Origin of the sequence: Rathayibacter sp. AY1F9 (assembly GCF_002932155.1) — a bacterium.
Taxonomy (GTDB): Bacteria; Actinomycetota; Actinomycetes; order Actinomycetales; family Microbacteriaceae; genus Rathayibacter.
The window spans coordinates 1-111,243 of sequence record NZ_PSVA01000007.1; the positions used below are offsets into that span (position 1 = coordinate 1).

The window sequence follows — 111,243 nt, forward strand, 5'->3', positions numbered from 1 at the left end:
GCTCGCTGAGGGCGCTCTCGTCCTCGACGAGCAGGATGCTGGTCACGCGTGTTCTCCTATCGGGGCGGTCGCCGCGAAGGGCGTCCGGGCGGGGTCGGCCGTCGGGGTGACGGTCGGCGTCGCGGAGGGAGCGGGGGTCAGCGTCGAGTAGGCCTCGAGGGCGTTCGTCAGGACGGGGACGAGGAGCTCCTTGCCCTGCTCGGAGCCGTACTGGAAGTAGACGGGGAGCAGGCCGCCGGGGATCGTGTCGATGTCGTCCATCTGGACGGCCTCGGTGCTGTCGGGGCGGACCTCGGTACGGCCGGGGACGGCGTCGACGGTGTCGCTGGTGCGGCCCGCGGAGCCCTCGTACTGCACCTCGACGCTCAGCGCCTCATCGGTGGAGTTCACGAGCGTCACGATCAGGGTGCCGGCCTCGCCGTCGTCCGAGACGATCATCGCGTTGCGGATGGCGAGATCGCCGATCGTCGCGCCGACTCCGTCGCTCGGGTCGTAGATCTTGCGCGTCGCCTGCGGGGCGACGAGGTTGCAGCCGGCGGTAGCGAGGGCGACGCCGACCGCGAGAACGACGGATGCAGCGATACGCGCCTTCACAGGAACCTCCAGATCGTCGGCCCCGCTCGCCCCGGACAGGGCGACTTCACTGTGCACGAGCCGACACCAGGCTAGCGTAGCGAGCACCGCGGCTCCGCCCGTCCGGACTCCCGTCCCGCTCGGCGCGCATGGTAATCTGTCCGCCGCTGAAAGGACGTCGCATGCAGTTCGAGGTCGGAGAGACGGTCGTCTACCCCCATCACGGAGCCGCCACGATCGCCGAGGTGAAGACCCGGACGATCAAGGGCCAGGAGAAGACGTACCTGAAGCTCCGCGTCGCGCAGGGCGACCTCGTCATCGAGGTGCCCGCCGACAACGTCGACCTGGTCGGCGTCCGCGACGTCATCGGCCGCGAGGGTGTCGAGCGCGTGTTCGAGGTCCTGCGCGCCGAGGTCGTCGAGGAGCCGACCAACTGGTCGCGCCGCTACAAGGCCAACCTCGAGAAGCTCGGGTCCGGCGACGTCGTCAAGGTCTCCGAGGTCGTCCGCGACCTCACCCGCCGCGACCGCGACCGCGGCCTCTCGGCGGGGGAGAAGAGCATGCTCGCCAAGGCCCGCCAGATCCTCGTCTCCGAGCTCGCCCTGGCCGAGAAGACCGACGAGGACGCCGCCTCCGTGCTCCTCGACGAGGTCCTCGCATCCTGAACGGTCCGGCCGGCGCGCCGACCGCGGCCGTCGTCGTCGTCGCCGCCGGCAGCGGCACGAGGCTCGGCCGCGAGCGCCCCAAGGCCTACGTCGACTGCGCGGGGAGGACGATCCTCGAGCGCAGCCTGCGCACGGTGCTGCTGCTCGCGGAGCCGGTCCAGATCGTCGTCGTGGCTCCCGCCGCCCTCCTCGAGGAGACGGCCGCTCTCGCGCATGCCGCCGGCGCCCCGGACGGCTCCGTCAGCGTCGTCGCCGGAGGCGCCAGCCGCCAGGAGTCGGTCGCTCGGGGGCTCCGGGCGCTCGGCCCGGCCGTGGAGACGGTGCTCGTGCACGACGCCGCCCGCGCCCTCACGCCCGTCGACCAGTTCGAGCGGGTGATCGCGGCGGTCCGGGAGACGCGCGGTGGAGTGATCCCGGGTCTGCCGGTCACCGACACGATCAAGCGCATCCGCGCCGACGGCGGGATCCTCGGCACGGTGGACCGCTCCGAGCTCGCCGCGGTGCAGACGCCGCAGGGCTTCCCGCGCGCGCTCCTCGACGAGGCCTACGCCTCGGCGGAGGAGGACTTCACCGACGACGCGGCGCTCCTTGCCTCGCGCGGCAGTCCCTCGATCGTCGTCGCCGGCGACCCGCTCGCCTTCAAGATCACCACCCCCTGGGACCTGGCCCGCGCCGAGCAGGTGCTCGCACCGCCGCCCGTCGTGGTCGTGCCGCGCGTCGGCATCGGCACGGACGTGCACGCGTTCGACGACGCGTCGCCGCTCTGGCTCGCCGGGCTGCACTGGCCGGGGGAGCGGGGCCTGTCCGGGCACAGCGACGGCGACCCGGTCGCCCACGCGATCTGCGACGCGCTCCTGGCGGCGGCGGGTCTCGGCGACATCGGCTCCCGCTTCGGCACGGCCGACCCGCGCTTCGCGGACGCCCACGGCGAGGTCTTCCTCCGCGCGACCCGCGAGCTGGTGGAGTCCGCCGGCTTCGCCATCGGCAACGTCTCGGTGCAGCTCATCGGCAACCGCCCGAAGTTCTCGCCGCGGCGCGAGGAGGCGCAGAGGCTGCTCTCGGAGCTGCTCGGCGCACCGGTCAGCGTCGCCGCCACCACCTCGGACGCGCTGGGCTTCACCGGCCGGGGCGAGGGGGTCGCCGCGACCGCGACGGCACTCGTCCTCCCCACCCCCGCTGTCACCCGGTAGTCCCCGGGCGGAGCCGCCGACCCGGCCGGGAGCGGTCCGCCCGGTAAACTCGCCCGCGTGACTCTGCGACTGCATGACTCGAAGGCCCAGGCCCTCGTCGATTTCGTCCCCCTCCGCGAGAACGAGGTCGGGATGTACGTCTGCGGACCCACCGTTCAGTCCTCGCCCCACATCGGGCACCTGCGCTCCGCCCTCGCCTACGACCAGCTGCGCCGCTGGCTGGCGTACCGCGGCTTCCAGGTCACCCTGGTGCGCAACGTCACCGACATCGACGACAAGATCCTCGCCATCGCCGAGGACGCGCGGCGTCGGGTGCCCGAGGGTGCGCCGGTCGAGCAGTGGTGGGCGCTCGCCTACCGCGTCGAGCTCGAGTTCACCGCCGCGTACACGGCCCTCGGCATCCTCCCGCCGACCTACGAGCCGCGCGCGACCGCGAGCATCGCCGAGATGATCACCCTCATCCAGACCCTGATCGAGCGCGGTCACGCCTACCCGGCGCCCGACGACTCCGGCGACGTCTACTTCGACACGCGGTCCTGGCCGGACTACGGCTCGCTCACCCACCAGCGCCTCGAGAGCATGGAGGCGGCGACCGACGCCGACCCGCGCGGCAAGCGCGACCCGCACGACTTCGCTCTCTGGAAGGGCGCCAAGCCGGAGGAGCCCGAGTCGGCCGCCTGGGCCTCGCCGTGGGGCGCCGGGCGCCCCGGCTGGCACATCGAGTGCTCCGCGATGTCGACGAAGTACCTCGGCACCCAGTTCGACATCCACGGCGGCGGGCTCGACCTGCGCTTCCCCCACCACGAGAACGAGCTCGCCCAGTCCAGCGCCGCCGGCCACGCCTTCGCCAGCTACTGGCTGCACAACGGCCTCGTGTCCGTCATCGGCCAGAAGATGAGCAAGTCGCTCGGCAACTCGGTGTTCGCCTCCGAGCTGCTCGAGGCGGCCCGCCCGCTCGTCGTCCGCTACTACCTCGGCTCGGCCCACTACCGCTCCACCCTCGAGTTCCACGACGGGGCCCTCGAGGAGGCCGAAGCGGCGCTGGAGCGGATCGAGGGCTTCCTCGAGCGCTCCCGCCGCCGCCTCGACGGCACGCGGTTCGCCGCGCTCGGCGAGCCGGTGGTTCCGGAGGAGTTCGCCGAGGCGATGGACGACGACCTGTCCGTCCCGCAGGCCATCGGCGTCCTGCACGAGACCGTGCGCGCCGGCAACGCCGCCCTCGACGCCGAGGACCTCGGCTCCGTCTCGGCCCTGCGCACCCAGGTGCTCGCGATGGCGGCCGTGCTCGGCATCGACCCGGAGGCGCCCGAGTGGGCGCGCTCCGACGACGAACCCTCGTACCGCGCGCTCAGCGTGCTGGTCGACCGCCTGGTCGCCGAACGCCAGACCGCGCGCGAGCAGCGCGACTGGGCGAGCGCCGACCGCATCCGAACCGATCTCGCCGCGGCGGGAATCACGATCGAAGACACCCAGACGGGTGCGCATTGGAGTCTCGATGGCGAATAAGCCCGGCCGCCCCGGAGCGGTCCGAAAGAAGAGCAAGGGCAAGGCCGTCGGTTCCGGCGGTCAGGGCCGTCAGGCCCTCGAGGGCAAGAAGCCCACGCCCAAGGCCGAGGACCGGCCCTACCACCCCGCAGGCAAGGCGAAGCTCGCGCGCGAGCGCTTCGTCGCCGCAGGCGGCAAGGGCCGCCCCGGCGGAGCCCTCTCCGCGGCCGCCCGCGGACAGGGGCGCCCCGCTCCGTCGCGCAAGCCCAAGAGCGGCGACGACTTCGAGATGGTGACGGGCCGGAACTCGGTCCTCGAGGCGCTGCGCGCCAGCATCCCGGCCACCACCCTCTACCTCGCGACCCGCATCGAGATGGACGACCGGGTCAAGGAGGCGCTCAAGATCGCCACCGCCCGCGGCCTTCCCGTGCTCGAGGTCATGCGCCCGGAGCTCGACCGCCTCGCCGGCCCGGACTCCGTGCACCAGGGCCTCGTGCTCAAGGTGCCGCCCTACGAGTACGCCCACCCGAGCGACCTGCTCGAGCGCAGCGTCTCCCGCGGAGCGGTCCCCCTCCTCGTCGCCCTCGACGGCATCACCGACCCGCGCAACCTCGGAGCGATCATCCGCTCCGTCGCCGCGTTCGGCGGACAGGGCGTCATCGTCCCGCAGCGCCGCTCCGTGGGCCTCAACTCCGCCGCCTGGAAGACCTCCGCCGGAGCCGCCGCACGCATCCCCGTCGCGATGGCGTCCAACCTCACCGCCATGATCAAGGACTTCAAGCGCGCGGGCGTCTTCGTCATCGGACTCGACGGCGACGGCGACGTGATGCTCCCCGGCCTCGAACTCGCCGACCGGCCGCTCCTCGTCGTCGTCGGCAGCGAGGGCAAGGGCCTCTCCCGCCTCGTCACCGAGCAGTGCGACGCCGTCGTCTCCATCCCGATCAGCTCCGCCACCGAATCCCTCAACGCCGGGATCGCGGCGTCGGTCGCGCTCTACGAGATCTCCAAACTCCGCTCCGCCTCCGAGTAGCGCGGGCACCGGCACGGCGATCTGCGGCGTTGTCGTCGGGCGCGATACCGCCGGTATCGCTTCCTCCTCCGCCTTGCAGCTCACCGCGCCGGCACCCGCGCTACGGGTCTGGATGTCAGAGGCGCCGCCTGCGGCGAGCGGATCGAGGGGCGCCGCCTGCGGCGAGCGGACCGAGTGCGCCGCCTGCGACGAGCGAGCCGGGGGGATGCGAAGAGGGCCCGTGCTGACAGCACGGGCCCTCTTGCGGTGGTGGGGTCAGACGTTCTTGGTCCAGTCGACGTCGGCGTCCTCGTCGGTGAGCTCGGCGTCGCCGGACTCGTCGAGGACGAGGTTCGGGAGGGTCAGCGCCTCGGTGGGAGGAGCGATGACCGTCGCCTCGTCGCGGCGGTGACGCAGGATGTCGTTCACGTAGGCGGTGACCGCCTCCGCCAGGGGGACGTCGCGCGCCTGCTGCTGCGACATGAACCAGCGGTGCTCGAGCAGCTGGTGGAACATCTCGGCCGGCTCCAGGCGGCCCTTGAGATCACGGGGGATCGAGCGGATGACCGGCTCGAACACCTGCGCCAGCCACTCGTGCGCCACCATCTCCTCGTCCAGGCCCTGCTTGTCGTAGGTCGCCGTGTACGAGTCGAGGTCGTTGAGCAGGCGCCGCGCCTGGTTCTCCTGCGCGTCCAGCCCGGTGAGACGGAGCAGCCGCCGCTGGTGGTGGCCGGCGTCGACCACCTTCGGCTGGATGCGCACCGTCGACCCGGCCTCGTCGGTCTTGATCGCGAGCTCCTCGATGTCGAAGCCCAGCTCGTTCAGCCGGTTCACGCGGTCGTTGATCCGCCAGCGCTCCGACGTCGCGAACGACTCGGCACCGGTCAGCTCCTTCCAGAGGCTGCGGTACGCCGCGACGATGCCGTCGGAGACCGTGATCGGGTCGAGGTCGTCGTCGACGCGACCGCCGGCCTCGAGGTCGAGCAGCTCGCCGGCGATGTTGACGCGGGCGATCTCCAGATCGTTCTCGCGCTGGCCGTTCGAGAGGCCGCCCGAGTAGAGCTGCCCGGTCTCCGCATCGACCAGGTAGGCGGCGAAGGCGCCGGCATCGCGCCGGAAGAGAGTGTTCGAGAGCGAGACGTCGCCCCAGAAGAAGCCGATCACGTGCAGGCGGACCAGGAGGAGCGCCAGCGCGTCGACCAGACGGGTCGCCGTGTCCGGCCGCAGCGTCTGCGAGAAGAGCGCCCGGTAGGGGAGCGAGAACTTGAGGTGACGGGTGACCAGCACGGCGGGCAGGGCCTCGCCCTCGTCGTCGGTGCGGTTCGTGATCACCGCGCCCGGAACCACGCACGGCACGTCGAGGCGCTGCAGCGTCTTAAGCATCTCGTACTCGCGCCGCGACATCTCGGCGGTCGTCTCCTTGACGGCGACGACGTGACCGGAGAGGTGGGCGAAGCGGACCGTGTGCCGCGAGATGCCCTTCGGCAGGGCGGCGATGTACTCGTCGGGCCAGTCGTCGAGCCGCAGGTTCCACGGCAGGTCGAGCAGGGCCGGGTCGACGGTGGCCGAGGTGATGTTCAGGGAGCCGGACATGGTGCGCCGTTCGTGTCGCGTGTCGGACGGTGGGGGAGCCGCAGACGACGCTGCCGCCGCCCTGGAGGGGACGGCGGCAGCGTGCGGTGCAGGAGGAGGCTCAGGAGAGGCGCTCGCCCGACTCCGCGTCGAAGATGTGCACGCGGTGGTTCGCGGTCACGTACACGCGGTCGCCCGCGGTGGGGTGCACGCGGCCGTCGACGCGCGCGACGATGTCGGTGCGGCGGCCCTCGACCTCGGTGTGGCCGTAGAGGTAGCCGTCCGAGCCGAGCTCCTCGATGAGGTCGACCTCGATCGGCAGTCCGCCGGGCTGGGTCGAGACGGTGACGTCCTCGGGGCGCACGCCGAGCGTGACGACCTTCTGGCTCGTCTTCGCGAGCGCCTCGCGGGCGATCGGGAGGACGGTGTCGCCGAACTTGACGCCGCCGTCGGTGACGTCCGCGTGGAACAGGTTCATCGCGGGCGAGCCGATGAAGCCGGCCACGAAGACGTTGTTCGGGTTCTCGTACAGGTCGCGGGGCGAGCCGACCTGCTGGAGGAGGCCGTCCTTGAGGACCGCGATGCGGTCGCCCATTGTGAGCGCCTCGGTCTGGTCGTGGGTGACGTAGACCGTGGTGATGCCCAGGCGGCGCTGCAGCGTGCCGATCTGGGTGCGGGTGGACACGCGGAGCTTGGCGTCGAGGTTCGACAGCGGCTCGTCCATGAGGAAGACCTGGGGCTTGCGGACGATGGCGCGGCCCATCGCGACGCGCTGGCGCTGGCCACCGGAGAGCGCCTTCGGCTTGCGGTTCAGGTAGGGCTCGAGGTCGAGCATCTTCGCGGCCTCGAGGACCCGCGCGGCGCGCTCGTCCTTGTTGACGCCGGCGATCTTGAGCGCGAAGCCCATGTTCTCGGCGACCGACATGTGCGGGTACAGCGCGTAGTTCTGGAAGACCATCGCGATGTCGCGGTCCTTCGGCGGAACGTCCGTGACGTTGCGGTCGCCGATGAGGATGCGGCCCTCGTTGACCTCTTCGAGGCCGGCGAGCATGCGCAGCGAGGTGGACTTGCCGCAGCCGGAGGGGCCGACGAGGACGAGGAACTCGCCGTCGCCCACCTCGAGGTTGAGCTTGTCGACGGAGGCGCGAGTGGCCCCGGGGTAGACGCGGGACGCGTGGTCGAAAGTTACGGACGCCATTGTTCTTGCTCCTTCACCGGCAGGTACGTGCCGGACGATCCGAGTGAATGGAAGTGATGGTCATCATCGCGTGGGCGACTCCGACCAACCGTCACAGTATGCCACGGGGCCGACAGTCGTCGGTCGGGCACCGCGTATCCGTCGTTTGGAGGTTTCCCAGGGCTCGCGCGTAGGATTCCGGCGAGTCGCGTCCGGCGACCCCCTTCTTCCCCCTCTCTCATTCGGAGCGTTCTTGTCATGACCACCGGCGGAGCCAATGACCGTCTCTCGAAGAACCAGCGACGAGAGGCCGCCCGAGAGAAGGCGCGCCGCCTGCGCGAGCAGCAGAAGCGCCGCGACCGCGTGAGCCGCTTCGCCCTGCAGGGCGGGCTCGCCGCCGTCGTGATCGCGGTCGTCGTGATCGTGGTCTTCGCCGTCACCTCGAGCATCCGCCCCGCGGGCCCGGGCCCGGCGAACATGGCGAGCGACGGTGTCGTCATCGGCGAGAACATGGTCGCGCAGACGAGCGGCGCCGTCGCCGCCGACGGGACGCCCACCCCCAGCGCGCTCGACACCTCGGCCGGCACGGTCGACATCCGGGTCTACCTCGACTACCTCTGCCCCTACTGCGGCCAGTTCGAGAAGACCAACGGCGACCAGATCAAGGAGTGGGTGACCAGCGGTGCCGCGACGGTCGAGATCCACCCGATCGCCATCCTCACGACCCGCTCCAACGGCACCAAGTACTCGGAGCGCTCGGCCAACGCCGCCGCGTGCGTCGCGGACCGCTCGCCCGACTCGTTCTTCGACTTCAACTCCCTGCTGTTCGCCAACCAGCCGGCGGAGGGGACCGACGGACTCTCGGACGACCAGTTGAAGGATTACGCCTCGCAGGCCGGCGTCGAGGACACGGCGGCCGTGAACACCTGCATCGACGACCAGAGCTTCGTGAGCTGGGTCCGCGCCGCGACCGAGCGCGCCACCTCGGGTCCGCTGCCCGGCACGGACGTGCCCGCAGTCACGGGCACCCCGATTGTCCTGGTCAACGGCGAGGCGTACTCGGGCTCGCTGACCGACCCGGACGCCTTCAGCTCCTTCGTGCTCTCGGCCGCCGCCGACTCCTACTCGTCGGCGACTCCCGCGCCCACCTCCTCCGAGACCCCGGCGCCGAGCGACACGCCCGCCTCGACCGAGGCCCCCGCGTCGACCGAGACGCCCGCGTCGACCGAGACCCCCGCTCCCAGCGACGCCCCGGTCTCCACCGAGGCTCCGGCCTCCTCCGAGCCCACTCCGGCCGCCGCGGGCTGAGCCCCGGACGCGCACGAGCCCCGCGCATGCAGAAGGCCCCGACCGCACACAGCGGTCGGGGCCTTCTTCTCTCCTGAGCCGACGACGGGACTTGAACCCGTAACCGCCCGATTACAAGTCGGGTGCGCTACCAATTGCGCCACGTCGGCAGGTGCGCTCGCGCGCCCGGCCACCCTATCGCGGGCCCCGGATCCGCCCGGATCGGGGCCCGCCGCGTCTCACGGTTCGAGGATGCTGAGGTGCCGCTCGGCGGGAGCGGGACGCTTGGGGCCGCCGATCTTCCCGTCGGGACGGCCGACGTAGAGCCAGCCGAGCAGCTCCTCGCCCTTCTCGAGGCGATGCGCCTTCCGCACGGCCTTGTCGCGCGTGTAGGAGCCGGTGCGCCAGAAGACGCCCCAGCCCGCCTCGTCGAGCAGCAGGCTCAGGAGGTGGGCGACGCCCGAGGCGACGGCCTCCTGCTCCCAGGCCGGCACCTTCGACTTCTTGACGCTGACCACGACGGCCAGCAGCAGGGAGGCGCGGTGCGTCTTCTCGATGTACTTCCGCGGGTCCTTCTTCGCCCCCGAGGCGACCGCGAAGCTGCGGCCGACCCGGTCGCGGGCGGCGCCGCGGATCTCGATGACCCGCCACGGGCGCAGCGAGCTGTGATCGGCGAGACGCGACGCCGCCGAGACGAACGCCGCGATCTCGTCGTGCCCCGGAGCCTCCGGCGTCACCTTCGAGCGCGATCGGCGCGCGAGGACGGCCTCGAGCACGGGGGAGGAGGACACGGTCACTCGCCCTCGGCCTGGAAGTTCAGGGCGATCGAGTTCATGCAGTAGCGGTCGCCGGTGGGCGTGCCGAAGCCGTCGGGGAAGACGTGTCCCAGGTGGGATCCGCAGTTCGCGCAGCGGACCTCGGTGCGGACCATGCCGAGGGTGCTGTCCTCGATCAGCTGGACCGCGTCCGGGTTCACGGACTCGTAGAAGCTCGGCCAGCCGCAGCCGGAGTCGAACTTGGTGCCGCTCTTGAAGAGCTCGGCGTTGCAGGCGGCACAGGTGTAGAGGCCGGAGCGGTGCTCGTCGAGCAGCTCGCCGGTCCACGGGCGCTCGGTGGCCGCTTCGCGCAGGACCGCGTACTGGTCGCGGTCGAGCTCCTCGCGCCACTCGGCGTTGGACTTGTTCACGGAATACGACGACATGGGTCTCCCTCGGAATCCTCGTCAGTGTACGGGGGCGGTCGCGCCCCTCCACCTGGTCCAACCCCCGGGACGACGGCTCCATTCCGCCTCCGCGGGCTGTGGAGGAGACTCCCCGCCTCCATGCCGCGACACGGTCACGAGGTGTTCGGAGCGCCTCCTCGGCGGCGGCCGTGGGCCTGCCTACGCTGGAGGAGTGAGCAGGACGACGGACCCGAGGCCGGGCACCGGTCTGTCCGAGCGCGAGCTGCGGGTGCTCGCCTTCGAGCGCGAGTGGACGGCCCGCTCCGGGGACAAGGACGACGCCATCCGCTCCCAGTTCGGACTGTCGGCCGCCCGCTATTATCAGGTGCTCAGCGCGGTGCTCGCCTCTCCGGCCGCCCTCGCGCACGACCCGATGCTCGTCACGCGGCTGCAGCGCATCCGCGACCAGCGCGCCGGCGCCCGCGCCTCGCGACGCCTCGGGCGCCTCGAGTAGACGAGCTGCTCGAGTCCACCAACGGAAGGCCGGCCGTACCCCCGATGTCGAACACGCACCCGAGAGACCGCTTCGACGAGGTCCCGGCGACGGAGGCGCGCGTCGGCGCCCACCGCCGGCCGCCGGCCCCTCACGCCCGCGCCGTCGCCCTCGCCTGGGCCGCGCTCGCCACCGGAGTCATCGTCCTGCTCGGCTTCATCGGGCTGCTGGTCATCGACGACCGGGTGCAGTTCACAGACGTGTTCACTCCGCCCACCGCGACCGCGGAGGCGACTCCGACCGCTGCCGCGACGCTCGATCCCGAGCTCGCCGTCGCCATCCTCAACGGCACCGCCACCGTCGGACTCGCCGCCAGCGCCGGCGACGCCCTGACGACGGCCGGCTGGAGCGTCCCGACCGTCGCGAACGCGAACACCGAGGACATCGCCGCCACGACCGTCTACTTCACCGACCCGGCGCTCGAGGGAGCGGCCCTCGGTCTCGTCGACTCGCTCGGAACGGGGACCGTCCTGCTCTCGCAGGACTTCGTCGAGACGGGCTCCGTCGTCGTGGTCCTGGGGGCCGATTACGCGTCCGAGCAGGGCTGATCGGGGCCCTCTGTTACGGGCACGTTTCCTCCGTGTTGAATCCCGGGCAACTCTTCCCCGCGAGGCCCTTTCCAGCCCCTCCCGGGGCCGATAGCCGGATTAGTATTCCTGACCAGGCACCAGCACATCGCTCGTGCCGCGGGCATCACAGCACTGGGGAGTACAGAGATGGCGAACGGAACCGTCAAGTGGTTCAACGCTGAGAAGGGCTACGGCTTCATCACGGTCGACGGCGGCGGACAGGACGTCTTCGTCCACTACTCCGCGATCGACATGTCGGGGTACAAGGTCCTCGAGGAGGGGCAGCAGGTCGCGTTCGAGGTCGGCACGGGGTCGAAGGGCCCCCAGGCCGAATCGGTCCGCCCGGCCTGACCGCCGAGCCTCCCGGGAGCCGTCGTCCGCCTCGTGCGGGCGGCGGCTCCTTCGTGTCGGAGCGCGTGCCGGTCGCTTGCACTCGTCCACCGCGAGTGCCAGAATCGACCTTGGCACTCGCTCCGGTCGAGTGCCAGCACAGACATTTCACGACGTCCGGGAGGGACGAGAAACACACATGGCCAAGATCATTGCTTTTGACGAAGAAGCCCGCCGCGGCCTCGAGCGTGGACTCAACACTCTGGCCGACGCGGTCAAGGTGACCCTCGGCCCGCGCGGCCGCAACGTCGTCCTCGAGAAGAAGTGGGGCGCTCCCACCATCACGAACGACGGCGTCTCCATCGCCAAGGAGATCGAGCTCGACGAGCCGTACGAGAAGATCGGCGCCGAGCTCGTCAAGGAGGTCGCCAAGAAGACCGACGACGTCGCCGGCGACGGAACCACCACCGCGACCGTCCTCGCTCAGGCGCTCGTCCGCGAGGGCCTGCGCAACGTCGCGGCCGGCGCCGACCCGATCAGCCTCAAGAAGGGCATCGAGAAGGCCGTCAAGGCCGTCACCGCCGAGCTCATCGCCGGCGCGAAGGCGATCGAGACCAAGGAGGAGATCGCGGCGACCGCCTCCATCTCCGCCGCGGACCCCGAGATCGGCGCGATCATCGCCGAGGCGATCGACAAGGTCGGCAAGGAGGGCGTCGTCACCGTCGAGGAGTCGAACACCTTCGGCACCGAGCTCGAGCTCACCGAGGGCATGCGCTTCGACAAGGGCTACCTGTCGCAGTACTTCGTGACCGACCCCGACCGTCAGGAGGCGGTGTTCGAGGACCCCTACATCCTCATCGTCAACTCCAAGGTCTCGAACATCAAGGACCTGCTCCCGGTCGTCGATAAGGTGATCCAGGCGGGCAAGCAGCTGCTGATCATCGCCGAGGACGTCGACGGCGAGGCGCTGGCGACCCTGGTCGTCAACAAGATTCGCGGCATCTTCAAGTCGGTCGCCGTCAAGGCCCCCGGCTTCGGCGACCGTCGCAAGGCGCAGCTCCAGGACATCGCGATCCTCACCGGCGGCCAGGTCATCTCCGAGGAGGTCGGCCTCAAGCTCGAGAACGTCACCCTCGACCTGCTCGGCTCGGCCCGCAAGGTCGTCATCACCAAGGACGAGACCACGATCGTCGAGGGTGCCGGCGACGCCGAGGCCATCGCCGGCCGCGTCGCGCAGATCCGCGGCGAGATCGAGAACACCGACAGCGACTACGACCGCGAGAAGCTCCAGGAGCGCCTCGCGAAGCTCGCCGGCGGCGTCGCGGTCATCAAGGCCGGAGCGGCGACCGAGGTCGAGCTCAAGGAGCGCAAGCACCGCATCGAGGACGCCGTCCGCAACGCGAAGGCCGCCGTCGAGGAGGGCATCGTCGCCGGTGGTGGCGTCGCCCTCATCCAGGCCGGCAAGCTCGCCTTCGAGAAGCTCGAGCTCGTCGGAGACGAGGCGACCGGCGCGAACATCGTCAAGGTCGCCATCGACGCCCCGCTCAAGCAGATCGCCCTCAACGCGGGCATGGAGCCCGGCGTCGTCGCTGCGAAGGTCCGCGAGCTGCCCACCGGACACGGCCTCAACGCCGCGACCGGCGAGTACGTCGACCTCATCGCCGCGGGCATCATCGACCCGGTCAAGGTCACGCGCTCCGCTCTGCAGAACGCGGCGTCGATCGCCGGTCTCTTCCTCACCACGGAGGCCGTCGTCGCCGACAAGCCCGAGAAGAACCCGGTCGCCGCGGGCGGCGACCCCACCGGAGGCATGGACTTCTAGTCCGTCCCCCCACCACGCAGAAGGCGGTTCCCCTCCGGGGGAGCCGCCTTCGGCGTTTCCGGAGGCATCTGAGCGAGCAGCAGGCGACCGAACCGGCAGGTGGTTCTGAATCTGCTCCGCGACCACAACGGCGGTCCTCCTGCGGTGGCACCGCACTCCGCGCCGCCTCGGTCTCCTCAGCGGACACCGGCACCAGAAGCGCGTGGGGTGCGCCGGTGCGGGTCGCGACGTACGGGGTCGGGGCGGAGATGTCGTCGGCCGAACGGATGCGGACGGCGACTCTGCAAGAGCCGGCGACGCGGCATCCGTCGAGCGTCGAGTGTCATCTCCAGCGGTCCGGGCGGGCTCGCCGCCCGTTGGTCCCCAAGAGGAGAGAGTGAGCCGTGCGCGGCCGTGCGCGGCCGTGCGGGCCGGGTGGGCGAGGTCACGGTCGCTCGGGCGGATCGATCTGTGCCGCTCGCGGACGTCGACGGGAGACCTCGGACCGAAGGGGCCCCGAGGTAAGACGGACCGCGGTGCGGATCAGACCGAGGCGGGGGAGGTCTCGCCGTTCTGGCCGACCGTGAGCAACGGCAGCGCGACGCGGAAGGTCGCGCCTCCGCCCGGCGTCTCGACGACGTCCACGCGGCCCTTGTGCGCGGCGACGATCGAGGAGACGATCGCCAACCCGAGGCCGCTGCCGCCGGTCTCGCGGGTCCGCGAGGTGTCCGCGCGCCAGAAGCGCTGGAAGATCTTCTCGCGGATCTGCGGCGGGATGCCCTCGCCGTGATCGATGACCTCCAGGAGTGCGAGGCGGCGGGAGCGGTCGACGGCGACGCCGATCTCGATCGGAGTGTCCTCGGGCGTGTAGCGGACGGCGTTGCCGATCAGGTTCGTCAGGACCTGGCGGATCTTGTTCTCCTCCGCCATCACCATCGCCGGCACGCCCGGCTCCTCGGGGGCGGTGGCGGTGCCGGCGGCGATCTCCTCGGCGTTGACCCGTCGCGGACGCCGGCGGAATCGGGCGAGCCTCGCTCCTGCAGCGGCGATCGGGCCGGTGAGCCCGGGGTTCGTCAGCTCCATGGTCTGCGTGGCGGAGGCGCCGGCCTCGTCGGGCTCGAGCGCGGGCGTCTCCACGGGGGTGTCGTCGCGGGTCTCGACGCCGAAGTCGCGGTCGGGCCAGGAGGCCATCGCGTCCATCGCGGCGTCGCGGGCGAGCGGCATCAGATCGACGGGCGCGAGTGCGAGAGGCTTCGTCTCGTCGAGGCGGGCGAGCTCGAGGAGGTCCTCGACCAGGCCGCCCATCCGGATCGCCTCCTTCTCGATGCGCTCCATCGCCTGGCCGACGGCCTCGGGCGTCTGCAGAGCGCCCATCCGGTACAGCTCGGCGTAGCCGCGGACCGAGACCAGCGGCGTGCGCAGCTCGTGGCTGGCGTCGCCGACGAAGCGGCGCATCTGGTCGATCGTGCGGGCGCGGTCGCGGAAGGCGGAGTCGATCCGCCCGAGCATCGCGTTCAGGGAGCGGTTGAGGCGCCCGACCTCGGTGTTGGGCGTCGTGCCGTCCAGACGCTGGCTGAAGTCGCCGTCCGCGATGGCGGCAGCGGTCTGCTCGACCTCGCGCAGCGGGGCGAAGGTGGTGGTGACCAGCAGGCGGGTGAGGAGTGCGCCGATCACGACGATCGCAACTCCGAAGCCCAGGAAGATCGTGAGGTACGTCGTCATGATGACGTCGACGCTGCGGGTCGACACCGCGAGCAGGAGCGTCTGGTACTCGGTGCCCCTCGTGAACACCGTCGACATGACGTGGTACTCGACCTTGCCGTTGGAGCTCCAGATCTCCATCGGCTTGTCGCCGCCCTGCAGCGCCTGCTCGAGGGTGAAGGTCTGCGGGAAGGCGGGGTCGGCCGCGCCGGACGCGTTCGTGTTGTCGAGCGTGCCGTACTGGTCGTAGACGGCGCCGAAATCGGCCTTGGACTCGTCGATCGCGGCGAGGTCGTTGACGGAGAGGTCGCTCGCCGTCCGTTGGACCTGGTCGGCCAGCTGCGCGTCGAGCTGGGCGACGAGCTGCGGCTTCAGCATCGTCATCGTCCCGATCCCGGAGACGAGGAGTCCCAGCGTGAGCAGGAGGACCGTGACCGCGGTGATCTTGGTGCGCAACGAGATGGAGTTCCACCGCTCGGCCAGACCCTGGTGCATGGCGGTGGAACTCCCTCGGGATCGGCGGGCGCCGCGCCTCCGGCGGGAGGTGGCGCCGAGGTGGCGGAGGCTAGGCCTTCGCGACCTTCAGCATGTATCCGAATCCTCGCTTGGTCTGGATGAGCGATTCCTCCGAATGCGTGTCGAGCTTACGTCGCAGGTACGAGATGTAGGACTCGACGATGCCCGCATCGCCGTTGAAGTCGTACTCCCAGACGTGGTCGAGGATCTGCGCCTTGCTGAGCACCCGGTTCGGGTTGAGCATCAGGTAGCGGAGCAGCTTGAACTCGGTGGGGCTGAGCTCCACCGGCTCGTCGCCGACGAGGACCTCGTGCGTGTCCTGGTCCATCGTCAGCTCGCCGGCCCGGATGACCGCGTCCTCCTCGGCGTGCATGGTGCGGCGGAGGATCGCCTTGATGCGCGCGACGATCTCGTCGAGGCTGAACGGCTTCGTGACGTAGTCGTCACCGCCGACGGTGAGGCCCGTGATCTTGTCCTCGGTGTCGTCCTTCGCCGTGAGGAAGAGGATGGGGGAGGTGTACCCGGCCGAGCGGAGGCGCTTGGTCACGCCGAACCCGTTCATGTCGGGGAGCATCACGTCGAGGATGATCAGGTCCGGCTCCTCCTCGAGGACCGCCGAGATCGCCTGGGCCCCGTTGCCGACCGCACGCACGGCGAAGCCGGCGAAGCGGAGGCTCGTGGTGAGCAGGTCTCTGATGTTGGGCTCGTCGTCGACGATGAGAATGCGGGGTCCGTCCATGCAGGACAGTATCTGGCCGTCGGCTGTACGGAGTCTGGGAGTCGGTTGTCCGGGCGCTCGGTGCCGGCTCGGCGGCGGGGAACGCCGGATCGGAGGCGGTGCGGCAGGAGGAGAGCGCGTCCGATCAGGGCTGCGCGCGGCGGCGCCGGACACCCACGATGAGCATCGCGATCATCATGAGGAACGCGATGGGCAGGCCCACCAGCGGCACAGCGAAGACGAACTGCCAGAACGGGCCGGCGTACTCGCGGATCCCGAGCGCGGGGGCGACCAGGATCGCGAGGAACGCGAGGACCGTCACGACGATGATCGCGATGAACATGTAGGCGAGCGTGCGCTCCGCGCGTCCGACGCCCGCCGGCTCCTGTGGCTTCACCCGTCAAGGATAGGGCGGCCCCGGTCGACTAAACTGATGGCTGCTTCATTTCCAGGAGGGGTCTGCATGCCTACCGGCAAGGTCAAGTTCTACGACGAGGAGAAGGGCTTCGGCTTCATCAGCACTGATGACGGCCAGGAGGTCTTCCTGCACGCTTCCGCGCTGCCCTCCGGGACCGCGGTCAAGGCCGGCACCCGCCTCGAGTTCGGCATCGCCGACGGCAAGCGCGGGGCGCAGGCGCTCTCGGCGCGCGTCCTCGACGCTCCGCCGAGCCTGGTGAAGCTCAACCGGAAGTCCGCGGACGACATGTCCGTGATCGTGGAGGACACGGTCAAGCTGCTCGACGGGATCGGCGCCGGGCTCAAGCGCGGCCGCTACCCCGACAAGGCGCACGGGCGCACGATCGCGGCGCTCCTGCGCCGGGTTGCGGACGAGCTGGATGCCTGACGCCGACGGCACGACCGACGAGCAGGGCCCGGTCGAGGAGATCGTCGCCGATCCGACCACGGAGGGCGCTCGCGTGGAGCAGTCCTCGGGAGAGGGCGACTCCGGCGAGCCGGACACGACTCCTGCCGAGGAGGACTCCTCCGCCGAGGACGCGAGCGGAGCCGACGAGGAGATCGCCGCTGACGAGGCGGCTCCTGTCGACGAGGCACCCTCCGGCGAGGGTGAGAGCGACGCCGCCCTCCCGGTGACCGAGGCTCCTGGCGAGGACTCCGCCTCTGCGGAGGAGACTCCTCCGGCCGACGATGTCGCCGCTGAGGCGGGGGCTCCCGGCGCGGACACGGCTTCTGCTGCAGTGCCGACTCCTGCTGAGGACGCGGCCCTTGCTGACGATGCGGTTCCTGCTGACGACGCGGGAACATCTGAGGACTCGGCTCCTGCTCAGGACCTGGCTCCTGCTGACGACTCGGCTCCTGCTGAGGATGCGACTTCTGCTGAGGATTCCGCCCTCGTCATGGACGAACCTTCCGAGGCCGATGGCGCACCGGCGGCGGACGCGACGTCAGCCGACGACGACGCTTCCACCGGGGAGACGGACGAGGCCGCCGCGGACGAGGCTCCCGAGCCCGTCTACGAGGCGGACGCCGTGCTTGCCGGGTCTCTCGATGTCGCGCGCGCCGCGCTCGCCGAGATCGCCCCCGAGGGGACGATCGGCGAGCTGGTCACGACTCTGGCGCAGGGCGAGCACGTCGTGTCGCTGCAGTTCGCGAACCTCATGCGCGGGTACCCGGGTTGGCTGTGGACGGCGACGCTGTCCCGGATCGACGAGACCGAGGACGTGAACGTCCTGGAGGTCGAGCTGCTGCCGGGCGAGGGCGCGGTCCTCGCTCCGGACTGGGTGCCGTGGTCCGTGCGTCTCGCCGACTACCAGACCGCGCAGGACGCGCTCGGCGAGGAGGTCGAGGACGCGGACGACGACGAGCTCGAGGACGCCGAGGAAGACGACCTCGACGACGAGTCGGACGACGACTCCGACGAGGACGAGGACGACTCGGACGACGACGACGATCCGGTCGACGACGACGACGACGCGGACGACGATTCCGACGGCGACGACTCGGACGACGAGGACTCGGACGACTCCGACGACGACGACCCGGACGACGACTCCGACGACGAGGACTCCGACGACGTCGAGCCCGAGCCCGCCCCCGCCCCGACGACCCGTCGCCGTCGACGTCGCCGCTGATCCGGTCCGGCGCCGCCCGATGAGCATCGACTCCGACACCCGCATCGCTTATCCCGACGGCGCCGTGCGCTCCTCCGGGCGCGTGCAGCACGTGGGCCGGCTGGAGGACGGCCGCTGGGCGGTCGTCCTCGATGCGACCTCCGCTCACCCCGTCGACCCGACCTGGCCCGACCAGGGGCCCGACCGCGGCGCGCTGGCCGTGGCGGGGGAGCGGCATCCCCTCATCGACTGCCGCATCGGGGCGTGGCAGGGCGGCGAGCTGCACGTCGGCGAGCGGCTCCCGGCGCGGCTCGGCACTCCGGAGTGGAGCTTCGTCGTCGTCCACATCGTCGACGACGCCTCCTCACTCCACGTGGACGACGAGGTCGACGTCGAGGTCGACGCGGAGCACCGGCACGAGCTCTCCCGTGGGCACACCGCCTGCCACCTCGCCTCCCTCGCCCTGAACGCCGCTCTGGCCTCGTTCTGGTCGAAGCCGGCGCGCACCGACGCTCTCGGGAACCCGGACTTCGACCAGGCGGCGATCCAGACCTCGCGGATCCGCGAGTCCGGCTCCACCGACGTCTACCGCCTCGGCAAGTCCCTCCGACGCAGCGGGATGGACACCGCCCGCCTGCTGGCGGAGATCCTCGAGGTGCAGGAGCGGGTGAACGCCCTCCTCGCCGAGTGGATCGCCTCGGACGCGGAAGTGTTCATCGAGCGCGATGACGACCTCCTCAGCACGCGGCGGACATGGCGCTGCACCCTCCCCGCGGGGGACGCCGCGATCGCGTGCGGCGGCACCCACGTCGAGCGCCTCGGCGAGTTCACCGGCCTGCGCGTCCGTCTCGAGCCGGAGGCCGACGGCACCGGGCTTCGAATGGAGACCGACGCGGTCTAGCGGCGGTTGCGGCTGTAGAACAGCCCGATCGTGCCGAGGACCAGTCCGATCACGACGGTCGACAGGACGACCGGCTCGATGACGGCTCCGACGGCCGTCGCCACGAGCACGGCCACGAGCGCGACCGCCCAGACGACGCACCCGACCAGCAGAGCCGTCGCGTCGTCGCTCGCGTAGGGCGGCGGCGCGGGCCGCCGCTCCTCCTCGCGCAGCCACAGCCGCATGGCGTGCCTCAGACCGCCAGGCGCTCGAGGACGTGGTCGATGCAGCCGAGCAGCGAGCGGACGTCGTCCGGCTCGATCGCGACGAACGTCGCCACGCGCAGCTGGTTGCGGCCGAGCTTGCGGTACGGCTCCGTGTCGACGATCCCGTTCGCGCGGAGGATCTTCGCGACGAGAGCGGCATCGACGGAGGCGTCGAAGTCGACGGTCGCGACGACCTGGGAGCGGTGCTCGGGCACCTCGACGAACGGGGTGGCGAGGCTCGAGGCCTCGGCCCAGTCGTAGATCGTGGAGGAGGACTCGGCCGTGCGCGCCGACGCCCAGGCCAGGCCGCCCGAGGCGTTCATCCACTCGAGCTGCGACTCCATCAGCAGGAGGGTCGAGAGCGCCGGAGTGTTCAGCGTCTGGTTCAGGCGCGAGTTGTCGACGGCGTTCTTGAGGCTCAGGAACTCGGGGATGTAGCGGCCGCTCGCCGCGATGCGCTCGATCCGCTCGATGGCGGCGGGGGAGAAGAGACCGAACCAGAGTCCGCCGTCGGAGGCGAAGTTCTTCTGCGGGGCGAAGTAGTAGACGTCGGCCTCGGCGATGTCGACGTCGATGCCGCCCGCCGCGCTGGTGGCATCGATGACGGTGAGCGCGCCCTCGTCGCCGCGGACCCGGCGGACCGGGGCCATCACTCCGGTGCTCGTCTCGTTGTGGGGCCACGCGTACACGTCGATCCCCTCGACGATCTCGACCTCGCTCCGGGACCCCGCGGGGGCGGAGACGACGTGGGCCGGCTCGAGGAACGGCGCGGAGGCGGCGGCCGCGAACTTCTGGCCGAACTCGCCGAACGTGAGGTTCTCGGCGCGGCGCTCGATGAGGGAGAAGGCGGCGGCGTCCCAGAAGGCGGTCGAGCCGCCGTTGCCCAGCAGCACCTCGTAGCCGTCGGGGATGCGGAACAGCGTGGCGAGGTGCTCGCGCACGCGCCCGACGAGGTCCTTGACGGGCGCCTGGCGGTGCGAGGTCCCGAGGAGGTGCGCGCCCTGCGTCGCGAGATGGGCGAGCTGGTCGTGCCGCACCTTGGACGGGCCGCAGCCGAACCGTCCGTCGTGGGGGAGCAGCTCGCGAGGAATGGTGAGGTCCGGCATGCGTTAATACTAGGGTTCCCGGCCCGCACCCCTCCTCCGAGCGACGGAGGCCTGCGTCGCGCCGCAGCGCCGATGCTGCGACGTGGCGACCACTAGGGTGGAGCGCGCCGAGACGGGAAGGCTGAGATGACGGATCTGATCGACACCACCGAGATGTACCTGCGCACCATCCTCGAGCTCGAGGAGGAGAACATCATCCCGCTGCGCGCGCGCATCTCGGAGCGGCTCAGCCACTCCGGGCCGACCGTGTCGCAGACCGTCGGTCGCATGGAGCGCGACGGCCTCGTCGTCGTCTCGGGCGACCGCCACCTCGAGCTCACCTCCGACGGCCGCCGCAAGGCGATCCACGTCATGCGCAAGCACCGCCTCGCCGAGCGGCTCCTCCACGACGTCATCAAGCTCGACTGGGAGTTCGTGCACGAGGAGGCCTGCCGCTGGGAGCACGTGATGAGCGAGCAGGTCGAGCGCCGCCTTCTCGAGATGCTCGACCACCCGACGGAGTCGCCCTACGGCAACCCGATCCCGGGCCTGGACGAGCTCGGCGACACCCCCGCCTCCCGCTTCGCCGACGGCGTCATCAGCCTGCCGCGCTTCGTCGCCGGGTCGAGCGAGCCCCGCCGCGGCGTCGTCCGTCGCCTCGGCGAGCCGGCGCAGGTCGATCCGGAGCTCCTCCTCCAGCTCAAGCAGGCCGGGGTCGTGCCCGGTGCCGAGGGCGAGTTCTCGGCCCTCAACGGCTACGTGCTCGCGCGCATCGACGGAGCCGAGGCGGGCATCGAGCTGCCCAACGAGGTCGCGGCGCACATCTTCCTCGTCGTCTGACCCCCGCCTCCCTGGGAGTGGCCCGTACGGTCCCTTACCGCATCCGGTGACCGGAGGCGAACGGGAGAGCGGTCTCTTCCCGCCGAGAAGGTGACAAATCGGTAACGGTCGCTTACGCTCTGTGGAGCCCTGCGGCCGAGCCTCGGTCCCAGGGCGCGGGATCCGACGCCCCCACACCCGTCTCGGATCCTGTGCACACCGATGCTTCGTGCATGAGACGGGACAGCTGCCTGGGCTGAGGGGACGTCGGAGGATCTCCCCCTTGCCCCAGAACCCCCTCACCCCGAACGAGGACGCCGGCTCACCCGACCGGTTCCGCTCCAACCACCCCGACCGCTCCGGCGACGCGAACTTCGAGAACCGGCCCCCGGTCATCCGCGCCCGGATCCACGGGGACGCGCCCGTCTCCCGTCGCGCCGTTCCCGCAGCTCCTGCCCGCCGCGCGGACATCACCGACTTCGTGCCGTCGCCGGCCGGGACCCCGCGCAAGCGCCGGGGCCGTGTCGTCGGCAAGGTCGCGATGGTCGGCTTCGCCGGCGCGCTGGTCGCGACGATGGCGCTCCCCGCCTACGCCTTCACTCCGGGCAGCCAGGACGACGGCCTGTTCGCGGCGTCGCGAGCCGACCTCCTCCGCCAGGGCTCCGCGCAGACCGTCGCCGTCGACGGCGGAGTGGTGCAGGCCGCGATCGCCCGCGACGGCTTCTCGGCCGAGGCGGCGCCCCCGCCGCCCGCACCGGAGCCCGAGCCCGTCGTGGTGGCCGAGCCCGTCGTCGACACGAGCGACGTCGCGGAGGCGCGCGCCGAGACCGCCGAGGAGTTCAACTCCTACTCCGGCGCCTCGGCCAGCGAGATCGCGGCCGCCGCCCCGACCACCAGCTACAGCCTCTCGGCGGTGTTCGATACGGCGATGCAGTACCAGGGCGTGCCCTACGTCTTCGGTGGAGCCGACCCGAGCGGCTTCGACTGCTCCGGCTTCGTGATGTACGTCTTCGCCCAGTACGGCATCTCGATGCCGCACTCGGCTGCGGGCCAGGGCGCCATGGGCACCCCCGTCTCGCTCGCCGACGCGCAGCCCGGCGACCTCGTCATCATGGACGGCCACGACGGCTTCTACGCGGGCAACGGCAACATCCTGCACGCGCCGTACGAGGGCGCGAGCGTCCGCGTGCAGCCGCTGTGGACCTCCGACTACCGGATCGTGCGCATCAACGGCTGATCCGGTCGATCCGCTTGAGAGCCCGTCCCCTCCTGGAGGGGGCGGGCTCTCGTCGTCCCGCCGTGTGAACGCCGCGTGACGAATCCGGACCGACCCCTGGTGTTCCGGGCGTGAAGGGTTAACCTGAACCCCAGTCCGCTCGCGTGGCGAGCGGATCGATTCGTCGAGGGACGGAGTGCCGGGATGGCCGAGCGGAGCGGGCGCCACAGCGTGGGGCTGCGCTCGCGCGTGCGGCCGGCCGATTCGATGCGCGCGCGGGTCCTCACCGCTGCGGTGCACTCCTCCGACACACGGATACGACTCCACGTCATCGCGCGGCACTCCGCCGCGGCCTCGCAGGGCGCCGTCGTCACGACGGCGCCCTTGCTCGTGGTCGCGGCGCCTTCGCGCGACGGCGTGCGACAGCACGGAGGTCACTGATGCGCACTCTGGTTCTCAACGCCGGCTACGAGCCGCTCGCGGTGGTGTCGTTCAAGCGGGCCCTGGTCCTGCTGATGACGGAGAAGGCGACCGTGATCGCCGCGGACGAGGGCAATCCGGTGCACAGCGCGCACGGCGACCACGTGCGGCCCTCGGTGATCGTGCTGACCCGGTACGTGCGCATCCCGAGCGGCCGGAGTGTGCCGGTATCGCGCCGGGGCGTACTCCGCCGGGACAACCACCGCTGCGGATACTGCGGTCAGCACGCGGCGACGATCGACCACATCCAGCCCAAGTCGCGCGGGGGCCGGGACACGTGGGAGAACCTCGTCGCCTGCTGCCAGCGCTGCAACAACGTCAAGAGCGACCGCACCCCGCACGAGATGGGATGGCGTCTGCGCACCGTCCCCCGGATGCCGCGCGCCGGCTCCTGGCTCGTGCGCGGCGCGGAGCGGACGCAGCCCGACTGGGACGACTACCTGGCTCCCGCCGCCTGACGGGCCGCGGTCGCGCCGCTGGCGGCGTTGTCGTCGGGCGCGATACCGCCGGTATCGCTTCCTCCTCCGCCTTGCCAGCGACACGACCGCGACCCGTCAGTGGAGGGCGTGGTGCGCGACCCGGCGCTATTCGTTGTCGTTGCCGGTGCTCTGGCTGGCGTTGCCGGAGCGCTCGCCGGCCCAGGTCCAGTTCGCGACCTCGGGGATGTCCTCGCCGTGCTCGCGGGTGTAGGCGCGGGCGCGGATGCGGGCGTCCTGCATCTCCTGGCGGAGACCGGCGGCGCGGGCGCCGAGGCCGGGGGTCCGGTCGATGACGTCCATCACCAGCGAGTAACGGTCGAGGTCGTTGAGCATCACCATGTCGAAGGGAGTGGTGGTGGTGCCGTTCTCCTTGTACCCGCGCACGTGCAGGTTGCCGTGGCCGGTCCGCTTGTAGGTCAGGCGGTGGATCAGCCACGGATAGCCGTGGTACGCGAACACGATCGGGCGGTCGGGGGTGAAGACCGCATCGAACTCGCGGTCGGAGAGGCCGTGCGGGTGCTCCGACTCCGACATCAGACGCATCAGATCGACCACGTTGACCGTGCGGATCGCAAGGTCCGGCAGCGTCTCGCGGAGGATGCTCACCGCCGCGAGGGTCTCGAGGGTCGGCACGTCGCCCGCGCAGGCGAGCACGACGTCCGGGGACTCGCCCTGCCGCTCGCTGCTCGCCCACTCCAGGATGCCGAGGCCCCGCGTGCAGTGCGCGACCGCCTCCGCCATCGTGAGCCACTGGGGCGAGGGCTGCTTGCCGGCGACGACCACGTTGACGTAGTCCACGCTCCGGAGGCAGTGGTCGTAGGTCGAGAGGAGCGTGTTCGCGTCGAAGGGCAGGTAGACGCGCACGACCTCGGGCTTCTTGTTGACGACGTGGTCGATGAAGCCCGGGTCCTGGTGGCTGAAGCCGTTGTGGTCCTGGCGCCAGACGTGGCTCGAGAGCAGGTAGTTGAGGCTCGCGATCGGGCGGCGCCACTCGATGTCGCGGGTGCCGTCCAGCCACTTCGCGTGCTGGTTGAACATCGAGTCGATGATGTGGATGAACGCCTCGTAGCAGGTGAAGAGCCCGTGGCGGCCGGTGAGCAGGTAGCCCTCCAGCCACCCCTGGCACTGGTGCTCCGAGAGCACCTCCATGACCCGCCCGGCGCGAGCCAGGTGGTCGTCGAGGGGGCTGAGCTCGGCGTCCCACTGCTTGTCGGTGGCGGCGTAGACGGACTGCAACCGGTTGCTCGCGACCTCGTCCGGCCCGAAGAGGCGGAAGTTGGTCGGGTTGGCGCGGATGACGTCGGCGAGCCATTCGCCGAGCACCTTGGTCGCCTCCGCGACGGTGCCACCCGGCTGCTCCACGACGACCTCGTAGCGGCGGAAGTCGGGCAGGTCGAGAGTCTGCCGCAGCAGCCCGCCGTTCGCGTGCGGGGTCGCGCTCATCCGCAGCTCGCCCTCGGGGGCCAGCGAGCGGACGCGGTCGACCACGCCGCCCTCCTCGGTGAAGAGCTCCTCGGGCCGGTAGGAGCGGAGCCAGTCCTCGAGGAGCCGGGTGTGCGCCTCGGTGTCGCGGGCGTTGGGCAGCGGAACCTGGTGCGAGCGGTAGGTGCCCTCCACCTGGACGCCGTCGATCTCGGTCGGACAGGTCCAGCCCTTCGGGGTCTTCAGCACGATCATCGGCCAGGCCGGGCGTGAGAGGACGCCGGCGGCGGCGCGCTCCTTGATCGCCGCGATGCGGTCGAGCACCGTGTCCAGGACGTCGGCGAACCGCTCGTGCACGCGCATCGGGTCCTCGCCGTCGAAGCCGCCCTCGACGAGGAACGGCTCGTGGCCGTACCCGCGGAGGAGGCTGTCGAGCTCCTCCTGCGGGATGCGGGCGAGGACGGTCGGGTTCGCGATCTTCCAGCCGTTGAGGTGCAGGATCGGCAGGACAACGCCGTCGGTGAGCGGGTTCACGAACTTGTTGGAGTGCCAGCTGGTGGCGAGCGGGCCGGTCTCGGCCTCGCCGTCGCCGACGACCGCCGCGACCAGGAGGTCCGGGTTGTCGAAGGCCGCTCCGTACGCGTGGCTCAGCGCGTACCCGAGCTCTCCGCCCTCGTGGATGCTGCCCGGAGTCTCGGGGGCGGCGTGGCTGGGGATGCCCCCGGGGAAGCTGAACTGGCGGAAGAGGCGGCGCAGCCCCTCCTCCGACTCGTCGATGTGGGAGTAGATCTCGCTGTAGGTGCCGTCGAGGTAGGCGTTGGCGACCATGCCCGGTCCGCCGTGGCCGGGACCGGTGATGTAGAGGGTCGGCTGGCGGCGCTCGCGGATCGCGCGGTTCAGGTGCGCGTAGATCAGGTTGAGGCCGGGGGTCGTGCCCCAGTGGCCGAGCAGGCGGGGCTTGATGTCCTCCCGGCTCAACGGGGTCTTCAGGAGCGGGTTCGCGAGCAGGTAGATCTGTCCGACCGCGAGGTAGTTCGCGGCGCGCCACCAGGCGTCGACCGTGTCGAGAGTGTCCTGGGTCAGCTCGGCGTCGGCGGGTCGCGCGATCCAGCTGTGCTCGGGGACGGGCAGGAGGGACGGAGCGGGGGAGTCGGCCATGTGCCCACGCTGGCATCCGGACGCCCGGGGCGGAAGGGCCTTGCAGGCCCGGTTCCGGAGGGGGTCAGCCGCGCGGCGTCGCCCGGCGGAGGACCAGCGAGCCGACCGCCGTCAGGAGCGCGGCGGGGACGAGGAGCAGAGCGGCGGCTCCGGCGGTGCCCGCGCTCTCGAGGACGTCCACCACGACCGGCCGGCCCCCGGCGAGAGCGACGACGACGACCACCGCGAGTGCCACCGCTCCGAGGGCGAGGAGGAAGGCCGTCACTCCGCGCTCCCGCCAGCGGAGGAAGACCGCGCCCGCTGCTCCGCCGAGGGCGAAGGCGGCGAGGAGCGAGCAGAGCAGGACGACGAAGCGCTCGTGCCACGGACCGTCGAGGGGGGAGGCGAGGAAGAGCGCGCCACCCAGCCACCAGCCCCCGGTCGCCTCCTCGAGCACCCCGAGGGCCACGACGATCGCGGACCAGAGCACGGACAGTGCCGCGAAGGCGAGGGCGCTGCCGAGGACGTGGTCGCGCCGGGTCGCTCCGTAGCTCAGCGCCAGCCCGAAGGTGGCGGTCGTGGCCTGGATGGAGCCGATGAAGAGGAAGACGACGATCAGCATCCCCGGCCCCACGAGCAGGATGCCCGAGTCGCCGCCGCCCCGCTCGGCCCCGATCCCGCGGAGGACGACTCACCAGATCACGAGGTTGCCGGCGAGGACGGCGAGCAGGACGAGCAGCGGCCAGCCGAGGACCGTCCCGGGGTGGGCGAGGTGGAGCCTCAGGACGGAGAGGATCCTCCGCGGGGAGGCGGAGCGGCGGGCGGGGGCGGTCATGGTCGGTCCTCTCGGATCGGTGGCGGTGGTGTCAGCTGCTGCGCGGGGTGGCGCGGCGGAGGATCGCCCAGCCCGCGACTCCGGCGATCGCGGTCGGGATGAGCGAGAGGGCGTAGCCGCCCGCGTATCCGACGCTGCCGAAGAAGGAGCCGACGGCGGGCCAGTTCTCGGTGAGCGTGAGGAGGGTGATCACGGCCAGCAGGAGGGCGCCGAGGATCCCGAAGAAGAGCAGCATCCCGCGCTGGCGCCAGCGCACGTAGACCGCCGCCGTCGCCGCTCCGATGAAGAAGAAGAAGAGCAGGGCGCAGAGCACCGCGACAGCCTGCTCGCCCACGGAGTCCCCGCCGAAGTAGATCGAGCGGAAGAAGCTGCCGCCGAAGCCCCAGCCGTCGGTCGCCCGCTCCACGATCCCGAGGACCACGAAGACGCCGGTGTAGAAGACCGAGAGGGCGACGAAGGTGAGGGCCGTGCCGAGGGAGAAGTCGCGGCGGGTGGCGCCGTAGCCGAGGGCGAGGCCGAAGGTGACGTTCACCGACTGGACGGCCACGACCATCATGTAGACGAAGAGGAAGAAGGACGCGCCGGAGTAGGTCATCCCCTCCTGCGCCTCGAGGCGCTCGCCGGAGTCGAGCCCGCGGAGGATCAGCCACCAGACGACCAGGTTGCCCGCCAGGATGACGGCCGTGATGATCAGCGGCGTATAGAGGATGGTGGCGGGGTTCGCGAAGTGCAGGCGGACGATGCTGCCGAGGCGGCCGGCGGCGGTGTCGTGGCGCGCGGGGGCGCCGGTGAGGGCGGTCATTCCGAGGCCTTCCCGGTGGTGAGCTGGACGACGAGCTGCTGGAGGGGGACGGACTCGAGTTCGAGCCCGTGGCGGGCGGCGGAGGCGCGGCCGGCGTCGTCGAGCCGGGGGAGCGTGGCCGAGGCGCGGCTGCCGAGAGCGGAGCGGGCGATGACCTCGCGGCCGGCGGTGAACGACTCGACGGCCTGCCGGGGTCCGATGACCGTCGCCGCGGCACCCCGCAGCTCCTCCGCGTCGCTGTCCACGACGAGGCGGCCCTGGTCGATGACGAGGACGTGCTCGAGCAGGCTGCTGACCTCGTCGATGAGGTGGGTGGAGAGGACGACCGTGCGCGGGTGCTCGGCGAAGTCCTGGAGGAGGCGGTCGTAGAACAGCTGCCGGGCGACGGCGTCCAGCCCCAGGTACGGCTCGTCGAAGAACGTGAGCGGGGCGCGGGAGGCGAGACCGACGATCACTCCGATCGCCGAGAGCTGTCCGCGGGAGAGCTTCTTGATCTTGCGGTCGACCGGGAGGCGGAAGTCCTCGACGAGCTCGCGGGCGAACGCCTCGTCCCAGCCGTCGAAGAACCAGGGAGCGCTGCGCAGGACGTGCTTCACCTTGAAGTCGTCGGGGTACTTCTGGCTCTCCTTGATGAAGCAGGTGCGGGAGAGGACGGCGGCGTTCTCCACAGGCGACTGCCCGAAGACGCGGATCTCGCCCGAGCTGGCGAACTCCTGGCCGGTGAGCAGCGACATCAGTGTCGTCTTGCCCGCGCCGTTGCGGCCGAGGAGGCCGTGGATGCGGTTCTCCTCCAGCGCGAAGCCGATGCCGTCGACGGCGCGCATGCGTCCGTAGTTCTTGGTGAGGTCGTGGACCTCGATGACCGCGCTCATCGCGATCCCCCTTCTGTGATCATGTCGGCGAGCTGCTCGGTGCTGAGGCCGAGCTTGGCGGCCTCGGCGAGCAGCGGAGCGACGAACTGGTCGCGGAACTGCGTGCGGCGCTTCTCGACCAGCCGGTCGCGCGCCCCCTCGGCGACGAACATGCCGATCCCCCTCTTCTTGTAGAGCACCCCGTCGTCGACGAGTAGGTTCACGCCCTTGCCGGCGGTGGCCGGGTTGATGCGGTGGAACGCGGCGAACTCGTTGGTCGACGGGACCTGCGACTCCTCCGGCAGCGCGCCGTCGATGATGTCGTTCTCGATCTGCTCGGCGATCTGCAGGAAGAGCGGGCGGGAGTCGTCCACGCGGGCTCCTTCGGTGCTGGGTTGGGTGGTTAGTTGGTGTTGTAACTAACCATGGAGGCGGGAGGCCTTCGTGTCAAGAGGGGTGTGCCGCGCAGTCGCCGCGACGAGGGCCGTGGCGTGCTTCGCTGGCGTTGTGGTGCGGCCTTGTCGTCGCTTCGCGGGGGGCGGGGCACGGCGGGTACACTGGCTCGGCCAGCCTCTGTAGCTCAATGGAAGAGCGACTCCGTCCTAAGGAGCAGGTTGGGGGTTCGAGTCCCTCCAGGGGCACCACGATCCGCGATCGGGATCAGTCCATCGGAAGACCGCGCCGTCGCTCCGTCTGACGCCACGGTCTGCCGCCCGCCCAGCACTCCGAGCTGTGCTGGTCGAGGCGACGACGGTCCGAGCCCTCGATGGTCCTGCCCGGGTGGGGACTCCTCGGCGGCAGGGACGCACGACCGAGGAGCTCCTTCGCGGGTTCTCGGCCGTCCTCGTCCTGAGCCTCTCCATCCAGCGGGACACGTTCGCGGACAGACGGCGCGCGGGTTTCAGTGCGCTGCTCGCGATAGCCGGTCGCATGGCGGCCATCCGCAGGCGGTGGCCGGCGGAATCCGAGACCCCCTTCTCGGCGGGATGTGGCGGGCCGTCCTCCGCCCGCGGTACGTGCGCGAGCTCCTCGATCAGGCGGAGAGCACGGATGCGCTCTCGGAGCGACGCCCAAGGCTCCGAGCGCTCACGGCCTTCTGAGGGCGTCTCGCGGGCCTTCGCTCAGGCGGCGCCGCCATGATCGAGGCTGGTACTCGACGGAAGGTTCTCTGTGAGCATGTTCAAGCGCGTTCTCGGCATGGCGTCGAAGGCGCTCGATTCGAAGAGCGGCTCGGGGTCGTCCTCGAGCGGGACGACCGATTGGCGCGACCTCGTGCGCACCGCCGCCGACAAGGTGACAGGCGACTCGCGGAGCGGGCAGGCCCAGCCGCCTCAGCAGTACGGCTCACCGCGGCGACCCTCCGCGCGCCCGCAGGACGCCCGGCCCGGGCAGCAGCCGGTGGTCACGCAGGAGGACCGCGCAGCGATCGCGCGCTACGACTACCTCCTCCGCACCGCCGACCCCGAGCAGCTCGAGCAGGTGCACCGCGACGCGTTCGCGAAGCTGACGCCGGCGCAGCGCACCCAGGTCGAGGCGCGGCTCCGCGACGAGCTGCCCGCGAACGAGCAGCCGCGGTCGTCCGCACCCGAGGACCTGGCGCGCGCGGCGACGCGCGGCGAGGCGCACGACCCGGGGTTCCTCAAGAAGATGTTCTCGAAGCCGGGGACCCGCGGCGCCCTCGCGGGTGCCGGCGTCGGAGCGGCGGCGGGCATCGGGCTCGGCGCGGCGGGCGGACTGCTCGCGGCGGTCGCGGGCGGCGCCGTGATCAGCAGCGTCGCCGGTCCGCTGCTCGCGCAGGCGTCCGGCCTCGGCGTGGACTTCGAGAACCTCGCCGGCGGGTTCGGCGATCTGGGCGACTTCGGTGACATCACGGGCGGCGCGGGAGAGTTCGTCTCCGGTGCGGGTGAGCACGTGTCCGGGCTGGGGGAGCAGGTGTCGGAGTTCGGCTCCGACTTCCAGCTGCCGGGGCTCGGCGACCTCGGGAACCTCTTCGACCGCTAGACGGACGGGACCGGAGCGCGCCTGCGGAGGAGCGGCGACGCGATCGCGAGTGCCGCGCCGACGACGAGCAGCACGGCCCCCACGATCGCGACGGCGGTCGTCGACCAGTCGGGGAGGTCGACCACCGTCGTGCCGTCGAGCAGCGTCCATTCGCAGGCCGCGCCCAGCGGCCACCACGACCAGAAGCCGCGGACGAGCTCTCCCGCTTCGGGCGGGACACCGCCGAGGCTGACGCTGCAGACGTAGTCGAAGCCCTGACGGTCGATGTTCGCGTACTGCAGAGGCACGAGTGCGAGCGCGGCCAGGCCGGCGACGGCGAGGACGAGGCCGGCGATCAGGGCGAGACGGGCGGCCGTGAGGCGCTTCTTCACCGGTGTCGAGGCGGGGGCGGGCGGCGTCTCGGTCATCATCCGATGGTGTCATGAGCGCGGAAGGGCCGGGCGGGGGTGCGCAACTACGGCTGAGACGCGTGCATCGGTCTGATTCAGCGCTTCGCGAGAAAGTCAGCATCCGGTGCGCAAGAGTCGCCGGTGTGCTGGCGCGATCGGATGCCGTCACCAGCGTCCGCCGACCGCCCGCAGCGCGACGGCCAGCATCCCGGCCAGCGCCACCAGGACGGTCGCGATGACGAAGATCCCGGACGAGTAGCCCTCGACCATCAGCGGCAGCACTGCTCCGAGGACGGTCCCGACCTGCGTCACGGCCGTGTATGCGCTGGCGCCCGCGCCGACTCCGCCCCTGCTCGTTCGACCGAGCAGGACCAGGCCGGTGCTCTGAAAGCCGACGCCCACTACGGCGTAGAGCACCTGGGCCAGCAGCAGCACCGGATAGGTGGTCGCGAGGAGCAGGAGCGAGAACGATCCGACCCCGAAGAGGGCGATCACGACGAGGGTGACGGCGCTGCCGCGGGCCGCGCTGAGCCGACCGAGCAGAGGCAGCGCGGCCAACTCCAGTAGAGCCGATATCAGGAACAAAGGAGGCACCTCGGCAGGGCGGAGCCCGGACGAGACAGCGAACAGCGGCAGATAGATCCCCCGAAGGGTGTCGGCCGACTTGAGAAGCGCCACGAGGACAAGCGCAGTGAAGAACGCTCCGCTTCTCGCTCGAGGCGTTCCGACTTCTCCGCCATCGTGCTCGCGCGGGAACGCGCGTCCAGCGAATGGTCTGCAGGTCGCACCGATCATCGTGATGCCGCCGAACACGGAGGCGATCAAGAGAGGATCGAGCCCGAGCGCGGACACGGCCGAGTAGATGACGAGGCCGAGGATGTATCCGCCGACCGTCATCAGCCGAAGACGCGTGACCGCGGCGACCTGTTCGTCGTCACTCAGCTGCGCGGCGACGCGGCCGAAGATCTGCGGGACGATCGTGCTGACGAGGAGCAGGAGAAAGCCGCTCAGCATGACGAGCACGAATGTACCTGCGGTCGCGCGGAGTGCAAGGAGGGCGACCGGGACGGCTGCGCAGGTCAGGACCAATGCGCTGCGCGGGTACCCGTGATGGCGAACTGTAGGGACGAGCAGGGTGTTGTAGACGATGGCGGCGGCCGCGTTGACGAGAAAGAACACGGCGATCTCGCCCTTTGAGTGACCGGCCGAGTCGAGGGAGACGGGAACGGCTACGCTCGTGAGGCCTCCGATGGTCGCGTTGCTCAGCAGGGTCAGGGCGACGGATTGTGGGACGCGAGCGCCAGACAGTGGTTCCTCCTTAGTCGCTGACCGGTCTAGTTGGCGCGGGCGGAGGAAGGTGGATCCTCGATGTCGCCCGGGTCGTTGCGATCCGAAACTGATGCGCGCCACTGAATATCTCTCACCTAAAAGCCGTCCGACCCTATCCCCGCTGATTGAAATGTCGCGGCGAGACCGCGCCCCAGCAACAGGTCCTTCCCGCACCTCCGGGCCGTGGCCAGAAGATGCTCACCCCACACTGCAGCCAGGGGCGCCATCGCATCGCTCAGGTACACCATGTCGAATTCGCGTTTGGCGAAACCGCATCGGATCCCGATCGCGTTGAGATTGACCGGTCGCCGTGCAGTCGACCAGCCGCTCGGATGTTCGGACGCAATGGGAAAACCCGGCCCGAGCGCGACGACGGACCGTGAATGAGCTACTTCAAACATCAGTCCGACGAAAAGCATCGATGTGTCGTTCGGATGCTGACGAAGGATCTGCAGGTCAGCTCGGCTGTTCGTTGAATCTCGAGCCCACCTCGCGACGCGCTCCCACTCGGGCTGCTCCAATTGCGCCAGGGGCCTGTTGCAGATGAAGAACTCGATTTCCATATCGACACATCGATCGGCCCACTGTTCCAGGTTAGCTCGATTGCTTCTTGCTTGTTCGGCTGTATTTTCGGAGATGCTCGGCAGTTCTACGCCCCACGCGTCCTCTATCCAGTGAAGAGAAAGGCCCATCCGGCATAGCCTGTAGCCGAACTCCACATCTTCGACTCCATAAGTTGAGAAGCGCTCGTCGAAACCGCCCGCGGAGAAGAAATCCGATCGCGCCACTGCAATGTTCCGTCCCCAGTAGAAACGCCAGGGGACCGCCAGCGGAACCCGCCGGACATCGACATCCAACCACTTGTCCGATCTGTAATCAGCGTAGCCGGGCCGCGTAGCCATCTCCATGCGTCTTGTGCGCCAGTCCGGGCCGCTGACAAGAGAACGGAATGCATGGGCATCTTCGCCAGAGAAGTCCCAGCCGTAGGTCGGCCCTGCTGTACTGCGTTTACCGACTTCCACGTTCGCCGCATGGGACTGAATCAGGTTCTCGCCCGCGAGAGTGCCGCAATCGAGGAAGATCAGTGTTCTGCCCCGAGATGCTCGCGCGCCGAGATTCCTTACCGCGCTCAGGCGGAACCCGTCGTCTCGTTGGCGAGTGTATGAGATGTCAATCGCGTGTTCGAAGGCCTTGACGACCGCAACGGTATCGCTCGAAGAGCCGTCGTCTGCGACGATGACCTCATAGGTGAACGACGCCTCTTGTTGCGCTAATGTCGTCAGAGTTCTTCTCAACTCGTCAGGGCGGTCATAGGTCGGAACGACGACTGAAACCTCCGGAGAAACACCGTCTGCTTTCTGCGGGAAGATCAACGGTCCTGACATGCCTTCATCCTTTCTCGCGTACCTGGAGGCATCGCAGAGCCGGCCCTCATTGTACGTTGCGGACTGCACTCCGCGATGTCGCGGTAAAGGAGTGATCGCTTCACGTCAGTTCGCTTGTGACTTCGCAATTCGATGTGCGAGACCGTAGCAGGCTGTGCCCTTCGGCGACCAGAGTGTGGCGCGCGTGGCACCCCTCGGGTCGTGAACACCGTGCGCACGCGCAGACGTGGCGCCAAGGCTCGCCCGCTGTCCAGCTCTCACAGAGCCAGGCGCGGCGAGTGTCATTTCGTGCCAGTCGTCGGCGTGGATGGCTGTGGGATATATGTTCATCATCACATCGAACCGACGAAGACCCACACGAAGAGGTGCGGAGTGGTTTATCTCGATTCTGCGGCCACGTCTTTTCCCAAGGAGCATCATGTAGTGGACGCCATGAAATCCTATGCTTAACGTGGAACAAGCCCAGGCAGGTCGGGGCACCGGCTATCCGCTTGGGCTGAGGGCCAAGTCTGGGCAGCTCGTGAGTCGCTAGCAGATCTGGTCAAATGCATCGATCCGGAGCGGGTGACCTTCTCGCTGAATGCAACGATGTCTCTCAATGCGGTTGTGCACCACCTGGGCTCGATCGGGGGCCGCGTCCTGACGTCCGCTTTCGAACACAATTCAGTGGTTCGGCCACTTCATGCAGCGGCGCAGGAGGGTTCGGTCAGGCATGAGATCATTCCGCCCTCGACCAGCGGACCGTTCGATCTCGATCGACTGCAGGAGCAACTGCTTGCCGGCGGAGTCGCCGGGGTCATTGTCACCTGGGCCTCCAACGTCTCCGGTTCAGTGCTTCCGATCCGTGAAATCTCTGAAATCTGCAGAGAGGCCGGTGTTTTCATCGCCGTGGATGGGGCGCAGGCGCTTGGGTACCTTGATGTCGACGCGGGTCTTGCGGACGTGCTGGTGTTCGCTGGGCACAAGGGTTTGGGGGGACCTTTGGGTGTTGGTGGCGCTGTTGTCGGAGAAGGTGTCCGGTTGTCGCCTTTCGTCACCGGCGGATCGGGTGGACGTTCTGAAAGTCGGGATCATCCCTGCTGGCTGCCCTGGTCGCAAGAGGCGGGAACACAGAATGGGATCGGAATCGCCGGGTTAGGCGCGGCTCTGAGGCTGTTGGACGGGGCCGAGATCGCCAGAAGGCGGCGTCGAGCAACCGATTTGCGAGAACGATTCGTTACTGGTCTCAGTGGTGGTGGCGCGGTCACCCTCATCGAATCGCCCAGCGCCGAAGAACCTGTCGGAGTGGTGTCGTTCCGGATGAACCGTGTGACCCCGAGTGTTGCTGCTTCGCTCCTCGAAGAACGCTTCGACATTCTCGTTCGCGCCGGACTGCATTGCTCTCCTCTGGCCCACGAGACTCTCGGCACAGGCGATGGCGGGACTGTCCGGGTGAGTTTCGGGCCGAGAACTACGACAAATGAGGTCGATCTAGCACTTGCCGCAGTCCAGTCCATCTCATCGAGTTCGAGCGAAAGGAAATGATGAAGAATGTCGGTCACCTGGGACCCCGAATGCGTCTTCTGCAGGTCGAATCCGCGTCGAGTGTGGGAGGAAGACGGACTCGCGGTCTGTTCTGATCCAGCTCCCCTTCGGCAGGGTCACCTCCTCATCTACACAACCGAGCACTATCCATCGGCCGCAGACATGGATGCGCAGGCGGCAGAGCGGCTCGACGCATTGGAGGCCGACCTCGGTAAGCGCATCTGTGCAGAGTTCGGGGACTACGTTCTGTTCGAGCACGGGCGTACCGGTCACTGTCTTCGAAGTCGTCCTGGAGAGCGCCTCTGTCATCACATGCACGTCCACATGATCCCCGGCGCCCTAGACCTGCGGAGCTATGCAGGAATAGCGCAAGAGATCGAGATCTCATCATGGCGAGACGTCCTAGCCCTTGGTAGCGATGTCGATGGCTACGTTGTCATCGGCAATGCGCACGAAAAGGTCGTCGCGCCATTGACGCGCTCTCTTCCTCCGCATCACCTGCGTACGGTGATCGCGCGAGCGAACGCAACTCCAGATCTCGCCGACTGGGAACTCGCTCTCGCGGGAGAAGAGGTGGGCCTGGTCGCCGCTGCATCGCATTCGACTGTCGTCGCGCTCGTTGAGAATTTTCGGTTTGCGAGGGCGACATGAAGCGCCCCGTTGTACTGCATGTCTCGTGGGGAAGGGGGAACGGCCACGTCACGCGCCTGGTAGCCATAGGTCGGGCTTTTCACTCCGCGGGTTGGGACTGTGTTCTACTCGGTCGGCAGAATGCGGTGCACGATCGATTGGTCTCGAAGGCGGGAATCTTCACGACAGCCTATTACCGCGAAGGTGTCGCAGACATCGACCCATGGGCAGAATGGGGAGATCCTGGCGTGTTCGATAAAGCAGTCGTTGCTGACGTCGCTGTGCTCCAGCGGTTCAGGCCGGACCGGGTGATCAACGATAACCGATTGTCGATGATCGTAGCTTGCGCTTCGCTCTCCATCCCGATCGTCACGCTATGCCAAGACAATCAGCTCGTCGGCTACCGCTATCAGGGCGAGGGAGTGTCCGAGATCTGGACCGGACCGCTCATGGCGGTCAACGAGGCTCTTGGGCGGCGAGGGCTTCCCCTGGTCGATCGAGATGTTCGAGAACTGTTCGAACGCGGGCTGACCGCAATACCGAGTGCGCCGAGTCTTGACGTAATGGAGAGCCGCGTCGGTATGAGAGAAGTGGTTTTCACTGGCGTTCTCGGACCGGTCAAAGCGGGTCTGCATGGATCCGGGTTGCAGTTCTATCGGACGGTAGGAGGAATCGACTCGGAGTTCCTGCACGCTTTCGAGAACTGGGAAGGAGAAATCTATGTGGCGACCGGAGACCAGGCGTCAGCGGATTCGTATCGACATGTCCCGGACGCCATCCACGTCGCGGCTCTCTGGGATCTCGAAGAAGTGTTTCCGGAGCTGGCTGCCGTCGTGCATCACGGAGGACATGGAATCGCGACGACGTGCGTGGCATCAGGGGTGCCAGCCGTCATTCTTCCAGGTCACAATCCGGAGAGGCGTTCGAACGGGTATCGGGTGGAGTTGTCGGGGTGGGGGAAGGTGCTCGGTCCACTTTCAGCGGAGGGTACTCGATGGGGCCCGGCCGTCGATGTGACCGGAGACCGTCCTCCGTGGAGCGATGTCCGTGGTGCAGTCGACGCTCTCCGGGCCCCCGACGTCGACGCGGGCGGGTCCGTCGCGTCAGCATCAGAGCTCGTCCGGCTGCTGACATGACGAGGGAGAAGCTCGTCCGAGACGGTGTACCGGCACTGCTTTGGGGTCTCGGTGTCGACGCGCGCTTCAGATCCGTCGATGCCGGCGAGCGGCGGGCCTGGCTCCTGGCGAAGCTGAAGGAGGAATGCGACGAGGTCCTGGCTGCCCCGTCCGTCGAAGAGCTGGCGGACGTCGCGGAAGTCCTGCATGCGCTCGCGTCGGAGCTCGGAGTGGCCTGGAGCGAGGTCGAAGCGGTGCGCGAGAGGAAAGGAGCGGACCGCGGAGTGTTCGACGCCGGAGTCGTGATGCGACTCTCCGAGTAGCACTCTGCTCGCGCGGCGGCGTCGTACCCTCGTCTGCATGGGGTTCGTCTTCTCGCTGCTGATCATCGTCCTGACCGTGCTCGCGCTGGTCGACGTCGTACGGCAGCCGGACAACATCATCAAGAACCTGCCCAAGATCGTGTGGATCCTGCTGATCTTCTTCCTCCCGCTCATCGGCGTCTCGCTGTGGTTCCTGCTCGGGCACGACTGGAAGCGCGGCGACGGCGGATCCTTCGTGCCGGGCGGCCGAGTGCCCCGCCGCCGGAAGCAGGCGCCGCCGCCGATGGTGGTGCGGCCCGCTCCGAAGAGCACCGAGGAGCAGCTCGCCGACCTCGAGCGCGAGGAGGCGCACTACGCGCGGCTCGCCGAGGAGCAGCGTCGCCGCCGCGAGGGTGAGCGGCCGCTCGACGCGTGAGCGGCCGCTCCGGAGGCCGCTACTTCGAGAAGTTCGACGCCGCCCACTGGATCGAGGCGATCTTCGCCTGACCCGCGACGCTCGGGTGGAAGTAGTCGGTGGTCCCGATCAGGCCCTTGGTGACGGGGGTCGCGGTGAGCGCTCCGCCGTCCCAGTCGCAGAGCTGACCGGCGGCGCTGCACGCCGTCTGCAGCGCGGTGTTGTACTGCGTCGTCCGCGTCTTCGCGGCAGCGGCGGAGGCGGCAGCGGCGGTGCTGCTGAGCCTGCGGCCGGTGGAGCTGACGCCGCGCGTGGTCCGGCAGAGGTCGCCGCCCGCCCAGACGAGCGCGCCGACTCCGGTCTTCACGACCGACCACTCGGAGGCCACGTTCGGCATCGACGAGAGGACGATGCGGGCGGAGGGCCACGTGGTGCGGATCTTCGTGATCGCGGCGGAGGCTCCGGTGCGGAACGTGCTCGCCGGGGTCATCGTGTAGCCGTCGGAGGCGACGCGGTTGTCGGGCGAGCAGAGGTCGTTGCCGCCGATGAGCAGGGTGACGACGTCCGGCCGCACGCCGGCGGCGACCGCGGCGTCGATCCGCGAGGGGACCTGCGCGACGACGTCGCCGGTGGTGGCGAAGTTCGCGGTCGTGACGGTGGTGCCGGGGAGCGCGGTCCGCAAGCGGGAGGCGAAGGAGTTCACGGAGGAGCTGGTGCCGGTGGACCAGTTGTTGCGGGGGCAGTCCGCGAAGGAGCCGCAGGTCCCGTAGGCCTGGGTGATGGAGTCGCCGAGGCTCAGCACCGAGAGGGTGGCGGGAGTGGCGGCGGCGGCGGCCTGCGCCGGGAGCAGCGCGGCGGCGAGGGCGAGCGCGGCTCCGACGGCGAGGGCGCGGACGCGGCGGCTCGGGGTCGGCGGGCGGGAGAGGGAGAGGCTCATGGGGGACCGTTCTCGAGGGGGAGGACGGTGGGGGAGCCGTCGGTGCTGACGCTAGGGGAGCGGCGCCCCGGATGACCCCGAACGGGTGACCCCAGAACGGGCCGGATGTGCGCGACGGCAGCGGATCCGGTCGTCCGGCGGGCGGAACCGTCTGGAAGGCGAGCGTCCTCTCAGCCGCCTGCCACCGGCACGATCCGCAGCCGGCTCATCGCCCAGACCAGCGCCCCCGACGCGAGGAACGCGACCGCGATCCCGACGACGAACACCGACACCTGCCCGTACCCGGTCGCGGGATCCAGGAACGGATAGGGCACCCAGCCGTCCGTCGCTCCGCGGATCAGCACCACGACGAGCCAGACGATCGGGTAGACCACGACCAGCCAGAGCCTCCGCCACGGCAGCGGAGGGCGATCCGCGAGCAGCAGCCAGTCGAGCAGTCCGTAGACGGGGAACAGCACGTGCATGACGGTGTTGGCCCACGGCAGCGCCACTCCGCCCGCCACATCGGTGAGGAGGGTGTTGTAGACGAGGCCGACGATGATGATGTACCCGGTGAAGGCACCCCTCACCAGCACGAGCCCGCCGGGCGCGGGACGGCGGCGGAGCGCGAGCACGGCGGTGGCTCCGAGCACGACGGCCAGCACGATGTTGCTCTGGATGGTGAAGAAGCCGAAGAAGTTGAACGGGTTCAGCGGCGTCTGAGAGGCGGTGTCGACGGCCGTCGCGATCACGGCGACGAGCACGGCGGCGGCCACGAGGAGGCGGAGGAGCGCGACCGGCACGCGGGCCGACTCCGCCCGGGGGGAGGGAGCGGGCGGCGTCATCGCTCGAGCGTAGCGCCGGAGCGCCTACCCTGTCCCCGTGCTCACGATCGGTGTCGACCTCGCTGCGGAGCCGGTTCGCACCGCTCTCGCCGCCCTCGAGTTCTCCGGCGGCCGAGCCGTGGTTCGCTCGCTCGTACTCGGCGCCGAGGACGCGACGATCGTCGATGCGTCACGGGACGCGGCGGTCATCGGGATCGACTGCGCGTTCGGCTGGCCGGTGGAGTTCGCGGCGTTCGTCTCCGCGCACACGCGACGGGAGGTCTCGCCGCGGACGCTCGCGGGACGCGACTGGCGCCGCCGCCTCGCGTACCGCGAGGCGGACCGGGTGGCGCGCGAGGTCACCGGCCGCTGGCCGCTCAGCGTCTCGACCGACCGGCTCGGGATGACCGCGATGCGCTGCGCGGAGCTGCTCGACGCCTTCGCCGCGAGCGGAGAGGACGTCGACCGCTCCGGGCGCGGACGGCTCGTCGAGGCGTACCCGGCGGCGGCGCTGCGGCTCTGGGGAGTGGACACCACGGGGTACAAGACGCGACCGGAGGCCGTGGCGCTCGCCGCGGAGTCGCTGCGACGGGCCGCGCCCTGGCTCGATGTGCCGGCGCCCGCGCTCGCGCTGATGAGCCGCTCCGACGACGCGTTCGACGCCGTCGTCGCCGCTCTCAACGCCCGCGCCCACGCCCTGGGCGCGACCCTGCCGGTGCCTCCCGAACTGCAGGAGGCGGCGGAGGCCGAGGGGTGGATCGCGGTCCCGACCGGATCGCTCGCGGAGCTCGCGGGCTGATCCGGCCGTCTCGACGGGTGTGCGCTCAGGCCGGGATCTTCGCCCCCAGCAGGCCGGCGGCGACCTCGGCGGCCCGCTCGGCCTCCTCGACGGTCGAGAAGGGTCCGGTGGGGACGAGGGAGGGCGCGGTGGTCAGTCGGGCGTCGATCTCGAGTCGGAACCGGGGCAGCTCCGCCCCGGGAACGACGACGATCCTGACTCCGTTCCGGCTCCATCGCGCGGGTTGGATAGAAGAAATCTGTGTCATGGTGCTCTCCGCTTTCGCGATCATTCGCACGGGTGGCTGACGCCTCGACCGTGCACGCTTCACGCTACGTCCGGTGCCCGTCTCTCCGAACGGGCTTGACCTCTCAGGCTCGTCGGGCGTAGCGCGTCACTGCAGTCGGTCGAGGGTGTCGCTGATCCGCCGCAGGCACTCGATGAGGACCGACATCTGCGCGGCGTCCAGGTCGGCGAGCACCTCGCCCTCGGCGGCGACGAGATTCCGCATCGCCTCGTCGACCCGCTTCGTGCCCCGCGGGGTGAGCGAGACGATCTTGCTGCGTGAGTCGGCGGCGTTCTGCTCGCGGACCACGAGCCCGCGGGCCCCGAGGCGGTCGACGCGGCTGGCGAGGTTGCCGCTGGACAGCGCGAGGTGCGTGGCCAGGGCCGAGGGCGTCATCCCGCCCTCCCCGCGCTGCCGCAGCAGCGAGAGGAGCTCGAACTCCCACGGGGCGAGATCGCTGACGGCGAAGGACTGCCGCCGCACCTCCTGCACGCGCGGGCTGAGCCGGCGGAGGCGGGAGACGACGTCCAGAGGCGCGAAATCGAGGTCGGGCAGGGCCCCGGCCCACGCGTCGATCACCAGATCGACATCGTCGTCTTCGCGCATGCCCCGATTATCCCCGGACGGCGCGGGCGCCGACGACGGGTGGTCCGGGGAGGCCGGCGGGCCTAGCCTGTGCGGACGACGGGCGGACCGGTCAGGCGCGGGCGGCCCGGACGTAGGCGACGATCGCGTTGGCGTGGCCGTGGCCCAGGCCGTGCTCGGTCTTCAGCCAGGTGACGACCTGCATGTGCGGCTCGGAGCGCAGACGCTCGTCGGCGAGGTCCAGCCAGTCCTGGACGGGACGGTCGTAGGTCTTCTCGATGCTCGGGAAGTACGAGGCCGGTCCCTTCGGCTTTGCACCGTCGGCGGGCGGTTCGGGAGCGAGCACGCGGTCGGTCATGCGGTCACGATAGCGAGCCGCGGTCAGGTCGTGTAGGCGGAGGGGTCGAACCGGCCGAGCTCCTCGCGGAAGGCGAAGGCGAAGTCGGGCCAGAGCAGGGTGAGTCGCCGGTTGTCGTCCAGGTACCAGCTCTCGCAGCCGCCGTTGGTCCAGACGGTGTCGGCGCTGAGGGCGTCGAGGCGGGCGACGGAGGCGGCCTCGGCCTCGGCGGTGACCTCGAGCCGGTCGGCGCCGGAGACCGCGAGGTGGTCGAGCGCGGCGAGCACGTAGGCGATCTGCGTCTCGATCATGTGCACCGCGGAGTTGTGGCCGAGGCTCGCGTTGGGGCCGTTGACGACGAAGAGGCTCGGGAAGCCGTGGACCGCGGTCGACTCGTACGCGACCATGCCGTCGGCCCAGCGGTCGGCGAGGAGGACGCCGCCGCGGCCGCGGATGCGCCGGGCGAAGGGCGGCCGCGTGGAGTGGAAGCCGGTCGCGAAGACGAGCACGTCGACCCCGTGCGGGACGCCGTCGTCGCCGAGCGCGGCCCCCTCCTCGAGGCGCCGGAGCGGACCGGGGACGACGCGGACGTGCGGCTGCGCGAGAGCGGGGTAGTAGTCGTCCGAGAGGAGCACGCGCTTGCAGCCGATCTCGTAGTCCGGAGTCAGCACGGCGCGGAGCGCGGGATCGATGATCTGCGCCTCGAGGTGGCCGAGCGCCTCCGCCCGCAGCCGGTCGATGGCCTCGGGCACGGCGACGCGGCCGGCGAAGCCGAGCTCGGCGCGCCAGAACAGCTCCTCGCGGAGCCTCGCCAGGGCCCCGGGCGCGCGGGAGAGGGCTCGGCGCTCCTCCGGCGGGTACGGGCGGTTCCGGCGGGGGACGACGTACGGGGCCGAGCGCTGGAAGAGCACCACCTCGGCGGCGCGCTCGGCGAGGTGCGGCACGATCTGCACGGCGGAGGCTCCCGAGCCGACGATGCCGACGCGCTTCCCGTCGAGATCGACGTCGTCCCGCCAGCGGGCGGAGTGGAAGGCAGGACCCGCGAACGAATCCAGGCCCGGTACGGCCGGGAGGCGTGGCTCGGAGAGGCGCCCCGCGCAGACGAGGAGGACCGCGGCAGAGTAGTCGCCCCGGGAGGTGCGCACCCGCCAGCGGTGCGCCTCCTCGTCGAAGACCGCCTCGAGCACCTCGGTCCCCAGCCGGAGCCGGGGCGCCAGGCCCTCCTTCTCTACGACGCGCTCGAGGTAGGCCTGGATCTCGGCCCCGGGGGCGTAGAACGCCGACCAGTCGGCCTCGGGGGCGAAGGAGTAGGAGTAGAGGTGCGAGGGGATGTCGCAGGAGACCCCGGGGTAGACGTTGTCCCGCCAGGTCCCGCCGATCCGCTCGGCGCGCTCCAGCACGACGAACGAGGTCCCGCCGCTGCGCTCCAGGCGGACCGCGGCTCCGAGGCCGGCGAACCCGGCGCCGATCACGACGACGTCGACGTCCATCAGACCGTCGTCCTCGCCAGGACGCTGCCCGCCGGGTCGCGGTGCGGATCGGCGAGGAAGTGCTCGAGGACGGCGAGGAGCTCGGCGGGCCGCTCGGCGAGCACCGCGTGACCGGCGTCGAGGACGGCGTAGCGGGCGTCGTCGATCGCGCCGAGCAGGGCCTCGGCGCCCTCGACTCCGGCGACAGCGTCGGCGGAGCAGCCGACCACCAGGGCGGGAACCCGGCAGTCCGAGGCGGCCGCAGCGACGTCGGCCCGGGCGGAGGCGGCGAGCATCCGCGCGACGTCGGCGCCCCACGGGGAGGAGGCGGTGGCCGAGCGGACGGCGAGGAGCCGAGCGGCCTCCTCCTGCGCGTCGGGCGGCAGCATCGGCCAGAGGCGCGCCGTGCGGAGGAGGCGCTCCGTCGGGCGCAGCCATCCGGCCACGAGGGCGAGGGCGCGCACCCGCCGATCGCCCGCGGCGAGGGCCACGGCGGCTCCGAGCGAGTGGCCGATCAGGACGGCCTCCTCGGCGCCGAGCGCGTCCAGGGAGGCGCGGACCGCGGCGGGTCCGTCGAGCCAGGGGTCGCCGAGATCGGCGAGCTCGAGCGCGGCGACGCGGTGGCGCCGCGCCAGCATCGGCAGCAGCAGCCCGGTGTCGCTCCGCGCGCCCCGGCCGACGCCGGTCAGCAGCAGGACCGCGCGCGGGCTCTCGGCGCCCGCGGTCAGCAGCCGCACGGTGGCGCTGTCCGACTCGATCCGCTCCTCCCGGACCAGCTCGGCCTGGCGCCGCAGGTACTCGGAGCGGGTCATGACGCCCGGCGGGTCCCGCGGACCGGGAGGCGCATCCGCTGAGGACCCGCCGCTGCGACGGGCCTCGCCCGCAGCGCCCTCTCCGGCGCGACCACGCCGTACGTCGTGGTGCGCTGGCGCCAGCCGCGGCCGATCTCGCCGCTCAGCCGGGCGACGGTCGCGATGTCGAGCGAGCGGTAGGCCTCCGCTCCGGCCTCGGGCCGCAGGGCGCCGTCGAGCAGCAGGCCGCCGAGGTCGTTCGCCCCGCCGCGGAGGAGGACCTGCGCCGCGTGCAGTCCGAGCTTGGTCCAGGCGGTCTGCACGTGGGCGATCCGGCCGTGGAGGACGAGCCGTGCGACGGCGTGCACGGCGCGGGTCTCGCGGAGGGTCGGCCCGCCCCGGCTCGCGCGCACCACGGAAGGAGGCGCCTCCGCCGGGACGAAGGGCATCGCGATGAACTCGGTGAAGCCGCCCGTCTCGTCCTGGATCGCCGCGAGCGTGCGCAGGTGCGCGAGCTGCTGCTCGGGGGTCTCGACGTGTCCGTAGACCATGGTCGAGGTGGAGCGGAGGCCGCTGCGGTGCGCGGCCGTGATCGCCTCCCGCCACTCGGCCACGGTCGGGTCCGTCCCCTCGCTCAGGACGGCGCGGACGTCGTCGTCGAGGATGCGGGCGGCGGTCCCCGGGACGGAGTCCACGCCGGCCTCGCGCAGAGCGTCGAGCATCTCGGGCAGGGTTCGGCCCGTGCGCCGGGCGACCTCGAGGATCTCGCCGGGCCGGTAGGCGTGCAGGTGCAGCGAGGGCTGCCGCTGCTTCAGCGTGCGGACGATCAGCAGCAGATCGTCGCCCGGGTGCTCCGGTCCGATCGCGCCCTGGAGGCAGAGCTCGGTGGCGCCGAGCGCGACCGCCTCGTCGGCGAGCTCCTCCAGCCGCTCGACGGTCAGATCGCCGACTCCCCAGAGCGAGGTGTCGATGTTGCGGTTCACGACGACCGAGACCTCGTCGCCGGCGGCGTCGTGCCGCAGGTCGTCCGCCAGAGCGGAGAGGGCGTCGAGGTCGTCGCCGTCGGCTGCGAGCAGGGCGAGGTAGTCGGCGTCCTCGAGACCGGCGGGGTCCGTCTCCGCCCGGGCGAGCACGGCGCCGAGGGCGGGCGCGACCGGTCGGGGCAGGGGGTCGAGCGAGTCGCGGTAGGGCCGGGGGAGGACCGCCGCCGCCTCGTCGGCGAGCCAGGTCCCGCGGTCGGCGAGCGCCTCGACGTAGGGAGCGACGCGCGGATCGATCCAGGTGGCCGAGTCGCGGAGGTACTGCGGGTGGGCGGTCAGCCGCTCGTGCAGCCGGTAGCCGGCCGCCGCGGTGAGCCGCGCGAGGTCGTCGATGTTCGGCCAGGGGCGCTCCGGATTCACGTGATCCGCCGTGAGCGGGCTGACACCGCCCCAGTCGTCGACCCCGGCGCGCAGCAGCAGCCCGAGCTCCTGCTCGTCGGTGAGGTTCGGCGGCGCCTGGATCGTCGCCTCAGCGCCCAGCACGAGGCGCGCGACCGCGACGTTGGCCACGTACTCCTGCAGCTCGAGGTCGACCTCGTTCTGCATGGCCGTCCGCGGCTTCGCGCGGAAGTTCTGGACGATGCACTCCTGCACGTGGCCCCACCGCTCGTGGGACTCGCGGATCGCGAAGAGGGCGTCCGCCCGCTCCGCCGCGTTCTCGCCGATGCCCAGCAGCACGCCGGTGGTGAAGGGGATGCGGCTGCGTCCCGCGTCCTCGAGCACGCGCAGGCGCAGCGCCGGGTCCTTGTCCGGGGAGCCGTAGTGCACACCGCCCTTCTCGGACCAGAGGCGCTCGGCGGTCGTCTCGAGCATCATGCCCATCGAGGGCGCGACCGGGCGGAGCCGCTGCAGCTCGGCCCACGACATCACGCCGGGGTTCAGGTGCGTGACCATGCCCGTCTCGCTCATCACCAGGACGGCCATCGCGCGCACGTACTCGAGCGTCGAGGCGTAGCCGTGCTCGGCGAGCCAGGCGCGGGCGATCGGCCACCGGTCCTCCGGGCGGTCGCCGAGCGTGAACAGGGCCTCCTTGCAGCCGAGCGCGGCACCGGCGCGGGCGACCTCGAGGATCTCCTCCGGCTCCATGAAGGTCGACTCGCGCTTGGCCGCGAGCCCGCCCGGTGTCTCCACGAAGACGCAGTAGTGGCACCGGTCGCGGCAGAGCTTGGTCAGCGGGACGAAGACCTTCCGCGAGTAGGTGACGACGCCGGGCCGTCCGCGGCGGGCGAGTCCGTCGTCGCGCAGGCGGCCGGCGGCCTCCAGCAGCAGGTCGAGGTCGTCGCCGCGCGCGCCGAGGAGCTCCTCGGCGGTCTCGCGCGTCAGCGCCTCGCCGCGGTCGAGCCGGGCGAGCAGGGTGGCCGTGGTCATGCGGGAGCGGCCCTTCCGAAGGGGGTCGTGGCGGAGGCGGGAGGTCAGAGCGCGCGCAGCCGCGGCGCGAGGTCGCGCTCGAAGGCGTCGAAGAAGCGCTGCTGGTCGTCGCCCGGGGCGTGGAAGACCAGGTGGGTGAAGCCCGCGTCGACGTAGGGCTTGATCTGCGCGACCGTCTCCTCGGGGTCGGAGCCGACGATCCAGCGCTTCGCGACCTGCTCGATCGGCAGCTCGTCGGCGGCGCGCTCCATGTCGACCGGATCGGTCAGCGAGTGCTTCTGCTCCGGCGACAGCGAGAGCGGCGCCCAGAAGCGCGTGTTCTCGAGCGCGAGCGCCGGATCGGGATCGTAGGAGAGCTTGATCTCGATCATGCGGTCGATGGTCGAGGAGTCGCGATCGGCCGCCGCGGCGCCCTCCTCGACGGCGGGGAGCAGCTTCTCGGTGTAGAGCTCCATGCCCTTGCCCGACGTGCAGATGAAGCCGTCGCCCGCCCGGCCGGCGTACTTGGCGACGACGGGGCCGCCCGCCGCGATGTAGACCGGCACGCCGCTCTCGGGCTTGTCGTAGATCGACGCCTCGTGCGTGGAGTAGTACTCGCCGTCGAAGGTGACGCGGTCGCCCGCCCACAGCGCGCGCATCAGCCGCACGGCCTCGCGCAGGCGGGCGAAGCGCTCCTTGAAGTCGGGCCAGGTCTGCTCGCCCGCGCCCTGATAGCCGGTGGCGACCTCGTTCAGCGCCTCGCCGGTGCCGACGCCGAGCATGATCCGCTCGGGGTAGAGCACGCCGAGCGTGCCGAACGCCTGGGCGATGACGGCGGGGTTGTAGCGGTAGTGCGGGGTCATGACGGAGGTGCCGAGGGTGATGGTGGAGGTGCGCTCACCGGCCGCGGCGAGCCAGGCGAGGGAGAACGGCGCGTGCCCGCCCGTGTGCCGCCACGGCTGGAAGTGGTCCGAGACGACCGCGGTCTCGAAGCCGTGCCGCTCGGCGCCGACCGCGAGCTCGACGAGCTCCCGGGCGCCGAACTGCTCCGCCGATGCCTTGTACCCGAGCGTGATCGTCATCTGCAGCCTTCGTGAGAGGTGGGACGGCTCCCGGAGCGGGAGCGGCCCCTCCATTCTGCGCCTGCCGCCGCGCCCGGCGGGACGGGTGGACGCACCCGGGGGAGGCGTGCCCCGATCCCGCGCTGGGGAGGAGCGTCAGGCCGGCGGAGCGGCGATGTTCACCATCCAGCCGACGCCGTAGCGGTCGACCAGCATCCCGAAGCGGTCGCCCCAGGGCGAGGCGACCAGCGGCTCGACGACCGTGCCGCCCTCGGCCAGGCCGTCCCAGTAGCCGCTCAGCTCGGCGTCGTCGTCGCCGAAGAGCGCGATCGTGATGCGGGCGCCGCTCTCGGCCGGGCTCGAGGAGGGGGAGTCGGAGCCCATCAGGATCATCCCGCTCGGCGTGACGAGCTGGGCGTGCATGATCCGGTCCTGGTCGGCCGGATCCGCGCTCATCCCGAAGTCGCCGAAACGGCTGGAGCTGAGCTCGCCGCCGAGGACGTCCCGGTAGAACTCCATCGCCTCCTGCGCGGAGCCGTCGAAGCCGATGTAGGGGCTCAGTGAAGTGGGCACGGCACGCCTTTCCGTCGAGGTGCGCCCAGTATCTCCGCGTCCCGACGCGAGCACCAGGGGCGTCCTGCAGAAGGTCCGCCCCCGGTCCTCAGAGCTCGTCGCGGGTGGGCGGGTTCGCGCCGGAGCGGGAGGTCGTGATGCCGGCGACGTGCGCGGCGTGGCGGCCGATCGCGTGCAGGGCGGGGCCGTCGAGCAGCATCCCGTTCGCGGCGCCGAGGCCCTGGCGGAACGCCTCGTCGAGGATCGCGCCCATCGCGGAGTCGCCGGCGCCGATCGTGTCCGCCACCACGATCCGGGCGGCGGGCACGGTCACCCGCGTGACGGCCGAGGCCAGCAGAAGTCCCTCCGCGCCGCGTGTGACGACCGCGAGCTGCGACCCGAGGGAGAGCAGCCGGCTGAGGACCTCGTCGAGCTGCATCGTCGGGTAGAGCCACTCCGCGTCCTCGTCGCTGAGCTTCACGACCTCGCACGCGGCGGCGATCCGCTCGAAGCGCGCGAGCGCCTCGGCGTGCGCGCCGACCAGAGCCGGGCGGATGTTCGCGTCGACGCTCGCCGTCACTCCGGCGGGCAGTGCCTCGAGGAGCTCGAGCACGGCGGATCCGCCCGGCTCGAGGAAGATCGCGATGGAACCGGTGTGGACGTGGGAGGCGCCCTCCGGGTCCGCCGCCGGCGGGTTCCAGGAGAGGTCGAAGACGTAGCGGGCCGACCCGTCCGCGGCGAGGACCGCCCGAGCGGTGCTGGTGCGCTCCGAGTCGCCGTGCCGGACCTCCACGCCGGAGGCCTCGAGGTGGGCGCTGATGCGGCGGCCGCGCTCGTCGTCGGCGATGTCGGTGACGAGGGTCGCGGGCCGCCCGAGTCGGGCGAGCGTGAGGGCGACGTTGGCCGGGGAGCCGCCGACGTGCTCCGTGGCGCTGCCGTCGCGCTCGACGATGTCGATCAGCGCCTCGCCGATGACCAGGGTGCGGGAAGCCGGGCTGACGCGCTCGTCGGTGGAGGACATGCCGACATCATGCCGGGTGACGGGGTCGCCCCGCGACGCGCGGGGCCGACCGGCGCGAGCGGCTCGCGTCCCGACCGCGGTCTCAGCCCCGGTCGCGCAGGTCCGCCAGCACCGCGTCCACGCTCGTGATCTCGATCAGCGGCGCGTACAGGGACATGGCGTCGAGCGCGCGCTGGTGGTCGGCCTCGGAGGCGCCCGCGCAGGCGTCCGCGGCGACCCTGACCCGCACTCCGGCGTCCGCGGCCGCCAGCGCCGTCGAGAGCACGCAGCAGTCGGTCGAGACGCCGGTGAGCACGAGCTCGCGGGAGTCGTCGAGCTCGGCCTCGAGCTCGGGCCCCCACTTGCCGAAGGTCGTGGCGGTGATCGTGCGATGGCCCTCGAACCCGGCCACGAGCTCGTAGAGCCGGTCGCTCTCGGGGACGAGCGCGAACGGCCATTCGCGGTAGTAGGGGATCCACGCGCCGGCGGGCCGCTCCGGGGCGACGAAGCGGGTGGTCACGACCCGCTCGCCGAACGCCGGGAGGAGCCGGCGGGTCCCCTCGGCCGCGCGCTCGAATCCGCCGGATCCCCACGGCGACTCGGCGTCGGCGAAGACGTGCTGCAGGTCGATCGCGACGAGCAGGCTCACGCCGAGGCCTCCTGGCGGCGGACGGCCCCGCGCGAGAGGGCGAGCGTTCCCGCGAAGCCGATCACGAGCGCCACGAGGACGCCGAGGTTGGCGCCGGCCCAGTCGCCGTCGCGGCCGCCGAGCGGGCCGAGGAGGTAGCCCTCCCACTCGAACCCGGGGGAGTAGTTGACCACCAGGCCCCAGCCGACGACCGCGCCGATCAGCACGAGGGCCACGGGGACCGCCGAGACGCTGCCGTAGCGGCCGCGGGAGTCGTACAGAGCCTCCTGGTCGTAGTCGCGCCGACGGAGGAGGAGGTCCGCGAGGAAGACGCCGAGCCAGGCCGCGATCGGCACGCCGAGGGTGATCAGGAAGCCCTGGAACGGGCCGAGGAAGTCGCCCGCGACGAACACGACGTAGACCGCTCCGAGGACCATCAGCACGCCGTCGATCCCGGCGGCCACCGGACGCGAGACCTTGAGCCCCGTGCTGAGCAGCGCCAGGCCCGAGGAGTAGATGTCCATCACGGCCCCGCCGATCAGGCCGAGCAGCGCGACGACGATGAAGGGGAGCAGGAACCAGGTCGGCAGGATCCCGGCGAGCGCTCCGATCGGGTCCGCGGCGATCGCGTCCGAGAGCTCCTGCGAGGAGCCGGCCAGCAGCAGGCCGACGACCACCAGCACGACGGGCGCGACCGCTCCGCCGATCGTCGTCCACGCGATCACTCCGCTCGTGCGGGCACCGCGGGGGAGGTAGCGGGAGTAGTCGGCCGCGGCGTTCACCCAGCCCAGCCCGAAGCCGGTCATCATGAACACGAGCCCGCCGATGACCGCGGCGGCCGAGCCCGCGGGCAGGGCGCCGACGGCGGCGAGGTCGATCCGGTCGAGGACGAGCACGACGTAGACCACGGTCAGCACGGCGGTCGCGACGGTGATCGCGAGCTGGAGCCGCATGATCAGGCGGAAGCCCGCGATCCCGGCGATCACGATGAGCGCGGCGACCACGATCAGCGCGACCACCTTGGTGAGCACGCCCCCGTCCCAGCCGAACTCCTCGAACACCGTCGCCGTCGCGAGCACCGCGAGTGAGGCCAGCACCGTCTCCCAGCCCACCGTGAGCAGCCAGGAGATCACCGAGACGAGGCGGTTGCCGTCGACCCCGAAGGCCGCCCGGCTGAGCACCATCGTGGGGGCGGAGCCGCGCTTGCCGGCGACGGCGACCAGACCGCAGAAGAGGAACGAGACGACGATCCCGATCACGCTGACGAGCGTCGCCTGCCCGAAGGAGAGGCCGAAGCCGAGGAGGAAGGAGCCGTAGCTCAGCCCGAGCACGGACACGTTCGCGGCGAACCACGGCCAGAACAGGTCGCGAGGGCGGCCGTACCGCTCCGACTCCTGGATCGTGTCGAGGCCGTTGAGCTCGATGCCGCTTGCGGGGCGGGTGCTCGGACGATCGGGGGAGGTCATCGCGTCCTCGTTCTCACGGGTGCCGGCCCTGCGCCGGAGCTGTGACGAACCTACAGCGCCCCGCGCTCGAACAGCAGCCGGAGCGATTCGAGGTCGTCCGCGACCCGCGCGCAGTCCTCGTCCCAGTCGTCGAGGCTCATCCCGGGGCGCCGCCGCACGGTGAAGGCCACCTCGGCGCCGTCCCCGTTCACGAGCACCCGGAGCGGATTGTCCACCACCGTCCCGTCGGGGAGCGTGACCTCGTGGTCCGCGACGCCGAACGGGTTCTGCGGGGCGAAGCGCACCTCGACCCGGCCCATCGGCGAGTCGGCGAACCAGCGTCCGTCGACCTGCTCGAGCGCGGAGGAGGCGAGGCCCGCGGCCCACCGCGGGAGGTTCGCCGGGTCGGAGACGAAGGCGTACACCTCCGCGGCCGGAGCCTCGATCACGACGCCCACGGGGCGCGATTCGTACAGGGTCATCCGCTCGTCCTTCCTCTGCAGCCGGTCAGTGCTCGTCGCCGAAGCTGGCGACCAGCAGCGCGGCCAGCGCCGTCCGCTCCAGCATGCCCTCGATGCCGATCGCCTCGCTGCGCGCGTGCGCACCCTCGCCCGGGGCGCCGAGCCCGTCGAGGACCGGCAGGCCCAGCGCGGCGACGAGGTTGCCGTCGCTCGCCCCGCCGACCGCGATCTCGCGGAGGGGGACGTCGATCCGCTTCGCGACCCGCTCGGCCCTGCGGTAGAGCGCGGCGACGGAGGCGGTCCGCTCGAAGACGGGCCGCTCCCAGGAGCCGCGCACCTCCAGCCGGATGCGCGGGTCGGCGGCGGCGAGCGCGTCGAGCTCGGCCTCGACGCGGGCGGCCTCGGCGGATCCGCGGATCCGCGCCTCCAGCTCCAGGCGCACGCGGGCCGTCGTCACGTTGACCCGCGAGCCGCCGGAGACCACTCCGATGTTGACCGAGGTGCCCTCCTCCTCCCGCGCGATCGCCAGCACCCGCGGGATCAGCGAGCCGAGCTCGTGGATCGCGCTCGCCCCCTTCTCCGGCTCGACCCCGGCGTGCGCCTCGACCCCGACCACGTCGATCACGAAGCGCCCGATGCCCTTGCGCGCCGTCTTGACCGCGTCGCCGATCGCGCCCTCGAACACCAGGACCGCGTCGGCGCCCGCGCACTGCCGCTCCAGGAACGGGCGGGAGGCGGCGCTGCCGATCTCCTCGTCCCCGCTCATCACCAGGCGGACGGCCGGATGCGGGACGCCGGCGTGGCGGAGCGCGGCCACCAGCCACACCATCTGCACCAGCCCGGCCTTCATGTCGTAGCTGCCCGGTCCGCTCAGGCGGTCGCCGTCGACGGCGAAGGGCCAGGAGCGGGTCGTGCCCAGGGGCCACACCGTGTCGTAGTGGCCGAGCAGCGCCACGAACGGACGCGTGCCCCGGTGCGGTCTCGCGCCGCCGCTCGCCGGGACGGTCCAGCTGGTCGCGGTCGGCGCGTCCTGCGCACGCCGGTGCTGCACGTCGGCGTCGTGCCCGAGCCGCTCTCCCACCCAGTGCACCAGGAAGGCGTGCAGCTCGCCGAGCGCCTCAAGGGAGTCGCTGGGGCTCTCGATCATCACGAGGTGCCGGACGTCGTCGAGCATCCGCGAGCGGTTGTCGCGGAGGAAGGAGCGCACGCGGGCGGCGTCGTCGGCATCGGGGAAGGTCATCGACTCCGGAGTACCAGAGTGCGGCCGCTCGCGCGAACCGGCTGAACCGTTCGGGCCCCCGTTACGTTGGTGCAGGAAGAGGTGGAGATGTCCGAGGATCAGGCCCAGATGCTGCGTGCGCTGCACGACGAGCACGCCAGCGCGCTCTGGCGGTTCGTGCTGCGCCTGACCGGCGACCGCCAGATGGCGGAGGACGTCGTGCAGGAGGCGCTGCTGCGCGCCTGGAAGCACCCCGAGATCCTCGCCCAGGGCGAGGCCGCCGCCCGCTCCTGGCTCTACACCGTGGCCCGGAACCTCGTCATCGACGACCGCCGCAGCGCCCGCTACGCCCGGGAGCTGGGCACGGACGAGGTCCCCGAGCGCCCGACCGCCGACCGCACCGACCAGGTGCTCGACGCCTGGCTGCTCTCGGACGCGCTCAGCGGACTGAGCCACGACCACCGCGCGGTCATCGTGCACGCCTACTACGGCGGCCGCACGGTCACCGAGATCGCCGCGCTGCTGGGGATCGCCCCGGGCACCGTCAAGTCGCGGATGCACTACGGGATGCGGGCCCTCAAGCTCGCACTGCAGGAGCGGGGGGTGACGGAGCTGTGAGCCGCGACCCCTCCTCCGACGACCGGCACGACGACCCCTTCCGCGACTGGGACGCCGCGTACCTCCTCGGATCCCTGACCGCCGCCGACCGCCGCGAGTACGAGCTGCACCTGCGCGCCTGCCCCGGCTGCCGCGAGTCCCTCGCCGAGTTCGTCCCGCTGCCGGGCCTGCTGGCCCACCTGCCCCAGGACGAGGCGATGCGCCTGGTCGAGGAGCCGGAGGCGGCCGGCGATCCGGCTCCGGCGGCACTGCTGACCCGCCTCGCCGCGGCCACCGACTCCGTCCGCCGCCGGACGCGGCTGCGCATCGCGGGCCTGGTGCTCGCCGCCGCGGGCGTCTCGGCCGCCGCCGCCGTCGCCCTGCCGCTCGCGATCGGCCCGTCCCTCGCCCCCGTCGAGACCGTCGGCTCGACCGTCTCGCTCGCCGCGGCTCCGGGCGTCCCCGTCGAGGCCTCCGTGCGATTCGTGCCGCAGCAGTGGGGCACGCGGATCGACATGGACTGCAGCTGGGCCGACACGGCCGAGCAGTACGCGGGCTCGGCCGGTTACGTCCTCTACGTCACGGACACCTCGGGCGGCACCGAGGCCGTCGGATCGTGGACGAGCGCGCCGGGGACGACGATGGAGCCCAGCCTCGCCACCGGGCTCCCGCTCTCCGAGATCGCCTCGGTCGAGGTGCGGCTGCAGGGATCGGACACCGTCGTGCTCACCGGCCGCCCCTGAGCGGGCCGCCGGATTCCCAGGTGCGCGCTCCGCGGACTGAGTAGCTTCTCAGTCATGACGATCGCGACCCTCGCCCTCGCCCCCGCCTCCGTGGCGACCGCCTCCTCCTCCGACAGCATCGACGAGCTCTCCGGACTCGTCGGCGTCGCCGCGCGGGTGATCGCCGCGCTCGGAGAGGCGGGCGTCGGCCTGCTGACGCTGATCGAGACGGTGTTCCCGCCGATCCCGAGCGAGCTCGTGCTGCCGCTGGCCGGCTTCCTCGCCCAGCAGGGCCGGATGAACCTGGTGCTGGTCGTGATCACGGCGACCCTCGGCGCCTACCTCGGCGGCCTGATCCTCTACGCGCTCGGCCACCGCATCGGCACGGAGCGCTCGATCCGCCTGCTCTCCAAGCTCCCGCTGGTCGACCGCGAGGACTTCGAGAAGGCGGTCGGCTGGTTCCGCCGGCACGGCACCTGGGCGGTCCTCTTCGGTCGCCTCATCCCGGGCGTGCGCAGCCTCATCTCGCTCCCCGCGGGGGCCGAGCGGATGAACCTGCTGCTGTTCTCGGGACTGACGATCCTCGGCTCCGGCGTCTGGAACGGCCTGCTGATCGGCCTCGGCGCAGCCCTGGGCACGCAGTACGAGCTCGTCGACCAGTACGCGGGCGTGCTCGACGCGATCATCTACAGCGCGTTCGGCGTGCTGCTGCTCGCGCTCGTGGTGCGCCGCGTGCGGCGGCACCGTGCCGCGGCGCGCACCGGATCGCGCCACTGACCTGCGTCCACGGGCGGGCGGGCGCAAGGCCCCGCGCCACCCCGCCCCGGTGCCCTAACGTTCGAGGGGTCCGCACTCCCCGACGCGAAGGAACGCCATGTCCGAGACCGCCGCGCCCACGATGTCCCGCATCTCCGTCGAGCGCTGGTGGATCATCGCCGTCTCGCTGATCGCGATCGTGCTCGGCGTCATCGCCGTCCTGATCCCCGGTCCGACGCTGCTGACCGTCGCCATCGTCTTCGGCATCCACCTGATCGCCGCGGGCGTCTTCCGCCTGCTGCTGGCCTTCACCGCCTCGCGGCTCGATGCCCGGGTGCGCTGGCTCGCGGGCCTGCTCGGCGCCCTGATCCTGGTCGCGGGCATCCTGTGCCTGTCGAACCCGTTCGAGTCGCTGAGCGTCCTGGGCCTCGTGATCGGCGCGGGCTGGATCCTCGACGGCGTCTCGAGCATCACCAGCGGCCGCACCGTCGCCGGCCCCGCGTGGCTGCCGATCGCGGCAGGGATCGCCTCGGTCATCGCGGGCGTCCTGACGATCATCATGCCCGTGCTGGCGCTGGCCTCCTTCGTCACGGTCGCGGCCATCCTGCTGATCGTCGTGGGCGTCTCGGGCCTGCTCCTGCTCCCGGGCCGCACGAAGCGCCCCGAGGGCGCCGAGGCGTAGACCGCGCGGATGGCCGATCCCGATCTCGTCCCCGAGCTGCTCGTCGCCGACCTCGACCGGAGCCTGGGATTCTGGTGCGGTCCCTGCGGGTTCCGGATCCACTACGCCCGGCCCGAGGAGGGCTTCGCGTACCTGGTCCTCGGCTCCGCGCACGTGATGCTCGAAGAGGCGGGGCGGGGCCGCAACTGGATCGCTGCACCGCTGGAGCGCCCGCTCGGCCGGGGAATGAACCTGCAGCTGCACGTCGACGACGCCGACCGGACGGCAGCGGCGCTCGCCGAGGCCGGGACGCCGCTGTTCTCACCGCTCGAGACCCGCTGGTACCGGGTCGGAGCGGAGGAGGCGGGCGTCCGTCAGCTGGTGGTGGCCGATCCGGTCGGGTACCTGCTGCGGTTCCAGTCGTCGCTCGGACGCCGACCGGCCCGAGCGGACGTCCCCGTCGCTCCCTGACCGGCCGACCGCGCCACCATCCGCTCGGCTCAGGACGTCATGCCAGCGAGTGACGACCGTGACACCGCGCGGCTGGTTCCCTCGAGACATGACGCAGCACCCCGCCACCGCGACCCTCCCGCAGGTCTCGGCCGCCGCCCTCTCCGAGCCCGCGATCGAGCAGGCCGCCTCGGCGGAGCACGAGCCCCTCGTCCGTCCGGCGGACCTGGTGTCGGCGCTCACGGGCGTCGCGCTCTGCTTCTTCTCCCTCTTCGTCTACGCCATCGCGCACTGGCAGTACTTCGGCGCGGACGTCGACGAGGTGAGCGTCCTCGGCTGGCTCGCGCCGCTGATCGCCGGCGTCGCCTGCCTGCTGTCGGCCGTCGTGTCCGTCGGGGTCCGCGCCTCCGGGCGCCGCGCCGAGCGGACCGCGGCATGATCCCCGTCCTCGCCGGGCCCGGCCTCGAGGCCGCGGAGCAGCTCCTCGTCCGCGCCGGATGCCTCCGCCCCGAGCACCCGTGGGCGGCCGGTGCCGCCACGGAGGCCGCGCCGCGGATCGACTTCGCCGTCCTCGCCGAGCAGGCGTGCCTCCTCGACCTCTCGGAGGAGGCGGTCGCCCGCATCGCCGTGTCGCTCGCCACCGGCCGTCCCGTCGATCTGCGGAGCGCCTTCGGGCATCTCGCGCGCGACCACGCTCAGCTCGTCATGACCGCGGTCGCCGCTGCCGCCGGGCACCACCGCGTGAGCAGCCGGATCCGCGTGGTCGGCGACGAGCGCCGGATCGAGACGGCGGCGCCCCTGGCCGTCTGGCCCTCCTGAGCCCCCCGCCCGCCCCGATCGGGCGGGCGGGCTCGCCGATCCGACCCTGGGCTCCGCGTTCCTCCGATGCTCCAGGCAGGTGAGCCGTTCGGAGGTGCCGTGCCGCCGACCCGCGTCGCTACGGCCTTTCGGAGGTGCCCGGTTTAGGGTGTCCGTGTGCAACGAGTCGACGATTTCCCAGGAGCCGGACCGGTGGCGACCTCACCCGAATCCGGTGACCAGGGGGAGGCGTCCGCGCATCGGCTCTCCCCGACGGCGACCTCTCCCGTGCAGGTGACGAGCGGCGAGGCCGGCTACCAGGGCGGCAACGTGGCCGATCCGGTGTGGCAGTCGTGGCGCGACGAGCTCGCCAAGGTCGGCGGTCCGTCGCCCCTGCTCCACTTCGTGGACTCGCCCCGGACGCGCATCGAGCTCTCGACCACGCACCCCGGCGGGCTGCCCCCGTTCATCTCGGGCAAGACGACGCTCCTCTCCTCGCTCATCCGCGACGAGCTCGCCCTGCGCACCGCGAAGAACGCCGCGGGTGCGATCACCGACAAGGGGATCGAGCTGCGCTCGGTCCGCGGCATCGAGGGCGTCCACCTCGCCATCGGCCTCGCCCAGTGGCGCGCCGGCGACACGGAGTTCACCGCACCCGTGCTCCTGCGCCCGCTCGCCATCCGCCGCTACGGCCGCGACTTCGAGCTCAAGCTCAAGGGCCAGCCCTACTTCAATCCGCAGCTCGCGCGCGCCCTCAAGCAGCAGTTCGGCATCACGATCGACCCCGAGCAGTTCGTCGAGCTGGCCGTGCAGAACGGCGTCTTCAAGCCGCAGCCGGTCATCGACCAGTTGCGCGGCCTGACCTCGCACCTGCCGTGGTTCGCCGTGCACCCGCGCCTCGTGGTCTCGAGCTTCGCCGACGTGGCGGGCGACATGCTCCGCGACGCCCGGATGCTCGAGCACCCGGTCCTCGACGCCGTCGCCGGGAACCCGGCCGCCAAGCGGGCGCTGCAGCAGTCGCAGAAGGTGGCGTCGATCATCCCGCAGGACGAGCGTCCTCCGGCGACCGACAACCTCCTCCTCGACGCGGACGCCGAGCAGGAGCAGGTGATCGCGAACATCGCGGCCGGCAACTCGCTCGTCGTGAAGACCCTTCCCGGCACGGGCGGCACCCAGACCATCGTCAACGCGATCGGCGCCCTGGCCGCCCAGCACAAGCGCGTGCTGGTCGTCAGCGCCCGCCGGTCGAGCCTCGACAGCATCCACCAGCGCCTGCTCTCGGCGGGCCTGGGCGGCATCGCAGTCGGGCCCCGCACGCTCCGCCGCGACCTCATCCAGTCGATCGGCCGCAACGAGAAGGCCGCGCGCCCCTCCGTCAGCGAGATCGACGACGCCCTGCTCCGGCTGCGGAAGGTGCTGCTCGACTACCGCGGCGCGCTCTCCCGGCGCGACGAGAGCTTCGGCGTCTCGGCGCTGCAGGCCCTCGAGGAGCTCGCCCGCCTCTCGCAGCTGCGGACGCCCCCGTCGACCGCCGCCCGCCTCGACCGCCGCTCCGTCACCGCTCTCGCGCACAGCCGCCCCGAGGCGACCCGGATGCTGATCGAGTCGGCGCGCCTGGGCGAGTTCCGCTACGGCCCGGGCGACTCGCCCTGGTACGGGGCCCAGTTCGACTCCACCGCCGACGCCGAGATCGCCCACGAGCTGGCCAAGCGCCTGCACCTGCGCGACCTGCCGCGCCTGCTCGACCGCGCCCAGGACGTCATCGGCCAGACGCGGATGCGCCCGTTCGAGTCGGTCGCCGAGCTCGGCATCTACCTGCGCCTGCTGCAGGACGTCCGCGAGACGCTGGACAAGTTCCAGCCGGCCGTCTTCGACCGCTCGATCCAGGACCTCATCGTCGCCACCTCGCCGCGCCGCGAGGCCGCCGAGATGTCGTCCACCAACCGCCGGCGCCTGAAGAAGCTCGCGCGCGAGTACCTGCGTCCCGGCGCGCACGTCACCGACCTCAACGCGGCGCTCCGCCGGGTGCAGCAGCAGCGGACGCTGTGGCAGCGCTACGCGGTCGCCGGCACGATCCCCGAGGTCCCGGTCGGCGTCGCCGACGTGCAGGTGGCCTACCAGCAGGTGACCGACCAGCTGAGCCGTCTCGACGAGCCGCTCGGCCGCCGCGGGACGAACCTGCAGCTCGCCTCGCTCCCTCTCGCGGAGCTGGCCTCGATGATGTCCGGCCTCGCCGAGGACAGCGAGGTGCTGGCCAACCTCCAGGAGCGGACGACCCTCCTCGCCACCCTGCGCGACTGGGGCCTGGACCCGCTGCTCACCGACCTCTCGCGCCGCCACGTGCCGGCCGAGCTGGTCGCGGGCGAGCTGGACCTGGCCTGGTGGCGCTCGGCGCTCGAGATCATGCTGACCGACGAGCGCGCATTGCTCGGCGGCAACACGAGCGTGCTCGACCGGCTCGAGGCCGACTTCAAGCTCGTCGACGAGGCGCACGCCGCCTCGAGCGCCGAGCTGCTGGCCTGGAAGCTCTCCGAGACCTGGAAGATCGGGCTCGTCGACTGGCCGCAGGAGCGCGACGCGCTGCGCGCGCTGCTGCGCACCGAGGCGGCGACGACCCCTCAGGAGCTGCAGAAGGCCGCTCCGCACCTCTCGCGCGTGCTCGCTCCGGCGTGGCTCGCCTCTCCGTACGAGGTGCACCGCATCGGCACCGAGACGACCTTCGACGCGGTGTTCCTCGTCGACGCCGGGGCGACCACGCTGGCCGAGAACGTCGGAGCGATCCGCCGGGCGAAGCAGGTCGTCGCGTTCGGCGACCCGGTCACGCAGACCCCCACTCCCTTCGGCCTGCGCGTCGACGAGACGCCGGAGTTCGGCTCCACCGCCTCGCGGACCGACGTGGAGGCGCTGCACGCCCAGTCGGCGCTCGCCCGACTCGGCGAGCTGCTCAACACCGTCACGCTCACCCGCAGCTACCGCGCGGGCGGCGAGGACCTGGCCGAGCTGGTCAACCGCCGCTTCTACGGCGGCCGCATCGACTCCCTGCCCTGGGCCGGCTCCTTCCTCGGACACGACTCGCTCCGCTTCCACTACATCGCGAGCGGGCACGGCATGCCCGAGAACGACTCCGGAGCCGTCGAGTCCGTCGACGCCGAGGTCGCGAAGGTGGTCGAGCTGGTGCTCGAGCACGCCGTGATCCGTCCGCGCGAGTCGCTGATGGTCATCACCGCGAGCCCTCGCCACGCCGTGCGGGTGCAGCAGGCGGTGCTGACGGCCTTCGCCAAGCGCACCGACCTGAGCGACTTCATCCTCGGCGATCGGCCCGAGCCCTTCGCCGTCGTGACTCTGGAGCAGTCGGTCGCGCAGAGCCGCGACCGCGTCATCTTCTCGATCGGCTACGGCCGGACGCCCCACGGCCGCCTGCTGTCGAACTTCGGCGCGCTCGCGGAGCCGGGTGGAGAGCGTCTGCTGGCGGTCGGGATGACCCGTGCCCGCCGCTCGATGGACATCGTCTCGTGCTTCCGCCCGGGCGACATCGACGAGTCGCGCATGCGATACGGCATGGTCGCGCTCGCGCAGGTGCTGCAGGAGGCGGAGGACCGCGTCCAGCCGAGCGATCGCGACGACTACTCGGAGCCGATGCTGGTGGATCTCGCCGCGCGCCTCGAGCGCCGCGGACTCCGGGTCAACATCGGGCACAAGGGCAAGCTGGCCCTCGTCGCCGCGCACGGGACCCGTGCCGTGGTGGTCGAGACCGACCGCGACGTGAGCACGCAGAGCCTGCGCGTGTCGCTGCGCCTGCGTCCGGAGCTGCTGCGCCGGCTGGGCTGGCACTACCTGCGGGTGCACAACTTCGAGCTGTTCGCCGACCCCGAGGCCGTGGCCGCGCGGGTGGCCGGGCTGATCGGTGCGACCGCGGGGGAGGAGCAGACCCCTGCTCCCGCCGCCGGCGAGGCTCCTGCTGCTCCCGCCGCTCCTGCCGCCGCCGCCGCTCCGGCATCGGGGGAGACGCAGCCCGTCGAGCCGCTGCCGCACGACTGATCGTGGCGCCGGATCCCGACGCCCCCGCGGGTGCCGACCGCCCGTTGCGGCGCACCCGCGGCGGTCGGCGGGCGACGCTCCCCGCGAAGCCCGGCACCGATCCGTCCCCGCACGACGCTCCGATCGCCGACCCCTCCGCGCCGACCGCGCGCCCCGGCACCGGCCCGAACGACGCGCGCCTGCGCCAGGACGTCCCCCCGCACTACTGACGTCAGCCGGACCGGTCGGTGATCCGCGAGTCGGCGCTCGACCCGTCGACGACCTCGGACCTCACCCCGCCGCGCCCCGCCTCGACGAGCGAACGCGTCACGCCGCTGTCCGGCGACCGCTCACGTCGGACCCGGCGACGGTGACCGGCTGCTTCCCGTCCGGTGCCTGCGGACGATCGCGTCCGTCCGGTGCCTAGCTGATCGACCGCTTTCCGCCTCATGCCCGGCGATGTCCGATGAAGGCGTGGACACAGGAACGATCAGTCCCCGCCGGAGACGCTGAAGGCCCCGATAGGCGACCTGCCGAGGGTGCAGGTGTCGTCCGAAACGCGTGCCAGCGTTTCGAACGCACTGTTCGCACACCGCTCCACGGAACGCTCTCCATCGGGAAGCCGACCGCGGTCCTCTTCCGCCTCCGGCGGAAGAAGACAGGACAACTCAGTCGACGTGCTTGCCGGAGTTCGCGGTGGTTGCGGTGCCGTTGTTGGCGAGCAGGTCGCGGATGTCGGCGAGGAGCTCGAGCTCGGTGGGGGCCTTGTCCTCCGCGGCGGGGGCGTCGGCGGCCTTCTTGGCGAACGCGGCGTTCTTGAGGTGGTTGATCGGCAGGACGAACGCGAAGTAGAGGACGAAGGCGACGATCACGAACTGGATCAGGGCCGAGACGACCGAGCCGTAGGCGATGACGGTCGGGTCCTCGCCGTTCTCTCCCGGTCGGATGGGCCAGACCAGGGCCTCGAGGGAGGAGGCGTCGAAGATCACGCCGATGAGCGGGTTGAAGATCCCCGTCACGATCGCGTTGACGATGGTCGTGAAGGCGGCGCCGATGACCACGGCGACAGCCAGGTCGATGACGTTGCCGCGGAGGATGAACTCCTTGAAGCCGTTGATCATGATTGTTCCGTTTCTGCCGTGAGCGGTGGGTGGCGGGTCAGCTCCCGGAGGAGGAACCCGAGGAGGAGGACCCGGAGGAGCCCGAGGACGACGAGGAGGAGGACGATCCGGAGCCCGAGGACCCCGAGTCGGACGAGGAGCCGCCCGAGCCCGATGAACCCGAGGATCCGGAGGAGGAGCCGCCCGATCCCGAGGAGCCCGACGACGAGTCGGATGAGCCGGAGCCGGATGCGCCCGAGCCGGACGAGCCGGAACCCGAGGAGGAGGAGCCGCCCTCGCTCGACTTCCCGCCGGAGCGGGAGTCGGTGCGGTAGAAGCCCGAGCCGTTGAAGGTCACGCCGACCGCGCTGAACACCTTGCGCAGCGCCCCCTGGCAGCTCGGGCACTCGGTGAGCGTGTCGTCGGTGAACTTCTGCTGGATGTCGAAGGCGTTGCCGCACTGCGTGCAGCGGTAGGAGTAGGTGGGCACAGGGGGCTCCTCGGAGGCGGGTGGGGGAGAAGGAGGACGGGGTCAGTGGCGCAAGTCGACGATGCCGGAGGGAGTGACGACTCCGTCGACGGCCTGGTCGTGGACCTCGCTGGGCACCCGGTCGACGAGCTCGCTGTCGAAGACGACGGCGTAGACCGGCGGGCACTTCTCCATCGAGCCGAGGGTCTTGTCGAAGTAGCCGCGCCCCCAGCCCATCCGCATCCCCTGCCGGTCGACGGTGGCGGCCGGGACGACGATGAGGTCGACGTCGTTGATCGCGATGGGGCCGAGCAGCTGCCCGACGGGCTCGGGCATGCCGAACAGGCCCTGGGTCTCGGTGTGGCCGTCGCCGACCGCCCAGTCGAGCAGGCCGTCCTGGCGCGAGACGGGGAAGAGGACGCGGATGCCGTGGCTCTCGGCCCAGCCCAGGAACGGCCGGGTGCTCGGCTCGTCCGGAGCGGAGAGGTAGCACGCGAGGGAGCGGGCCCCCACGCGGGTGGCGAGCTCGATCAGGTGGGCGGTGATCTGCTCCGCGGCCTGGTCGCGAGCGGTCGAGGTCTGCGTGCGGCGGCGCTCGCGCAGCTCGGCGCGCAGCGCCCGCTTCTCGTGCGTGATGTCGGCTGGCATGCGCTCAGTCTAGAACCGGGCCCCGCGCCGGCCTCCGCGCGGACGACCCTGAGGGACGCTCGTCCCGGACCGCCCCGGAACGGGGTCCGGCGCCTTCCGTCGCCGGTCCTGGCGCGAAACTCCCGCGACTTCCCCCGCCGCTAGGATGGCGCCCCATGGGCACTCGAATCCGCAAAGCAGTCATCCCCGCCGCAGGTCTCGGCACCCGCTTCCTGCCGGCGACGAAGGCCATCCCCAAGGAGATGCTGCCGGTCGTCGACAAGCCGGCGATCCAGTACGTGGTCGAGGAGGCTGCGGACGCCGGCCTCCAGGACGTGCTCGTGATCATCGGGCGCAACAAGAACGCGCTCGCCAACCACTTCGACTCGGTGCCCGAGCTCGAGCAGAACCTGTCCCAGAAGAAGGACGACAAGAAGCTCGAGCACGTCAAGTACGCCAGCGACCTCGCCGACGTGCACTTCGTCCGTCAGGGCGAGCCGAAGGGCCTCGGCCACGCGGTCTCCCGCGCGCAACGCCACGTCGGCGACGAGCCCTTCGCCGTGCTCCTCGGCGACGACCTGATCGACGCCCGCTACCCGCTGCTCTCCCGCATGATCGACGTCGCCGAGCAGCGCGACACCACGGTGGTCGCGCTGCTCGAGGTCGACCCCGACCAGATCCACCTCTACGGCTGCGCGGCGGTCGAGGCGACCGACGAGGACGACGTGGTGCGGATCACCGGGCTGGTCGAGAAGCCCTCCAAGGAGGACGCCCCCTCGAACCTCGCGATCATCGGCCGCTACGTGCTGAAGCCCGACGTGTTCGGCGTGCTCGAGCACACCGCTCCGGGCAAGGGCGGCGAGATCCAGCTGACCGACGCGCTGGAGCGCATGGCGCAGGACCCGGCCGAGTTCGGCGGCGTCTACGGCGTCGTGTTCCGCGGCCGCCGCTACGACACCGGCGACAAGCTCGACTACATCAAGGCCATCGTGCAGCTCGCCTCCGACCGCGACGACCTCGGCAAGGACCTCAAGCCCTGGCTGAAGGACTTCGTCGCCGGCCTCTGAGCCCCGGCGAGCGCTCCTCCGGAACGGACGGGACCCCCTGCTGCGGCACGGGTTCCCGTCCGTTCGTCCGTTCCCCGATAGCACGGAACGCCGCGGAGTCCAGTCCCCCTCCCGCAGTGCGGCGGAGCAGTAGGGTCGCATCATGCCGCTCCCGATCCCGACGCTCACCGAGGGTCGTGTCACCGTCCGCCCCATCCGCGTGCGCGACGCCCGCCCTCTCGAGCGGGAGCTGATCGCGAACCGGTCGTGGCTGCGCCAGTGGGAGGCGTCCGACCCCCGGGGAGGCGCCGCATTCGACGTGCGCGCCAGCATCCGCTCGCTGCAGCAGAACGCGCGGGCCGGCGGGGGAGTGCCGTTCCTCATCGACTGGGACGGCGAGCTCGCCGGGCAGCTCAACATCTCGAACATCGGGTACGGCTCGCTCTCCTCCGGGTCGATCGGCTACTGGGTGTCCGAGCGCTACGCCGGGCGGGGGATCACTCCGATCGCCGTGGCCCTCGCGGCCGACCACGCCTTCCTCGACCTGGGGCTGCACCGGATCGAGATCTGCATCCGCCCGGAGAACCGGCCGAGCCTGCGCGTGGTCGAGAAGCTCGGCTTCCGCTACGAGTGCCTGCGGCGACGCTTCATCCACATCAACGGCGACTGGCGCGACCACTTCTGCTTCGCCCTCGTGGCGGAGGAGGTGCCCCGCGGCGTGCTCCGCCGCTACCTCGACGGGCAGGTCCCGTCGGAGGTCGGCGTGCCGACCGACGCGGATCTCCGCGCCTCGCGCCGCTCGGGTCTCTCCGGACCCTCCGACGGCGCCGGTGTCCCTCCGACGGGGCCCCGACTGATCCGCGATCCGCACGGACACACCTACCCGTAATGACGGACGGGAGTGCCCGGTGCTCCTAGCGTTGTCCGCATGAGTAGCGACTGGCTGGGCGGGGGCGTCGTCTGGGCGCTCGCCGCCGTTCTGTGGGTCGCCTACCTGATCCCCACGTGGATGCGCAGGCGGTCGTACAACGCGACCGAGCGCAACGCGGTGAGGCTGCAGCAGACGCTGCGGATCCTCGCCGAGACCGCGGAAGTGCCCGAGCACGTGCGTGCGGAGGCGACAGCCCGCGAGGTGGCGCTGCAGCAGCGCCGGCTCCGGGTGACCGAGACACGACGACGAGCCGAAGAGAAGGCACAGGCGATGGAGCTGGCACAGGCGGAGAAGGCGGCGCGCGACGCGCTGCGACGGGCGACCGCGAGCGCACGGCGGAGCACGCGGTCAGGGCCCTCGGTCCTGCGCTGGCGCCAGGGCGCCGCGCTGGCCGTGCTGGTCGGGGCGGTCGCCGCGCTGGTCGGGCTCGTGATGCTGCCCTTCGGCGGCACGGGTGCGGTGCCGCTCGTCGGCCTGCTCCTCGCCGTCGCGGGGCTCGGCACGCTGATCCTGCTGGCTCCGGGTCGCCGCCGCGCCGCCGCTCCGGCCGCGACAGCGACGACGGCCGCCGCGACCGAGCGCCGGCGCGCCGAGGTCTTCGAGGCCGAGCTCGCCGAGGAGGCGGCGGACGACGCCTCCGAGGAGCTCGCCGAGGACCGTGCGAGCTGGACGCCGCAGCCGCTCCCCAAGCCGCTCTACCTCTCCCGGGGCACGGTGGCCGCCTCCGCGATGGCGTCGATCGACGCCGTGGAGCGCCTGCGCACCGCCGCGGCGGAGGCGGAGCTCGCCCAGCGCGCCGCCGCGACCGCTCCCGAGGTGGCGCCGCTGCGCGTCCCGCGTGCCGCCGCTCCCGCTCCCGAGGCGCCGCGTCCCTCCTCCCGCTTCGCCGCGATGGGCGTCGTGGACGGCGTCGACGCGATCGACCTCGACCAGGCGCTGCAGCGCCGCCGCGGGGCCTGACCCGAGTGCGAGGCGCCTGCTCGTCCGTGCTAGTGTGGACGAGTTGTTCGGGCCGGTGACGGCTCGGAAGGCACGGGTCCGTGGCGCAGTTGGTAGCGCGCTTCGTTCGCAATGAAGAGGTCAGGGGTTCGAATCCCCTCGGATCCACCAGAGTGTCGTTATTCAAAACATTCGCAAAAGTAAACGCCGAACTGACTTCGGCGCGAGCCCCGCTCTTAGGAGCGGGGCTTTTGCGTTTCTGAAGGGTGGTCTTGGCGATCCGCGTACGAGCGGCGACGCCGGCTTCAGGGCCCAGGAGAGTCGCGAACAGGGCGACCTTGTCGGTGGTGATGGTCTCGTCGGGGTTGATGAGGATGCGCTCAAAGAAGACTTGGTTAAAGAGCCGTCGGACGTGCTCGGGCGCGTTGCCGTAGGCGGTGCCGCAGTGCTCGGCGAGGTTGAGTTCGTCGTGGAGCATCGTTTCGATGTGGTTGTAGTTCTGCTCGGCTCGTTCGAGTCGTTGCAGGATCTGACTCATCTGGATGGTCAGCCGTTCTTGCTCGGTGCGCAGTAGGTCGATCGGGATCGCGCCGTCGTACTGTGCTTCGAGGAGTTTGCTTCGTTTGCGATTCAGACGGTCATGCTCGGTCTTGAGCTCCCGTCGCTCGGTGTCGGCGACTTCGAATCGCCCGGCGAGTTCCTCGCGGAGGAGTTCTTCAAGTCCCTCGCGCAGGTCGTGGTCGAGCGCGATGGTGCGGTAGTAGTCGGCGATACGGTCTTCGACTTCGTAGATCAGGACCACTTTGCGCTTGCAGGTGGTGGTCTTCGTGTGCCGGCCTCCGCACATGAAGTACTCGTACTTGTCGCCGTTCCGTGCGGTGGAGACCTGGACGAGCAAGCGGCTCCCGCAGCCGCCGCAGTAGATGCTCGACTTCAGGTAGTGCGGGTGTTGGCGCGTACGTTCGCCTTGCCGGTGCAGTTCCAGGACTGTCTGGACTTGTTGCCAGGTCGCCTCGTCGATGAGCGGTTGGTGGGTTCCGGCGTACTCGGCGCCTTGAAAGGTGACGATTCCCTTGTAGTAGGGGTTTTTCAGCATGCCGTGAATGTGGCGTTCGGTGACGGGCTTCCCGGGAAGCCGCGGCGTGGGGACAGTCGTGAGTCCGCGGTCGTTGACTCTAGCGCGGCGGTGTTCTCCGCGTCCCGTCCGCGGTTGCGTGCGAGCTTCGGATTCCAGTAGTTCGTGTTCTTCCTTGGCGCAGCGCCGTGCTCTGGGCATGAGTGCCAGAAGCACCCATCGACGAATACCGCGACCTTCCGGCGGGTGAAGACGATGTCAGGGCGCACCGCGCGTTCACCAGTTTTGAGGCGGAGGTCGCACCGGTACCGGAGTCCGGCCGCGTGGAGGAGCGCTCGGACCGCGAGCTCCGGTTTCGTATCCTTCCGGCGGTTGGCCTGCATGTTCCGCCGACGCGGGTTCTCGGGAACCCCGGGATGCTCGGTCGACAGGCTCATGTGGCCAGTATCCGCGACGGACCAGCCATCGCAGTTGCCCTGAGCGACACGCTGTCCGGATTCCCACTCGAAGACGGAAGCCGTCAGTATCGTCATGCTTGTCGGCTGGGAGGCGGGGCAGATGGCGCAATCGGCGGCACTGGGGAGTATGCGCCCTGTATTTTCGCTTGCCGAGAATGCCGAGGCGGAGCCTGTTGAGGTGTCCTGGGCGGGAAGCTATCTGGCCCTCGGAGCGCGGCTGGCGAGGCATGCTGACTCGCTCGATCGCAAGCAACTGATTGTCGTCATTTCCGTGCCGCGGCGCGATTACGTTGCGACGTTGGTCGGGGCCGGGTGGACGTTAACGCGTCCCGTTCCGACCGGAGCCGGGAATCCGCTGCAGGTTGCTCGGGACGGCGGTTCCCATGCATGGTACCGAGCCCTCAACGCCAGCTACGTCTATATTGGCGAGCTTAGCGAGCTCAACGAGGCTGTCAGCCCCGCCCGGGTGCGATACGCCGGATCTCACTTCAAAGTAGCCAGTTTTCTGAGGATGGCGCCCGCGCCCGCACTCGACAGCGAGCGCCGTGAGGAGCGTGTCCAGCCGGGGAGCATCCTGCGCTATACCCGCGCGATCGAGAGCTGGGATGACCGTCTCGTCGCGCCAGCGCAGGACCTCGCGCTTGTCGGCACCGAATCGCGGTTGAGGGCCGATCTCGAGGCCGAGCTCTGTAGGCTCGGAGAGTCCGACGGCGATCGGCTCGATACCCTTCTCAAGCCGTGGAGGCGCGGTGCCGCCACTTGGTTCAGCCGGATCTATTCGTCGGCCACGCTTGAGGAGGCCCCGAGCGGCTACAAGGCAGTCCTGCTCGATGGCCAAGGGGCGATCAAGTACATTGCCGAGATATTGTCTCCGGTCGTCGTGTGCGTCATCGACCGCTCGGTGGCGGACGAGACCCAGGCCGAAAGCCTCGTCAATATGCGCCGCACAGAGGGGACCACTGTCGACGTTGCCGATCTGCTCGGCTGGCGCCCGCCGGTCGGCATCGAGATCATGGGATTCGAGGTGAGGCTGTGAGCAGGGTGGCCGCAGTCAACGAGCGGTACCGCGCGACCACGGCCGTGGCCAGCGACGGCGTCAGCCTCTTCGTGGTCGCCGATGAGAACGGCGCGGCACTCAACGCGGCCGTACGCGCCGTGGCGCGCATGGGCGCGGAGGACGGAAGCGACCTCTGGGAGGACGTCCTCGGCGCTGCGAAGTCCCTCCGCTGGCAGCTCGCATTTCGGCCGCAGCCTCTCGAGTTCAACCCGTCCGTAACGACTGCTGCCCATGCCGTCGCCGCCCAAGCTGACGCGCTCCGGCCTGCGCTCGGCGATGACGGCGCCGCTCTGCTGGACGCCCTTACGGAGGCGGCTGAGCGCGTCGCAGCGGAAGATCCACCAGTTGGCGCCTATCTGCTGGAGTCCGTCTTGGAAGTAGGGCCGACGGCTTGCATGGTAGTGGCGGACGGAACCCATTCGCGCGGCGAAATCGGCTCTTGGCTTGGGCCTCTCGGATTCCGCGTCCTGTCCCCGGGGATGCTCGCCGACGCGACCTTGATCGCGGACATTGCGTACGTTGTCGGACCACCTCGGTTGATGCGAACCTCTCTCGTCACGGCCCCGCCGAGCCCCGAGGTGTCCTTCTTCGTGCCGTCCTGGTTCGGCGACCGGAGCCTACCGGAGACCGTCATTGCCGACTACGCGCAAGGGGCGATTCGCCCCCGGGTTCGCGTTTTCGAGCTCGGCACCCTGAAGCCGACCGCCGATGAGGTGCCAGCAGAGCCGGAGCCGATCGAGGACTTCGCCCCGCCTCCCGTGTGGGGATCACAGGTCAGCGCTCATCGGGAGCCCAGCGTCGACGAGGTGGTAGTGCGAAAGGTGCTACTTAGCGGCGGCTATGCGATCTGGATGGATGACGGTGAGCGGATCCGCACCCTGGACCCGTCGCAGCCGGCCGGAGAGAGAGTCAGTTACGCCGACGTCGCGGCCGTCGAACCCGGCACCTACCTCGTGCTCCGTCTCGGCGTGACCGAGCGGGCGGTTCTCTACGAGGCGACATTGGCATCGATGGGCGTCCGCCGCCGCGCGGTAGTCGAGTCGTCCCAGGAACGCTGGAAGCAGGCACTGCTCGGTCGGCTCCGGAGTGCAGGGCGTCCCCACGTTGAGTCGGCGATTCGGCGTCTCGGCGTAAGGGCGGCCGAGCAAGCGGAGGCATGGACGCGGCCGACGCTTGCGCGCCCTCAGCTCGACTCCGACTTCAAGCTGTTGCTGCAATGGCTGGAGTTAGCAGAGGAACCAGCGTTCTCCAATGCAACCGAGTTTCGGCGGGCGCGCTTCCGGGCAGCCTCCCGCATGCGAGAGCAGCTCGAGCTTGCCATGGCGAGCGCCGACATCGAGGAGCTCCGCGCGCGAGGTCACGTAAAGGTCGATGGCGCGGGGTTTGCCGACATCATCGCGACCCGAGTGCTTGCGATTTCGCCCCACACCAACGTCATTCCCCGTCACGATGCACGGGAGCCTTTCCTCGACGGGGGCGGCCGATGGCTCGAATGATTCCCAACTATTGCGCTGAGAGCGCCCCGCCCGGGGAAAGGAATCTCTTCGCGGCACTGGCCTCGGACGCAGCAACCGAGGATTGGACCGTCCTACATTCGCTCGGCGTAGCGAGACATGTCCGGCAGGTCGAAGGCGAAGCGGACTTCGTGGTGATCGTCCCGAACCACGGTGTGCTCGTGATCGAAGTAAAGTCGCACCAGAGCGTCGCGATGCTCGCCGACGGACGATGGCGGTTGGGTAACAGTGCGCCGACTGCTCGGGGCCCCGTGAGGCAAGCGGACGAAGCCATGCACTCCATCCGCGAGTACCTCGCGAAGAATCAGGTGAACTCTCACGGGGTGCCGTTCGTATGCGCGGCATGGTTCACGCACACACGTGCGCGAGCGCATATCCCTTCGAGCCCAGAGTGGCTCGACTGGCAGATCCTCGACTCGGTCGACCTGGAGCGCGGAGCGGCGAGCGCAATCCTTCGGACGCTGCGGGACGGCTCGGCGCATCTTGACTCGGTTCTTCACGTCTTCCATGGTGACTTGGGCCCTGATCAGTCCCAGACGGATCGGATCGCGAGCGCCCTGCGGCCGCGATTTGAATTCGCGACGACGTTCGGAGACCGGCGCCGGTCGCGAGAGGGCGAGTTGATCCGGTTTATCGACGAGCAGTATCTTGCTCTCGATGCGATGGCGGATAACCGCGCGGTTCTGTTCACCGGTCCGGCCGGTACCGGCAAGACGCTCCTGGCCTCCGAAGCGGCGCGCCGAGAGGCGTTGCAGGGGCGAACCGGAAGGCTGATGTGCTTCAACGCCTATCTGGGTCGCCAGCTCAAGGACTCGTTCGCCGAGTGCGACGGCGTCGTTGCCGGTACTTTCCACGCTCAACTGCTTGAAATTGCCGGGCTCGAGTCTGCGCCGGCCGACGCCGGATCGGACTTCTGGGACGGCGAGCTCGTCGACTCGGCTCTCGAGGCCATGCTCGAGTGGGACGAAGAGAAGCGCGCCGATTTTGTCGTCATCGACGAAGCTCAGGACCTCGCGCGGCCCGCAGTCCTCGACGCAATCGATCTTCTCCTTAAAGGCGGTCTCGCCGGCGGACGCTTGCTCCTGTTCGGCGACTTCGAGCGCCAAGCGATCTACGACCTGAAGGACAACCGGCCGGTGCTTCGGGAGCGGGTGGTCGATCTGACAACGTACGCGCTGAAGGTGAACTGCCGCAATCTGCCCCGGATCGCCCACGCGACCGAAACCTTTAACGTATTCCCCGGGTATCAGGGGTACCGGCGACAGGACGACGGATTAGCACCGACATTCGTCCGCTTCGAGCGCGGGGGAGACCAGTCTGACAAGCTCGCGGGCGCCATCCGATCGCTGCGCAAGGAGGGGTACGAGCTGAGCGAGATCGCGGTGCTGAGTCCCCGGCGCGCAGATTCGGCCGCCGCAAGTTCCACGGACGTTTGGCTTCGGCAAATCCTGGTTCCCGCCGACGGGCGGCGTAGGCACGCAGGCAAGGTCGTCTACTCTACAATCCATGCCTTCAAAGGGCTGGAGGCGCCTGCAGTGATCCTGACGGATCTGGACCGCGACGGAGCGGCGACGTTCGAAGCGCTGCTGTACGTCGGTATCACACGGGCCACCGACAGGCTGGTGGCCCTTATCGAGACGAGCACGATGCGGTCATTACTTGGGGGAGCGGCATGAGCGGTGTTGAAGCGCGGGACCACGTCGAACGGGCGGTGCGGCGCGAGCTGTTCGGGCCGGGCGACGATCTGCACCTGGGGACGCCCGTCGAATGCGCGGGAGCGAACATTGTTCTCTCCGACGAGCAGGCGAAGGCGTTCGTCTATCACGACGCCGAAACGGGGCAGGAGCTTCTGACCAAGATGGATCCGCTCCGGCGCTATGGGGTTGGCGTGCTTTTCGGCGGCGGAGCCGCAGCGCTGTCCGCCATCGGCGTGGCTGCATCAGGCCCCGAGGATGATCCTGACATTGACACGACGTGGGTGTCCGGGCTCGAAGTCAACGACATCGATCCGGATAGCCCGGACGTCACGTTCACCGGATCCGTTCATCAGGATCGTCCCGACGACGACGACTTCGATCTCACCGACGCCAACAGCCTCAAGCCTTCGGCGATGGCGGTATCGTTCAAAGTGCGGGTGCCGGACAGGGCCTTGCTGGAGCTGCGCGTCTGGGGAGCTTCCTATAAGCGCTACAGCGTCACTATCCCTGGTGTCCACAATCAGGCGGAGTGGTGGCTTCGCCAACCGTTCGCCCTCGCGGGCATGGTCGCTGGCTCGAGCCTGCTGTCAGGGACGTTCGAACGGCTCGTGGTGCCGGTCCGCCCGGTGAACGAGGATGGCTCGGAAGATGCGACGCTTCATCGGCTGCTCCCGCAGGTACAGCTTTACGCCCGGCCTGTGCCGGGAGAGTCCGACCCGCAGAGCCGTCTCGTCACGGTCGCGCTCGTCAACGTCGATCCCGGCTCGGGCAACGCTCACGCGCTTTTCCAAAGCGGATTTGAGGTTCGGGCCGCCAGCGGGGCCTCGATCCAGCCGTACCCTTCTGTGCATCTCACCGAGCGCGACGATGAAGAGCGCTCCATCAATCTCCTCTACCGCAACAAGTCGACATTCGCGATCGGTCACGGCTGCGCAGCGCTTTGGGACGAAGACACCGGACGCTCGGCAAGGTGGGTTCGGACTGACCCAATGCCCTCCTACGAGGTTGTAAGCCTCACGCCCAACGTCTATCTCCGCGACCAGAACGGCGCGTATCTCACGGATGCCAGCGGTAAGCGCCGCGCCGTGACCGTTTCCATGCAGGAGCTGGCGGCGGGAAGCGAGAGCGGACGTCGGCAGGTCGGCCTCGTCCTTCGCCTGTACGGGCAGTGGATCGAGGAACAGCGGGCGCAAATCTCGGATCTTCCCGAGCGCTTTCACGAAGCGGCCGCCCGGCACATGGATCTGTGCGACGAAGCGCTGGGGCGGATGGAGGCGGGCTGGCAGCTCGTGCAATCCCACCCGGTCGCCGCGCGGGCGTTCGCGCTCGCCAACGACGCGATGCTCTACCAGCAGCTTCGCTCGCGCCTGCCTGATCGCACGGTCACGCCGACGAAGAGTGGCCCTATCATTACTAGCCCTACTCCGGAGGTTGTCCCGACTCCGCAGCAGGGGCAGTGGCGCCCGTTCCAAATCGCCTTCGTGTTAGCGACCCTGCCCGAGCTCATCCTGCCGTCCGAGGCGCACCGGTCGGTCGTCGACCTGATCTTCTTCCCGACCGGCGGGGGCAAGACGGAGGCGTATCTCGGTGCCGCCGCCGTTTCACTACTCGCGCGACGGCTGCGCGACCCCGACGACGTCGGGACGGACACGCTGATGCGGTACACGCTCCGGCTTCTCACCGCGCAGCAGTTCCTTAGGGCCGCGGCGCTCATTTGTGTCCTTGAAGACATCCGGTCTCGCGCGGAAGCCGAACTCGGCGGCTCCCCGTTCGGCATCGGCATCTGGCTCGGGCGCTCTTCGACGCCTAACAACTGGAAGCAGGCGATTGTCGGCCTCCGGAAAATGAAGACCGATGCCCGACAAGAGAATCCGTTCCTGCTGTCGCGATGCCCCTGGTGCGGCACTCGCATGGGGCGGACTCCCGACAACGACAGCACGGACGTCGTGGGGTATATCGAGCTTCATGACCGAGTCGTGTTCCGCTGTCCGGACCCCGATTGCCGGTTCGGAGGCCGCACCCGAACATTGCCCGTCCACGTAGTCGACCAGGACATTTACGAGAAGCGACCGAGCCTCGTGATTGGAACTGTCGACAAGTTCGCCATGCTCGCGTGGACGCCGGACGCCCGATCGCTGTTCGGACTCGGCCGCGACGGCGGCCGAGTCGTGTCTCCGCCCAACCTGATCGTCCAGGACGAGCTGCATCTCATCTCCGGGCCGCTCGGGTCGATGGTCGGCCTTTACGAACCCGTGATCGACGATCTCTGTACCGATCGTCGAGGGGACGAAGCGATCCCTCCGAAGATCATCGCGTCGACGGCGACGATCCGACGATACGAAGACCAAGTTCTCGGCGTGTTTGGGCGGGGCGACGTGGCACTGTTTCCCCCGCACGGACTGGAGGAGGGCCACTCCTTCTTCGCCGAGCCGGAGATGCTCGACGACGGCTCGCGGGCGCCGGGCCGCCGGTACCTCGGCATCATGAGCGGCTCCCTCGGCTCGATGCAGACGGTGCAGGTGCGCGTCACCGCGGCTACCCTTAACGGCGCGGCGAGCGTTCCGAACGAGGCGGACCGCGACGGTTACTGGACCAACCTGAACTTCCTGAACTCGCTTCGCGAACTTGGCAACACCGTCTACCTTCTCGAGTCCGACGTCCCGGACTACCTGACAGGGCTGCGCTTCCGTGACGGCCTCGAGCGCCCGCGCTGGCCGCGGATCGTGATGGAACTGACATCGCGACGTCGCAGCGACGAGATTCCCGAGGCGATCGATCTCCTCAAGAAGCAGTACGGCGAGAAGGGGTGCATCGACATCTGTTTGGCGTCGAACATCATCGAGGTTGGCGTCGACATCGACCGGCTCGCGCTGATGACGATCGTGGGACAGCCCAAGACCACGGCTCAGTACATTCAGGTCAGCGGCCGCGTCGGCCGCAAGCCAGATGTGTCCCCAGGTCTCGTGCTCACCCTCTATGGCGCGGCCAAACCGCGTGACCGTAGCCACTACGAACGGTTCAGGACGTACCACCAGCAGCTTTACGCGCAGGTTGAGCCGACATCGGTCACGCCGTTTGCCAACCCGGTGCTTCGGCGCGCGCTGCACGCCGCGGTTATTGCCCGCATCCGGCAGACCTCGCCCGCGCTGCTACCCAACCCGTTTCCCGAGGCGGAGTTCGACGAGGCTGTTGAACTTCTCCGGAAGCGCGCCGAGTCGGTGAACTCAGAAGAACTTCCCGCGTTCGATTTGCTCGTCGGTGAGCGCCGACGGCAGTGGAGCGCCTGGCAGCGAACGGAGTGGTCGGCGAACGCCTACGGCGGGGGCGATCCGCTGCAAGGGCTCATGCGGTCGGCGGGCGAGCTTCCGGACCTTGGAAGTAAGGCGACGATGTGGGACGTGCCCATGAGCATGCGAAACGTCGACGCCGAGTGCTCGATCGAAATCTCGACCGCGTATGCAGTCGCGGATGGACTGGCGAACGGAGACGCTCAATGAGCACCGGAAACATGCGGCGGGCACAGCTCGTCACGCCGTTTGGAGTTGGGGCGATGAGCGTGCTCGTGAACGGCACCTCCGTGATTACCGCCGGCATTGACCACTGGTATCCGGGACCGGGGGAGAACCCGAACTTTGAACTCTCGGAGTACGAGGAGCATGACTGGCGTTTGCAAGAGCGTCTCGCGGTCGCGGCCTTCAGGTTGCCCCCGGACTACCGCAGGAACTCGGGACAAGGGGACCAGCGCAACCGCGGGCTCAAAGTGCCGGTGCTGCGCTTTCCCCGGTGGAACTTCTGTCCTTACTGCAAGCGCATCGAGTTGAGCACACTGACGATGCGCCAGATCGAGCGCTGCAAAGACAAGGCGCACAACGACGCGAAGTTTAAGCCACGCATGACCCAGGTTCCGTTCGTTGCGATCTGCGCGGACGCCCACCTCGACGACTTCCCGTTCTCCGAGTGGGTGCACCGCTCAACGAATCCGACGTGCGCTAGGGTCCTCCGCCTGAAGTCTTCGGGCGGCGGCGGCCTCGAGGGCCAGACCGTTAGCTGCGAGTGCGGCAAGAGTCGGTCGCTCCGTGGGATCACCGACTCCCGGACCGAGAACGGCGAGGAGCGCACGACGCTTTCGGATCGGCTCGCCGACGGCGGCGACGTCTACGAATGTCCCGGCGCGAAGCCGTGGCTCGCGGTCGACTCCAGCCCGTGCGGCCTGCCGATCCGGGGCGCGCTCCGGGGGTCCGGCAACGTGTATTTCCCGAAGGTCCAGTCGTCGATCTACATTCCGATCGAGGAGGGAGCGGTCAGCACCGAGGTCCACGACCTGCTCGGCCATCCCTCAGTGACCGGCGCGCTCAATGCTCTTCACGTCGCGTACGGTTCGGACCTCGATGCCGCGACGCTTCGGAAGGTACTTACCCGGAGTGTTCCGCCCGAGCGCATCCTTCCCGTCAGCGACGACGAATTGCTCGCGGCTTACCGGGATCGTTTCGGTATTGGCGGGGAAGACGTCCAACAGTCGCTCGAAGACGCTGCGGCGGAAGCTCCCTCTGCCGACGAGATCTGGCGGCTTCCGGAGTTCCGCGCCATGCGGGAGACTCCGTCGGACTCCCGTCTCGCGGCCAGCGACCCTGGACTGGATCCCGCCCTCTCTCCATTCATTACGAGGGTGCGGAGCGTCGACGTGCTTCGAGAGACAAGAGCGCTCTACGGCTTCACTAGAGTGCGCGACGACTCGCTGAGGATCTCGTCTGGCAAGGCGTTGCTGCGCCGGTCGCCTCTTTTGCCTGAGCAGGACTGGCTACCCGCCTACGTGGTCAAGGGCGAGGGCATCTATCTCGAGTTCGACCCGAAGGCCATGGAGGTCTGGGAACAGCTTCCCGAGGTGCAGGCGCGAGCTGGCTTGATTCAGGCCAGGCAGGGCGTCGCGGCACAGACTCGCGGGTTGCAGTCGCGTGACATCTCCCCGCGCTTCGTCATGCTCCACACCTTCGCGCATGTCCTCATCAATGAATTGATCTTCACCTGCGGGTACAGTTCCGCGTCGCTGCGCGAGCGACTTTACGTGTCCCATGCGGCAGGCGCTGAGATGGCCGCCGTGCTGATCTACACAGCGGCAGGGGATTCCGAGGGGACTATGGGCGGACTAGTCCGGATGGCGCGTCCGGAGAACCTCGTTCCGGTCGTGCAGTCCGCCATCTCCGATGCGCGGTGGTGCTCGACCGATCCAGTCTGCATGGACGCGGGCGAAAAGGGCCAAGGAGTGAACTCCTGCAACGGCGCCGCATGCCACGGATGCGCCCTCCTCCCCGAGACGAGCTGCGAGGAATACAACCAGTTCCTCGACCGCGGACTGCTCATCGGCACCTTCGACAAGCCAAATCTTGGCTACTTCTCGTCCCTGTAGGCGGAGCGGGGCGGCCTGCCAGGCTGCGACGCCATTGGCGCCGACGAATAAGGATATGACGCTTAGTGCGAGGACGCCGCGGCCCGCGCATCTTCGGCTGCCCGGACTGAAACCTGTGTGCACTGGCAGGCCAAGAACCGAGGTGCACGGGCACCCTTCCGCGCGAGTACCACATGGAATCTCTGACGCGAGTGGAGGATGCGGGTTCGCTAGCGTCGGGAGTGCCAGCGCGATGCGAGTCAGGTCCGTTCGCAAGCGAGGGATGAGCCGGGAACTTACACGCGCCGCGTAGCGCGGGAATAATGGGGCTCATGACCGTATACAACCGGGCCACGGCTAGTGATGACGGCGACCTGGGTCCGGCTGAGCTCGCCGATGTCTGCGAGGCGCTTATCGCCGCGTGGCATCAAGATGCTGCGCTCTCTGCACAGGGGGCTGCGGCGGGCTCGGCGGCGGCGCTGGACGTGCTCTCTATCCGAAGGGCGTTCCCGCAGGGCATGCCGCCGAACCTCGAGTACGCGCACGGGCAGATGGCCGGCCAGATGGTCAACGCGATCTTCCTCCAACTGCAGTCGGTGGTAACGCTGCTGCGCGCGGACCCGATGGTCCCTCTCGGGCTGTGGCCCCTCGTGCGGTCGGAGCTCGAGTACGCCGGCCGGGTCGCATGGCTGTTGGAACCGCTCCCCGGCGAGGAGGCGGGCACCCTCAGGGTCGCGCGCGGGACGCTCGAGCACCTGGCTGCACTCCAACGGCAGCGTTTCACGGCCGGCAAATGGGACAAACCGCGAGCGAAGCAGTTCAAAGACAAGCGAGACGCGCTCCTCACGCGCATCGGCGCACTGTTCGATGACGTCTACACGCCGATGGAGAATCCTCAGCAGATCGACGAGTGGCGGATTGGTGGGGAGACGATGCTGCCCCTCGGGAGGGCAGTCAGTCTCTTCCTTGAGCTCAACCTGACCAATGGGACAGCGCTGTATGACGTGCTCTCCGACAACTCGCATCCATCGGTGATCTCGCTCGCCTTCCAGGCCACTGCATCGGATGTCGCTGGCGTCACGTCTACGACTTATCCGGCGACCCCGAGGGTCATCAACTTCCAGGTTCGGCTGGGCTGCATCACCGCCTACAAGTCCGCGCTGACGATGCTGGGGTACTTCGGGTTCCCGTCCATTCGCCTTGATGAGTGGGCGGAAGCTGCTCCAAGCCGGTGGTTCGGATCCATGGCGGCTTAGGTCGTGAGGCCATCGACGTCGGCGGACTGTTCGTCGCGCATGCTCGCTCTGATCCTCGACGGCCTTCGAGGGAAAAGTCGACCGCAATGACGACGCATTGACATCGACTTCGTTAGCAGCGAGGCGAGGGCTGCTTTGGCCGCGTGCTTCAACGCGCAGACCAACGTTCAACGAGAAGTACTTGGGCAACGCTGTTAAACTCAGTGGCATGGTGGGGATGGGAGAGCACGACGAGCTTGAGAACCGGTACATGCCGAAGTTCGAGGCGCTGCTGAGCCAAAGCTGCGTGATTGTCGGGTATCGCGACCGTGCCGGTATCGACACCGGCCTTCACTTGTTCGCGCGTGGCGTGAAGACCACGAAGGGCGGCGATGAGCGGCAATATTGGCGTGCGCTGGCCAGTCGCGTCTGGTTCCAGCTCAAAGGCGTCCACGCATCGACGATGTCAGCGGATGCGTTCAACAGCACCGAACGTATCGCAGTCGCTGTGGGAGTCGAGCACCTAAAGTTCTGGTTCGCCGCGCCGGAGCCGGTCTACCTGGTCGTGTACGTCGAGTCGGTCGACATCTTCATCGGCATCGATGTCCGCGAGCTGGTCGAACGAGAGTGGCAGCAGACGTTCTACGCGTCCATGCGCGACCGCACCGGCGATGTTGCTGTGCACGTACCGACTACTGCGTTCATGGATCTCGACCGAGTCGCGGCGCAAGTGGACCACCGCAGCATGCGTATCGACGGCCCCGCATTCCGGGGCCGCCCGCTCGGGCACCGGATTGACCCGCTCAGATCGGTGCTCGCGCGCCCGTCGGCCCAGGCGTGGGGCGAGATGGTCACGCGGATCCTGGAGGCGCATGACTTCCGCGAGGTTTCGCGGGATCGGGTGGGCGAGCTAACGGTCATCCGCGGTGCCCTCGCGCAGACCTTGTTATGGCAGTCACCGGCGTTTGCGGAGTACGGGTACCGGTACAGCCCCGATGAGGTTCGCGATGAGCCTGCGCCCGAACAGGCGTTTGGTGAGGTCTACGTCTTCCTCGACTCCGCGGAGGACCGTACTGCGTTCGATGAAGAGGAGGCCCAAGCCTTGTCCGGCATCATCAGCGCGGCCGTCGATGATGATGTGAGTGTCCTCGTGTTCCTCCGTGGTTTGGATTTGAGCAGTATCGGCGGACTGTGGCGCAGCGCGATGCGGGTCTCGGCGATGGAGGGATGGCGTGGGAGTTGGCACCAGCTTGGCCTTGAGGCGTTGAGTTACTTGGTGCTCACTGCGACGCTCGTCTACCTCGAATTCGCGCCGGATCTCGACTGGGACCATGCGAACTACCTGGGCTAAGGTCACGAACGACAGCTTTTTCGAGGTCGCGAGTATCCGCCGACTCTCAACGAGACAGCGGCGTCGGCGTGCCAAACATTCGTTCTCGCGCAGCTGCTCGTTGCCGCGGGCAATCTTGCCCAGTCGGATCGCATTGAGATCGCGTAGTCGCTCACGGCAGCAGACGGCTCCCACGTACTTGTCGATCCCCTAACCAGCGAAGAGCGGCCTCTGCGCATGCCCTTTCTCGGCTTCGTGAATGTCGCTTAGCGATTGCCACTGCGACTACTGAAGGCTATTCCCAGCCGCGGCTTCTGTCGCGGCTATTTGGCTAGTGGGGCCTGAAAGTGCTCACTCTGCATACGCTGTGCGACCACCGTTGGTTCAGGCAGGATCGTTCTATCCCAGTCGCCATATATGCGTCTCGCTCGGAAAAGTGCGTATGATTCGCGTTTATCCTCGAGTGGTTTGGTTGTCTGATTGATCTACTTGCCGTAGGCGTCGGGCCTTGGGGATCGCATGGGCTTTGTGTGTTCATGTGGGGAGCGGATTCGAACTCCCGCGAGCCCAATGTACTTGCGCACCGTCGCTGCATCGGCATTCACTCGCTCGCCGACGCGTTGCAGTGAGAGTCCTGACTCGTAGAGTCGGACCATCTCGGCGACGATCTCGTTCGATGGGGGTGTTCGTCGCATCACAACGTTGGCTCGTCGCAGGTGGTCGCTGACCGTTCTGCGCTCGCAGCCGAAGCGGCCCGCCAACTCGTAAACCGTGGCGCCGGCCTCGTACCCGGCTACGACTGCAGCAACGTTGGCCTCGTCCAACCGAACCTGCCGCTGACGTACCTTGACAGTTGTTTTCGGATCGAAGGCCCGCTCAATCTCAGGACGAGCCGGTCGCTGGGCCGCAGCAACTGCGTTTAACAGGGGTCGCCATCTTTTCGAGTCGGCTCCGGACAGGTCCACCACTACGGAAGGCCCGCTCGAGAAAGCGGGCCTTCTGCTTTGTGCCGGCGGCCGGATCGGGAACCTCGCCTGTTCGGCGGGTCGACCGCCTCGCGGCCTCGACGCGCTCGTCGGCGGAGGAGTGGTCCGTTGGATCGGCTTCGGTACTAGGCGTCTCCGCCGATCCTGGCTCGACCGCCGAGGACGGCGACTCCCGTCGAGACTCCGGCGACTGCGACCATCGCGACGATGCCCAGTGCCCGGAGCACGAACGCCTTGTGCTCCGAATCCTTGAGTGCTTCGTCGTCGATCGCTTCTTTGAACAGCCGAAGGACCGAGTAGCGGTCCGCCGCGCTCAGGGTGTCACGATCCAGCTCGCGGTTCAGGACGGCGCGGTACTCGGCGAAGGCCCTGTGAACCTTCTTCTGACTCTTCCAGTTGGCTCGAACGGCTGAACTCGCCTGATCTCGCACTTCACTGAACGAGTCGAGGACGAGATTCTTGAAATCCGGGAACTGCTCGACGACCTTCAGGGCGAGCTCCTCGCTCATGTTCGGCAGCTCGGATGCGAACGCTATGAACTTCTCTTTCGACAGATTCCTCCAAGAGTCGATACCGATCCTCTGCTTGAGATCGTCCTCGTTCGAGTAGTCCATGCTGATCCCTCTTCCCTCCGCGGCGACGGCCGATCATCGCTTCAGAGTATCGAGGAGGAGCCGTCGGTCCACGTGCTCTCCGGGCGGGAGAGCGCGCGGGCCGGTCGTGCAGGTCCTGACGATCGGGCGCCCGAAGCTGTGGGCCGCTCGCCTCCGTGCGTCCTCCGTGTCCCCCATCCGGGCCGCGCCTGACGGGAGCCGCCCTCCTCCGGTCCGTCGGGGGAGCCGCGGCGACGTACGCTCGCCCCTCGTGCTCTCGCAGCACGCGAGGCACTCGAACGATGGACGACCAGGGGACGGGACGACATGGGGACCACAGCACACAGGGCACGGCGGAGAGCGGCAGGGGTCGGCGCGGGGGCGATCGCGCTCCTGGCGGGGCTCCTGGCGGCACCGCCGGCGCAGGCGTCCGGGACGCAGACGCTGCTCGCGCTCGGCGACTCGATCACGCGCGCGGCCACGACCTGCGGGGTGAACCGCGACTGCGTCGAGAACTCCTGGGCGACGGGATCGGCGCCCGCGGTCGACTCGATCGCGAACCGGATGGCGGCGGCGGATCCGCGGACGGCGGTCCGCGCGGTGAACTACGCGAAGTCGGGCGCGGTCATCAGCGGAGTCGAGTCGCGGATCGACGCCGCGGTCGCGGCCGGGGAGGAGCCGGACGTGGTTACGCTGCTGATCGGCGGCAACGACCTCTGCTCGCTGAGCCTCTCGCCCGACTCCCGCGACGGCTACGCGATGACGCCCGCGGCCTCCTTCGCCGCGTCGGCGACCCGGATCCTGCGCTCGATCGGCGAGGAGTGGCCGGAGGCGACGGTGCTCGTCGGCTCGGTCCCGGACATCGAGTCGGAGTGGGAGGCCGTGAAGCCGACGCCGGGCGCCGCGATCTGGGCCTGGGGCGGGGTCTGCCGGACCCAGCGCGGAGTCGACGCCACGACCGGAGCCCCGCTGACCGGCTCGGCCTACACTGCCTCGCTCGCGGCGGCGGAGGACCGGGAGGCCGCCTTCAACGAGGCACTCGAATCGGCCTGCGCATCCGCCGCGAACGACTGCGTCTGGGACGGCGGCGCCCTCACGGCGGCTCCGATCTCGCTCGACCAGCTCTCGACGGACGTCGACTACTTCCACCCGAACGTCGCCGGCCAGGCGATGATCGCGGAGGAGCTGTGGACGGCCTGGGGCCTCGGCGACGAACCGGCTCCGACCCCGACCCCGACTCCCACGTCGGCGCCCACCGCGGCTCCTGCTCCGGCACCCACGGGCTCGCCCGCGCCGTCGCGCGACACGACGGCTCCGAAGACCGTCATCACCGCGCCGACGAGCGGATCGACGGTGCGCGGCTCTGTCACCCTGGTCGCCACCGCCAAGGACGACGTCGGCACGACGAAGCTGAGCTTCTGGAGCGGAGCCACGCGGCTGGGCGACGCGACGAGGGCGTCGGACGGCACGTGGCGCCTGACCGTCTCGGCCTCCTCCTACCCGGCCGGGCGGTACGCGATCGTCGCGCACGCCTACGACGCCGCAGGGAACCTCGGGCGGAGCTCTTCGATCACCCTCAAGCGCTGAGCGGCTGAGGGGGCCGTCCGTCACCGGCCCCCTCAGCCCCGCGCGACGAGCAGCACGTCGGGACGATCCCAGTTCTCGACGGTCTGCAGCACCCAGAAGATCCCGAAGAGGGCGAGCGCGACGGCCTCGCCGAGCAGGAGCCACTGCTCGCCGAGAAGTTCCGCTCCCCGCCCCGTGAGAAGCAGGAGCACCAGCGCCGCATCGACCGCGGCGATCAGCACCGCGAGAACGGCGTAGCAGCGGGAGTAGAAGCGCGGCGTCCCCGGCCCGCTCGCTCCCTCCTCGCGCACCGCGACGGCGTGCAGACCCGCGGTGACGGCGATGAGGAGGAAGAAGACGCCGGCGGCGGCGTAGTGGCCGAGCCGCAGGAACGACGGGAGCGTGCTCCAGGCCGCCAGAGCGATCAGGAGGGCGGCGGCGATCGCGGTGCGGACGAGCGCCCAGCGGTCGAGGACCCGGTCGAGGGCGAGCAGGATCACGGAGGCGACGAGGACGGCCGCGGCCGTGACCAGGTAGGCGGGCAGGGAGGCGGCGACCTCACCCGCGGCCGTCGCGGGAAGGCACGACGCCCCTCCCGCCGGGCACACCGCTCCCTGGAGGCGCTGCAGCTCCTCCGAGGCGAGGGGCACCGGCACGATCGCGATGACCGGCGCCGTCATGCCCGCCAGCAGCAGGAGGAAGCGCCGCACGCTCCTCCCGGCGAGGACGACCAGCGCGACGCCGACCGCGAAGAGCGCCCCGGTGAAGAGGGAGCGGACCGGGGTGTAGTACGAGGCGCTGATCGAGCGCAGCGGGCCTCCGACGACGAGCTGGTGGACGAGGCCGGCCGTGAGGAGCACCACGGCCGCCACCAGGGAGAGGCGGACGTAGCGGTAGGTGCGGAGGGAGGAGACGGCGCCGCCCCCGCCCAGCGCGTCGCCGCGGGCCACCCGGCTACTCCGCGCGCAGGCCGGAGGAGGCGAGGGCGAAGTCGACGTCGATGCGGATCGCGACGCGGAGGGGGTTCGGGCGCGGGGTGCGGTAGCGCTGGGAGTAGAGCTCGACGGCGTGCTGCACGGCGTCCGGCTCCTCCTCGATCGTGGCCGGACCGCCCAGGCTCAGCCACCGGATGCCGTCGACCTGCCCGACCGTCGCGGTGCCGCCCCGCCGGACGTTGAGCACCTTCTGGCTCTCGCGGGAGGTGATGACGCGGACGACGCCGTCCTCGTAGGTGAAGCCCACGGCGACCACGTGCAGGCGGCCCTGGCGGCCGGGGGTGGAGAGGGTGGCCAGGTGGCGCTCGGTGACGAAGGCGAGGCCGTCGGCGCTCAGGATGCTCATCCCGCGAGCGTAGCCGGAGGCGCCGACGCGCTCCTGGGGGCGGACCGCCGGTCAGTCCTCGAGGATCAGCGCCTCGCCCTGGCCGCCTCCGCCGCAGAGCGCGGCGACGCCGAGCCCGCCGCCCCGGCGACGGAGGGCCAGCGCCAGGTGCAGGGCCAGCCGTGCTCCGGAGGCGCCCACAGGGTGGCCGAGCGCGATCGCCCCGCCGTCGGGGTTGACCGCCTCGGGCTCGACGCCGAGATCGTCCGCCGACTGGAGGACGACGGAGGCGAACGCCTCGTTGATCTCGATCAGGTCCAGGTCGGACACCGCTGCACCGCGGCGGCCGAGCGCCCGGAGGATCGCCGCCGACGGCTGTGAATGCAGGGAGTTGTCCGGTCCGGCGACCTGCCCGTGCTCGGCGACGGTCGCGAGCCAGGGCAGTCCGCGCTCGCGGGCCCAGCCGCGGGACACGACGACCAGCGCGGCGGCGCCGTCCGTGATCGGGGACGAGCTGCCCGCCGTGATCGTGCCCTCGGGCGAGAACGCGGGGGCCAGCCGGGCGAGCGTCTCGACTGTGCTGTCCTCCCGGATCCCGTCGTCGGCGGACACGACGAGGTCCGGTCCGCGCCGCTGCGGAACCGCGACCGGCACGATCTCCTCGGCGAGCACGCCGGTGGACCGTGCCGCGGCGGCCCGCTGGTGCGAGAGCGCGGCGAAGGCGTCCTGGCGCTCGCGGCGGATGCCCCGTGCGGCGTTGCCGTCGTCGGTCACCCTCCCCATCAGGCGGCGGTCGAACGGATCGAGCAGGCCGTCGTGGAGGAGTGCGTCCTCGAGCGGACGCGGACCGACACCCAGGCCCGAGCGGGATCCGAGCAGGAGGTGCGGCGCGTTGGTCATCGACTCCTGCCCTCCGGCGACGACCACCTGCGCCTCGCCGAGCCGGATCATCCGCGCCGCGTCGATCACCGCGGTGAGACCCGACAGGCAGAGCTTGTTGATCGTGACCGCCGGGACGTCCCAGCCCAGGCCCGCGAGGACCGCGGCCTGCCGGGCGGGGCCCTGACCGGCTCCGGCCTGGATCACCTGGCCGAGCACGACCGCGTCGACGTCGGCCGCGGAGGCGCCCGAGCGCTCGAGAGCCCCTCGGATGGCAGCGGCGCCGAGCTCGACGCCCGAGAGCGGCGCGAAGGCTCCGGAGAAGCGGGCGAACGGGGTGCGGGCGCCCCCCAGGATCACGGGGGTGGTGTCGTCAGTGGACACGGGGACTCCTTCTCGACGGTGAGCGCGGGGGAAGCGGTGGGGAGACGGATGCCGGATGCCGGCCCGGGTCAGGGAACGAGCAGGATCTTCCCGCGGACGTGGCCGTCCTCGCTGAGCCGATGCGCCTCGGCGGCCTGCTCGAGCGGGAGGCGCGGACCGGTCGCGACCGCGAAGCGCCCCTCGCTCGCCAGCCGGGCGGCGAGCGGCACGCCCTCGCGGCGGAGGCGCTGCTCCTTTTCGGTCAGCGGCACGGGACTGCCGCCGCTCCACGCCCGGATGCCCAGCTCTGCCGCACGAGGGCCGGCGACCACCGTTCCGACGTGCTGCGGATCCGCCACCAGCGCGAGCGAGGCGGCGAGCGCCTCGTCCGTCCCGGCCGCGTCGAGCACGCGGTCGACGCCTTCGGGCGCTGCGGCGCGCAGCCGCTCGAGCAGCCCGGGCCCGTAGGCGACCGGCACCGCTCCGAGCGCGCGCAGCGCCTCGTGGTTCGCCGGGCTCGCCGTGGCGATCACCCGGGCTCCGCGGTCGACGGCGAACTGGATCGCCGCCCGTCCTACCGCGCCGGCGCCCGCGTGGACCACGAACGTCGATCCCTCCGCGACGCCGAGAGAGACCACCGCCTGGTAGGCGGTGGAGACCGGGATGCCGAGCGCGGCCGCCTCCTCGAAGCCGAGTCCGTCGGGGAGCGGATCGAGGGAGTCGGGGGAGACCGCGACGGCGGTCGCGTAGGTGCCGGTGGCGCCGCTGACGATCACCCGGTCTCCGACGCTCCAACCGGTCACGCCCGGACCGACGGCGGAGACCACGCCGGAGCCGTCCGACCCGAGCCTCCGCGGACCGTCGAACGGCGGGCTCGGGCGCAGGCCGGAGCGCACCTTCCACTCGATCGGGTTCACGCCGGCCGCGCGGACGGCGACCACCACGGTGCCGGGCCCCGCCTCGGGCTCCGGCGCCTCGACGGTCTCGAGCACCTCGGGCCCGCCGATCCGCTCGTACTGCACGATCCTCGCCATGTCGTCCTCCTCCTCGCGGGCCACCGCCCGCTCCGGTCGCCTCAGTCCAGCAGACTCTCGCGCACCTGGCGGCGCAGCACCTTGCCGATCAGCGAGGTCGGCAGCTCGTCCACCGGGACGATCCGCCTGGGCACCTTGTAGGGCGTCAGGTGCAGCCGGCAGAAGTCGCGCAGCGCCTCCGGATCCACGGCCGTCCCGGCCCGCAGGACCACGGCCGCCGCGACGCTCTCGCCGCCGTCCTCGCGGGGGAGTCCGACGACGGCCGCGCGCGTCACGTCCGGGTGCGACTCCAGCACTCCCTCGACCTCGGAGGGGGAGACGTTGAAGCCGCCGGTGATGATGAGCTCCTTGGCCCGGTCGACGATCGTCACGAAGCCGTCGGCCGAGACGGTCGCGATGTCGCCCGTGCGCAGCCAGCCGCCGGGGAGGAGGGCCTCGGCCGTCTCCTCCGGCCGCTTCCAGTACCCCTGGAACACCTGCGGCCCCCGGAGCAGGAGCTCGCCGGACTCGCCCGGGCCGCGGTCGACCGACGGATCGGCGGGGTCGACGAGGCGGATCGTCGTGCTGGGGAACGGCACGCCCACGGTGCCGGGCCGGCGGGTCGGGCCGACCGGGTTCCCGAGGGCGACCGGCGAGCTCTCGGTCATGCCGTAGCCCTCGACCAGGAGTCCCCGGCTCGCGCGCTCCCAGCGGTCGACCGTCGCGACCGGCAGGCTCATCGCTCCCGAGATCGCGAAGCGGATGCCGCGCAGGTCGAGCTCGTGGCGCTCGGAGGCGCGGGCCAGCGCGTCGTACACGGGCGGCACCGCGGGGAGGAAGGTGGGCGGCGACGACTTCGCGGCCGCCTTCACGAGGCCGACGTCGAAGGTCGGGAACAGCACGACCTTCGCGCCGATGCTGATCGCGAAGGTCAGGCACAGCGTCAGCCCGTAGGCGTGGAACAGGGGGAGCACCGCGTAGAACGTCTCGTCGCCCTCGCGCAGGCCCGGCACCCAGGCGCGGCCCTGCAGGGCGTTCGCGCGGAGGTTCGCGTGCGAGAGGATCGCGCCCTTGGGCGTCCCGGTGGTGCCGCTCGTGTACTGCAGCAGGGCCGTGTCGCCGAGGACCGGGCGGGGGTGCGAGCGCGCGATGCGGCGGTTCTTCAGCAGCGACGCGAAGGGCACCAGGGAGCGGCTGCGGGGGGTCGCGGTGAGCTTCTCGCGTGACCGGCGCACCGACGGCAGGGGGAGCCGCAGCGCCAGGCGCTTGCCGAGCGGGAAGGAGCGGGTGAGGTCGACGGAGACGACGCGCTCGATGCCCAGGTCGGCGGGCATGGTCGCGACGACGTCGGCGATCTTGTCCCAGACGACCGCGAACCGGGCGCCGTGGTCCTCGAACTGCCGCCGCAGCTCGCGCGGCGTGTAGAGCGGGTTGTGCTCGACCACGATCGCTCCGAGGCGGAGAGCGGCGTAGAACGCCACCACGTGCTCCGTGCAGTTCGGGAGCACCAGCGCGACGCGGTCGCCGGCGCGCACGCCCAGGCGCCGCAGGCCCTCCGCCGCGCGCGCGACCTGCTCGCCGAGCTCGGCGTAGCTGGTCTCGGCGCCGAAGAACTCGAGGGCGGTGCCGCGGCGGTACCGCGCGACCGAGTCCTCGAGCAGGTCGACGAGGGTCTGGGTGGGAGGGTCGATCTCGGCGGGCACGCCCTCCGCGTAGGAGGTCAGCCACGGCTTCGTCGCCAGGTTCGAGGATCCGGAGGTCACGGGCCGAGTATCGGGCACCCGCCTCCGCACTTCCTCCGAGGCGCGCGGAGGGGGTGCCGCACCGGGCGCGGGAGCGGCAGGCTGGCGGCATGAGCGCAGCCATCGACCTCCTCCGCGACGCCTTCGGCCGGGTGCACGAGAACGTGCACGCCGTCCTCGACGACAGCACCCCCGATCAGCTCGCGTTCCGCGCGGACGCCCGCTCGAACTCGCCCGCCTGGCTCGTCTGGCATCTCGTCCGGGTGCAGGACGACCACCTCGCCCCGCTCGCAGGCCACGCGCAGGTGTGGACGGCCGACGGCTTCCACGGCCGGTCCGGCCTGCCCTTCGGGCCCGACGAGACCGGCTACGGGCAGGAGCCGGCCGAGGTGGCGGCGCTCGCCGCGGTGCCGGCCGCGCTGCTCGCGGAGTACGCCGACGCCGTGCACCGGCAGACGCTCGCCCTCCTCGACACGCTCGGCGACGAGGACCTCGCGCGCGTCGTCGACGAGCAGTGGGATCCGCCGGTGACCCTCGGGGTGCGGCTGGTCTCGGTGATCGACGACGACACGCAGCACGTCGGCCAGGCCGCGTACGCGAAGGGTCTCGCCGAGCGCTCGGCGCGCTGAGCCCGGCCTCTACGCTGGCGGGATGCGCGCGCTCCGGACCCTGCCCGCAAGCGCGGTCCTCGCCCTCGCCACCGCGCTGACCCTCGTCGGCTCCTGGATCCCCTCCTACTGGAACGACGAGGCCGCGACCCTCCGCCTGGCACGGCTCCCGGTGGGGGAGCTCCTCGCCTTCGTGCAGGAGAAGGACGCGGTGCACCTGGTCTACGGCCTGCTGATGCACGGCTGGATCGCGATCGCCGGTGAGTCGGAGCTCGCGGTGCGCGCGCCGTCCGCTCTCGCCACGGGAGCGGCGGCGGCGGGCGTCGTCGTCCTGCTGCGCTCGTTCGACCGGCCCCGGGCGGCACTCCTCGCCGCCGCGGTGCTCGTGCTGCTCCCGCGGTCCTCGTTCTCGGGGACCGAGGCGCGATCCTCCGCTCTGGCCACCGCGCTCGTGGTGGGAGCGGCGGTCCTCGTCGTGCGGGCGGCCCGCTCCGGAGGCGCCCTGCGCTGGACCGCGTTCGCGGCCGTCGCAGGTCTGGCGAACGCCGTGTTCCTCTACTCCGTGCTGGTGCTGCCGGCTCTCGTCGCTCTCGCCGCGGCCGCGGCGCCCCGGGGTGCCGTGCGGGCTCTCCCGGCGAGCGCCCTCTCGGCACTGGGCGCCGTGCCGGTGCTGCTCCTCGCCGCAGGGCAGAGCGGCCAGGTCGGCTGGCTCCGCTTGCAGCCCGTGACCGCGTTCACCGTCCTGGTCGAGCCGTTCTTCGGATCCGCGTGGTGGCTGGCCGGGAGCGCCGTCGCGCTCCTCGCGGTCGCCGCGGTGCGGGGCGGCCTGCGCGGGCCGCTCCTGCCGGCCCTCGTCCTCTGGATCGTGCTGCCGACGGCGGTGCTGGTGCTCGGGACCCTCCTCGTCGAGCCGATGTTCACTCCGCGCTACCTCGCGTCGAGCACGCCCGCTCTCGCGGTCCTCCTCGGCCTCGCGCTCGACTCGTTCAGGGCCCGGACGGGCGTCGCCCTCCTCGCCCTGATCGCGGTGGCCGCCCTGCCGGTCCTGGTGCAGATGCGCACGGTCACCGGGAAGCCGGCCGGGCAGGATCTCCGCGGTCTGGCGGCCGCCGTCGAGGAGCGGGCCCGTCCGGGCGACGCCGTCCTCCTCAGCTCCTCCGGGACGGTCTCGCTCCGGCCCCGGCTGGCGCTCGCCGCCTACCCGGAGGCGTTCGCGGGCGTGGACGACGTCGCCCTCGCCGCTCCGTACGGGACGACGGGGACGTACTCCGACGTGCTCCTGGAGGGCGAGGCCCTGCTCGCCGCGCTCGCCGGGGAGGACCGGGTCTGGCAGGCGCTGCCGGAGGGCGAGGCGGACACGGTGCTCGCTGAGGCGGGGTTCGTCGCGCGCGAGCGGATCCGGGTGCCGACGACGGTGCTGACGCTGTGGGAGCGCCCGGAGGGCCGCTGATCCGGAGCGCTCGGGGCGTCGCAGCCCCGGAGTGGAGAGACGCCGGAGTGCCCGGAGCCCCGCCGACGGGGAGCCGCTACCCTTGTCCCCGGCGCCGTCGCAGAGCGGTGGCGTCCGCGGAGCGAGGACCGCGCCACCGAGAGGACCCGAACGTGACGTTGCCCGAGACCACCACCACCGCCATCGCGAAGCGGAAGGGGCGCGACGTCGCCCCCGAGATCGCGCGCTCCTGGCTGCTGGTGAACGCCACCCGCACCGAGACGTTCGACGCCGCGCACGCGTCCCGCGCCGACCAGATCGTCCTCGACATCGAGGACGCGGTCGACCCCAAGGCGAAGCCCGACGCGCGGACCGACGTCGCGGAGTGGCTGACCGGCGAGAAGCGCGCCTGGGTCCGCATCAACGACCACTCCACCCCGTTCTGGTCCGACGACGTCGACGCGCTGAAGGGCCTGCCCGGCCTCGCCGGCGTCATGCTCGCCAAGACCGAGGCCGCTGAGCACGTCACCGAGACCTTCGATCGCCTCGGCGGCTCCACCCCGGTGCTCGCCCTGGTCGAGTCCGCCCTCGGCATCGAGGAGGCGGTCTCGATCGCCCGCGCCCGCGGCACCTTCCGCCTCGCGTTCGGCAGTGGCGACTACCGCCGCGACACGGGCACCAGCGCCGACGACCTCGCGATGGCCTACCCGCGCTCGCGCCTGGTCGTCGCCTCGCGCATCGGCGACCTGCCCGGCCCGATCGACGGCCCGACCGTCTCGAACAGCCACCCCGTGCTGCGCGAGCAGTCCGCGCTCACGGTCTCGCTCGGCCTCACCGGGAAGCTCTGCCTCGACACCGAGCAGCTCGCCGTGATCAACGAGGTCATCAGCCCGACGCCGTCCGACGTCGCCTGGGCCCGCGACTTCCTCGACGACTTCGAGGCCCGCGGCCGCGTCATCCGCGACGGCAGCGACCTGCCCCGGCTGGGCCGCGCAAAGAAGATCGACAAGCTGGCCACGGCGTTCGGCGTCAACCCGCTGTGATCCGTCGCGGGGAGCGCGCCTCCGCGGCACACTGAGGGAGCCGCGGAGACCCTCCCGCGCAGGACGGAGACTCCGATGGGCGCGGTCAGCACCTTCCTCTGGTTCGACGACGGCGCAGGGGAGGCGGCGCGCTTCTACACGGAGCTGGTGCCGAACTCGCGGATCACCGGAAGCCAGGTGCTGCCGGAGGGCTCCCCGTCGCCCGGCGAGGTGCTGTCGGTGACGTTCGAGCTCGACGGGCAGCGGTTCCAGGCGATCAACGCCGGGCCGCGGTTCCCGTTCACCGAGGCCGTCTCGATCGTCGTGACCGTCGGCGACCAGTCCGAGCTCGACCGGCTGTGGGACGCCCTGATCGCGGACGGCGGCGAGGAGAGCCGGTGCGGCTGGCTCCGCGACCGCTGGGGGCTGTCCTGGCAGATCGTGCCGGAGGTCCTCCCGCGTCTGCTCGGAGGCGCCGACCCCGAGGCGTCCGCGCGCGCTCTGCAGGCGATGCTCGCGATGAGCCGCCTCGACATCGCGGAGCTGGAGCGGGCCCATGCCGGCGCGTGACTCCGCCCGCCCGCGCCGCTCGACCTCGCTGCGGCGCGCGTACCTCCGCGACTACCGCTACGCCTACGGCTCGCGCTTCGTGCACCTGCGGGAGGGCTGGGACGTGTCGCGGTACGCGTCCGGCGACGGCGCTCCGGTGCTGCTCATCCCCGGGATCTACGAGACGTGGCAGTTCCTCCGGCCCATCGCCGAGAGGTTGCACGCGGCGGGCCATCCGATCCACGTGCTGCCCGCGCTCGGCTACAACACGCGGCCGATCGTCGCGTCGGCCGGACTCGGCCAGGACTACCTGCGCGAGCACGATCTGCGCGGAGTCGTCGTCGTCGCGCACAGCAAGGGCGGCCTGATCGGCAAGCACATGATGGTCGTCGACGACCGCGAGGACGGGCGGATCGAGCGCATGATCGCCGTCTCGACCCCGTTCAACGGCTCGTCGCTCGCACGGATCGCCCCGGCGCGGGCGCTCCGGGAGTTCGCGCCCCACCGCCCGCTGATCCGAACCCTGCTGGCTGAGCGCGAGGCCGACGCGCGCATCACGTCGATCTACGGGATGCGCGACCAGTACATCCCCGGAGGGAGCCGCCTCGCCGGGGCGCGCGAGAACATCGCGGTCTCGGTGGTCGGCCACTTCGCGCTGCTCTCGAGCCCGAAGGTGCTCGACCTCATCGCGGCGCGGGTCTAGCCGGAGGACGACGCTACAGAGAGTCGCAGCGCGGACGGTGATAGATGAGCGCGCTTTTCCTTCTCGTTCGCAGAAAATATTCGTGGCGGCAAGCTGGCAAATCTTCTTTTACTAAAGCGGCGAACTTACTAATAGTTCATGTCACTTAGCGCGTATTGGTACTGCTCGGCTCCGGTTCCTCTGCCGACTGCGTTGGCTCCGAAAGCATTGGCAGCACGTCGTAAAATCGACACGAAGCGCGAAATGGACGGAATGCGAAGATCGACAAGTGTACCGTCCGTTCGGCTCCCGGTTGCACCAATAAGGTCTTGCTTTGACAATCCGTGTGGGTGCGGCAACGAGGAGACGCCTGTAGACTTGAGCAGATCCGCCCTTTTCTTCATGGCCTGTAAGATCGTGCTTGCCAACCAGCCGTCGAGAGCAGCCAGCTGAGTTTGATCGCTTGCGAGAGGGAAGTAAGAAAGAATGCCCGGGAACCTTACTCGTTTAGCTGCTCCCCTTTCAAGTTCGCGAACCTTCGTTTCTGAGTAGTGTCCATACAAGTACCTTCTAATTTGTCCAAGCAGGACGATATAATCCCTGTCAATTGGTGGAGCAACCCTTCCTTTGGAGAAGGTCCCTTGTTGTAGCGCCTGCAGAAGGTTGGACCAAACGAGATACTCAAGCCTTCGCTTGATGCGGACTTCAACGGCTCGGTTAAGGCCAACACCGTTCCGAGTGAACCTATACCCCACAAAGCTAACGGTGTCTGTGCTTCGAATTTCCGAACGCTGGCCGGGCTCTGCGAACAGCCTCACGCCTTCGGACTTCTTAGCGTTCATGGAGGCGCCGATCCGGAGGCTTTCGCGTTTCAGCACGTTGACAGCAGCATTAATTTGTCCGTAGTCCTGAGACCAAATGAGCGTATCGTCGGCATATCGCACAAAGCCTACGCCCAATTTTTCGAGCGATCTGTCCATGTGCCATGCCGCAACGTTTGCGAGAAAAAGCGAAAGTGATGTCCCCTGCGGGACACCAAATTGACCACGCGAGCGCCTCGGGTGCTTCCCGTAGGACGCTTCTTCTTCGGCGGCCACGTCGAGGAACGCTCGAATCACTTCGCGTTCGAGCTTAGTCATGAGGAACTCTTGCTCCTCAAGAACATTCCAAAGATGATCGTGTGAGATTGAGTCGAAGTAGCTCGAGAAGTCATACTCGGCGATGAATAAGCGTTCCGCCGTCCGAAACTCGCTAGAAATGTACTGAATAGCATCGTGCGTAGATAGGTCATCACGGTACGCATAAGACCGTGCGCTCATCAGTGCGCGATTTTTGGAGGAGAGTGATTTAAAGATTTCACGAGAAATTACCGAATCGACGATCTGGAAAATCGAAACTGTTCTAGATCCACCGCTCGCCTTCTTCACTTCATGAGCAAGTGGAGCCCTAGGGGAATAATTTCCCGACCTGAGAGCCAAATTCACTGCGCGCACGATGGAACGAGCCTTTGAGCGAACATGGTAGGGATTGAACCCGTTGATGCTCCAGTACGTCGGCCTACGGATCTCTCCGACGTGAGGCGAGGTGACCCGCCGTTTGCGTCGAACGTCTTCGTTCCGAAGCTCGCGCATGTAGCGCTCGTGCTTCTGAATAAGCTTCAAACATTCGTCGCGGAGTTGTTTCTCGCTAATCCGAAGCAACGATTCTCCAAAAAAGAGGGGGCGGCTGGGCCGAGGAGAAAGTACGTTCCCACAGCCGCGAGCTTTGGTGCTCGCGGCCTCAATCGCGATTCCGCGTGAAAGCTCGGCGCCAAGCCTGACCGACCATGTCGGCTACGAGAGACTATATAAGAGAAGAAGGCCTGGGGCTATGCTTGAAAATCGGAGACTTCTTCGACTTGCTCGGGAGCGAGTCTGGAAACTGCCTTCTACAAGCGATCGGTGCGGCCTTCGTTAGGATCGTTCGCTTCAAGTACCCCTGTCAGAGGGCGGAGAGCGCCGAGCCCCGCCGTGCGGATCAGGACCAGGGCGTCAGCAGCACGAGCGGGATCTGCCGCTCGGTCTTCGTCTGGTACTCGGCGTAGTCCGGCCACGCGGCGACCGCGCGCTCCCACCAGGCCGCGCGCAGATCGCCCTCGAGCACGCTCGCGGCGTAGTCCTTCTTCACGGGCCCGTCCTGCAGCTCGACGTGCGGCTCCTTGAGCATGTTGCCGTACCAGACGGGGTGCTCGGGCGCGCCGCCCTTGGACGCGACGACCACGTACTCGCCCTCGTGCTCGACGCGCATCAGCGCGGTCTTGCGGAGCTTCCCGCTCTTCGAGCCGACGGTGGTCAGGACGATGATGGGGCGGCCGCGGAGGAGGTTCCCCTCGGCTCCGCCGGTCCGCTCGTAGAGCTCCGCCTGCTCGCGGGCCCACTCGGACGTGCTGGGTTCGTACTCTCCGGTCAGCGGCATGCCTCCGATCGTACGGCCGCGGCGGCCCCGGTGGCCGACCCGCGTGCAGGAGGATGGAGCGGTGTTCTCCGCAGACCCGTTCGACCGAGCCCGCATCGCCCTCCTGCGCGACGATCTGATCCGCGCCCGCTACGGCGTGGACGCCGTGCGGGGGCTCTGGGGCGACGAAGCGGCCGAGGCGCTGCACCGCGGCGACCGGGTCCCCGCCCGCCGCGCCCTCGAGCGCAGCGGCGACCACGACGCGCTGGCCACCCTCGCCCGCCTGTTCCTCCTGGCCGATCCCGTCTCGGCCGACGACGCGGACGAGGCGTTCGGCGCTCTCGCGCTGGAGGGGGCGGTGGAGCTCGGCCTGGTGCGCGTCGAGGCCGGAGCCGTCGTCACCGCGGCCCTCGACCTGCGCCCCTACGACGTGGTCGACCAGCGCGGCGCGGCCTCCTGGTGGATCGCCTCCGACCTCGGGGAGCTCGCCCTCGGCCGCGCGCTCGACGAGGACCACGTGCTCGGCGTCGGCGGCGCGAGCCTCACGCTGACCGGCCTGATGATCCAGCGGCCCGTCGGCCGCGTGCTCGACCTGGGGACCGGCTGCGGGATCCAGGCGCTGCACGCCTCCCGCCACGCCGAGCAGGTGGTCGCCACCGACATCTCCGAGCGCGCGCTCGCGCTCGCCTCCTTCACCGCGGCCCTCAACGGGATCGAGAACATCGAGTTCCGCCTCGGCAGCCTCTACGAGCCGGTCGCGGGGGAGCGCTTCGACCACATCGTCACGAACCCGCCGTTCGTCATCACGCCGCGAGCCGAGGGCGTCCCCTCCTACGAGTACCGCGACGGCGGGCTGGAGGGCGACGAGATCGTGCGCCGCGTGATCCTCGGAGCAGCCGAGCACCTGGTGCCCGGCGGTGTCGCCCAGCTCCTGGGGAACTGGGAGTACCGGGAGGGCGCAGACGCCTTCGACCGGATCGCGGACTGGCTCGCCGACGCCCGCAGCCCGCTGGAGCAGGCGCTCGAGGCGGGGCCCGAGGGGCTCGACGCCTGGATGGGCGGGACCGCCTCTCCGCTGGACGTCTGGGTCGTGGAGCGCGAGCGTCAGGATCCGGCGGTCTACGCCGAGACCTGGATCCGGGACGGCGGCACGACTCGCGGCCCCGCGTTCGACGCGCTGGTCGACGCCTGGCTGACCGACTTCGAGCGGCGCGGGGTGACCGGCGTCGGCTTCGGCTACGTCACCCTCCGCCTGCCCGAGCAGCCCCGCCCGCCGATCCGCCGCCTCGAGCGGATCACCACGCCGGTCGCGACCGCGGGCCTGGGCGGCCACCTCGCCGCCTGCCTCGACGCGGCCGAGGCCCTCGCGTCGATCGACGATCGCGCTCTGGCGGGTCTCGCCCTGGTCGTCGCCGGAGACGTCACGGAGGAGCGGCACTACTGGCCGGGCAACGACGATCCGACGGTGCTGCGGCTGCGCCAGGGCGGCGGCTTCGCCCGGGTCGAGGAGGTCGACACGGCGCTCGCCGCCGTGGTCGGCGCCTGCGACGGCGAGCTCACGGTGGCGGCGATCGCGGCGGCGGTCGCCTCGCTCCTCCAGGTCGAGGAGGAGGCGGTGTCCGACTCGGTGCTGCCGCGGGTGCGCGAGCTGGTGGCGACGGGGCTGCTGCGGCTGCCCCAGGGGGAACGCGGCTAGAAGAGGGTGGCGGAGTCCTCGACGGGGGGCGCAGCGGCCGCGGCAGGCGCGGCGGCGGCCGTCGGCCATCCGGGTCCGGCGTCGACGGGCTGCCGGCGCTGGTAGGCGGTCGCGGCGCTCCGGGCGCGGACGTCGGCGGCTTCGTTCATCCGGTGGTTGGCGTGCCCCTTCACCCACTCGAAGGTGACCGCCCGGCCCTGCAGCTCCTCGTCGAGCGCCTTGATGATCTCGACGTTCATCACCGGCTTGCCGTCGGCCTTGCGCCAGCCCTTCCGCTTCCAGCCCGGCAGCCACTCGGTGCAGGCCTTGATGGCGTACTGGCTGTCGCAGAGGATGTGCAGCGGCTCCTCCTCCTGCGCGGTCGCGCGCAGCAGCTCGAGCACCGCGGTGAGCTCGCCGATGTTGTTCGTGCCGTGCGACCAGCCGCCCGCGGCCCAGCGCTCGTCGTCGACGTACCAGGCCCAGCCGGCGGGGCCGGGGTTGCCCAGTGCGGACCCGTCTGCGGCGGCGATGATGCTCACGTGCGTCTCTCCTCGTGCTCTCGGTGCTCGCGCCGGTGCGGCGCCCTCCGAGGGTAGTCGGCGGGCGGGGCGGTCCGCGGCGCGCGGCGCGGAGTCAGGCGGAGGAGGAGCGGCGCGCGATCGTCACGCGCGTCGAGTACGGCATCGCGACGGTCCCGCTCCCGCCCGACTCCTCGTCCACCACGGCGTCGACCGCCGCGAGGACCGCGGCGCGCTCCTCGTCGGGCATCGCGATGACGGAGCTGCGGGACGCGAACATGTCCCGCACCCCGGCTCGGTCCAGCTCGAAGGACCACTCGAAGGCCGCGAACGCCACCCGCTCGAGAGCGGAGCCGAGCGGCGGCCGGAGCGTCTCGAAGCGCTCGGCGGTGGAGGCCCCGGCGACCTCGCCGAGCCGGCGCACCCAGGGGACCGACTCGTCGCGGATGTTCCACACCAGCGCGAGCACGCCCTCCGGCACCAGGACGCGGGCGACTTCGGCTCCCGCGCGCTCGGCGTCGACCCAGTGCCACGACTGCGCGGCGGTGACGAGCTCCGCGGAGGCGTCCGCGGCGGGGATCGCCTCGGCCGTCCCCTCCTCGGGGCGGACCCCCGGCAGATTCGAGGCGAGCCGCGCGAGCATCTCCGCGTCGGGCTCGACCGCGGTCACGTCGAGGCCGCGGGACGCGAGCGACGCGGTGAACTTGCCCGTTCCCGCGCCGAGGTCCACGGCGCGCAGCCGATCGGAGGCGTCGGCTCCCGCCGCGCGGGCCCGCTCCGGGATGAAGGCGCCCGCCACCCGCGCGGGGGCGTGCCCCACGATCCAGTCGACGGCGTCGTCGGGGTAGCCGGGCCGCCCGCGGTCGTAGGCGTCGACCGCGCTGCCGAAGGAGCGTCCGAGGCCGCTCATCGCTTCTCCGCCGCCCGCGCGAGCACGTCCACCGCGTAGCCGTAGCCGGCGATCCCCGCGCCGACGATCACGGCGATCGCGACGTCCGAGAGGTAGGAGTGCTGCCGGAACGGCTCGCGCCGGTGCACGTTGCTCACGTGGACCTCGACCATCGGCAGCTCGGTCGCGAGGACGGCGTCGCGGATCGCGATCGACGTGTGCGTGAACGCCCCGGCGTTGAGCACCACTCCCGAGACGGAGCCGCGAGCCGCGTGCAGCCGGTCGACGATCGCGCCCTCCGAGCTGCTCTGGAAGGTCTCGACCGTGAAGCCGTGCCGCTCGGCCGCCTCCGCCGCCAGCGCCTCGGCGTCGGCGAGGGTGTCCGAGCCGTAGAGCTCGGGCTCGCGGGTGCCGAGCAGGTTCAGGTTCGGGCCGTTGAGGACGAGGATCGGCAGCTTCACGCTCCGACCCTAGCGCCGGCCGTCCCCGCGAGCGGGAGCGGCGGTAGCGCCGCGCGCAGGAGGATCAGCTCGCGCGCATGGGCGTCCAGACGCCGGTCCTCCTCGGTCCGCGGCTCGAGAGGCGGGACCGGCTCGGCCGCCCCGTCGGAGCCCCGCACCACGAAGACGCTCCGGCACTGCGTGGTCAGCTCCAGCTCGCCGGTCCGCGGGTCCCCGGAGCGCACGTGCACCGCCAGGTGCATGCTCCGGGCGCTCGTGTGGATGAGGCGCGCCTCCACCTCGACGAGGTGCCCGATGCGCACCGGACGGTAGAAGTGGATCCCGCCGGAGTAGACGGCCACCGCGTCGCGGCCGGTCCAGCGCTGTGCGACCGCGTCGGCCGCCTCGTCGATCCAGCGCATCACGATCCCGCCGTGGGCGTTGCCGCCCCAGTTGACGTCGCCCGGCGCCGCGAGGAAGCGGAACACGATCCGCGGACCGGTGCCCTCCTCGGTGTACTCCTGGGCGCGCATCACGTCGTGCAGCCGTCGGCGGCCCTCGATGCGCGCGGCGGCGCCCTCGGCGAGGGACAGGTCCTCGATCGAGCGGGGCCGCCACTCCAGGACCGACCGCGGCCTCTTCTCGTCGTCGACGGCCACGAACACGAGGAGGCAGTGCGTGGCGTCCTCGTAGAGGCCGGTCCGCGGATCCGCCTGCGCGACCTGCACCAGCACGTGCATGCTCGTGCGCCCGGTGTGGATGACGCGGGCGGTCGCCTCGATCAGGTTGCCGACCGAGATGGGCCGGGTGAAGTGGACGTTGCCGACGTACGCCGTCACGCAGTAGCCGCCGCTCCAGCCCACGGCGCAGGCGTAGCCGGCCTTGTCGATCCACTCGAGGACGCGGCCGGCCTGGGCGCTGCGGCCGTCGGCGGTGGCGTCCTGCGGGGCGGCGAGGAAGCGGAGCGTGATGCGGTCGGTCATGGTGCCCGTCGACGTGGGAGCGGAAGGGGGGAGTGGACCCGCGGGGGTGCGAGGAAAGGGGGATGATCCGCCCGCGGGCCACAGGGGTGTCCGGCAGGAGCCGGCTCGGTCAGGGGGATCAGGCCGCCAGTGGCAGCTTCTCGGCGAGGAGCCGGAGCCGCAGGGCCTGGAGCTCGGCGGTCAGCTCGGGCGGCAGCCGGTCGCCGAACCGCGTGAAGAACTCCTCCGTGAGCGCGCACTCCTCCAGCCACGCCTCGACAGGGACGGAGAACAGCTCCTCCTTCTGGGCCGCGGAGAGCCGGAGCCCGTGCGTGTCGATCGCGACCGGCAGGTCGCCGAGGGGGCTCCGCCGCGCCTCCGCCAGCCCCTCCAGGCGGCGGACGAGCCACTGCAGCACCCGTGCGTTCTCGCCGAAGCCCGGCCAGAGGAACTCGCCGTCCGTGTCCTTCCGGAACCAGTTGACCTGGAAGACCGCCGGCGCCGCATCGCCGAGCTCAGCGCCGATCGCGAGCCAGTGCGCGAAGTAGTCGGCCATGTTGTAGCCGCAGAAGGGGAGCATCGCGAACGGATCGCGGCGCAGCTCCCCGACCGTGCCCTCCGCGGCCGCGGTCTTCTCGGAGGCGACGGTCGCACCCAGGAAGACGCCGTGCTGCCACGAGGTGGCCTGCGTGACCAGCGGGACGTTGCTCGCCCGTCGGCCACCGAAGACGATCGCGTCCAGCGGCACGCCCTCGTGGGCGTCCCAGTCGGCGGAGAGCGACGGGCACTGCGCGGCCGGCGCGGTGAAGCGGGAGTTGGGGTGCGCGGCGGGCGTGCCGGACGCCGGCGTCCACGGCTGCCCGCGCCAGTCGGTCAGCCGCTCCGGGACCTCGTCGGTCAGGCCCTCCCACCACACGTCGCCGTCCTCGCGGAGCGCGACGTTGGTGAAGATCGTGTTGCCCCAGAGCGTCTGCACGGCGTTCGGGTTCGAGCTCTCCCCGGTGCCGGGAGCGACGCCGAAGAAGCCCGTCTCGGGGTTCATCGCCCAGAGGCGTCCGTCCTCCCCGCGGCGCATCCAGGTGATGTCGTCGCCCAGCGTCTCGACCCGCCAGCCGGGGATCGCGGGCTGCATCATCGCGAGGTTGGTCTTGCCGCACGCGCTCGGGAAGGCGGCGGCGACGTGGTAGCGCCGTCCCTCAGGCGAGACGATGCGGATCAGCAGCATGTGCTCGGCGAGCCAGCCCTCCTCGCGCCCCATCGCCGAGGCGATCCGCAGGGCGAAGCACTTCTTCGCCAGCAGGGCGTTGCCGCCGTAGCCGGAGCCGTACGAGACGATCTCGCGCGTCTCCGGGAACTGGGTGATGTACTTCACGGGGCTGCACGGCCAGGCGACGTCCTCGCGGGTGACGCCGTCCGCGTCGCGGAGGGGCAGCCCCACGGTGTGCACGCCGCGGACGAACGGGGTCTCCTCGGTGAAGGCGGCGAGCGGCTCGGAGCCCACGCGCGCCATGATCCGCAGGTTCAGCACCGCGTAGGCCGAGTCGGTGACCTGGACGCCCAGCTGCGAGAGCGGACCACCGACGGGCCCCATCGAGAACGGGACGACGTACATCGTCCGTCCGCGCATCGCTCCGTCGAGGAGGGGAGCGAGCTCGGCCCTCATCGCGGCGGGCTCGCGCCAGTTGTTGGTCGGTCCCGCGTCGGCCTCGTCGGTCGTGCAGATGAAGGTGCGGTCCTCGACCCGGGCGACGTCGTCCGGGTCGGTGCGGGCCAGGAACGAGCCGGGCCGCCACTCCGGATTGAGCGGGAGGAGCGTGCCGGAGGCGACGAGCCGCTCGGTCAGGCGGTACCACTCCGCGGGGGAGCCGTCGCTCCACTCGATCGCGTCGGGCTTGAGGATCGCGGCGGTCTCGCGCACCCAGCGGCGGAGGGCGAGGGGCGCCGGCGGCACGACGGGCGCGGGGACGGACGTCGGCGCGGTCATGGTGCTCGGCTCGAGTCGGACGGTGTTGCTGTAGATGCTCATGCTGGCTCCGCTTTCGGTGGTCGTCGTCGACGGGGGTGGGGAGTCGCCGGCCGCAGCCGGGAAGAGGCCGGCCGGGCCGGGAGGGGCGCTCAGTGGCGCCTGAAGCCAGGATGGAGGAGGATCGGGAGGTATTCCCGGCGCTCAGGCGGTCAAGAAACCACCTTTTTGCGCTTCCGTCACAACCGATCGCTGGAGCTCGCCGTGACCGATCCCTCGACGCCCGCCCCGGGCTCCGACGCCGTGCTGCTCGGGCAGCGCCTGCGCCACTTCCGCACCCGGCGCGGACTGACCCTCGGGCAGCTCGCCGAGCGCGTCGACGTGTCGGGGAGCCAGCTCTCGCTGATCGAGACGGGGCGCCGCGAGCCGCGCCTCTCCCTCCTGCAGCGCCTCGCGGCCGCGCTCGGCGTCGAGCTGGCGGCGCTGCTCTCGGACGAGCCGCCGAGCGAGCGGGCCGCGCTCGAGATCGAGCTGGCGCGCGTGCAGAAGGGGTCGCTGTACCGCTCGCTCGGCCTGCCCGAGTTCAAGGTCAACAAGGGGCTGAGCACGCCCGTGCTGGAGGCGTTCCTCGGCGTCTACCGCGAGCTCGCCCGTCGCCGGAGCGAGGCGAGTGCCACACCGGAGGAGGCGCGCCGGGCCAACACCGCCCAGCGGCTCCAGCTGCGCGAGCGCAGCTCCTACCTGCCCGAGATCGAGGAGGTGGCGGGCGAGATGCTCCGGACCGTCGGGCACCGCGGAGGAGCACTGACCCACAGCTCCGTCTCGAAGATGGCCCGGCACCTCGGCTTCGAGATCATCCACGTCGGCGACCTGCCGCACTCCGCCCGCTCGGTGATCGACCTCGCGAACGGCAGGATCTACCTCCCGCCCGCCTCGATCCCCGGGGGGCACGGCCTGCGGGCGCTGGCGCTGCAGGCGATGGCGCACCGCCTCCTCGGGCACGAGCGGCCGGTGACCTACGCCGACTTCCTCCGCCAGCGCCTCGAGATCAACTACTTCGCCGCCGCGTGCCTGATGCCGCTGGAGCCGGCGGTCGCGTTCCTCCAGGAGGCGAAGCGCGAGCGGGACATCTCGGTGGAGGACTTCCGCGACGGCTTCGGCGTCACCCACGAGGCCGCCGCCCTGCGCTTCACGAACCTGCTCACCTCGCACCTCGACATCCGGATGCACTTCCTGCGGGTGCTGGGAGACGGCTCGATCCAGAAGGCCTACGAGAACGACGGGCTGCCGCTGCCGACCGACGTCACCGGGGCCGTCGAGGGCCAGGTCGTCTGCCGCTACTGGTCGGCGCGCTCCGCGTTCACCCGGACCAACCGGACGACGGAGTACTACCAGTACGTCGACACTCCGGCGGGCACCTTCTGGTCGGCGTCGCAGACCGGCACGACCGCCACCGAGGAGTTCTCGATCACCGTGGGCGTCCCGTTCGCCGAGGCCCGCTTCTTCCGAGGCCGCGACACCGACCGCCGCGAGCTCTCCCGCTGCCCCGACGAGTCCTGCTGCCGACGCGCCCCGTCGGAGCTCGCCGCGCGCTGGGACGGCAACGCCTGGCCGAGCGCGCGCCTGCACGCGCACGTGCTCGCGCCGCTGCCGTCGGGGACCTTCCCCGGCATCGACGACGCCGAGGTCTACGAGTTCCTCGACGCGCACGCTCGCGAGTCCTGACCGCTCCCGCGAGACGCCGCTCCGGTGCGCCTGGGTCGGCGTGCCGCGTACCCGAGCGCGTCCCGCGGAAGGGCGGGAGTCGTCAGTCCGAGATGAGGGCGCGGGCCGTTCCCTCGTCGAGGATGAGGTCGGTGATGAGGCCGGCCGCCAGGGCGCCGCGCAGGCCCGGCAGCTTCGAGGCGCCCGACACGACGCAGATCCGGCGCGACGCGCGGCGCACCGTGGAGAGGTCCGGACCGCTTGCACGTTCGTTCATGGGGATGTCGTCCCAGCTGCCGTCGGACCGGTAGAACACCGTCGCGACGTCGCCGACGACCCCGGAGCCGCTGAGCGAGGTGAAGTCGCTCGGCTCCAGGTAGCCGCCGATGTAGACCTTCGAGGGGACCGCCGCGAACGGCGACCCGAGCCCGAACAGCGCCACGTCCATCCGCTGCTGCAGCTCCAGGACCCGTCGGGTGGAGCGCTCGCGCCACACCGCCTGCTTGGTGGTCGGGTCGTCGAAGAACGCCGGCACCGGGAACTGCTGGACCTTCGCCGCGTAGGCGTCACCGAAGCGGCGGAGGATCTCGCTCGAGTAGTTGATGCCCGTGGTCTCGGTGTTGCCGGCGCCGTTCAGCTGCACGATCTGCGTGTTGTGCGTCTCCTTGGCGATCAGGTGGCGGCTGATCGCGCTCATCGTGGAGCCCCAGGCGATGCCGACGATCATGTTCGAGTCGATGAACTGCCCGAGGATCCTCGCTGCGGACAGGGCGACCCGCTCGAGCCGGTCGATCTCGCTGGTGTGGTCCGGCACCGGCACGATGTGCGCCGTGATGTCGAAGTGGGACCGCACCTCGGCCGAGAGGGCGCTCGCCCGGTCGAGGGGGGAGCGGATCTGGATGTCGACCAGGCCGGTCGCGCGGGCGTGCGAGAGCAGGCGCGAGACGGAGGAGCGCGACGTGTGCAGCTCGTGCGCGATCGCGTCCATCGTCAGATCCTGCATGTAGTACAGCTGGGCCGCACGCAGCGCGTCCCGCGTCTTGTCGGGATGGGTCGCGTGGGTCGTCTCGTCGAGTTCGACGACCGGTCTCACCGGGGTCATAGCGCTCCCTGCACGGATTTCCACCCGTCTTGACCGGATGTGTTGTCGGGTCAAGGATGGCTGTATTCCTCCGCGAAATCAATCGGTCATCTCCCCGGTGCACGCTGGTGCGGAGGCCTCGACGACACCCCTACGACACGAAGGCGAGTACGAAGTGGCACAGTCCGACGGAACTCCCGGAAACTCCGCTCTGCGCGAGAGCGTCGCTGCTCTCCGCGACAACCCCCGCGCCACGGTCCTGGTCATCGGCGGTGGCATCAACGGCATCGGGACCTTCCGCGAGCTCGCGCTCAACGGCGTCGACGTCGCCCTCGTCGAGCGCGGCGACTACGTCTCCGGTGCCTCGAGCGCCTCGAGCCACATGATCCACGGCGGCATCCGCTACCTCGAGAACGGCGAGTTCCGACTCGTCAACGAGGGCGTGCACGAGCGCAACGGCCTGCTGAAGATCGCTCCCCATTACGTGAAGCCGCTGCAGACGACGATCCCGATCTACTCGACGTTCTCGGGCATCCTCGCGGCTCCGCTGCGCTTCCTGACCCACAAGTCGGGCAAGCCGCAGGAGCGCGGTGCGCTGCTGATCAAGGTCGGCCTCACGATGTACGACTTCTTCTCCCGCGACGGCGGCACGGTCCCGCGCCACCAGTTCCACGGGCGCAAGCGCTCGCTGAACGAGCTCCCCAAGCTCGACCCGAAGATCAAGTACACCGCCACCTACTTCGACGCCTCCGTGCACGAGCCCGAGCGCCTCGCGCTCGACGTGCTCCACGACGCGCTGATCGGCGGCAGGAAGGCCCGCGCGGCCAACTACGTCGAGGCCGTCGGCGCCGACGAGAAGGGCGTCGTCCTCCGCGACCGCGAGTCCGGCGAGGAGTTCACCTTCGCGGCGGACGTCGTCGTCAACGTCTCCGGACCGTGGACCGACTTCACCAACACGGCCCTCGGCACGTCCACGAAATTCATGGGCGGCACCAAGGGCTCGCACATCGTGCTCGACAACCCCGAGCTGGTCGAGGCCTGCGAGGGTCGCGAGATGTTCTTCGAGCACAGCGACGGACGCATCGTCCTCATCTACCCGCTCAAGGGCCGCGTGATGGTCGGCACGACCGACATCGACGCCGACCCCACGAAGCCGGCGGTGTGCACGGAGGAGGAGATCGACTACTTCTTCGAGCTCGTCAACCACGTCTTCCCGGCCATCCGCGTGGACCGTTCGCAGATCGTCTTCAAGTTCTCCGGCATCCGCCCGCTGCCCCGCCACGACGACGAGGCCCCGGGCTTCGTCTCCCGCGACTACCGCATCGAGCCCTCGACGCTCCCCGGCAACGGCTCGCCCGTGCTCAGCCTGGTCGGCGGCAAGTGGACGACGTTCCGCGCCCTGTCGGAGCACCTCTCGAACGAGGTCTTCAAGCGGATCGGCGTGACCCGTCGCGTCTCCACCGTGAAGACCCCCATCGGAGGCGGCAAGGGCTTCCCGCGCACCGACGCGTCCCGCGCGCAGTGGATCAGCCAGCACCGCTCCGGGCTCTCCTCGGCCCGCACGGGCCAGCTGCTCGAGCGCTACGGCACCCGCGCGCAGGAGGTCATCGAGGCCCTGGCCGACGGACACGACGAGGCGCTCGACTTCGACAAGGACTTCACCACCGGTGAGATCCGCTACCTCGCCCAGCGCGAGAGCGTGGTGCACCTCATCGACCTGGTGATGCGCCGCACCAACCACGCCTTCACGGGCGGCCTGAGCCGCGAGCTCCTCGAGGAGCTCGCCGAGCACACGGGCGCCGTGCTGGGCTGGGACGACGCCGCCCGCGCGTCGGAGGTCGACGCGACCATCGCGCACCTCAAGGAGTACAACGGCGTCGACGTCGGGGGCACCTCGGTGCAGACCCCGACGGCCGTGCCCGCCTCCTGATCGGCGATCAGGCGCGGATCGACGGAAGCCCCGGACCGAGGACCACCTCGACCGGGGCTTCCGTCGTGACAACGCACAAACGTGCACGCGCCGTTCCTTGTCGCTAGGACAGGGCGCCGATAACTTCACACCGTCGGGCATCGAAGCCCGCCGCGGACGCCTGTGCGCGTCCGTCTTACGAAAAGGAAAAGGTCAACGTGGACAATCTCGGAGTGGTCTTCCTCGCCGAAGTCGTGGGAACGGCCATGCTCGTGCTCCTCGGCTGCGGTGTCGTCGCCAACGTCGCGCTCGTGAAGAGCAAGGGTCTCAACGGCGGAACCCTCATGGTCAACATCGGCTGGGGCTTCGCGGTCTTCGCCGGTGTGATCGTCTCGTACAACTCGGGGGCGCACCTCAACCCCGCGGTCACCCTGGGCCTCGTCGCGAGCGGAGCGACCGAGTTCGGATCCGGCGTGCCCGTCAACATCGTCTCGATCCTCGTCTACATCCTCGCCCAGATGATCGGTGCGATCCTCGGTGCCGTCTTCTGCTGGCTCGCCTACAAGCAGCACTTCGACGAGGAGCCCGACGCGGCGAACAAGCTCGGCGTCTTCTCGACCGGCCCGGCGATCCGCTCGTACGGCTGGAACTTCGTCACCGAGGTCATCGGCACCTTCGTCCTCGTCTTCGTCGTCATCGGCTTCGGCGGCGGACGTCAGGGCGACGGCGGTCTGGCCGCGCTCGGCGCGCTGCCCGTCGCCATCCTGGTGATCGCGATCGGCGCCTCCCTCGGCGGCCCGACCGGCTACGCCATCAACCCCGCCCGCGACCTCGGCCCCCGCATCGCGCACGCTCTCCTGCCGATCAAGGGCAAGGGCTCGAGCGACTGGAGCTACGCCTGGGTGCCCGTCGCCGGCCCGATCGTCGGTGGAGTGCTCGCGGGCCTCGCCTCGCTCGTGCTGCTCCCGGTCCTCTAGACCGCCGCGCTTCCTTTCACCCCCGTTACGAAGGAGTAATCATTCATGGCTGACTACGTCATCGCTATCGACCAGGGGACCACGTCGTCCCGCGCGATCATCTTCGACAAGAAGGGATCGATCGTCTCCACCGGCCAGAAGGAGCACGAGCAGATCTTCCCGCGCGCCGGCTGGGTCGAGCACGACCCGATCGAGATCTGGAACAACGTCCGCGAGGTGATCGGCCAGGCTCTCTCCCGCGCCGACCTGACCCGCCACGACATCGCCTCCGTCGGCATCACCAACCAGCGCGAGACCGCTGTCGTCTGGGACAGGACGACCGGCAAGCCCGTCTACAACGCCATCGTCTGGCAGGACACCCGCACCCAGTCGATCGTCGACCGCCTCGCCGGCGACGAGGGCGCGGACCGCTTCAAGTCGATCGTGGGCCTCCCGCTCGCGACCTACTTCTCCGGCACCAAGATCGTCTGGATCCTCGAGAACGTCGAGGGTGCTCGCGAGAAGGCCGAGGCGGGCGACCTGATCTTCGGCACGACGGACACCTGGGTCCTCTGGAACCTGACCGGCGGCATCGACGGCGGCGTCCACAAGACCGACGTCACCAACGCCTCCCGCACCCTGTTCCTCGACCTCGAGACCCTCGAGTGGCGCGACGACATCCTCGAGGCCTTCGGGGTCCCGAAGTCGATGCTCCCCGAGGTCTGCTCCTCCTCCGAGGTCTACGGCCACGTCGAGTCCTCGTCGCTGCTGCGCGAGGTCCCGATCGCCGGCATCCTCGGCGACCAGCAGGCCGCGACCTTCGGCCAGGCGGCGTTCGACCCGGGCGAGGCGAAGAACACCTACGGCACCGGCAACTTCCTGATCTTCAACACGGGCACCGAGATCGTCCACTCGAAGAACGGTCTGCTCACCACCATCGGCTACAAGCTCGGCGACGGCGAGGTGCACTACGCGCTCGAGGGCTCGATCGCGGTCTCCGGCTCGCTGATCCAGTGGCTGCGCGACAACCTGGGCCTCATCGGCTCGGCCCCCGAGGTCGAGGCGCTGGCCGCCACGGTCGAGGACAACGGAGGCGCGTACTTCGTCCCCGCCTTCTCTGGTCTGTTCGCCCCCTACTGGCGCTCCGACGCCCGCGGAGCCCTCGTCGGCCTCACCCGCTACGTCAACAAGGGCCACATCGCCCGCGCCGCGCTCGAGGCGACCGCCTTCCAGACCCGCGAGGTCCTGGACGCGGTCAACGCCGACTCCGGCGTCCCCCTGCAGGAGCTCAAGGTCGACGGCGGCATGATCGCCAACAACCTGCTCATGCAGTTCCAGGCCGACATCCTCGGCGTCCCGGTCGTCCGACCGGTCGTCGCGGAGACCACTGCGCTCGGAGCGGCCTACGCAGCCGGACTCGCGGTCGGCTTCTGGGAGAACCTCGACGACCTGCGCCAGAACTGGCAGGAGGACTCGCGCTGGACCCCGCAGATGGACCAGGACGAGGCCGCCCGCCAGTACCGCCTCTGGAAGAAGGCCGTCACCAAGACCTTCGACTGGATCGACGAGGACGTGCAGTAGTTCCTTCCGCGGCAGTCCCTGCCTGCCGCGGCGCGGTCGGCTCATCGAGGTGGTCGCGTCTCGGGGAGCGGGTTCCGTCCGGCTAGGGGACGACGCTGACACGCGTCCTCCCCGTTCGCCTTGCGCAACGAGCGGATGGCGTGAGTCCGTTCACGTGAAGCGCCCTGTCCGACCCTCGGGTCGGGTGGGGCGCTTCGTCGTTCCGACGACGGCGCAACGGCTATCGCAACGGGGTGGTTCGGGGACACCCATGCTGGTCGAGTGGTCGCCGCAGACGGCTCATCGAGACCCGGCAATTCGGACGTGCATGCTGGTCGCTTAGTCGCTGCAGGCGGCTTATCGAGACCAGACCCGGGCGGGGCCTCAGTCCGCCGACAGCCCGAGCTGCGCGTCCAGCTCGTCCAGGGAGCCGATCCGGCGCACGCCCAGCTCGACCGCCTCGGGCGGCAGCACGCGGCCGTGCTCGGGACCGCCGACGCGGTCGAGCCAGACGCCGCGCAGGCCCGCAGCGGCCGCTCCGACGGCGTCGGTGCCGAGCCGGTCGCCGACGTAGAGGGCCTCCTCCGGAGAGACCCCGAACCGCTCGCAGGCGATCGCGAAGATCCGCGCGTCCGGCTTGGTGACGCCGACGTCGCCGGAGGCGACCACGTGCTCGAAGCGACCGGAGAGGCCCGTGCCCTCGATCTTCCCCCGCTGGAAGTCGAGCACGCCGTTGGTGATGACGCCGAGGCGGACCCCGGCGGCGTCGAGCCGGTCGAGGACGGGCAGCGCGTCGTCGTGGAGGGTCCAGGCGGCGACGTAGTGCTCGAGGTACCCGCGGAACCAGGAGCTCGCCTCCTCGGGAGTCAGCCCGACTCCGGCCTCCGCGGCGAAGTCCGTGGCGCGCGCCCGGCGCTGGCCCTCGTAGTCGAGCTCGCCCGCGAGGTAGCGGTGGTAGTGCTCCTCCTCGAGCAGGTGCCAGCGGCGCTGCACGTCGGCCGGCTCGCCGGCGTAGGCGGCGCCGAGCGAGGCGGCGTACGCGACGATCCCCTCCCGCACAGCGCGGGCATGGGCGAAGAGGGTGTCGTCGAGGTCGAAGAGCGCGAGCCGCAGCACGGCCGCCTCAGCGGACGCGGCGGAGGAGGCCGACGGAGTCGTAGACGGCGGTGAGCGTGCGCTCCGCGGTCTCGGACGCGCGGTCGGCGGCGAGGGAGAGGACCCGGTCGAGCTCGGCCGGGTCGGCGAGCAGCTCCGCGGTCCGCGCGCGGATCGGGTCGAAGGTGGCGGCGACCACCTCGACGAGGCCCTTCTTGAGGTCCCCGTAGCCGCGGCCCGCGTACTCCTGCTCCAGCGACTCGACGGAGCGGTCGGCGAGGACCGAGTAGATCGTCAGCAGGTTCGAGACGCCGGGCTTCGCCGCCCGGTCGAAGCGCACCTCCGACTCGGTGTCCGTCACGGCGCGCATGATCTTCTTCGCGGTCGCCTTCGGCTCGTCGAGCACGCTGAGCAGGCCCGCATCCGACTCCGCCGACTTCGACATCTTGGCGCCCGGGTTCTGCAGGTCGAAGATCTTCGCGGTCTCGCGCACGATGTGGGGCTCCGGCACGGCGAAGGTCTCGCCGAAGCGCGAGTTGAAGCGCGCGGCGAGATCGCGGGTGAGCTCCAGGTGCTGGCGCTGGTCCTCGCCGACCGGCACCGCGTCCGTCTGGTAGAGCAGGATGTCGGCCGCCATCAGGATCGGGTAGGTGAACAGGCCCACCGAGGCGGCCTCAGCGCCCTGCTTCGCCGACTTGTCCTTGAACTGCGTCATCCGGCTGGCCTCGCCGAAGCCGGTCAGGGTGTTGAGGACCCAGGCGAGCTCGGCGTGAGCGGGCACGTGGGACTGGATGAAGAGGGTCGAGCGCGCGGGGTCGATGCCCGCGGCGATGTACTGCGCGGCGGTCGCGCGGGTGCGCTCGCGGAGCTGCTGCGGGTCCTGCGGGACCGTGATCGCGTGCAGGTCGACGACGCAGAAGTAGGCGTCGAAGTCCTCCTGCATCGCGACCCACTGGGTCAGCGCGCCGATGTAGTTGCCGAGGTGCAGCGACCCGGAGGAGGGCTGCATGCCGGAGAAGATGACGGGCTTGGCGCCCGGGGTGCTGGGAGTCATGGGTGGCCTCGAGGGGTCGGTTCGCGGGGGAGAGGGTCAGAGCTCGTAGTCGACGACCACGGGGGAGTGGTCGGACCAGCGGGTGTCGTAGGAGGCGGCGCGGTCGACCTCGTAGCTGCGGGCGAGGTCGGCGAGCGCGGGCGTGGCGAGCTGGTAGTCGAGGCGCCAGCCGGTGTCGGTGTCGAAGGCCTGGCCGCGCTGCGACCACCACGTGTACGGTCCGGGCACCTCGCCCGCGAACCGGCGGCCGAGGTCGACCCAGCCCAGTCCGGCACCGGCGTTGTAGTCCGGGTCGCCCTCGGCGCCGACGAAGCGGTCGACGTAGGCGCGCTCCTCCGGGAGGAAGCCTGCCTTCTTGACGTTGCCCTTCCAGTTCTTGATGTCGAGCGTGCGGTGGCCGACGTTGAGGTCGCCCATCACCACGGCGAGCTCGCTGTGCGCCCGGATCTCGGGCAGGCGCGCTTCCATCGCGTCGAGGAAGCGGTACTTCTCGACCTGCTTGGGGGTGCCGACCTCGCCGGAGTGGACGTAGGTGGAGACGACGGTGAGCGAGCGGCCGCCGACCTCGTAGTCGGCCTCGAGCCAGCGTCCGGCCGAGTCGAAGTCGTCGGCGCCGAAGGTCACGCGGTGGATCGTGGCGCGCCTGCGCGAGGCGAGAGCGACTCCGGCGCGCCCCTTGGCGGTCGCCTCGTCGTGCAGCACGTCCCACTCGTCCCCGAGGAGCCCCGTGAGGTCGTCCGTGGAGGCGCGGACCTCCTGCAGGGCCAGGACGTCGACGTCGCGAGCGGCGAGCCAGTCGCCCATCCCCTTGCGGTAGGCGGCGCGGACGCCGTTCACGTTGACGGAGGCGATGCGGAGGGTGCTGCGAGTCACCGGAGCAGTCTATTCGGAGCCGCGGAGCGGGCCGCC

General features: G+C 70.4%; 107 protein-coding genes, 3 tRNA genes and 2 pseudogenes. 55 read left to right on the forward strand and 57 right to left on the reverse strand.

The genetic code is table 11. The annotated features are described in order from the left end of the window. Positions 1 to 42 precede the first annotated feature (42 nt). Positions 43 to 594: a hypothetical protein gene (locus C5C37_RS17430; protein ID WP_104355311.1), complete on the reverse strand. Its 552-nt coding sequence runs from the start codon at positions 592 to 594 to the stop codon at positions 43 to 45. A gap of 161 nt (positions 595 to 755) precedes the next feature. On the opposite strand from C5C37_RS17430, the gene C5C37_RS06425 reads away from it, so the two are divergent. From C5C37_RS06425 to rlmB, 4 genes are read left to right on the forward strand one after another with little or no spacing between them, the layout of a single operon-like run. Then, on the forward strand, positions 756 to 1,238 hold the full coding sequence (locus C5C37_RS06425; RefSeq protein WP_104224589.1) for a CarD family transcriptional regulator: 483 nt from the start codon (positions 756 to 758) through the stop codon (positions 1,236 to 1,238). Continuing rightward, entirely contained in the window at positions 1,232 to 2,428 is a 1,197-nt protein-coding gene (gene ispD, locus C5C37_RS06430; protein WP_104338707.1) for a 2-C-methyl-D-erythritol 4-phosphate cytidylyltransferase, read from the forward strand. Before C5C37_RS06425 ends, ispD begins: the two co-directional genes overlap by 7 nt. 57 nt (positions 2,429 to 2,485) lie before the next feature. Next, positions 2,486 to 3,934, forward strand: coding sequence for a cysteine--tRNA ligase (gene cysS, locus C5C37_RS06435; RefSeq protein ID WP_104258202.1), 1,449 nt, complete (start codon positions 2,486 to 2,488; stop codon positions 3,932 to 3,934). Next, positions 3,924 to 4,943 (forward strand): 23S rRNA (guanosine(2251)-2'-O)-methyltransferase RlmB, encoded by a 1,020-nt coding sequence (gene rlmB, locus C5C37_RS06440; protein WP_104224591.1) that lies wholly within the window; start codon positions 3,924 to 3,926, stop codon positions 4,941 to 4,943. Before cysS ends, rlmB begins: the two co-directional genes overlap by 11 nt. A 255-nt stretch (positions 4,944 to 5,198) precedes the next feature. Here rlmB and C5C37_RS06445 read toward each other — a convergent pair whose 3' ends face one another. Together C5C37_RS06445 and C5C37_RS06450 are read right to left on the reverse strand one after the other, a co-directional pair. Next, positions 5,199 to 6,515, reverse strand: coding sequence for a DUF4032 domain-containing protein (locus tag C5C37_RS06445; protein WP_104226481.1), 1,317 nt, complete (start codon positions 6,513 to 6,515; stop codon positions 5,199 to 5,201). Between the two features lie 100 nt (positions 6,516 to 6,615). Then, entirely contained in the window at positions 6,616 to 7,692 is a 1,077-nt protein-coding gene (locus C5C37_RS06450) for an ABC transporter ATP-binding protein (protein WP_104224593.1), read from the reverse strand. Positions 7,693 to 7,929: 237 nt separating this feature from the next. Here C5C37_RS06450 and C5C37_RS06455 point away from each other — a divergent pair, with 237 nt between their 5' ends. Further along, positions 7,930 to 8,979: a thioredoxin domain-containing protein gene (locus tag C5C37_RS06455; RefSeq protein WP_104338673.1), complete on the forward strand. Its 1,050-nt coding sequence runs from the start codon at positions 7,930 to 7,932 to the stop codon at positions 8,977 to 8,979. Between the two features lie 76 nt (positions 8,980 to 9,055). Here the strand turns inward: C5C37_RS06455 and C5C37_RS06460 are convergent. The 3 genes from C5C37_RS06460 to msrB all read right to left on the reverse strand — a co-directional run bounded on the left by C5C37_RS06460 (position 9,056) and on the right by msrB (position 10,159). After that, positions 9,056 to 9,128, reverse strand: a tRNA-Thr gene (locus tag C5C37_RS06460). 69 nt (positions 9,129 to 9,197) lie between these two features. Next, a complete protein-coding gene (locus tag C5C37_RS06465; RefSeq protein ID WP_104226480.1) occupies positions 9,198 to 9,755 on the reverse strand; it encodes a nitroreductase family protein in 558 nt (185 codons plus the stop codon). Next, the gene (gene msrB / locus C5C37_RS06470; RefSeq protein ID WP_104338674.1) at positions 9,752 to 10,159 is read right to left on the reverse strand and encodes a peptide-methionine (R)-S-oxide reductase MsrB; all 408 of its coding nucleotides are present in this window, start codon (positions 10,157 to 10,159) and stop codon (positions 9,752 to 9,754) included. Before msrB ends, C5C37_RS06465 begins: the two co-directional genes overlap by 4 nt. Positions 10,160 to 10,352: 193 nt before the next feature. On the opposite strand from msrB, the gene C5C37_RS17825 reads away from it, so the two are divergent. From C5C37_RS17825 to groL, 4 genes are all read left to right on the forward strand, one after another. After that, positions 10,353 to 10,634: a DUF3263 domain-containing protein gene (locus C5C37_RS17825; RefSeq protein ID WP_104224597.1), complete on the forward strand. Its 282-nt coding sequence runs from the start codon at positions 10,353 to 10,355 to the stop codon at positions 10,632 to 10,634. Between the two features lie 44 nt (positions 10,635 to 10,678). Then, positions 10,679 to 11,221, forward strand: a complete 543-nt coding sequence (locus C5C37_RS06480; protein ID WP_104266885.1) for a LytR C-terminal domain-containing protein — start codon at positions 10,679 to 10,681, stop codon at positions 11,219 to 11,221. A 168-nt stretch (positions 11,222 to 11,389) separates the two neighbouring features. Continuing rightward, positions 11,390 to 11,593, forward strand: coding sequence for a cold-shock protein (locus tag C5C37_RS06485; RefSeq protein ID WP_104224599.1), 204 nt, complete (start codon positions 11,390 to 11,392; stop codon positions 11,591 to 11,593). 178 nt (positions 11,594 to 11,771) lie between these two features. Continuing rightward, the gene (gene groL, locus C5C37_RS06490) at positions 11,772 to 13,394 is read left to right on the forward strand and encodes a chaperonin GroEL (RefSeq protein ID WP_104224600.1); all 1,623 of its coding nucleotides are present in this window, start codon (positions 11,772 to 11,774) and stop codon (positions 13,392 to 13,394) included. A 522-nt stretch (positions 13,395 to 13,916) separates the two neighbouring features. Here groL and C5C37_RS06495 read toward each other — a convergent pair. The 3 genes from C5C37_RS06495 to C5C37_RS06505 all read right to left on the reverse strand — a co-directional run bounded on the left by C5C37_RS06495 (position 13,917) and on the right by C5C37_RS06505 (position 16,705). Continuing rightward, entirely contained in the window at positions 13,917 to 15,569 is a 1,653-nt protein-coding gene (locus C5C37_RS06495) for a HAMP domain-containing sensor histidine kinase (RefSeq protein ID WP_104224601.1), read from the reverse strand. A gap of 70 nt (positions 15,570 to 15,639) precedes the next feature. After that, positions 15,640 to 16,329 carry a response regulator transcription factor gene (locus C5C37_RS06500; RefSeq protein ID WP_055787731.1) on the reverse strand — a complete coding sequence of 230 codons (690 nt, stop codon included), beginning with the start codon at positions 16,327 to 16,329 and terminating at the stop codon, positions 15,640 to 15,642. A 124-nt stretch (positions 16,330 to 16,453) separates the two neighbouring features. Beyond that, positions 16,454 to 16,705 carry a hypothetical protein gene (locus C5C37_RS06505; RefSeq protein WP_258061220.1) on the reverse strand — a complete coding sequence of 84 codons (252 nt, stop codon included), beginning with the start codon at positions 16,703 to 16,705 and terminating at the stop codon, positions 16,454 to 16,456. 66 nt (positions 16,706 to 16,771) lie between these two features. Between C5C37_RS06505 and C5C37_RS06510 the strand changes: the two genes are divergently transcribed. Genes C5C37_RS06510 through C5C37_RS06520 form a run of 3 tightly spaced genes read left to right on the forward strand, consistent with a single transcriptional unit; the run spans position 16,772 to position 19,278 of the window. Then, complete coding sequence (locus C5C37_RS06510; RefSeq protein WP_104224602.1) at positions 16,772 to 17,152, forward strand: cold-shock protein; 381 nt, start codon at positions 16,772 to 16,774, stop codon at positions 17,150 to 17,152. After that, positions 17,145 to 18,398, forward strand: a complete 1,254-nt coding sequence (locus C5C37_RS06515; RefSeq protein WP_104338676.1) for a DUF3027 domain-containing protein — start codon at positions 17,145 to 17,147, stop codon at positions 18,396 to 18,398. The genes C5C37_RS06510 and C5C37_RS06515 overlap by 8 nt, the downstream gene beginning before the upstream one ends. A 19-nt stretch (positions 18,399 to 18,417) precedes the next feature. Then, positions 18,418 to 19,278 (forward strand): metal-dependent hydrolase, encoded by an 861-nt coding sequence (locus C5C37_RS06520; protein ID WP_104338677.1) that lies wholly within the window; start codon positions 18,418 to 18,420, stop codon positions 19,276 to 19,278. On the opposite strand, the gene C5C37_RS06525 is transcribed toward C5C37_RS06520, so the two are convergent. Next, entirely contained in the window at positions 19,275 to 19,502 is a 228-nt protein-coding gene (locus tag C5C37_RS06525; RefSeq protein WP_104224604.1) for a DUF2530 domain-containing protein, read from the reverse strand. The genes C5C37_RS06520 and C5C37_RS06525 overlap by 4 nt on opposite strands. An 8-nt stretch (positions 19,503 to 19,510) precedes the next feature. Continuing rightward, the gene (gene serC, locus C5C37_RS06530; protein ID WP_104263055.1) at positions 19,511 to 20,629 is read right to left on the reverse strand and encodes a phosphoserine transaminase; all 1,119 of its coding nucleotides are present in this window, start codon (positions 20,627 to 20,629) and stop codon (positions 19,511 to 19,513) included. 126 nt (positions 20,630 to 20,755) lie between these two features. On the opposite strand from serC, the gene C5C37_RS06535 reads away from it, so the two are divergent. The 3 genes from C5C37_RS06535 (at position 20,756) to C5C37_RS06550 (ending at position 23,581) form a co-directional block, all read left to right on the forward strand. Continuing rightward, on the forward strand, positions 20,756 to 21,448 hold the full coding sequence (locus C5C37_RS06535) for a metal-dependent transcriptional regulator (RefSeq protein WP_104224606.1): 693 nt from the start codon (positions 20,756 to 20,758) through the stop codon (positions 21,446 to 21,448). 262 nt (positions 21,449 to 21,710) lie between these two features. Continuing rightward, positions 21,711 to 22,664 carry a C40 family peptidase gene (locus C5C37_RS17830; RefSeq protein WP_258063262.1) on the forward strand — a complete coding sequence of 318 codons (954 nt, stop codon included), beginning with the start codon at positions 21,711 to 21,713 and terminating at the stop codon, positions 22,662 to 22,664. A 419-nt stretch (positions 22,665 to 23,083) separates the two neighbouring features. After that, positions 23,084 to 23,581: an HNH endonuclease gene (locus C5C37_RS06550; protein WP_104224608.1), complete on the forward strand. Its 498-nt coding sequence runs from the start codon at positions 23,084 to 23,086 to the stop codon at positions 23,579 to 23,581. A 126-nt stretch (positions 23,582 to 23,707) separates the two neighbouring features. Here C5C37_RS06550 and C5C37_RS06555 read toward each other — a convergent pair whose 3' ends face one another. The 6 genes from C5C37_RS06555 to C5C37_RS06575 form a co-directional block, all read right to left on the reverse strand. Further along, positions 23,708 to 26,182, reverse strand: a complete 2,475-nt coding sequence (locus C5C37_RS06555; RefSeq protein WP_104338678.1) for a phosphoketolase — start codon at positions 26,180 to 26,182, stop codon at positions 23,708 to 23,710. Positions 26,183 to 26,246: 64 nt separating this feature from the next. Beyond that, positions 26,247 to 26,783, reverse strand: a complete 537-nt coding sequence (locus C5C37_RS06560) for a hypothetical protein (protein ID WP_104338679.1) — start codon at positions 26,781 to 26,783, stop codon at positions 26,247 to 26,249. A 69-nt stretch (positions 26,784 to 26,852) separates the two neighbouring features. Then, positions 26,853 to 26,996: a hypothetical protein gene (locus tag C5C37_RS17435; protein ID WP_181127383.1), complete on the reverse strand. Its 144-nt coding sequence runs from the start codon at positions 26,994 to 26,996 to the stop codon at positions 26,853 to 26,855. A gap of 31 nt (positions 26,997 to 27,027) precedes the next feature. Next, positions 27,028 to 27,798 carry an ABC transporter permease gene (locus C5C37_RS06565; RefSeq protein ID WP_104233881.1) on the reverse strand — a complete coding sequence of 257 codons (771 nt, stop codon included), beginning with the start codon at positions 27,796 to 27,798 and terminating at the stop codon, positions 27,028 to 27,030. Then, positions 27,795 to 28,670: an ABC transporter ATP-binding protein gene (locus C5C37_RS06570; protein ID WP_104261710.1), complete on the reverse strand. Its 876-nt coding sequence runs from the start codon at positions 28,668 to 28,670 to the stop codon at positions 27,795 to 27,797. The genes C5C37_RS06565 and C5C37_RS06570 overlap by 4 nt, the downstream gene beginning before the upstream one ends. Beyond that, positions 28,667 to 29,023, reverse strand: a complete 357-nt coding sequence (locus C5C37_RS06575; RefSeq protein ID WP_104224613.1) for a GntR family transcriptional regulator — start codon at positions 29,021 to 29,023, stop codon at positions 28,667 to 28,669. The genes C5C37_RS06570 and C5C37_RS06575 overlap by 4 nt, the downstream gene beginning before the upstream one ends. Before the next feature lie 195 nt (positions 29,024 to 29,218). On the opposite strand from C5C37_RS06575, the gene C5C37_RS06580 reads away from it, so the two are divergent. After that, positions 29,219 to 29,293, forward strand: a tRNA-Arg gene (locus C5C37_RS06580). 532 nt (positions 29,294 to 29,825) lie between these two features. Further along, on the forward strand, positions 29,826 to 30,650 hold the full coding sequence (locus tag C5C37_RS06585; RefSeq protein WP_258066310.1) for a hypothetical protein: 825 nt from the start codon (positions 29,826 to 29,828) through the stop codon (positions 30,648 to 30,650). Here C5C37_RS06585 and C5C37_RS06590 read toward each other — a convergent pair. From C5C37_RS06590 to C5C37_RS06600, 3 genes are all read right to left on the reverse strand, one after another. Further along, positions 30,647 to 31,057 carry a hypothetical protein gene (locus C5C37_RS06590; protein WP_146085190.1) on the reverse strand — a complete coding sequence of 137 codons (411 nt, stop codon included), beginning with the start codon at positions 31,055 to 31,057 and terminating at the stop codon, positions 30,647 to 30,649. The two genes, C5C37_RS06585 and C5C37_RS06590, sit on opposite strands and share 4 nt — an antisense overlap. A gap of 147 nt (positions 31,058 to 31,204) precedes the next feature. Then, positions 31,205 to 32,449, reverse strand: a complete 1,245-nt coding sequence (locus C5C37_RS06595) for a hypothetical protein (protein WP_146085191.1) — start codon at positions 32,447 to 32,449, stop codon at positions 31,205 to 31,207. 14 nt (positions 32,450 to 32,463) lie between these two features. Beyond that, the gene (locus C5C37_RS06600) at positions 32,464 to 33,753 is read right to left on the reverse strand and encodes a glycosyltransferase (protein WP_104338680.1); all 1,290 of its coding nucleotides are present in this window, start codon (positions 33,751 to 33,753) and stop codon (positions 32,464 to 32,466) included. 474 nt (positions 33,754 to 34,227) lie between these two features. On the opposite strand from C5C37_RS06600, the pseudogene C5C37_RS06605 reads away from it, so the two are divergent. The 5 genes and pseudogenes from C5C37_RS06605 to C5C37_RS06625 all read left to right on the forward strand — a co-directional run. Beyond that, positions 34,228 to 35,277, forward strand: a pseudogene (locus tag C5C37_RS06605) (aminotransferase class V-fold PLP-dependent enzyme); the annotation flags it as partial. Positions 35,278 to 35,283: 6 nt separating this feature from the next. Beyond that, a complete protein-coding gene (locus tag C5C37_RS17110) occupies positions 35,284 to 35,928 on the forward strand; it encodes a hypothetical protein (RefSeq protein WP_146085192.1) in 645 nt (214 codons plus the stop codon). Positions 35,929 to 36,053: 125 nt separating this feature from the next. Beyond that, positions 36,054 to 37,043 carry a glycosyltransferase gene (locus C5C37_RS17115; RefSeq protein ID WP_146085193.1) on the forward strand — a complete coding sequence of 330 codons (990 nt, stop codon included), beginning with the start codon at positions 36,054 to 36,056 and terminating at the stop codon, positions 37,041 to 37,043. Next, the gene (locus tag C5C37_RS06620; RefSeq protein ID WP_104226465.1) at positions 37,040 to 37,345 is read left to right on the forward strand and encodes a nucleoside triphosphate pyrophosphohydrolase; all 306 of its coding nucleotides are present in this window, start codon (positions 37,040 to 37,042) and stop codon (positions 37,343 to 37,345) included. The genes C5C37_RS17115 and C5C37_RS06620 overlap by 4 nt, the downstream gene beginning before the upstream one ends. Positions 37,346 to 37,382: 37 nt before the next feature. Beyond that, the gene (locus C5C37_RS06625; protein ID WP_104224622.1) at positions 37,383 to 37,760 is read left to right on the forward strand and encodes a PLD nuclease N-terminal domain-containing protein; all 378 of its coding nucleotides are present in this window, start codon (positions 37,383 to 37,385) and stop codon (positions 37,758 to 37,760) included. A 19-nt stretch (positions 37,761 to 37,779) separates the two neighbouring features. Here C5C37_RS06625 and C5C37_RS06630 read toward each other — a convergent pair whose 3' ends face one another. Next, positions 37,780 to 38,676, reverse strand: a complete 897-nt coding sequence (locus tag C5C37_RS06630) for a GDSL-type esterase/lipase family protein (RefSeq protein WP_104246724.1) — start codon at positions 38,674 to 38,676, stop codon at positions 37,780 to 37,782. A 170-nt stretch (positions 38,677 to 38,846) separates the two neighbouring features. Then, complete coding sequence (locus C5C37_RS06635; RefSeq protein ID WP_104338682.1) at positions 38,847 to 39,500, reverse strand: Pr6Pr family membrane protein; 654 nt, start codon at positions 39,498 to 39,500, stop codon at positions 38,847 to 38,849. A 37-nt stretch (positions 39,501 to 39,537) separates the two neighbouring features. On the opposite strand from C5C37_RS06635, the gene C5C37_RS06640 reads away from it, so the two are divergent. Continuing rightward, positions 39,538 to 40,278, forward strand: coding sequence for a DUF429 domain-containing protein (locus C5C37_RS06640; RefSeq protein ID WP_104338683.1), 741 nt, complete (start codon positions 39,538 to 39,540; stop codon positions 40,276 to 40,278). 25 nt (positions 40,279 to 40,303) lie between these two features. Here the strand turns inward: C5C37_RS06640 and C5C37_RS06645 are convergent, their stop codons facing one another. The 13 genes from C5C37_RS06645 to C5C37_RS06705 all read right to left on the reverse strand — a co-directional run bounded on the left by C5C37_RS06645 (position 40,304) and on the right by C5C37_RS06705 (position 52,499). Next, positions 40,304 to 40,525 carry a hypothetical protein gene (locus tag C5C37_RS06645; protein ID WP_146076606.1) on the reverse strand — a complete coding sequence of 74 codons (222 nt, stop codon included), beginning with the start codon at positions 40,523 to 40,525 and terminating at the stop codon, positions 40,304 to 40,306. A 126-nt stretch (positions 40,526 to 40,651) separates the two neighbouring features. Beyond that, positions 40,652 to 41,149, reverse strand: a complete 498-nt coding sequence (locus C5C37_RS06650) for a MarR family winged helix-turn-helix transcriptional regulator (RefSeq protein WP_104291641.1) — start codon at positions 41,147 to 41,149, stop codon at positions 40,652 to 40,654. Positions 41,150 to 41,240: 91 nt separating this feature from the next. Further along, on the reverse strand, positions 41,241 to 41,486 hold the full coding sequence (locus C5C37_RS06655) for a DUF4287 domain-containing protein (RefSeq protein WP_104232872.1): 246 nt from the start codon (positions 41,484 to 41,486) through the stop codon (positions 41,241 to 41,243). Positions 41,487 to 41,509: 23 nt separating this feature from the next. Continuing rightward, the gene (locus C5C37_RS06660; protein ID WP_104338684.1) at positions 41,510 to 42,955 is read right to left on the reverse strand and encodes an NAD(P)/FAD-dependent oxidoreductase; all 1,446 of its coding nucleotides are present in this window, start codon (positions 42,953 to 42,955) and stop codon (positions 41,510 to 41,512) included. Next, entirely contained in the window at positions 42,955 to 43,746 is a 792-nt protein-coding gene (locus C5C37_RS06665; protein ID WP_104338685.1) for an alpha/beta fold hydrolase, read from the reverse strand. The genes C5C37_RS06660 and C5C37_RS06665 overlap by 1 nt, the downstream gene beginning before the upstream one ends. Next, positions 43,743 to 46,133 (reverse strand): 7,8-didemethyl-8-hydroxy-5-deazariboflavin synthase CofG, encoded by a 2,391-nt coding sequence (cofG, locus tag C5C37_RS06670; protein ID WP_104338686.1) that lies wholly within the window; start codon positions 46,131 to 46,133, stop codon positions 43,743 to 43,745. Before cofG ends, C5C37_RS06665 begins: the two co-directional genes overlap by 4 nt. 44 nt (positions 46,134 to 46,177) lie before the next feature. Next, a complete protein-coding gene (gene fgd, locus C5C37_RS06675; protein WP_181067747.1) occupies positions 46,178 to 47,194 on the reverse strand; it encodes a glucose-6-phosphate dehydrogenase (coenzyme-F420) in 1,017 nt (338 codons plus the stop codon). Positions 47,195 to 47,329: 135 nt separating this feature from the next. Further along, on the reverse strand, positions 47,330 to 47,746 hold the full coding sequence (locus C5C37_RS06680) for a VOC family protein (protein ID WP_104246718.1): 417 nt from the start codon (positions 47,744 to 47,746) through the stop codon (positions 47,330 to 47,332). An 88-nt stretch (positions 47,747 to 47,834) separates the two neighbouring features. After that, entirely contained in the window at positions 47,835 to 48,746 is a 912-nt protein-coding gene (locus C5C37_RS06685) for a carbohydrate kinase (RefSeq protein WP_104232867.1), read from the reverse strand. Between the two features lie 82 nt (positions 48,747 to 48,828). Then, positions 48,829 to 49,374 carry a cysteine hydrolase family protein gene (locus C5C37_RS06690; protein WP_104309813.1) on the reverse strand — a complete coding sequence of 182 codons (546 nt, stop codon included), beginning with the start codon at positions 49,372 to 49,374 and terminating at the stop codon, positions 48,829 to 48,831. Beyond that, the gene (locus tag C5C37_RS06695; protein ID WP_104338687.1) at positions 49,371 to 50,819 is read right to left on the reverse strand and encodes a cytosine permease; all 1,449 of its coding nucleotides are present in this window, start codon (positions 50,817 to 50,819) and stop codon (positions 49,371 to 49,373) included. The genes C5C37_RS06690 and C5C37_RS06695 overlap by 4 nt, the downstream gene beginning before the upstream one ends. A gap of 50 nt (positions 50,820 to 50,869) precedes the next feature. Beyond that, positions 50,870 to 51,280 carry an SRPBCC family protein gene (locus C5C37_RS06700; protein ID WP_104249452.1) on the reverse strand — a complete coding sequence of 137 codons (411 nt, stop codon included), beginning with the start codon at positions 51,278 to 51,280 and terminating at the stop codon, positions 50,870 to 50,872. Positions 51,281 to 51,305: 25 nt separating this feature from the next. Continuing rightward, positions 51,306 to 52,499, reverse strand: a complete 1,194-nt coding sequence (locus C5C37_RS06705) for a M20/M25/M40 family metallo-hydrolase (RefSeq protein WP_104225069.1) — start codon at positions 52,497 to 52,499, stop codon at positions 51,306 to 51,308. A gap of 87 nt (positions 52,500 to 52,586) precedes the next feature. On the opposite strand from C5C37_RS06705, the gene C5C37_RS06710 reads away from it, so the two are divergent. From C5C37_RS06710 to C5C37_RS06750, 9 genes are all read left to right on the forward strand, one after another. Then, a complete protein-coding gene (locus tag C5C37_RS06710) occupies positions 52,587 to 53,096 on the forward strand; it encodes a sigma-70 family RNA polymerase sigma factor (protein WP_104225070.1) in 510 nt (169 codons plus the stop codon). Further along, positions 53,093 to 53,818 carry an anti-sigma factor gene (locus C5C37_RS06715; RefSeq protein WP_104225071.1) on the forward strand — a complete coding sequence of 242 codons (726 nt, stop codon included), beginning with the start codon at positions 53,093 to 53,095 and terminating at the stop codon, positions 53,816 to 53,818. Before C5C37_RS06710 ends, C5C37_RS06715 begins: the two co-directional genes overlap by 4 nt. A 54-nt stretch (positions 53,819 to 53,872) precedes the next feature. Beyond that, a complete protein-coding gene (locus C5C37_RS06720) occupies positions 53,873 to 54,574 on the forward strand; it encodes a DedA family protein (RefSeq protein WP_104225072.1) in 702 nt (233 codons plus the stop codon). A gap of 97 nt (positions 54,575 to 54,671) precedes the next feature. Continuing rightward, positions 54,672 to 55,235, forward strand: a complete 564-nt coding sequence (locus C5C37_RS06725) for an HdeD family acid-resistance protein (RefSeq protein ID WP_104338688.1) — start codon at positions 54,672 to 54,674, stop codon at positions 55,233 to 55,235. Positions 55,236 to 55,244: 9 nt separating this feature from the next. Further along, the gene (locus tag C5C37_RS06730; protein WP_104338689.1) at positions 55,245 to 55,685 is read left to right on the forward strand and encodes a VOC family protein; all 441 of its coding nucleotides are present in this window, start codon (positions 55,245 to 55,247) and stop codon (positions 55,683 to 55,685) included. Between the two features lie 88 nt (positions 55,686 to 55,773). Beyond that, entirely contained in the window at positions 55,774 to 56,103 is a 330-nt protein-coding gene (locus tag C5C37_RS06735) for a hypothetical protein (RefSeq protein ID WP_104338690.1), read from the forward strand. Beyond that, the gene (locus C5C37_RS06740) at positions 56,100 to 56,483 is read left to right on the forward strand and encodes a hypothetical protein (RefSeq protein ID WP_104315165.1); all 384 of its coding nucleotides are present in this window, start codon (positions 56,100 to 56,102) and stop codon (positions 56,481 to 56,483) included. Before C5C37_RS06735 ends, C5C37_RS06740 begins: the two co-directional genes overlap by 4 nt. A 192-nt stretch (positions 56,484 to 56,675) precedes the next feature. Beyond that, entirely contained in the window at positions 56,676 to 60,500 is a 3,825-nt protein-coding gene (locus tag C5C37_RS06745) for a DEAD/DEAH box helicase (RefSeq protein WP_374954040.1), read from the forward strand. Between the two features lie 2 nt (positions 60,501 to 60,502). Then, positions 60,503 to 60,709 (forward strand): hypothetical protein, encoded by a 207-nt coding sequence (locus C5C37_RS06750; RefSeq protein WP_104337257.1) that lies wholly within the window; start codon positions 60,503 to 60,505, stop codon positions 60,707 to 60,709. A gap of 438 nt (positions 60,710 to 61,147) precedes the next feature. On the opposite strand, the gene mscL is transcribed toward C5C37_RS06750, so the two are convergent. Genes mscL through C5C37_RS06765 form a run of 3 tightly spaced genes read right to left on the reverse strand, consistent with a single transcriptional unit; the run spans position 61,148 to position 62,696 of the window. Further along, entirely contained in the window at positions 61,148 to 61,600 is a 453-nt protein-coding gene (gene mscL, locus C5C37_RS06755) for a large conductance mechanosensitive channel protein MscL (RefSeq protein ID WP_181027096.1), read from the reverse strand. A 37-nt stretch (positions 61,601 to 61,637) separates the two neighbouring features. Next, a complete protein-coding gene (locus tag C5C37_RS06760; RefSeq protein WP_104309808.1) occupies positions 61,638 to 62,069 on the reverse strand; it encodes an FmdB family zinc ribbon protein in 432 nt (143 codons plus the stop codon). A 42-nt stretch (positions 62,070 to 62,111) separates the two neighbouring features. Beyond that, positions 62,112 to 62,696 (reverse strand): 5-formyltetrahydrofolate cyclo-ligase, encoded by a 585-nt coding sequence (locus C5C37_RS06765; protein WP_104223219.1) that lies wholly within the window; start codon positions 62,694 to 62,696, stop codon positions 62,112 to 62,114. Between the two features lie 155 nt (positions 62,697 to 62,851). Between C5C37_RS06765 and galU the strand changes: the two genes are divergently transcribed. The 5 genes from galU (at position 62,852) to C5C37_RS17120 (ending at position 66,165) form a co-directional block, all read left to right on the forward strand. After that, positions 62,852 to 63,742, forward strand: coding sequence for a UTP--glucose-1-phosphate uridylyltransferase GalU (galU, locus tag C5C37_RS06770; RefSeq protein ID WP_104297210.1), 891 nt, complete (start codon positions 62,852 to 62,854; stop codon positions 63,740 to 63,742). 142 nt (positions 63,743 to 63,884) lie between these two features. Then, positions 63,885 to 64,610, forward strand: a complete 726-nt coding sequence (locus C5C37_RS06775; protein WP_104338691.1) for a GNAT family N-acetyltransferase — start codon at positions 63,885 to 63,887, stop codon at positions 64,608 to 64,610. A gap of 39 nt (positions 64,611 to 64,649) precedes the next feature. Beyond that, positions 64,650 to 65,612 (forward strand): hypothetical protein, encoded by a 963-nt coding sequence (locus tag C5C37_RS06780; protein WP_104223216.1) that lies wholly within the window; start codon positions 64,650 to 64,652, stop codon positions 65,610 to 65,612. Between the two features lie 74 nt (positions 65,613 to 65,686). Next, positions 65,687 to 65,762: transfer RNA gene (locus C5C37_RS06785), tRNA-Ala, on the forward strand. A 220-nt stretch (positions 65,763 to 65,982) separates the two neighbouring features. Then, positions 65,983 to 66,165, forward strand: a complete 183-nt coding sequence (locus C5C37_RS17120) for a hypothetical protein (RefSeq protein ID WP_146085194.1) — start codon at positions 65,983 to 65,985, stop codon at positions 66,163 to 66,165. Between the two features lie 240 nt (positions 66,166 to 66,405). Here C5C37_RS17120 and C5C37_RS18060 read toward each other — a convergent pair. After that, a pseudogene (locus C5C37_RS18060) lies at positions 66,406 to 66,687 on the reverse strand (recombinase family protein); the annotation flags it as partial. After that, the gene (locus tag C5C37_RS18065) at positions 66,681 to 67,199 is read right to left on the reverse strand and encodes a very short patch repair endonuclease (protein ID WP_374954041.1); all 519 of its coding nucleotides are present in this window, start codon (positions 67,197 to 67,199) and stop codon (positions 66,681 to 66,683) included. The gene C5C37_RS18065 and the pseudogene C5C37_RS18060, both read right to left, overlap by 7 nt. Here C5C37_RS18065 and C5C37_RS06800 point away from each other — a divergent pair. The 7 genes from C5C37_RS06800 to C5C37_RS06830 all read left to right on the forward strand — a co-directional run bounded on the left by C5C37_RS06800 (position 67,198) and on the right by C5C37_RS06830 (position 79,361). Continuing rightward, positions 67,198 to 68,160 carry a hypothetical protein gene (locus C5C37_RS06800; RefSeq protein ID WP_104338692.1) on the forward strand — a complete coding sequence of 321 codons (963 nt, stop codon included), beginning with the start codon at positions 67,198 to 67,200 and terminating at the stop codon, positions 68,158 to 68,160. The two genes, C5C37_RS18065 and C5C37_RS06800, sit on opposite strands and share 2 nt — an antisense overlap. Before the next feature lie 5 nt (positions 68,161 to 68,165). After that, positions 68,166 to 69,677, forward strand: coding sequence for a hypothetical protein (locus C5C37_RS06805; RefSeq protein WP_146085195.1), 1,512 nt, complete (start codon positions 68,166 to 68,168; stop codon positions 69,675 to 69,677). Continuing rightward, positions 69,674 to 71,371 carry a nuclease-related domain-containing DEAD/DEAH box helicase gene (locus C5C37_RS06810; RefSeq protein ID WP_104338694.1) on the forward strand — a complete coding sequence of 566 codons (1,698 nt, stop codon included), beginning with the start codon at positions 69,674 to 69,676 and terminating at the stop codon, positions 71,369 to 71,371. Before C5C37_RS06805 ends, C5C37_RS06810 begins: the two co-directional genes overlap by 4 nt. Continuing rightward, positions 71,368 to 74,889 carry a helicase-related protein gene (locus C5C37_RS06815; protein WP_104338695.1) on the forward strand — a complete coding sequence of 1,174 codons (3,522 nt, stop codon included), beginning with the start codon at positions 71,368 to 71,370 and terminating at the stop codon, positions 74,887 to 74,889. The genes C5C37_RS06810 and C5C37_RS06815 overlap by 4 nt, the downstream gene beginning before the upstream one ends. Next, positions 74,886 to 76,796, forward strand: coding sequence for a DUF1998 domain-containing protein (drmB, locus tag C5C37_RS06820; RefSeq protein ID WP_104338696.1), 1,911 nt, complete (start codon positions 74,886 to 74,888; stop codon positions 76,794 to 76,796). Before C5C37_RS06815 ends, drmB begins: the two co-directional genes overlap by 4 nt. 311 nt (positions 76,797 to 77,107) lie before the next feature. Further along, complete coding sequence (locus tag C5C37_RS06825; protein ID WP_146085196.1) at positions 77,108 to 78,031, forward strand: hypothetical protein; 924 nt, start codon at positions 77,108 to 77,110, stop codon at positions 78,029 to 78,031. 208 nt (positions 78,032 to 78,239) lie between these two features. After that, the gene (locus C5C37_RS06830; RefSeq protein WP_104338698.1) at positions 78,240 to 79,361 is read left to right on the forward strand and encodes a DUF4365 domain-containing protein; all 1,122 of its coding nucleotides are present in this window, start codon (positions 78,240 to 78,242) and stop codon (positions 79,359 to 79,361) included. Positions 79,362 to 80,451: 1,090 nt separating this feature from the next. On the opposite strand, the gene C5C37_RS06835 is transcribed toward C5C37_RS06830, so the two are convergent. Beyond that, positions 80,452 to 80,940, reverse strand: a complete 489-nt coding sequence (locus C5C37_RS06835; RefSeq protein ID WP_104226443.1) for a hypothetical protein — start codon at positions 80,938 to 80,940, stop codon at positions 80,452 to 80,454. Between the two features lie 306 nt (positions 80,941 to 81,246). Here C5C37_RS06835 and C5C37_RS06840 point away from each other — a divergent pair, with 306 nt between their 5' ends. Continuing rightward, complete coding sequence (locus C5C37_RS06840; RefSeq protein WP_104297209.1) at positions 81,247 to 82,506, forward strand: GDSL-type esterase/lipase family protein; 1,260 nt, start codon at positions 81,247 to 81,249, stop codon at positions 82,504 to 82,506. 32 nt (positions 82,507 to 82,538) lie between these two features. Here the strand turns inward: C5C37_RS06840 and C5C37_RS06845 are convergent, their stop codons facing one another. The 5 genes from C5C37_RS06845 to C5C37_RS06865 all read right to left on the reverse strand — a co-directional run bounded on the left by C5C37_RS06845 (position 82,539) and on the right by C5C37_RS06865 (position 87,823). Next, a complete protein-coding gene (locus C5C37_RS06845; protein WP_104315159.1) occupies positions 82,539 to 83,435 on the reverse strand; it encodes a hypothetical protein in 897 nt (298 codons plus the stop codon). A 4-nt stretch (positions 83,436 to 83,439) separates the two neighbouring features. Continuing rightward, a complete protein-coding gene (locus C5C37_RS06850) occupies positions 83,440 to 83,826 on the reverse strand; it encodes a pyridoxamine 5'-phosphate oxidase family protein (RefSeq protein WP_104223212.1) in 387 nt (128 codons plus the stop codon). Positions 83,827 to 83,877: 51 nt separating this feature from the next. Then, the gene (locus C5C37_RS06855; protein WP_104338699.1) at positions 83,878 to 85,068 is read right to left on the reverse strand and encodes an acetyl-CoA C-acyltransferase; all 1,191 of its coding nucleotides are present in this window, start codon (positions 85,066 to 85,068) and stop codon (positions 83,878 to 83,880) included. Positions 85,069 to 85,136: 68 nt separating this feature from the next. Beyond that, positions 85,137 to 86,081 (reverse strand): NADP-dependent oxidoreductase, encoded by a 945-nt coding sequence (locus C5C37_RS06860; RefSeq protein ID WP_104288991.1) that lies wholly within the window; start codon positions 86,079 to 86,081, stop codon positions 85,137 to 85,139. Between the two features lie 41 nt (positions 86,082 to 86,122). Further along, complete coding sequence (locus tag C5C37_RS06865; RefSeq protein WP_104338700.1) at positions 86,123 to 87,823, reverse strand: long-chain-fatty-acid--CoA ligase; 1,701 nt, start codon at positions 87,821 to 87,823, stop codon at positions 86,123 to 86,125. 89 nt (positions 87,824 to 87,912) lie between these two features. Here C5C37_RS06865 and C5C37_RS06870 point away from each other — a divergent pair, with 89 nt between their 5' ends. From C5C37_RS06870 to C5C37_RS06890, 5 genes are all read left to right on the forward strand, one after another. Next, on the forward strand, positions 87,913 to 88,431 hold the full coding sequence (locus C5C37_RS06870) for a DinB family protein (protein ID WP_104333117.1): 519 nt from the start codon (positions 87,913 to 87,915) through the stop codon (positions 88,429 to 88,431). 22 nt (positions 88,432 to 88,453) lie between these two features. Beyond that, on the forward strand, positions 88,454 to 89,860 hold the full coding sequence (locus C5C37_RS06875) for a glycosyltransferase family 39 protein (protein WP_104338701.1): 1,407 nt from the start codon (positions 88,454 to 88,456) through the stop codon (positions 89,858 to 89,860). A 158-nt stretch (positions 89,861 to 90,018) separates the two neighbouring features. Beyond that, entirely contained in the window at positions 90,019 to 90,882 is an 864-nt protein-coding gene (locus tag C5C37_RS06880) for a CoA ester lyase (RefSeq protein WP_208543400.1), read from the forward strand. 75 nt (positions 90,883 to 90,957) lie between these two features. Continuing rightward, a complete protein-coding gene (locus C5C37_RS06885) occupies positions 90,958 to 91,431 on the forward strand; it encodes a VOC family protein (RefSeq protein ID WP_104263191.1) in 474 nt (157 codons plus the stop codon). After that, positions 91,418 to 92,113, forward strand: coding sequence for a triacylglycerol lipase (locus C5C37_RS06890; RefSeq protein WP_104223206.1), 696 nt, complete (start codon positions 91,418 to 91,420; stop codon positions 92,111 to 92,113). The genes C5C37_RS06885 and C5C37_RS06890 overlap by 14 nt, the downstream gene beginning before the upstream one ends. 128 nt (positions 92,114 to 92,241) lie before the next feature. Here the strand turns inward: C5C37_RS06890 and C5C37_RS06895 are convergent, their stop codons facing one another. Together C5C37_RS06895 and C5C37_RS06900 are read right to left on the reverse strand one after the other, a co-directional pair. Next, positions 92,242 to 93,519, reverse strand: coding sequence for a reverse transcriptase domain-containing protein (locus C5C37_RS06895; RefSeq protein ID WP_181127384.1), 1,278 nt, complete (start codon positions 93,517 to 93,519; stop codon positions 92,242 to 92,244). A 589-nt stretch (positions 93,520 to 94,108) separates the two neighbouring features. After that, entirely contained in the window at positions 94,109 to 94,546 is a 438-nt protein-coding gene (locus tag C5C37_RS06900) for a nitroreductase family deazaflavin-dependent oxidoreductase (RefSeq protein WP_104223205.1), read from the reverse strand. On the opposite strand from C5C37_RS06900, the gene C5C37_RS06905 reads away from it, so the two are divergent. Continuing rightward, on the forward strand, positions 94,545 to 96,221 hold the full coding sequence (locus C5C37_RS06905) for a methyltransferase (protein WP_104338703.1): 1,677 nt from the start codon (positions 94,545 to 94,547) through the stop codon (positions 96,219 to 96,221). The genes C5C37_RS06900 and C5C37_RS06905 overlap by 2 nt on opposite strands. On the opposite strand, the gene C5C37_RS06910 is transcribed toward C5C37_RS06905, so the two are convergent. The 5 genes from C5C37_RS06910 to C5C37_RS06930 all read right to left on the reverse strand — a co-directional run bounded on the left by C5C37_RS06910 (position 96,218) and on the right by C5C37_RS06930 (position 100,996). Beyond that, a complete protein-coding gene (locus C5C37_RS06910; protein WP_104223203.1) occupies positions 96,218 to 96,742 on the reverse strand; it encodes a ribonuclease H in 525 nt (174 codons plus the stop codon). The two genes, C5C37_RS06905 and C5C37_RS06910, sit on opposite strands and share 4 nt — an antisense overlap. Before the next feature lie 94 nt (positions 96,743 to 96,836). Continuing rightward, complete coding sequence (locus C5C37_RS06915; RefSeq protein WP_104223202.1) at positions 96,837 to 97,631, reverse strand: class I SAM-dependent methyltransferase; 795 nt, start codon at positions 97,629 to 97,631, stop codon at positions 96,837 to 96,839. Beyond that, a complete protein-coding gene (aroQ, locus tag C5C37_RS06920; RefSeq protein ID WP_104223201.1) occupies positions 97,628 to 98,071 on the reverse strand; it encodes a type II 3-dehydroquinate dehydratase in 444 nt (147 codons plus the stop codon). The genes C5C37_RS06915 and aroQ overlap by 4 nt, the downstream gene beginning before the upstream one ends. After that, positions 98,068 to 99,033, reverse strand: coding sequence for an acyl-CoA thioesterase (locus tag C5C37_RS06925; RefSeq protein WP_104338704.1), 966 nt, complete (start codon positions 99,031 to 99,033; stop codon positions 98,068 to 98,070). Before C5C37_RS06925 ends, aroQ begins: the two co-directional genes overlap by 4 nt. 118 nt (positions 99,034 to 99,151) lie before the next feature. Then, complete coding sequence (locus C5C37_RS06930; RefSeq protein WP_104333129.1) at positions 99,152 to 100,996, reverse strand: phosphoenolpyruvate carboxykinase (GTP); 1,845 nt, start codon at positions 100,994 to 100,996, stop codon at positions 99,152 to 99,154. A 243-nt stretch (positions 100,997 to 101,239) separates the two neighbouring features. Between C5C37_RS06930 and C5C37_RS06935 the strand changes: the two genes are divergently transcribed. After that, positions 101,240 to 102,700 (forward strand): helix-turn-helix domain-containing protein, encoded by a 1,461-nt coding sequence (locus tag C5C37_RS06935; protein WP_104223199.1) that lies wholly within the window; start codon positions 101,240 to 101,242, stop codon positions 102,698 to 102,700. Between the two features lie 82 nt (positions 102,701 to 102,782). Here C5C37_RS06935 and C5C37_RS06940 read toward each other — a convergent pair whose 3' ends face one another. Continuing rightward, positions 102,783 to 103,781 carry a sugar-binding transcriptional regulator gene (locus C5C37_RS06940; protein WP_104223198.1) on the reverse strand — a complete coding sequence of 333 codons (999 nt, stop codon included), beginning with the start codon at positions 103,779 to 103,781 and terminating at the stop codon, positions 102,783 to 102,785. 154 nt (positions 103,782 to 103,935) lie between these two features. Here C5C37_RS06940 and C5C37_RS06945 point away from each other — a divergent pair, with 154 nt between their 5' ends. From C5C37_RS06945 to glpK, 3 genes are all read left to right on the forward strand, one after another. Beyond that, the gene (locus C5C37_RS06945) at positions 103,936 to 105,690 is read left to right on the forward strand and encodes a glycerol-3-phosphate dehydrogenase/oxidase (RefSeq protein WP_258061232.1); all 1,755 of its coding nucleotides are present in this window, start codon (positions 103,936 to 103,938) and stop codon (positions 105,688 to 105,690) included. A gap of 245 nt (positions 105,691 to 105,935) precedes the next feature. Continuing rightward, positions 105,936 to 106,646 (forward strand): MIP/aquaporin family protein, encoded by a 711-nt coding sequence (locus C5C37_RS06950; protein WP_374952909.1) that lies wholly within the window; start codon positions 105,936 to 105,938, stop codon positions 106,644 to 106,646. Between the two features lie 45 nt (positions 106,647 to 106,691). Further along, a complete protein-coding gene (glpK, locus tag C5C37_RS06955) occupies positions 106,692 to 108,206 on the forward strand; it encodes a glycerol kinase GlpK (RefSeq protein WP_104226427.1) in 1,515 nt (504 codons plus the stop codon). A 363-nt stretch (positions 108,207 to 108,569) separates the two neighbouring features. Here the strand turns inward: glpK and C5C37_RS06960 are convergent, their stop codons facing one another. From C5C37_RS06960 to C5C37_RS06970, 3 genes are read right to left on the reverse strand one after another with little or no spacing between them, the layout of a single operon-like run. Further along, on the reverse strand, positions 108,570 to 109,301 hold the full coding sequence (locus C5C37_RS06960) for an HAD family hydrolase (protein ID WP_104309802.1): 732 nt from the start codon (positions 109,299 to 109,301) through the stop codon (positions 108,570 to 108,572). Positions 109,302 to 109,308: 7 nt separating this feature from the next. Next, the gene (gene trpS, locus C5C37_RS06965; RefSeq protein WP_104223193.1) at positions 109,309 to 110,334 is read right to left on the reverse strand and encodes a tryptophan--tRNA ligase; all 1,026 of its coding nucleotides are present in this window, start codon (positions 110,332 to 110,334) and stop codon (positions 109,309 to 109,311) included. A 36-nt stretch (positions 110,335 to 110,370) separates the two neighbouring features. Next, positions 110,371 to 111,207 (reverse strand): exodeoxyribonuclease III, encoded by an 837-nt coding sequence (locus C5C37_RS06970; RefSeq protein WP_104263197.1) that lies wholly within the window; start codon positions 111,205 to 111,207, stop codon positions 110,371 to 110,373. Positions 111,208 to 111,243: the final 36 nt, after the last annotated feature.

Bases quoted from the DNA above. Each gene is read 5' to 3' on its own strand.
- C5C37_RS06425 (WP_104224589.1), top strand. From the start codon at position 756: ATGCAGTTCGAGGTCGGAGAGACGGTCGTCTACCCCCATCACGGAGCC.
- rlmB (WP_104224591.1), top strand. From the start codon at position 3,924: ATGGCGAATAAGCCCGGCCGCCCCGGAGCGGTCCGAAAGAAGAGCAAG.
- C5C37_RS06445 (WP_104226481.1), bottom strand. From the start codon at position 6,515: ATGTCCGGCTCCCTGAACATCACCTCGGCCACCGTCGACCCGGCCCTG.
- C5C37_RS06450 (WP_104224593.1), bottom strand. From the start codon at position 7,692: ATGGCGTCCGTAACTTTCGACCACGCGTCCCGCGTCTACCCCGGGGCC.
- C5C37_RS06455 (WP_104338673.1), top strand. From the start codon at position 7,930: ATGACCACCGGCGGAGCCAATGACCGTCTCTCGAAGAACCAGCGACGA.
- msrB (WP_104338674.1), bottom strand. From the start codon at position 10,159: ATGTCGTCGTATTCCGTGAACAAGTCCAACGCCGAGTGGCGCGAGGAG.
- C5C37_RS06480 (WP_104266885.1), top strand. From the start codon at position 10,679: ATGTCGAACACGCACCCGAGAGACCGCTTCGACGAGGTCCCGGCGACG.
- C5C37_RS06485 (WP_104224599.1), top strand. From the start codon at position 11,390: ATGGCGAACGGAACCGTCAAGTGGTTCAACGCTGAGAAGGGCTACGGC.
- groL (WP_104224600.1), top strand. From the start codon at position 11,772: ATGGCCAAGATCATTGCTTTTGACGAAGAAGCCCGCCGCGGCCTCGAG.
- C5C37_RS06495 (WP_104224601.1), bottom strand. From the start codon at position 15,569: ATGCACCAGGGTCTGGCCGAGCGGTGGAACTCCATCTCGTTGCGCACC.
- C5C37_RS06500 (WP_055787731.1), bottom strand. From the start codon at position 16,329: ATGGACGGACCCCGCATTCTCATCGTCGACGACGAGCCCAACATCAGA.
- C5C37_RS06510 (WP_104224602.1), top strand. From the start codon at position 16,772: ATGCCTACCGGCAAGGTCAAGTTCTACGACGAGGAGAAGGGCTTCGGC.
- C5C37_RS06515 (WP_104338676.1), top strand. From the start codon at position 17,145: ATGCCTGACGCCGACGGCACGACCGACGAGCAGGGCCCGGTCGAGGAG.
- C5C37_RS06520 (WP_104338677.1), top strand. From the start codon at position 18,418: ATGAGCATCGACTCCGACACCCGCATCGCTTATCCCGACGGCGCCGTG.
- C5C37_RS06525 (WP_104224604.1), bottom strand. From the start codon at position 19,502: ATGCGGCTGTGGCTGCGCGAGGAGGAGCGGCGGCCCGCGCCGCCGCCC.
- serC (WP_104263055.1), bottom strand. From the start codon at position 20,629: ATGCCGGACCTCACCATTCCTCGCGAGCTGCTCCCCCACGACGGACGG.
- C5C37_RS06535 (WP_104224606.1), top strand. From the start codon at position 20,756: ATGACGGATCTGATCGACACCACCGAGATGTACCTGCGCACCATCCTC.
- C5C37_RS06550 (WP_104224608.1), top strand. From the start codon at position 23,084: ATGCGCACTCTGGTTCTCAACGCCGGCTACGAGCCGCTCGCGGTGGTG.
- C5C37_RS06555 (WP_104338678.1), bottom strand. From the start codon at position 26,182: ATGGCCGACTCCCCCGCTCCGTCCCTCCTGCCCGTCCCCGAGCACAGC.
- C5C37_RS06560 (WP_104338679.1), bottom strand. From the start codon at position 26,783: ATGCTGATCGTCGTCTTCCTCTTCATCGGCTCCATCCAGGCCACGACC.
- C5C37_RS17435 (WP_181127383.1), bottom strand. From the start codon at position 26,996: ATGACCGCCCCCGCCCGCCGCTCCGCCTCCCCGCGGAGGATCCTCTCC.
- C5C37_RS06565 (WP_104233881.1), bottom strand. From the start codon at position 27,798: ATGACCGCCCTCACCGGCGCCCCCGCGCGCCACGACACCGCCGCCGGC.
- C5C37_RS06570 (WP_104261710.1), bottom strand. From the start codon at position 28,670: ATGAGCGCGGTCATCGAGGTCCACGACCTCACCAAGAACTACGGACGC.
- C5C37_RS06585 (WP_258066310.1), top strand. From the start codon at position 29,826: ATGTTCAAGCGCGTTCTCGGCATGGCGTCGAAGGCGCTCGATTCGAAG.
- C5C37_RS06590 (WP_146085190.1), bottom strand. From the start codon at position 31,057: ATGACCGAGACGCCGCCCGCCCCCGCCTCGACACCGGTGAAGAAGCGC.
- C5C37_RS06600 (WP_104338680.1), bottom strand. From the start codon at position 33,753: ATGTCAGGACCGTTGATCTTCCCGCAGAAAGCAGACGGTGTTTCTCCG.
- C5C37_RS17110 (WP_146085192.1), top strand. From the start codon at position 35,284: ATGTCGGTCACCTGGGACCCCGAATGCGTCTTCTGCAGGTCGAATCCG.
- C5C37_RS06620 (WP_104226465.1), top strand. From the start codon at position 37,040: ATGACGAGGGAGAAGCTCGTCCGAGACGGTGTACCGGCACTGCTTTGG.
- C5C37_RS06625 (WP_104224622.1), top strand. From the start codon at position 37,383: ATGGGGTTCGTCTTCTCGCTGCTGATCATCGTCCTGACCGTGCTCGCG.
- C5C37_RS06630 (WP_104246724.1), bottom strand. From the start codon at position 38,676: ATGAGCCTCTCCCTCTCCCGCCCGCCGACCCCGAGCCGCCGCGTCCGC.
- C5C37_RS06635 (WP_104338682.1), bottom strand. From the start codon at position 39,500: ATGACGCCGCCCGCTCCCTCCCCCCGGGCGGAGTCGGCCCGCGTGCCG.
- C5C37_RS06645 (WP_146076606.1), bottom strand. From the start codon at position 40,525: ATGACACAGATTTCTTCTATCCAACCCGCGCGATGGAGCCGGAACGGA.
- C5C37_RS06650 (WP_104291641.1), bottom strand. From the start codon at position 41,149: ATGCGCGAAGACGACGATGTCGATCTGGTGATCGACGCGTGGGCCGGG.
- C5C37_RS06655 (WP_104232872.1), bottom strand. From the start codon at position 41,486: ATGACCGACCGCGTGCTCGCTCCCGAACCGCCCGCCGACGGTGCAAAG.
- C5C37_RS06660 (WP_104338684.1), bottom strand. From the start codon at position 42,955: ATGGACGTCGACGTCGTCGTGATCGGCGCCGGGTTCGCCGGCCTCGGA.
- C5C37_RS06665 (WP_104338685.1), bottom strand. From the start codon at position 43,746: ATGACCCGCTCCGAGTACCTGCGGCGCCAGGCCGAGCTGGTCCGGGAG.
- cofG (WP_104338686.1), bottom strand. From the start codon at position 46,133: ATGACCACGGCCACCCTGCTCGCCCGGCTCGACCGCGGCGAGGCGCTG.
- fgd (WP_181067747.1), bottom strand. From the start codon at position 47,194: ATGACGATCACGCTCGGGTACAAGGCATCGGCGGAGCAGTTCGGCGCC.
- C5C37_RS06685 (WP_104232867.1), bottom strand. From the start codon at position 48,746: ATGTCCTCCACCGACGAGCGCGTCAGCCCGGCTTCCCGCACCCTGGTC.
- C5C37_RS06695 (WP_104338687.1), bottom strand. From the start codon at position 50,819: ATGACCTCCCCCGATCGTCCGAGCACCCGCCCCGCAAGCGGCATCGAG.
- C5C37_RS06700 (WP_104249452.1), bottom strand. From the start codon at position 51,280: ATGACCCTGTACGAATCGCGCCCCGTGGGCGTCGTGATCGAGGCTCCG.
- C5C37_RS06705 (WP_104225069.1), bottom strand. From the start codon at position 52,499: ATGACCTTCCCCGATGCCGACGACGCCGCCCGCGTGCGCTCCTTCCTC.
- C5C37_RS06710 (WP_104225070.1), top strand. From the start codon at position 52,587: ATGTCCGAGGATCAGGCCCAGATGCTGCGTGCGCTGCACGACGAGCAC.
- C5C37_RS06720 (WP_104225072.1), top strand. From the start codon at position 53,873: ATGACGATCGCGACCCTCGCCCTCGCCCCCGCCTCCGTGGCGACCGCC.
- C5C37_RS06725 (WP_104338688.1), top strand. From the start codon at position 54,672: ATGTCCGAGACCGCCGCGCCCACGATGTCCCGCATCTCCGTCGAGCGC.
- C5C37_RS06730 (WP_104338689.1), top strand. From the start codon at position 55,245: ATGGCCGATCCCGATCTCGTCCCCGAGCTGCTCGTCGCCGACCTCGAC.
- C5C37_RS06735 (WP_104338690.1), top strand. From the start codon at position 55,774: ATGACGCAGCACCCCGCCACCGCGACCCTCCCGCAGGTCTCGGCCGCC.
- C5C37_RS06740 (WP_104315165.1), top strand. From the start codon at position 56,100: ATGATCCCCGTCCTCGCCGGGCCCGGCCTCGAGGCCGCGGAGCAGCTC.
- mscL (WP_181027096.1), bottom strand. From the start codon at position 61,600: ATGATCAACGGCTTCAAGGAGTTCATCCTCCGCGGCAACGTCATCGAC.
- C5C37_RS06765 (WP_104223219.1), bottom strand. From the start codon at position 62,696: ATGCCAGCCGACATCACGCACGAGAAGCGGGCGCTGCGCGCCGAGCTG.
- galU (WP_104297210.1), top strand. From the start codon at position 62,852: ATGGGCACTCGAATCCGCAAAGCAGTCATCCCCGCCGCAGGTCTCGGC.
- C5C37_RS06775 (WP_104338691.1), top strand. From the start codon at position 63,885: ATGCCGCTCCCGATCCCGACGCTCACCGAGGGTCGTGTCACCGTCCGC.
- C5C37_RS06780 (WP_104223216.1), top strand. From the start codon at position 64,650: ATGAGTAGCGACTGGCTGGGCGGGGGCGTCGTCTGGGCGCTCGCCGCC.
- C5C37_RS06800 (WP_104338692.1), top strand. From the start codon at position 67,198: ATGCTTGTCGGCTGGGAGGCGGGGCAGATGGCGCAATCGGCGGCACTG.
- C5C37_RS18065 (WP_374954041.1), bottom strand. From the start codon at position 67,199: ATGACGATACTGACGGCTTCCGTCTTCGAGTGGGAATCCGGACAGCGT.
- C5C37_RS06810 (WP_104338694.1), top strand. From the start codon at position 69,674: ATGATTCCCAACTATTGCGCTGAGAGCGCCCCGCCCGGGGAAAGGAAT.
- C5C37_RS06815 (WP_104338695.1), top strand. From the start codon at position 71,368: ATGAGCGGTGTTGAAGCGCGGGACCACGTCGAACGGGCGGTGCGGCGC.
- drmB (WP_104338696.1), top strand. From the start codon at position 74,886: ATGAGCACCGGAAACATGCGGCGGGCACAGCTCGTCACGCCGTTTGGA.
- C5C37_RS06825 (WP_146085196.1), top strand. From the start codon at position 77,108: ATGACCGTATACAACCGGGCCACGGCTAGTGATGACGGCGACCTGGGT.
- C5C37_RS06830 (WP_104338698.1), top strand. From the start codon at position 78,240: ATGGTGGGGATGGGAGAGCACGACGAGCTTGAGAACCGGTACATGCCG.
- C5C37_RS06835 (WP_104226443.1), bottom strand. From the start codon at position 80,940: ATGGACTACTCGAACGAGGACGATCTCAAGCAGAGGATCGGTATCGAC.
- C5C37_RS06840 (WP_104297209.1), top strand. From the start codon at position 81,247: ATGGGGACCACAGCACACAGGGCACGGCGGAGAGCGGCAGGGGTCGGC.
- C5C37_RS06850 (WP_104223212.1), bottom strand. From the start codon at position 83,826: ATGAGCATCCTGAGCGCCGACGGCCTCGCCTTCGTCACCGAGCGCCAC.
- C5C37_RS06860 (WP_104288991.1), bottom strand. From the start codon at position 86,081: ATGGCGAGGATCGTGCAGTACGAGCGGATCGGCGGGCCCGAGGTGCTC.
- C5C37_RS06870 (WP_104333117.1), top strand. From the start codon at position 87,913: ATGAGCGCAGCCATCGACCTCCTCCGCGACGCCTTCGGCCGGGTGCAC.
- C5C37_RS06875 (WP_104338701.1), top strand. From the start codon at position 88,454: ATGCGCGCGCTCCGGACCCTGCCCGCAAGCGCGGTCCTCGCCCTCGCC.
- C5C37_RS06885 (WP_104263191.1), top strand. From the start codon at position 90,958: ATGGGCGCGGTCAGCACCTTCCTCTGGTTCGACGACGGCGCAGGGGAG.
- C5C37_RS06890 (WP_104223206.1), top strand. From the start codon at position 91,418: ATGCCGGCGCGTGACTCCGCCCGCCCGCGCCGCTCGACCTCGCTGCGG.
- C5C37_RS06905 (WP_104338703.1), top strand. From the start codon at position 94,545: ATGCCTCCGATCGTACGGCCGCGGCGGCCCCGGTGGCCGACCCGCGTG.
- C5C37_RS06900 (WP_104223205.1), bottom strand. From the start codon at position 94,546: ATGCCGCTGACCGGAGAGTACGAACCCAGCACGTCCGAGTGGGCCCGC.
- C5C37_RS06915 (WP_104223202.1), bottom strand. From the start codon at position 97,631: ATGAGCGGCCTCGGACGCTCCTTCGGCAGCGCGGTCGACGCCTACGAC.
- C5C37_RS06925 (WP_104338704.1), bottom strand. From the start codon at position 99,033: ATGACCGACCGCATCACGCTCCGCTTCCTCGCCGCCCCGCAGGACGCC.
- C5C37_RS06930 (WP_104333129.1), bottom strand. From the start codon at position 100,996: ATGACCGCGCCGACGTCCGTCCCCGCGCCCGTCGTGCCGCCGGCGCCC.
- C5C37_RS06940 (WP_104223198.1), bottom strand. From the start codon at position 103,781: ATGACCCCGGTGAGACCGGTCGTCGAACTCGACGAGACGACCCACGCG.
- C5C37_RS06950 (WP_374952909.1), top strand. From the start codon at position 105,936: ATGCTCGTGCTCCTCGGCTGCGGTGTCGTCGCCAACGTCGCGCTCGTG.
- glpK (WP_104226427.1), top strand. From the start codon at position 106,692: ATGGCTGACTACGTCATCGCTATCGACCAGGGGACCACGTCGTCCCGC.
- trpS (WP_104223193.1), bottom strand. From the start codon at position 110,334: ATGACTCCCAGCACCCCGGGCGCCAAGCCCGTCATCTTCTCCGGCATG.